The organism is Glaciecola sp. 1036 (genome assembly GCF_050306235.1).
Taxonomy (GTDB): domain Bacteria; phylum Pseudomonadota; class Gammaproteobacteria; order Enterobacterales; family Alteromonadaceae; genus Glaciecola.
Genome location: NZ_JBLWFH010000003.1, coordinates 115,343 through 230,685, shown reverse-complemented (window position 1 = coordinate 230,685; position 115,343 = coordinate 115,343). Strand labels below are relative to the sequence as shown.

Here is a 115,343-nt window from a genome sequence, read left to right as displayed (position 1 = left end):
CTCAAGCAATTGATGCAAAAAAATACCGAGCCAAATAAAGGGAAAAACAATGTTGAGGTCGTGTCATTAATCAATGACCTAATTGCGCAAAAATGTGCTACCTTACTTCCATTACCTAAGGTAGATGCCAACGGCGAAATAAATCTGCAAATAGATGCCGAAAAATTGTCTAATGTTTTATACCATTTAATTCAAAATGCTCAACAAGCAACTCCTGATGATGGTAGTGTTAACCTACAAATATCTCAAACCGATGCTGAAGTTGAGATACAAATTGCCGATAACGGAGAAGGAATGTCTATGGATTTTATAAAACATCGACTTTTTAAACCCTTTGATACCACAAAAGGCAATGCTGGCATGGGAATAGGCGCTTACGATGCGAAAACTTTTATTGAAGAAAGTAAAGGTATTTTGGAAGTGGAAAGCGAAGTAGGTCAAGGGACGACTTTTTTGATTAAATTACCAAAAGGACTATAGACGTTTATGGAAAAGATTCTGGTAGTCGATGACGACTTAGGTATTCAGAAGCAACTGAAATGGGCACTAAAAGACGTAGAAATAGTGTTTGCTGCTGATAGACAGTCGGCAATCACCCAATTACGTCGATTTGAACCAAGCGTAGTTACTTTAGATCTAGGCTTACCACCAGATCCGGCAAACGCATCTGAAGGCTTACAAGCGCTTACCGAAATTCTACAGTTAGCGCCAAGCACTAAAGTAGTGGTTGTTACAGGTAATGATGATAAAGAAAATGCACTTAAAGCAGTTGCTTTAGGCGCGTATGATTATTATCAAAAGCCAATAGACACTGACACTATCAACCTGATTATACAACGAGCATTGAATCTTTCAGCATTAGAAAGAGAAAACAAAGCCTTAGCTAAAACCTCTGCGTCTATGGGGCGTATTATCGGCAACAGTGAAGCTATTTTAGGTGCAGCTCGAAAAGCTGAGAAAATTGCCCAAACTGATATTAGTGCTCTTTTGTTAGGTGAAAGTGGAACCGGTAAAGAAGTCTTTGCGCGTAGTATTCACGAAGCCAGTCATCGTAAAGATAAAAAGTTTGTCGCGATTAACTGTGCCTCTATACCTGAAAACCTGTTGGAATCAGAATTATTCGGTTATGAAAAAGGCGCTTTTACTGGTGCTAATAAAACCACGCTGGGTAAAATTGAGTTAGCCCAAGGCGGTACACTTTTCCTCGATGAAATAGGTGATATGCCTATTGGCTTGCAAGCAAAAATGTTGCGCTTCTTACAAGAGCGCGTCATCGAGCGCGTTGGTGGAAGACAAGAAATCAGTGTCGACGTGCGAGTTGTGTGTGCTACCCACCGTGATTTGCATTCTATGGTCAAAGAAGAGACCTTTAGAGAAGATTTATTTTATCGAGTGGGTGAAATCAGCATTATTATTCCGCCACTTCGAGACCGTGACGATGATGTGATTTTATTGGCCAAAACCTTCTTAAATCAGTACAAAGACGAATATGGTGCCAAAGTTAAAGGTTTCAGCGACGATGCAGTTGCTGCCATGCGAGCTCACTCTTGGAAAGGTAATATTCGTGAGTTGCAAAATAAACTGAAATCAGCGGTAGTTTTAGCTGAGAGCCATTTAATTACGGCTGACGACCTTGGACTCATGGCGGCTGAAGAAGAACACAGCTCACAAGTATTCAATTTAAGAGAAGTCAGAGAAGTGGCTGAGTCAAAAGCAATTCGTCGTGCTTACATGCAAGCCGAGCAGAATATTTCAAAGACTGCCGAGTTATTAGGCGTGACTCGACCGACACTTTATTCATTGATCGATAAATACAGATTGGACGAATTAAAAACTAAAAGTTAAGCTAAACATTCGTATTTATCCAAGGAATATAAAATGTCAGACCTAAATAAACTTGAATCCCGTGAAGGGCAACGTGTTCCTGAAGTATCTTGGCCTTGTAGAGTGGGCGAAAATTGGGAAACTAAAAACAGTAGTGATATTTTTAACGGAAGAAAAGTCATCGTATTTTCGCTTCCTGGCGCCTTCACGCCAACTTGCTCTTCAACGCACTTACCCAGATATAATCAATTGGCTGGCGTATTTAAAAAACTAGGCATAGACGAAATTTGCTGTGTATCGGTTAACGATACTTTTGTAATGAACGCTTGGTTAGCGGATCAAGAATCTGAAAACATCACTATGATACCCGATGGTAACGGCGATTTTACTCGTGGTATGGGAATGTTAGTTGGAAAACAAGATTTAGGTTTTGGTGAAAGAAGTTGGCGCTATTCCATGTTAGTGAATGACGGCGTTGTAGAAAAAATGTTCATAGAACCAAATAAGCCAGGTGACCCATTTGAAGTGTCGGATGCAGACACTATGCTTGCTTATTTAGATCCTAGCGTTAAAGCCCCAGAAGAAGTCGCTTTGTTTACAAAAATAGGCTGCCCGTACTGCAAAAAAGCCAAAGAGTTATTAACTGCAAATGGCTATGAATTCGAAGAAATTCAGCTTGGTAGAGATGCAACTCTAGCGTCCTTAAAAGCTGTGTCAGGTAGAGAAACTGTTCCTCAAGTTTTCATCGGCGGAAAACACATTGGTGGAAGTGACGACCTAGAAGCTTGGTTGTCAGCTTAGTCTCTAATTTTTTTTAAAATATATCGAAGCAAAAGTTGTATCATTTGAACAACTTTTGCTTTTTTATGTCTATTCTTATTGTTGTGTCTGCAAATGGAGCTTTTGTTTGAAATCGGTCTTAATTCTGTTTTTATCCTGTTTGGTCATTCCTTATGCGCAGGCTAATCTTTCATCAAGTCAGTTAGATGAGTTTGCCGCGATTTATCAACAAGAATTGGGGTCAACACGCGTTTGCGAACAGCAACTTTCTTATGAATATAAAGTGTGTTCTGATGTGCTAAAGAGTGAAGGCAATGCCCCTTATGTCTTTCAGTCAGATACATCTAAAGGGGTAGTGGTACTGTTTCACGGTTTAAGTGATTCACCCTTCTTTATGCGTTCTATTGCCGAATATCTTTATCGCGAAGGTTATACTGTGGTTGTACCCTTGACCCCAGGTCATGGCAAGTTAGAAGCAGATGCTGACATGGAAGATAGCCAATTAAAAAGTCGTTGGTATGCACACGTAAATCAGGTTATGGGGATAGTCGAACAGCAGCCGCAACCTGTATTTATTGGCGGCTTTTCAACAGGTGGCGCATTTGCGACCTGGTATAGCTTACATAATCCGGACAAAGTTAAAGGGATTTTATTGTTTTCAGCGGCGTTAGAGCTGACGGGTGGTGCAGAAACTATGAGTAAGATTTGGGGGATTAAATTACTCGCCAAATTACTTGATGGTGACTATGAAACCCAAGGTCCTCATCCATATAAATATCCTAGTGTCGCTAGTTATTCCGGACTAATACTAATGGATGTAATTCGAGACATTCGTGAGTTTTTAAAAGATAAAACTATAGAAAAGCCAATATTTGCTGCCCATTCAATGGCTGATAACGTCACTATGGTCAGCGGTATTGAATCACTGATTGAAAAAGTTGATGGCAATCATACGTTTTTCAAAGTTGATGAAAGCTATGATGTCTGTCATGCGGATGTGGTTATGAATCAGGTGCAGATAGTGCAGTTGCAGTTTAATAAGTCTGAAGTCAATGAAAATGAACGTTGTGCTGTGCCTAAAGCAAACCCGCAACATGACAACATGTTAAAAACCTTGGGTTATTTTATGCAGCAGCATGAACAAGGGTAGGCGAGATAGTTTGATCTTGATGCGCCACTGAGATGTAAAATTAAAATATAAAACAAGCGCGAATAGGAGTCGCCAATGAAAAAAGTTCTTATCATTTTATTAGTAATAATTGCTGTGGTTGCCGGCGGTGTTTGGTATGCCCTGTCTAACGCTGGGGATATTATTAAGACCCAAATCGAGCAACAGGGAAGCAAATTTTTAGGCACCCAAGTCAGTGTATTTAATGTTGATCTAGCCTTGTCTGAGGGGCGTCTAACCATTAACGACATTGACGTAGAAAACCCTCAAGGTTTTTCTGACGAAGATGCCTTTAGTTTAGAAGCGATCACCCTAGATATTGGCAATGTCACCAGTGAACCTTACAGAGTACAATCTCTAACCGTTAACGCTCCCGAGATTTTGTATGAATTGGATGCTGCAGGTAAAGGAAATTTGATTGTGTTGAAAGATAACCTAGCCGCTAACTTAACTGCTTCAGGCGATACGCCACCACCAAGTGAGTCGAAAATTAATCCTTTGGTCATTGTAGAAGAAGTAATTATTAGTAATGCCAAGTTAACGCTTAATTTTGAAGCTGTACCTACGGGTGAATATGAAATTGAGAAAAAGGTTTATGAAGTTACCTTGCCTACCTTTAGTGCTGGCGCAGTTGGCGAACCAAATGGACTACCAGCAGACCAGGTTGGGGCTGCAGTAGCCAAAGCGATGTTAGACAATGCGATTGCAAAAGCAAAGCAAGAAGCCAAAGATCGTTTAAAAAATGCTGCTAAAGATAAAATTCAAGAAAAAGTAGACGAAGAGAAAGAGAAATTATTGGATAAAGCCAAGGATAAATTGTCTGGTTTTTTGAAAGATAAGTCTTAGCATATCTTTGTTAGACTGCGCGGGAATTTAGATCCTGACTTTCGTCAGGATGACAAAAATCTACCGTCATTGCGTGCTCAGCGTAGAATCTGCACCCTGACTTTCGTCAGGGTGTCTAATAATACTAAGACGCCGCAGCAATCTTTTCTACTTCTTTCCAAACCCGCATAAGATTTTCATTTAGGATCAGCTTAATATCATCTTCGCTATAGCCTCTTTCCAGCAAACCTTCGACTAGGTTTGGAAAAGTTGAAACATCTTTTAATCCTTCGGGTAGCGAATCACCAACACCGTCATAGTCTGAACCTATGCCAACATGCTCAATACCTACGAGTTCAACCACATGATCGATATGGTCTAGGACAATGTTTAAATCAGCAAATGGATAAGGATTTTGTGTTTTAAAGTTTTCATCAAAGTCTTTTACTTCTTGGCTATCAGATCCAAAGGTATCAACCAAGGCGGTGCGTTCTTCGGTCATACGATCTCGCCAACTTCTCGCCATAGGACTTACAAAACCTGAACCGAAGTTAATCATGATAACGCCGCCATTTTCAGCCAGTTTCTTGACCATGTCATCGTTCATGTTGCGCTCAAAGCCCGGCGTAAATCGACGTAATGAAGAATGAGAGGCAATAACAGGCGCTTTTGATATCTCGATGGCTTGATAAAAGGCTGCATCTGATACATGAGAAATATCAACCATGATGCCTAATTTGTTCATCTCAGCTACTAGCTCTTTTCCAAAAGGACTTAACCCCTTCCATTGGCGTCTAAGATCATAGCTGGAATCACTAATATGATTACTTTGCGAATGCGCTAGGGTTATATAACGAATGCCTCTGTCATAAAAATGTTTAAGGGTTTCCATGCTGCCTTGCACTGGGGAACCATTTTCCATCCCCATAGGCAATGAAATAAGGCCCTTTTTAAAGTTTCGTTCTACATCTGCAGTGCTATAAGCAAGCGCAAATTTATCAGGCGCTCTTCCTACGATTGCTTCAACAATATCTATCAAATCGTCTGCCAAGTAAGTCGATTGTGCACTATTGTCTAATCGAGCTGGTACGTAAATTGACATGAATGGCGCATCTAAGCCGCCAGCAACTGCTCTTGGATAGTCAAAATCACCGTCTTCTGTTGCTACTGTCACGTCAACCCACTGATTATTCACGCGATAGGGTACATCTATGTGGCCGTCAACAATAATATTTTCATGGGCTATGCGTTGCGCTTTTTCACTCATAGATTCAGAAGAAGTGGAAGTACAGGCAGTGGTTGCAATGCAAGCAAGTGCAAATGGTAAAATTAACTTTTTGTTTGTATTCATGGGGCTCGTTTCGTTAGGTGGTTATTATTTACTGTTATTAAACGCTTATTTATAAATTTTGGTTTCTGAAGAAACTTCTAATAATTTTAAGTAGTTAATTCTACTATACTGCACAGGCTAGAGATTGACTAGTCATAGAGTTATTCTATTGTCGTTCAAAGGGTGACATCAGAGTCACTTTGTACCATAATAGCGAACCCTGTGAAGGACAAGATGCGAACAACAAGGTTGTTCTCGAGGGCGGAAAAATTTATTACGCATAAGTCTCCGTCCAACCATAAAAATATAATCAGAGAAGTAATAATGGCAATTAACTATATTCCGCTTGATAAAGCAAAGCATGGTGCACTAAAAATTATCCCTAAAACGGACTTTTCGTTTGCAAAAGAAACCCATTTAGCGGCTGCGACAATTCGCGAATACGCGCAGTTGTCCAACACTATGCCAATTGTATTAATTCAAGATCCTACGACCAATAACATCCATTCAGTTGCTATGTTAGGGTTAGAACAAGGTAAGAATTTATTTTGGAGTGAAGATCGTTGGCAGGGTGCTAACATCCCTCTTAACATCCAACGATACCCATTCGACATTCGCCCTGACGGTGACAAATTAGGTGTATTTATCGACGAAAGTTCTGAGCTTTTCGGCGATGAAGGTGAGCCTTTATTTACTGAAAGCGGTGAGCCAAGTGAATTATTGAAAAATCGTCAGCAATTTCTTGCTGATCTAGCTAACAGCGAAGTACAAAACCAACGTTTTATAAAGCAGTTGCAAGACAATGATTTGCTTGAAGAACTACAAATCCGCATTCGTTATGTTTCAGGTCAAACTCGTAATGTGACAGGCATCTTGTCTGTAAATGAGAAAAAGCTACTTGAAATGGAAGATGACAAGGTACTAGCGATGCACAAAGCTGGTTTCTTAGGTGCATGTTATTCTCTTATGTTGTCTCTTGGTCAATTGAACCGTTTAGTTGAGTTATCAAACAAAACTGAAAATCCAATTCAAGCGATTCAAGTAGTGACTGCAGCTCAAGCCGCGAGAGAACAAGAATTAGCGCAATCTCAAGCCGCTGCGCCTCAAGCTTAATTGAAGCTTTACAAACGTATAAAGCCACTTTAAGTAAAGTGGCTTTTTTATTATCTACCTTGTATGGCCTCATAAATATTAGCCAGTAATCCTATCCAAAACAAATATACCAGAAACCAATTTTATAAAAACAACCTATCATTATGTGCTAGGCGTTTTTCTACTGGTTTGTTATTGTAAAAGAGCTTAAGAGTTAAACGGCTTGATTTTACCAAGCAAGAATATTTAATCAGGAATAATTTGACTTATCGGCGAGTCGCTCGTGTAAAAGGAAGAACATGAAACTATATATTTTGATTTTAGCAATTGCTTTAGTTGCTTGTTCTTCTACTGAAAATGATTCGAGTTCGCCAGCTCAAGATAACAACGTGTCTCAAAACCTTACTAGTCAAACCCCTGAGAGCGCAGTTGACAATGTTCCAGAGTCTGAAAGAGTATACTTTTTTCAGCATCGAATTTTACCTGAATGGACCTTTACTACTGAGGGACTATTTTTTGAAGACTTGATAAGAGGAGAGTTTAGCAAACTTAAACAAGCTGCAACTGATATTGTGTCTAAAGACTTTGCAGAAAATCTAGATGTATTACAAATTCCAACAAAAGACGCTGTATTAATTACCTTCCCTGAACCGAGGGGGCTAACCAATTGCTTTTTCGTGATAATTCAGAGAACCAACAATAGCTTTAGTTATTACACTTATGAAAAAACCATGAGTTTTGGCGATGATGACCACTTTAAAGGCGTTGTTGGAACTTGGTCAAGCGAAGGTTCCCACGGAAATTTAGGTCCGAGAACCTATACATCTCCAGCAAATTTCATTGAAGACGTGCTAGGAAAGTAAAACTAATAACGTCAGCTATTATATCCTTAAATTAAAATTTTGATAAGCAGGCGAGCCCGTCCCACTGGTTGTACATCGTCAATGCATGATTTCCTTATTTTATTTTTTACTATAGTGAAGCTTTTTAATCACCGTTCAAAAACCCTGTATGAATAAACTAGTTTTTGCAAAGGCTTCCATAGGGCAGCTAAAACGCGAAATAAACACTAGCTTTTACAATAACTTCATCTCAACCGGAGATTCCAGCTTCGAACTGGAAACCACAATAAGAGTGCAAAACTCGAAATAAAACCTTGACAAAAGTAGGTTTTAGGTCAAAAATTGCAAAAAAGTGGGTAATAGTGGCATAAAAGGGTTTTTGCAAAGGGGAAAACCAGTTTAGAAAAAAATAACAACAAGCTACTAACAACAAAAATAGGCTAGGGGAAATGTTCCGCGGCGCTAACGCAATCAATCTTGACACGAAAGGCCGATTAACGATACCGACGAAGTATCGACAAGGCCTGATGGATGATTGCCAGGGACAGCTGGTTTGTACCATAGATATTACGCAAAAATGTTTGCTACTTTACCCACTTCCCGAATGGGAAGAAATTGAATTAAAACTTCGGACTTTCTCATCCATGAACGATGATGAACGTCGCTTACAACGCCTACTGTTGGGAAATGCAGCAGATGGCGATATGGACAAAAGCGGCAGATTCTTAATCGCACCTAATCTTCGTGCTTTCCTTGATTTAAAAAAGTCAGTCATGCTAGTGGGCCAATTAAATAGATTCGAAATTTGGGATGCAGACACTTGGCAAGCTCAACTTGAAGCTGATATCGCAGTGCAACAGCAAGGGGGCTTTGAGCTTTCAGAGCGGTTGCAGGATTTTGCGCTATGACATCGGCAAATTTTGCCCATCGCTCGGTTTTATTCGACGAGACGATTGAGGCTTTAGCGATTCAACCCGATGGTATCTATGTGGATGCTACCTTTGGCCGGGGTGGTCACAGCCGAGGAATTTTAACCGCATTATCCGAAAACGGACGTCTAATTGCCTTCGATAGAGATATTGAGGCTATTCAAGCGGCTCAAGCGCTGGCTCAAGACAAACGATTCAGTATTAACCATTGTGCATTTTCAGAGATGCTGCCGGTTATGCAATCACAGGGGCTTGATGGGCAAGTTGACGGTATATTAATGGATATCGGCGTGTCATCACCTCAATTAGATGACGCAACTCGCGGATTTAGTTTTATGCATGATGGTCCTCTCGATATGCGTATGGATCAATCCAGTGGCATAAGCGCCGCTGAATGGTTAAACACCGCGAGTTTAGACGATATCACTCATGTCTTAAAAGTACTCGGAGAAGAGAAATTTGGTCGTCGAATAGCCACAGCAGTAGTTGAAAGAAGAGCTAGCAAGCCTTTATCTACTACCAAAGAGTTCGTGCAAATTATCGACCAAGCAGTGCCGGTAAAAGATAAGTTCAAACATCCAGCCACACGGAGTTTTCAAGCTGTCCGAATTTTTATTAATGGCGAATTAGACGAGTTAGAAACAGCTTTAGATTCTGCCTGTCATATATTGAAACCCGGCGGGAAATTAGTGGTCATAAGCTTTCATTCGTTAGAAGACCGAATTGTTAAGCGATTTATTAAAGCCAAAAGCCAGGGGCAAAAATTGCCAGCAAGGTTGCCTATAAGTCAGCAAGAAGCTGATAAGGGCAAAGTACTGAAATCTTTAAGTCGCGCGATTAAAGCATCGGCTGAAGAAATTCAACAAAATCCCAGAGCACGAAGTGCAGTATTGAGAGTGGCGGAAAAATTATGAGTGAGAAAACCACACCGAACTTTAATTTGCTTTTACTTATTACTGCCGACTTAAGTCGGCACACTTTTCTCTTATTGATGTATTTAGCTGTTGTAGGTACAGCCTTAGCAGTGGTGGTAAGTACTCACAAAAATCGTGAATTATTGATTACTCATGAGCAATTGATTGAAGAAAAAGACAGCTTAGATGTGGAATGGCGACATTTGATAATTGAGCAAAACGCGCTCACTGAACACAATCGAATAGAGCGGTTGGTCAGAGAGCGTTTGAACATGCGGCGACCTTCGAAAGACGATGAGGTCTTTGTGAGTGAAAATTAATGACCATTAGCGCAACCATACAAAAGCCGCGCCGTAAAAAGAAAAACGGTGGGCAAGCCAAACCTAAAGTATCGCCAATGCTCATGCATTGGCGTTTTGGCGTTGTATTGGGCACAGTATTTTTAGTCTTTGCATGCTTAATTGCCCGCGCTGCTTATATTCAAGTAATTGAACCTGATGTGTTAATTGAACAAGGTGACAATCGCACAATACGTACTCGAGATAATGTCAATTATCGTGGTCTAATTGTCGACAGAAATGGCCAGCAACTAGCGGTTTCAGTGCCTGCGCAAGCCATTTATGCTGATCCCAAGATTATCCATGACAACGAGGGTTTGGCCGACAAGCGCAGATGGATTGCTTTAGCTGAAGTATTGGAGCGAGATTTAGACGATTTGCTAGACAGAGTCAGTAATCCTAACCGACGTTTTATATATTTACAGCGTCAAATTACCCCGGCGATGGCCGATTATGTTAAAAACCTAAAAATTCCAGGGGTATATTTACGTAATGAATCAAAACGATATTATCCGTCAGGAGAGGTCTCTGCGCACATTGTAGGCTTTACCGATGTTGATGATAAAGGGTTAGAAGGTCTAGAAAGACTATATGACAATTACTTAACGGGTACACCGGATAAACGTCGCATTCGAAGAGATGCTTCAGGTCGTCAAATAGAAATATTGGAACAACAAGAAGGTAAAAAAGCGGAAGATCTTCAGTTGACCATTGATCAGCGCATTCAAGCGCTAGCGTTTCGAGAAATTAAAAAGGCTACTATTCGATATCAAGCGACCTCAGCGTCAGTGGTTGTAGTGGATGTGCATACTGGCGAAGTGTTGGCCATGGCGAATACACCTTCATATAACCCTAATAACCGTTCTACTGTGGCCAGTCATAAAGTGCGTAATCGCGCTATTACAGATGCTTTTGAGCCTGGTTCTTCAATGAAGCCCCTTGCTGTATTAGCTGCTTTAGAGTTTGGTTTAGTAAAACCTGATGACACAGTGGATACATCCCCTGGGTGGATGTATTTAGGTGGCAGTCGCGTTAGCGATCCTCGTAATTTTGGCGTACTTTCCCTAACAGAAATTATTCAGCATTCTTCTAACATGGGTACGTCAAAACTAGCCTTAGAAGTTCCTCGGCATTTTTTGATGGATACTTACTATAACATGGGACTTATGGGCGATACCGGGTTAAATATGCTAGGTGAATCCAGTGGTATTTTTCATGAAAGAAATCGTTGGTCAAAACACGAAATTGCCACCCTTTCATTTGGTTACAACATAGCAGTAACCACAGCACAGTTGGCCAGAATGTATGCCACTATTGCCAATGGCGGAATTTTGAATCAACTGTCAATTGTTAAAGTGGATCAACCTGAAGAACCGCCAATTCGTGTCATAAGTGAAGAGAATGCTGTTGCTTTGCTAAATATGATGGAAAGTGTTACCCAACAAGGTGGGTCAGGACACAAAGCAAGTGTGCCTGGTTATCGCATAGCAGGAAAAACAGGCACTAGCCAAAAAGCCGTGATCGGTGGTTATGGCGAAGAATATGTCAATATATTCGCAGGCATAGCGCCAGTGTCAGATCCCCAATTGGCCATAGTGGTTTTAATCAATGAGCCTGGTGGAGACTTGTATCATGCGGGTGATACAGCTGCACCAACATTTTCAGCCATTGCCGAAGGTACATTGCAAATGCTCAATATTCCACCAGATGCAGCTCATGCTGCCAGTGTGGTAATGAGGAAAGATCATGAGTAGTCCTCTAATAATGCCTGGCATTGCAATAACAGATGTCATGGCTGGACTAAGACTGTTGCAAGTGCCTGATCTTGACCTAGAAGCTTTGGGTGGCAAAGTGTTTAAAGATGCCACCCTTGATAGTCGTAAAATCAATCAGCACTCTATCTTCATTGGATTGCAAGGTACTCAAGTACATGGTCGTGAATATTTACCTCAAGTCGTTGCAAAAGGAGCGCCTTTAGCGCTGGTGGATGCTGAGGATTACGCAGTTGAACAACAAGATAACACCTTGGTTTTCTTCATTTGTGGTTTGAAATCCAAGTTGCCTGAATTTTTACGCACTATTTATCCATCTATCAGTCAGATAGAGCATCTGGTGGCAGTGACTGGCACTAATGGTAAAACCTCGGTTGCCAATCTATATGCTCAGGTTGCAGCTCAACTTGGGAACCATAGTGCTTCTCTAGGTACGCTTGGGATACACCTGCATAGACCACTGCAGTCAGTAGTTAAAGTCGCGGAAACGATTAATACAACACCAGATATTGTAAGTTTATATCAACAACTAGCCAATCTAGCCTCTAATCATGTGACTCATGTTGCCCTTGAAGCTTCATCACATGGCATTGAGCAGGGGCGCTTAGCGGGTCTACCAATCACCACTGTGATTTTTACTAACTTGTCTCAAGATCATTTAGATTACCACGGCGACATGCAAACCTATGCCCAAGCAAAGCGAGGCATATTAGCCAATTCTTCGATTCAATATTTGGTCTTAAATGCCAATGATGACGAGTCTGCACTCTGGTCTAAACAGGCCCAAGCTTCTGTGGAGCAGTTGTTTTTTGCTATTTCATCAGGCTCCGAGATTTCTACTTATGATGCAAAAACACATTTGGTGGCCATTGATGTCAGTTATTTACCTAACGGCATTGAATTTCGTCTAAATACTCAAGATAACCAAGACTCAATTCAAATTCCTCTTTATGGAAAATTTAATTTAGCTAATTACTTAGCTGTTATTTCGGCTTTTAAGCTGCAAGGTGTATCTATACAAGACCTAATCAACACTGCATCTAAAGTATCTGGGGTTGATGGTCGCATGGAAACATTCAACATCGATAATCGTGCTTTTGTTGTGGATTATGCGCATACCCCAGATGCGCTTCAAGAAGCATTAATCGCTACTAGAGCACATGCAGACAAGCAATTGTGGGTAATTTTTGGTTGTGGTGGCAATCGCGATACCAGTAAAAGACCTTTGATGGGAAAAATTGCTGATGAGTTAGCGGATAAAATAGTGCTGACCAACGATAACCCAAGATTCGAGCCGCCAGAAGATATTATAAAAGCTGTCCTTGATGGCATTCAAAACAAGCACAAAGTGCATATTGAGCAAGATAGAAAAATTGCCATACGCTACGCCCTTGAGCATTCAAACTCAGGTGACTTAGTGTTGGTGGCAGGAAAAGGACACGAAACCTATATCGAAATCCAAGGGAATAAACATTTTTATGATGAACGACTATATGTCAGTCAGCTAGCGGAGGAGTTCGTATGATTAGCTGTTCTTTAGGCTGGATAGCGTCCCAAATAAAAGGACGTTTGAGTACAGATAGCGTTAGTGAAATGCAAGTAAATCAGGTATCTACAGATACACGTACCTTGTCATCCGGTGATTTGTTTTTTGCATTGGTCGGTGAAAATTTTGACGGCCATGAATACCTAGTCATAGCCCTTGAAAAAGGCGCTAGTGCACTTGTTGTAAGCAAACCAGTCAACAGCCCCCTGCCTACAATAATGGTAGAAGACACCAAAATAGCCTTGGGATTATTGGGTGCAGCAGTAAAACAAAAAGTTAACCCGAAAACTATCGGCATAACAGGCAGCAGCGGTAAGACAACTGTTAAAGAAATGACCGCGAGTATTTTAAGCCAATGTGGCAAAACACTGTTTACTCAAGGCAACTTTAACAACGATATTGGCGTGCCATTAACCTTATTGAGATTACAATCCGAACACGAATTTGCGGTTATCGAAATGGGCGCAAATCATTCTGGCGAAATTGATTACACCACCCATTTAGTGAAACCAGATGTGGCTACCATCGTCAATGCCGCGCCTTCACATTTACAAGGGTTTGGTAGTTTGTTTGGTGTTGCCAGAGCAAAAAGCGAAATTTATTCAGGAATACCTAGTGACGGTGTGGCGTTAGTAAACACTGATAGCCAATTCTATGAATTTTGGTTGGGCAAAACAGATCATTGCAAAACCTTGACCTTTTCACCGTCGTCTGCAAAGGGTCAATTCTACGCTACCAATGTAAGTATTAACGAAGATGGATGTGCTGAGTTTGAATTGGTCACCCCACAAGGCAAAATACCCATTCGATTGCGAGTACCGGGTAAACACAACGTTGGAAACGCAGTGTTGGCGGCGGCATTAACAACACAAGTAGGGGCTGAATTACCTCAAATCCAAGCTGGTTTGTTCGAAATGCGTTCGGTAAAAGGACGACTTTCGGTTGTAAAGCTTGGGGCTGATGTACGTTTAATGGACGACACTTACAATGCCAATGTGGCTTCTGTCAAAGCAGCGATTGACCTTCTAGCAACCTACGCAGGTCCTAGAGTCTTTGTTTTCGGAGATATGGGCGAATTAGGTGATCAATCTATGCAATATCATCAAGATATTGGCGATTATGCGAAACAAAATAAGATTGATGCACTCATATCATTAGGCGAGCTAAGTCAGCATGCGAGTAAAATGTTGGGAAATCAAGGCACTCATTGCAAATCTGTGGATGATGTGATGCAACATTTGGAGTTACTGATAGCAGCTGCAACGCAAGCGCACCAACTACCAGTCAATATATTGGTTAAAGGCTCAAGAAGTGCGCGAATGGAAAGAGTCTGTGAAGCGTTAAAGAATAACTATAACAACAAAGCTGAAGACGGCGATGTACAGGAGTCTAACGAATGTTAATTTGGCTAGCTGAATGGTTAACCCAATATGAAAGTGCATTCAACGTATTTTCATATCTAACCATGCGAGCAATTTTAAGTACCCTTACTGCTTTGATGATTGCTATTTTGATTGGGCCAAGAATGATTACTTGGCTACAGCAAATGCAAATTGGGCAAACGGTTAGAAATGATGGCCCTCAGTCGCATTTATCAAAATCAGGCACCCCAACGATGGGCGGTGTTTTAATTTTAGCGGCAATATTAACCAGTAGTTTGCTTTGGGCTGATTTAAGCAATCGATATGTGCTAGTTACCCTGTTTGTGGTGGTGAGTCTCGGTATTTTAGGTTTTATAGACGACTATCGAAAAGTGGTTCGTAAAGATCCTAAAGGACTTATTGCCAGATGGAAGTATTTCTGGCAGTCAATCATTGCCACAGGTGTAGCGATTTTCTTATATAGCTCAGCAAATATCGAAGCCGAAACATCATTAATCGTCCCCTTTTTTAAAGACGTACTTCCACAGCTAGGTTTGCTTTACATCATCATTACCTATTTCGTCATCGTAGGTACCAGTAATGCGGTAAATCTTACTGATGGTTTGGATGGGCTGGCGATAGTGCCCACAATTTTAGTCGCAGGCGCTTTTGCCATATTCTCCTACGTTACAGGCAATGTGAATTTTTCAGCCTATTTGAATATTCCCTTTATCCCACTTACCAGCGAACTTGTTATTGTGTGCACCGCTATAGTGGGTGCAGGATTGGGATTTCTCTGGTTCAATACCTATCCAGCCCAAGTGTTTATGGGCGATGTCGGTTCCCTAGCGCTAGGTGGGACCCTTGGGGTACTAGCCGTGCTTGTTCGACAAGAGATAGTGTTAATTATCATGGGGGGAATTTTTGTGGCTGAAACCCTCTCGGTTATTCTTCAAGTAGGGAGTTTTAAGTTACGCGGTAAACGTATTTTCCGCATGGCACCTATTCATCACCATTACGAACTCAAAGGCTGGCCAGAACCAAGAGTCATAGTGCGTTTTTGGATTATTTCACTGATTTTAGTGCTAATTGGTTTAGCTACCTTAAAGTTAAGATAGGAGAGAGCAGGTGAGCATTCAAGACTATGCTGATAAAAAAGTCGCTGTTATCGGATTCGGTATCACTGGCAAAGCATGCATAGACTTTTTCACCAAAGCTAAAGCCAAGGTTTGTCTGTTTGTCACTGATATCTATCAAGTGCAACTGAAAGTCAGTGAATATTCGGTATTAAAAGAAGTCCAATTACAAGAATTCAATACTACGTCTGAATTTGATGAGTTCCATACGGTAGTCGTCAGCCCAGGCGTGGATACAAACCATCCCGCGTTGAAAAAGGCGATGGCATTAGACATAGAACTGATAAGTGATATAGAGCTGTTTGCTCGTCACAACCAGAGCCCTGTTATTGGTATCACAGGGTCGAATGGCAAAAGTTCGGTGATCGATATGCTGTATCAAGGATTAAGCAGTTTAGGCATTAAAGTAGGAATAGGCGGTAACTTTGGCGTATCTGCGGTTAAATTGCTTGACGGACAATACGATATTATTCTGCTGGAATTATCGAGTTTTCAGCTTGAACTTACGTATTCATTGCATTTACAAATCGCCAGTATTTTAAATATTACCGAAGACCATATTGATCGCCACGGTAATTTAGAAGCTTATGCAGAGGTAAAACAACGTATTTATAACAATGCAGATAAAATTATTGTCAATCGAGATGATCCTTTAACAATTCCTGTAAACAAGAGCGTAGTATACGCCTCCTTCGGACGTTCAGAAGTTTCCTCCGAGCTTGATTCTTTTCAAGATGAAGAGGGCATCAGCGTTGGTGGAAAGCTAATTTTTAATGCATATCAATTAAATGCTATTAGTGACCACGGCAGATTAAACTTACAAGTAGTCTTGCTTTGTGGCTTTGCTTTTTTAGATGAAGAAGAGCGCACCGCCTTTGCGGACGCATTGTTATTGTACAAAGGCTTGCCTCACAGATTTGAATTAGTAAAAACCTATCAAAATCAATCGAATAAAACTGTGCGTTGTATTAACGATTCTAAAGCGACGAATCCTGGTGCCACCTTGGCTGCGCTAGAAACCATAGGTGATGATGAGCATTTAATTTTGATCGCTGGTGGTGATTCAAAAGGAAGCGATTTAACTGAACTGGCAAAAGCCATAGAAACAAAAGTCGATTCTTTATTATGCATAGGTCAGGACGCTGATAAATTCCTAGCACTTCTTCCAAACGCAAAATTATTCGATCAGTTAGATGACGCAGTGGAAGCAGCCATTCGAGAAGCGGCTGGAAGTCCTAGCGATGTTTGCATTTTACTGTCTCCAGCTTGCTCCAGTATTGATATGTTTGAAAACTATCAACATAGAGGTGAGTGTTTTACCCAGTCGATTAAGCAAAGGAGCGCAAGGTGAGTAGTACCGCAAACTTAGCGCAGATATTTGCCGCAAAACATGATCAAACGAGTACTCAGCCATACAATCTGATGTTAGTACTCATATCAGTTGCTTTGCTGACATTAGGCTTTGTTATTGTGACTTCTGCATCCATTCCCGAGGGCGTGCGCATTCACGACCAGCCATTTTATTTTGCCTTTAGACATGGTGCTTATATTTGTTTAGCCCTTATTGCTGCAATGATTACTCTGAATCTACCTATGCAATTTTGGCGTGTAGGTAATCCTTATTTGCTCTTGTTAGCGGTTTTACTTTTAGTTTCTGTGTTATTGATTGGTCGAGAAGTTAACGGTAGTAAACGTTGGTTAGCCTTAGGACCCATTACGGTTCAAGCGGCCGAGCCCGCAAAGTTGTTTTTCTTTTGTTATTTAGCTGGTTACTTAGTGCGTCGTTATGAGCAAGTCACGGAAAACTTAAAAGGCTTTATAAAACCATTAATCGTGTTTTTTGTGCTCGCGTTTTTGCTCTTGCTCCAGCCTGATCTAGGCACAGTAATTGTTATGTTTGCTACCACTTTGGCCTTATTATTTCTTGCTGGCGCTAGGTTGTGGCAGTTTTTTGCCTTAGGTTTTACCGGTGTTGCAGTAGTGGTGTCCTTGATTGTGTATTCTGATTATAGAATGCGACGAATTACGGCCTTTTTAGATCCTTGGGCGGATCCTTTTGGCAGCGGCTACCAGTTAACCCAATCGTTAATGGCATTTGGTCGAGGTTCTTGGTTTGGTCAAGGGCTTGGTAATTCAGTGCAAAAATTAAATTTTTTACCTGAAGCTCATACCGATTTTATTATGGCAATATTAGCCGAAGAATTAGGCTTTGCAGGCATCCTTACGGTACTCATGCTAATTTTGGGGATGGTAATCATCGCCCTTCGCATAGGTAATAAAGCGCTCACCAATGACCGACACTTTGATGGCTTTTTAGCTTACAGTATTGGTATTTGGTTTAGTTTTCAAACCGCGGTCAATTTAGGCGCCGCATCTGGCATTTTACCAACTAAAGGGTTGACATTACCTTTAGTCAGTTATGGCGGCTCTTCACTCATCATTATGAGTGTGGCGGTGGCCATATTATTAAGAATCGACTTTGAGTTGCGCGTCGAAGGTGTCCACGCGATTCCAAAGAAACGTCGCAAATCAATTAAACAATCGACGCCACCAGAAGAGGTGGAAGATGCCTAAAATAGTCATAATGGCGGGTGGAACTGGCGGTCATGTCTTTCCCGGATTAGCAGTTGCCCATGAGTTACAAAATCGTGGTTGGCATATTGATTGGTTTGGTACTAAAGAAAAAATGGAAGCTCAGGTCATTCCTCAACAAGGCATACCAATTCATTTTCTGGATATAGCAGGTGTTAGAGGTAAAGGGGTTCTAACAAAATTGCTTGCGCCTTTTCATTTATTGTCAGCAGTTTCCAAGGCAAGAAAAATACTCAAGCGCCTACAACCTGACGTGGTGTTAGGTATGGGAGGCTATGCCAGTGGTCCTGGTGGCTTGGCCGCAAAAACCTTAGGTATTCCATTAATTGTGCACGAACAAAATGCCATTTTTGGATTAACTAACCGTATTTTGGCAAAAATCAGCCAATTTGTGTTAACAGGTTTTGATGTCAGTCAGCATCCTCAAATAAGTAAAGCGCCAACCAATACTCATTGGGTTGGTAATCCTGTGCGCAATGCATTTTTCAATGTGGAATGTAAAAGCGCAGAAAACCAAGGCCCAATTCATATATTAATTACGGGTGGCAGCTTAGGGGCAAGAGCGCTGAATGAACAACTACCGAAGATCATCAATCGACTAGCTGAACACCATATTTTGAAGGTAAAACATCAGACCGGAAAAGGTAAATTAGACGACATTAAAGACCTGTATTCAGATCAATTAAATGTAGAACCTATGGAGTTTATTTCCGAACCTGAAAAAGCCTTAGAATGGGCTGACATTGTCATTTGTAGAGCCGGGGCCTTAACAGTTGCCGAAGTGGCCGCTACAGGTAGACCTGCGATTTTTGTACCTCTGCCTATTGCCGTTGACGATCATCAACGGCATAACGCAAATAGTTTAGTAGACAATAACGCCGCATTTTTAGTTTTACAATCTGATATCAGCAGTGCCATGTACGATAAGCTATTGGCCTTATGTGATTCAGCTGAACTGAGACACGAAATGTCTTTAAAAGCAAAAGCCCTGAATAAAAGAGATGCCGCCAAACAGGTTGCTGATTTTTGTGAGCAAGCAGCGCAGGGAGGTCAGCGATGACTGAGCAACAAATTCCTTTGCATGTGAGAGATCATAAAATGCGCAGTGTAGATACCATTCATTTCGTTGGTATTGGCGGTGCCGGCATGGGCGGTATTGCAGAAGTGATGCTTAATTTAGGTTACAAGGTTACCGGGTCTGACATTGCAAGCGGTGCAATGACAAATCGATTAGCCAGTTTAGGCGCGACTATTTTTATTGGTCACCAGGGCCATAATATTAGTGGTACGGATTTGGTCGTTGTGTCCTCTGCTATTAATTATGCTAATCCTGAAATTCAGGAAGCAACAGCTCAGCGCATCCCAATAATTCGTCGCGCGCAGATGTTAGCGGAATTGATGCGTTTTCGTTACGGCATTGCGGTCGCAGGTACCCATGGTAAAACCACCACTACGAGTTTGCTAGCGACCATTTTTTCTCAAGCAAACTTAGACCCAACCTTTGTGATAGGTGGTCTGTTAAACAGCGCGGGTACTAATGCCAAGCTAGGTGCTAGCAAATATTTAATCGCCGAAGCTGATGAAAGCGATGCATCATTTTTACATTTACAACCTACAGTATCTGTCGTCACCAATATAGAGGCCGATCACTTAGAGGCCTATGATGGTGATTTTAATAAGATGCAAACTGCTTATCTGGAATTTTTGCACAATCTTCCTTTTTACGGGTTAGCTGTACTTTATGGTGACGATGAAGTTATACAGCGTTTAATTCCAAATTTAGAACGCAAATATATTACTTATGGCATTGAGCAACACAATGATTATGTGGCTGAGGACATTGTTTTTGGGCTAAATCGTTGTGATTTTAGAATAAAACGCCCAAACAAGCCCAGTTTGTCCATACACTTGAATTTATCTGGTATCCACAATGTATTGAACGCAACTGCCGCAGTGGCCATAGCCACGGACGAAGGCATTAGTGATACTGACATTCAAACCGCACTGGCCACTTTCGGCGGAATAGGGCGCAGGTTTCAATTACTCGGAAAATATCTTCTACAAAATAAGACGGGTGAATTTAGTTTAGTGGATGATTATGGTCATCATCCAACAGAAGTTTTAATGACCATTAAAGCAGCACGACAAAATTGGCCAAATAGCCGCATTGTCATGGTATATCAGCCTCATAGATACACTCGAACAAGGGATCTTTACGAAGCCTTCGTGGCGACCTTGTCTGAAGTAGATTGTTTATTGTTACTGGACATTTACGCGGCCAGTGAATCTCCAATTGACGGGATTGATAGTACCAACCTTTGCCGTTCGATTCGACAGCGCGGGAAATTAGATCCAATTTATGTTGCGAACAAAAAAGACCTTTATCAGGTACTGCCGAACATTTTACAAGCGGATGATATTGTAATGATGCAAGGAGCCGGAGACATTGGTGCTTTAGCTCAGCAAATGCAGAATATGCATTGTGATTTTGCCAAATTAAGCGAACAACAGGAGTAACCTAGGAATGGCTAAAGATGCTTATTCCCCAGAAGAATTTGGAAAAGTTGCCGTTTTGTTAGGTGGCGACTCAGCCGAGCGAGAAGTCAGTTTGGCATCAGGAAACGCGGTGTTATCTGCGCTTCAATCTGCTGGTATTAACGCCCATCCATTTGATCCCTCAATACGCTCAATTTATGAGCTTGTAACCGATGGGTTTGATCGTGTGTTCAATATTTTACACGGACGCGGCGGAGAAGATGGAGTGATACAGGGCGCGCTACAACAACTAAAAATTCCCTACACTGGAACAGGTGTCCTCGGTAGCGCGCTAGCAATGGATAAAGTGTTAACTAAACTAGTTTGGTCGGCACGCAATCTTCCTACGGCAGATTATCGCGTGCTCGAACAAACAACCTATAACCCGCAAGAGTGCTTCGATATTTTAAAAGATTTAGGCGGAAGAGTTATTGTCAAACCTTCACGAGAAGGATCAAGCATTGGAATGGCTATCGCCTCCACAGCAACTGAATTGCAAGAGGCAATTCAAGCAGCCTTTAAATACGATGACGACGTTTTAGTGGAATCATTTATTGTTGGGCCTGAATATACGGTTGCGATTTTAAATGGGAAAGCTCTACCTTCTATTCGCATGACGACTCCCCATGGTTTTTACGATTACACGGCTAAGTATCAAAGTGATACTACTGAATATTACTGCCCAAGTGGGCTTCCAATTCACGAAGAACAAGAATTAGCCCGCTTGGCGCTAACAGCATTTGAAATGTTGTCAGGAAATGGCTGGGGAAGAATCGATTGTATGCGTGATAAGCAGGGTAATTTTTATCTGCTTGAGTCCAATACTGTGCCAGGCATGACAACTAAGAGTCTTGTGCCTAAAGCGGCTAAACAAGCCGGCTTAAGCTTTGAAGATTTGGTAGTGCAAATTTTGTCCCAATCAATGAATTTTATGGAAGACTAAATGGGCACCGAACTGGCAACACAACAAGCACAACCTAGCAGAGAGCGTGTACCTCTGCCCATAGGTTTAAGCGTCTTTTTGTGTGTGATTGCAGGTTTTATCGTAGCGGGGTTTTACGCTAAAGCTTGGCTCGAAGACGAGCAACAATTGCCAGTGCAAGACATAGTGTTTACCGGAGATATAAAAATGGTAGACACCGACGCTATGGAAAAAGCCATTCGAAATCAGCATAAAGGCAGCTTTTTTGCGGTTGATGTGAATGATGTTCACGCTAATGTGGAGCGTCATCCTTGGGTATACAACGCGTCAATTCGTAAACGTTGGCCAAGTGCTTTATACATTCATATAGTTGAGCAACAAGCGGTTGCAGTGTGGAATTCGGACCTGTTATTGAATAAATATGGTGATACCTTTGAAGGGGATCCTGAAAGCGTAAATTTACCCCAATTATTTGGTCCGAATGGTAGTGAGAAAACAGCGTTAGTGGGATACAATCATATGCGTATTCTGATGGCCGGAAGTGGGCAAAAAATAAGAGAAGTATTTCTAAGCGAACGCTTTGCTTGGAAACTCAGATTAGCCTCTGATGTAACTCTAAATTTGGGACGTCAAGAATACATAGATCGTTTGCAGCGATTTATCGATATATATCCCATTATAGAAGCGCAAAATAAGCAAATTGATTATGTTGATTTACGTTATGATACGGGATTAGCAGTTGGCTGGACAGTTGCTGGTAATGATAATGCCACAGAATAAAGATAATAAAGGTGAAAAAAGTGTCTAAGGCGTCAGATAAGGAACTAATTGTTGGTTTAGATATTGGAACCAGTACCGTGAAAGCTGTGCTTGGCGAAATCTTGCCAGACGGAGAATTGAGTATATTAGGCGTCGGTGAACACAAATCCAGAGGCATGGAAAAAGGTGGCGTTAACGACCTTAATTTAGTTGTGCAGTCAGTACAACAAGCTGTCAACCAAATGCAGTTAATGGCTGATTGTCACGTAAGCTCTGTGTTTATGTCTATCAGTGGTCGTCATGTGCAGTGTCAAAACGAAACCGGCATGGTGCCAATTAACAACCAAGAAGTAACTCAAGAAGATGTAGACAGTGTGATTCACGCTGCCCGCTCAGTGCCTATGGCTGCCGAACGAAAACTGTTACATGTATTACCGCAAGAATTTGTTATTGACGTGCAAGAAGGGATTAAAAACCCTATTGGCATGTCAGGCGTAAGAATGGTTGCTGCAGCGCACATTATTACCTGTGCAGATGATATGGCCAAAAATTTAGTTAAGTGCGTTGAAAATTGTGATTTAACGGTTGATCAGACCATTTTCTCGGCTGTTGCTAGCAGTTATGCGGTATTGACCGAAGATGAAAAAGAATTAGGGGTTTGCGTTATTGATATTGGTGGTGGAACTATTGATATAGTTATTTACACCGACGGCGCAATACGCCATACTGCGGTTATACCATTGGCGGGAAACCAAATAACAAGCGATATCGCAAAAATATTCCGAACGCCAATGAATAATGCGGAACAAATAAAAGTAAATTACGCATGTGCGCTGAAAGATATGGTTAGCATGGAAGAGACCATTGAAGTACCTAGTGTGGGTGGTCGTCCTGCACGGGCCATGTCTAGACATACGCTTGCCGAAGTGATTGAGCCAAGGTTTCATGAACTATTGGAAATAGCGTATGAGCAAATCAAAGCCAGCGGATTAGAAGAACAAATAGCGGCAGGCTTAGTGATAACCGGTGGTACCGCCAAAATGGAAGGTGCTGTTGAGTTCGCCGAAGAAATTTTCCAAATGCCTGTAAGAGTAGGTCACCCACATTCTGTCAAAGGTTTGTCAGAATATGTGGAAGATCCTAGCTATGCAACTGCTGTGGGTTTGTTACAATACAGCAAGCAAAATATTAATAATAAAAAGACGTCAGGAAAAACTGGCGAAGAGAGTGTGTTTAAACGCATACAAAGTTGGTTTAAAGGTGAGTTTTAGGGGACCTTTAGGCGCTAATTAAATACGAGTCTGTGCGCGCAGACTCACAGTATCGGAGACTTATCATGTTCGAACTGATGGATAATCCAACTGATGATGCCGTCATCAAAGTTGTGGGTGTTGGAGGCGGTGGTGGTAATGCCGTACAACACATGGTTACTCACAGCATCGAAGGCGTTGAATTCATTGCAATGAATACAGACGCTCAAGCATTAAACAATTCAACTGCAACGTTGAAGCTTCAACTTGGTTGTGAACTAACCAAGGGGCTTGGTGCAGGTGCAGATCCAAATGTCGGTCGAGAGGCTGCGCAGGAAGATCGCGAAAAAATTAGGCAAGCGCTTGATGGTGCCGACATGGTGTTCATCACTGCTGGTATGGGTGGTGGAACCGGAACAGGTGCTGCTCCAGAAGTCGCTAAGCTGGCCAAAGACATGGGAATTTTAACGGTTGCGGTTGTAACCAAGCCTTTCCCATTTGAGGGGCGTAAGCGAAGCGATTTTGCCGATCAAGGTATTGCTGAATTATCAAAATATGTGGATTCGTTGATCACCATTCCGAACGAGAAACTTCTCAAGGTAATGGGTAAAGGAACACCACTGCTACAAGCCTTTAGTGCGGCAAACGATGTACTGCGTGGTTCGGTTCAAGGTATCGCTGAACTAATTACACGTACAGGTTTAGTAAACGTTGACTTTGCTGACGTTAAAACCGTTATGTCTGAAATGGGTACTGCCATGATGGGAAGTGGTGTAGGTACTGGTGAAGACAGAGCGGAAGAAGCAGCAGAAGCGGCGATTGCTTGCCCATTATTAGAAGATATCGATCTTTCTGGTGCTCGAGGCATTTTGGTGAATATCACAGCAGGTATGGATTTCGCTATTGATGAATATGAGACCATTGGTAATGCAGTCAAAGCCTTTGCGTCTGAAAATGCTACCGTTGTTGTGGGTACAGTCATCGACATGGAAATGCAAGACGAAGTCCGCGTAACTGTTGTTGCTACGGGTATTGGCGCTGAAAGAAAGCCCGATATTACGCTAGTCAACAATGAACCGACGCGTCAGCGAGCGACAGGTACTGACAATATGTCAGCTGAAGCTGCGCCTCGTCCAGAGGAAGCATCAGAACCTAATGAATTGGAATATCTGGATATTCCAGCATTCTTAAGAAGACAAGCTGACTAGTACTGGTCTGAACAGATAGAAAAAGCTTGAAAACTTTAAACCCCTTGACATTCAAGGGGTTTTTCTCTATATTTCTCCGCTGTTCTTAATTTAGGTAACCGAATGTTAAAACAACGCACAATAAAAGAGTCGGTGACTGAAACAGGGATTGGTTTACACAAAGGGCGCAAGGTTCGAATGACCTTGAAACCTGCCCCAGCTAACACAGGAATTGTGTTCAGACGCGTCGACATATCACCGCCTACGGATATCATCGCCAACGCGAAAGATGTTGGTGATACTACCTTGTGTACCTGTATTACAAACGAACAAGGCCATTCAATTCACACGGTTGAGCATTTAGCTTCAGCCTTGTCGGGACTAGGCATTGATAACATCATAGTTGAAGTTGATAGCCACGAACTGCCGATTTTAGACGGCAGTGCAAGTCCATTTATATTTTTACTGCAAAGTGCTGGCATCCAAGAACTGGACGAACCTAAGCGTTTCATTAAAGTCAATCGAACTATTCGAGTTGAAGACGGTGATAAATGGGCTGAGTTTAGACCCTATGATGGTTTCAAAGTAGACTTTAAAATAGATTTTGCTCATCCAGCCATTTCTCAATCACGTCAACACGTGGTAATGGACTTTTCTAAAGATAGTTATGTGGATGAAATATCACGTGCTAGAACGTTCGGATTTATGCGTGACTTAGAAACGATGAATTCTATGAAGCTGGCCCTCGGCGGCAGCATGGATAACGCGGTTGCGTTGGATGATTTTCGAGTTCTTAATCCAGAAGGACTTAGATACAATGATGAATTTCTAAAACATAAAATTTTAGATGCTATTGGTGATTTATACTTAGGTGGTCACAACCTAATAGGTGAATTAGTTGCATACAAGACGGGGCATGGTTTAAACAATAAATTGTTAAATGCAATATTAGATACTAAAGACGCATGGGAATATGTTTCATTTGAGAATGAAGATAAGATGCCGATAAAGTACATAGAGCCAAACAATTTAGTTGGTATAAGGTTTGCTTAGTAGTCAATAAAGTTAGAGCTAAGTGCTAGTTGAACATTGTTTTGTAGGTTTAATGCATTTTATACTCGATTATTGAGGTAAAATGCCGCTTATAAACAGGGATTAGCGGTTGATAGTCCTATTAAGTGTCAAAAATTTTACTTATAAAGTTCAATGTATCTTTATTTGAGGTATGGCCAAAAATACCAACTTTAAGATAGAAACGCTTCAATTGAGGCGTTTTTGCTTACTTAAACATTGATTTAAGGTATGAATAGTTATAATTTGGTCAGGTTGTGAGTGTACTCAGAAATCTAAAAAAAACCTATTATGACGCTACTGTTAGCGCAGAATAATAATAATAAAGATGAATTAATTGAGATTAAACCATGAAAGTCACCATTAGAGTCAACGGCAAAGATTTAAGCTACGAAACGCATTTTTCATTGCGTAAATTTATCAGTGGCTTCGTATTGCTATCACTTGTTATGTTGGTGTCTAGCCGCTCGACAGATTCCGTGTATGAAAACCAAATTCGATTAAGCGTTGTTAAAACTGGTCTCGAACAACAGGTAGCCCTTGTCAACCAACTTAAAAAAGATACTGAATCTCAAGTAAATGGAATTGTTGGTCAACTGGGGGATATGCAGTCTGAACTTAATAGGTTAGATGTCATCAGCCAAAACCTAGCTCGAAAAGCTGGCATTTCAGTTGAAGATTTCAGCTTACCAGAAACAGTCGAGCAAGAAATTGGGGCTGAACATAATCTGACAATTCGAGCTGAAAAGCTCGCTGCAGCACTAGAAACTAAAATTCAACAACTAACAGCGCTTGAATCTATCCTAATTGGCCTCAATATAGAACATCAGAGTGAGTTAGCTGGTCGTCCTATTGATAAGGGGTGGTTATCTTCTTATTACGGCATTCGAAAAGACCCGTTTTCTGGTCAACCCGCTATGCATAAAGGGATAGACTTCGCCGGAGACGAAGGCAGTGATGTAGTTGCTACTGGTGCAGGTATAGTGACTTGGTCTGGCGAGCGTTCTGGATATGGAAAACTTGTCGAGATTGACCACGGAAACGGTTTACGCACCCGCTATGGACATAATGAAGCTGTTTCAGTGTCTGTAGGCGACGTTGTCACAAAAGGTCAAGCTATTGCCCTTATGGGTAGCAGTGGCCGTTCAACTGGACCCCATGTACATTACGAAGTAATTAAGCATGGTCAGCAGGTAGATCCTTTACCGTTTATCTATAAATAGATAAAAAATCAACGCTGATATCAAGTTCACCCACTCTAAGTATGGTCATGATAGTGGAATTTAGCTATCATGACGCCCTTAAAAATTTCATAAAAAATTCGGATAACGCCTGAGCATGTTTGCAAGTATTTTTAAAAAGGTTTTTGGCACCCGCAATGATAGATTGCTTAAAAAGCTGCAAAAAACAGTCAATATAATTAACGGTCTAGAAGCCGATTACGAAAAACTCTCTGATGAAGAGCTAAAAGCTAAAACAGCAGAATTTAAAGAGCGCATTGAGAAAGGTGAAACCTTAGATGCACTTCTGCCGGAAGCTTTTGCTGTCGTTAGGGAAGCCAGTAAACGTGTATACGGTATGCGCCATTTCGATGTGCAAATGCTAGGCGGTATGGTGCTGCATCAAGGCAAAATCTCAGAAATGCGTACTGGTGAAGGTAAAACCCTAACCGCAACCTTGCCTACTTATTTAAATGCAATCACAGGTAAAGGCGTGCACGTAATCACGGTAAACGATTATCTAGCTAAACGTGATGCTGACTGGAGCCGCAGTTTATTTGAATTTTTAGATCTTACCGTGGGTTGTAATGTACCAGGCATGGGCCATGCGGAGAAAAAACAAGCCTATGCTTGTGATGTTACTTATGGTACCAACAACGAATTTGGTTTTGATTATCTGCGCGATAATATGGCATTCAGCCCAGCAGACCGCGTGCAACAACCTTTGTTCTTTGCAGTAGTGGATGAGGTTGACTCTATATTAATTGATGAAGCAAGAACGCCGCTGATTATCTCTGGCGCCGCAGAAGATAGTTCAGAATTGTATAAACGCATGAACCATTTTATTCCTAAACTTGTTCAACAAGATCAGGAAGATGAAGAAGGTCAGCGCGGTGATGGACACTATACCATTGATGAAAAATCAAAACAGGTCCATTTAACCGAAGCAGGCCAAGAGTTCATTGAAGAGTTATTACAACAAGAAGGGCTTCTAGAAGAAGGCACTTCGCTTTACAGTGCAGCAAATATTCCTCTTTTACATCATGTTAACGCAGCACTTCGTGCTCATAAATTATTTGAAAAAGATGTGGATTATATCGTAAAAGATGACACTATCGTCATCGTTGATGAACACACTGGTCGTACAATGGAAGGTCGTCGTTGGTCGGAAGGTTTACACCAAGCTATCGAAGCAAAAGAAGGTGTAAAAATTCAAAATGAAAACCAAACGCTTGCGTCTATAACGTTCCAGAACTACTTCAGACTATATGAAAAACTCTCCGGTATGACAGGTACAGCGGATACCGAAGCATTTGAGTTTAATCATATCTATGGGTTGGAAACAGTTGTAATTCCAACCAATAAACCTATGGTGCGTAAAGATTTAGCAGATTCTATTTATCTTACGGCTGAAGAAAAATACGAAGCTATCGTTGAAGACATTAAGGATTGTGTTAAACGAGGCCAACCTACTTTGGTAGGCACTATTTCCATCGAAAACTCAGAGTTGCTATCGCGCATTCTGAAAAAAGAAAAGATCAAACATAAAGTGCTTAACGCCAAGTTCCACGCTCAAGAGGCTGACATTGTTGCAGAAGCGGGTTTACCAAGTGCGGTAACTATTGCTACCAACATGGCGGGTCGTGGTACTGACATTGTGTTGGGTGGAAACCTTCAGTCTGAGATTAAAAAGTTAACTGACCCTACCCCTGCGCAGATAGAAAAAGTGAAAACTGAATGGGAAACCCGTCACGAGAAAGTACTTGAGGCTGGTGGTTTACACATCATTGGTACTGAGCGTCATGAATCTCGTCGTATCGACAATCAGTTGCGTGGTCGATCTGGTCGACAAGGTGACCCAGGTTCATCTCGTTTCTACTTATCTTTAGAAGATCCGCTCATGCGTATTTTTGCATCAGAAAAAATGGGTGCAATGATGAAACGTTTAGGTATGGAACGTGGCGAATCTATCGAACACCCTTGGGTATCTCGAGCCATTGAAAACGCCCAGCGTAAAGTAGAAGGTCGTAACTTTGATATTCGTAAGGCCTTGTTGGAATATGATGATGTTGCCAACGATCAAAGACGAGTCATTTACGAACAACGTAATGAATTATTAGACGAAGGCGACGTTAAAAATGCCATTGAAAAAATTCGTGTAGATGTAATCAACGGTGTTGTGGACCAATACATTCCTCCTCAATCTTTAGAAGAAATGTGGGATGTTGCTGGTTTAGAAGAGCGTTTGAAATCTGATTTTGCGTTGGATCTTCCTATTCAGAAAATGCTAGATGAAGATGACAAACTATACGAAGAAAAAATTCGAGAATACATTATCAGTGAAGCTGAAAATGCCTACAAAGAAAAAGAAGCAGCTGTGGGTGAAAGTGTTCTTCGCCTATTTGAAAAACAAATCATGCTTCAGACCTTGGATCAGCATTGGAAAGAGCATCTAGCGGCTATGGATTATTTGCGCCAAGGCATTAACCTTCGTGGTTATGCGCAGAAGAATCCTAAACAAGAATACAAGCGAGAGTCATTCGAGTTGTTCTCTGAAATGTTAGATAACTTGAAAATTGATGTTGTTAGTATTCTGAGTCGCGTTCAGGTGAAAGAGCAGTCTGACGTTGAAGCTGTAGAAGCGCAAAGAAGACGCGCAGAAGCAGAGAAAATTATTGAGCAAAAAGCGCCTTCACCGAATGAACAGGCACAAAGCGAAAGGGCCCAAACCTTTCAGAGACAAGGTCCTAAAGTAGGTCGTAATGATCCCTGTCCTTGTGGTTCAGGCAAAAAATTCAAGCAATGTCACGGTAAACTTACCTAGTGACTAAGCAGGTAAGGGTTGCTGTTGGTGTAGTAAAAAAAGGCGACGAGTATTTTATTTGTCGCCGCAATGCTCAGCAACATCAAGGCGATAAATGGGAGTTTCCCGGCGGGAAAATAGAATCTCATGAATCCCCTGAGCAAGCCTTATCTCGTGAACTGAATGAAGAAATAGGTATTCAGGTCAACCAATGTGAACCCCTCACACAAATTATCCACGATTATGGCGATAAACAAGTGTGTTTATTTGTGTTTGTCGTGTCATCATTTTCTGGCCAAGCGCATGGCAAAGAAGGGCAATTGAGTGCTTGGGTGCCATCTTCGGAACTTGAGAATTATGAATTTCCCGACGCCAACCAAGCAATTTTGGAAAAACTACTTAATAGTTAATTTTTTTCGCAGTTGCAAAAGCCACATTCAAGTGATTATAAGCCGCTTCCCCAATAAAATGTGGATACACTGTTTCACCTTCCCAACACAAAACTTCACCGCTAAAGGATAAGAAACAGGGATCGCCTTTATGCAAAGGATGAAAATCTTTACCATCCAAAGATGGATGAATCATGGCTGACTTCTTATTGTCGACAGTTGGGTATTTGATTTCTTCTAATAATTTAAATGCTTCGGTTGGTGGCTGCTCGAAGGCTGTTTTTTCATTCCATAGCTGTACAAACGCGAATAAATGCCTTAGTAATTCAACAGATTCTTGAAAAATACTGGCGCGTAAACAATTCTGTGGTTGTGCTCCCAACTCTAACATTAGCCCGCGTTTCCCCAAGGTACAAAAATAAGGGTGAGAGGCGTAAGGAATTTGATCTTCCACTAAAATAACAGCAGTTGGCATTTGTTGCTTAACATAGCGTGCCAAACAGAGGTCAAACTCATCAGAAGTCAATAATATGATACTCGGCCCCATGGCGCTGGTTGTATTATGAATATCAACAACCAAGTCTATTTGAGGCTGAGACTTAGGGCCATAAGTGGCATTTAATTCTTTAGCCAGTCTTTGTTCACGGTTTAATTCAGCGTCAGCTTTGATCGCATTAGTTGCAAGTCTATCGGGATCAAACTGGCGATTAAAATCTTCATCAAGATATCTAACTCTATGCTCGATTGCTGCTTTGTTCACATGAATTGCACTAACTTCGACATCCTTTGGAATATCAACTTGCGACTCAATGGTTTGCCAGTTATTAATAACCTCTACACCGGTTAATTCATTGCCGTGGGTCCCGCCGGCAAGCAAAATAGATGAAATCATAAAACTAGAAGTCTCACTGTTTGAAAAAGGTATCTTGTTGTTGTGCTAAAAGTGCTTCAATTTCTTCTATATCAATGTCAGAAGGTTTTTGATCATTGACATCTGATTCACTGGCGATTTTGTTTTCTTCATTTGCCCATTGCCCTAAATCGATCAATTGGCAACGTTTGCTGCAAAATGGACGATGTTCATTTTCACTTTTCCACATCACAGCTTTTTGGCAAGTGGGGCATTTTACTTCTAATGTCACTGTACTAGCACCTTGCTAATTCAAAGCTAATATTATTTGCAACCGCGCCTGTGGTCCCAGCTTCTGGATGCAAGCGCATAAATTTAATTCCATATCGATAAGTGTTTCCACTAAGTACTGGATAATATCCTTGTGTGTTGTCACATTGTACTCTTATTAATTCAGCTTTATCAGCCACATTACCTTGATAAAAACCATTTTTACCGATCACAGTTTCGAATCTACCGCGTTCTCTCAAAAAGGTCATAATTAAGGTTACGCTTTCTTCAACTAAGTTTAGGTGAGAAATCCAGCGGTCAATTTCTTGATCTTTATTTTCTTGAGGCTGCCTAATCCAACAAAACAGGCTTGGTAAATCAAAACTGGTGACGCCGCCAGGAATAGCAAAGCGTTGTCGAATATTGCTTAAAAAGCGTTCTTCTTTGATGCCTGAACCTAATTTATTGATTTGTTTTATTTCACCAAGTAATTTGTGCAAACTTTTTAATGCTCTATCAAGGGCATCTTTGTCGATGTCAGGATGCTGTGACCAATGCACTAGGTTGCGCTCTTGACTATCAATGTCACGTACAAAATCGGTCCGCAAATCTAAGCGTTCTATTAACTCAATTAAATCAAAAAGGGTTTTAAAAAAATATAAATGCTGATGGGCAGTCTTTGCATGTCTTGCTTCTTTAAGTTGCTGAAACAATTGCTCTAGTCGCAAATAATTTCGCACTTTCTCACAAAGTGGGAACTCGTATAAAGCGACTGTCATTCAACTCTCCCTCGGTAATTTATTATAATATTTATTGTGCAGAATATTTTGCTTCGCTCAACTGAAGGTAACTGTTATGCAAATGGGCAACTTGCGCGTTGAGATTTGAAATATCCTGACTATTATCAATAACATCGTCCGCGGCATCAAGTCTCATTTGACGATTTATTTGTGCAGCAATGATATTTTTGATGGTTTCGGGCGAAGAGCCGTCTCTGGAAAGGGCTCTTTCAAGCTGCAACTCTTCTGGAATATCTACCACCAATATGCGATCAACAAGATCTTTTAAGCTACTTTCAATTAATAATGGTACCGCTAATATACAATATTGGGACGTTGAACTTTGGCATTGGTTCAACATTCTTTGTCGAATTAATGGATGTAACAGAGAATTTAACCAATTCTTATCTTCGGGATGATGAAAAACCCGCTCTCTCATCCAGGCTCTGTCTAAGCTGCCTTGTTTCGTCAACGCTTGGTCTCCAAAACGATTATGGATTGCCTGTAAGGCTTCTTCACCAGGCATAACGACTTCACGCGCGACTACGTCAGCGTCAATCACATCAATGCCCTTATCAGCAAATAAGTTAGACACAGAGGTTTTCCCTGACGCAATGCCGCCGGTTAAGCCAACAATATATTTGTTTTTCAACCTACTCTTCCTACGAATGCCATAAAGCTATGGTATATCGAGAATTTTAATTCGCAACGATTATTGATATACCGCAATTCCCAATATCTACTACTTGGGGTACATTTAAGAATAGAAACCCTTGCATAAGAAAATAACTGAGCTAGAAGGATGGGATATCAGTGAGGATTATCTGGTTATTCGATACGCCTTTTTTTAAAGGGGGGCAAATAAGTAAAACATCTAGACCAACTTTATTGGTCGTGTCCCTGCTAACTTTCCTATGTAGTTGTCAGCCACAAACAGAAAAAGATTAGTACACTGGATATATCGAAGCTGAATTTGTCACTGTGGTAGCGCCAGCCAACGGTTGGATCGAAAGCTCTGGCGTAACTTACGGTACTATAGTTAGACCTGATGACCTTTTGGCACAGCTAGATTCTGAGTTGCAGACATATCAATTAGATGAAGCCAAAGCTAAAGTCGAATCCTTAGATGCGCAACTTTCTGATGCGCAACATGGTGCTCGAAACGAAGAAATCGCAGTGTTAAGAAGTCGTTTTGAAGAACAACAATTTGCTATTGATGAAGCAGAACTAGAATTAGAACGTTTACTGACCCTCAGAAGCAAAGATTTAGCAACAAAAGCAGACTATGACAAGGCAGTGCTAAATTTGAAGGCGCTGCAAGCAGCCAGTCAAGTTACTCAGCATCAAATCGAAGTGCAAATGCTAGCAGCAAGACCGGATTACTTAGATAGTATTTCCCATCAAATTGAAGCAGCCCAATCAGCTCAACATCAAGCAGAGTGGACAATCAATCAACGGGCTATAAAGAGTAAGATAACCGCAAAAGTAAAAGAAATTTATGCTCGTAAAGGTGAATATGTCACTTTGGGTCAACCGATTATGCTCTTGCAGCTGACCCAGACCACGAAAGTGCGTTTTTATATTCCGCAAAATAAATTATCCAGTATTCAGCTTGGGCAAGAAGTTCGTGTTTCAAGCGATTCCAACGACGTTCAATCGCTTGCCAAAATTAGCTACATTAGTCAGAGAGCAGAATTTACACCGCCAGTACTATACAGTGAAAAATCGAGAGAAGACCTAGTTTTTCTAATCGAAGCTCATTTTGATAAAGCTGTGACGCTAACGCCAGGACAACCTGTGGACGTGACAATCCCATGAGCGACGTTGCCATTGAAGTAGAAGGTTTGGTAAAAAAGTTCGGTAAAAAAACAGTGGTAAATGGGATTGATCTGAACATCAAAAAAGGCCAAGTTTGGGGCTTCTTAGGACCCAATGGTTCAGGCAAAACAACAACCATTAGGATGATTTGTGGGCTATTAACCCCTACCTCAGGCAAAGGGAGTTGTTTAGGCTATGACATTATTCGAGAAAGTAAGTTTATCAAGCAAGAAACCGGTTACATGACCCAGCATTTTTCTTTTTGGGAAGACCTCACCATAAAAGAAAACTTACAATTTGTCGCTCGAATGTACAACTTAACCAAAAGCGATGAAAAGGTAGTCAATGCCCTAGCAGAGATAGGACTACAGCAAAGACAAGATCAATTAGCTGGCAACCTTTCAGGTGGGTGGAAACAAAGATTAGCCTTGGCTGCAGTTACCCTACATCAACCAAAATTATTATTATTGGATGAGCCAACCGCAGGCGTGGATCCCCAAGCGAGAAGGGAGTTTTGGGCGCATATTCATAAGCTCTCTCAACAAGGCGTTACTGTTCTGGTATCGACCCATTATATGGATGAAGCGCAACGCTGTGATCAAATAGTGTATTTAGCAAACGGTCAACTTATTACTACGGGCACAGTGGCTCAAGTGATTCAACATTCGGGATTAGTTAGCTTCCGTCTAACTGGGCACAACATACGCCAATACAGTGAAGAGTTACAAAAAATGAAGTGCATACAAGGAGTGGCCTTTTACGGCGGGTCTTTACATATTGTAGGTAAAGATAAATCTGAAATTGAAGCTAACTTGGCTAGCTCTCGTTTTAATCAAGTCTCAGTGGAAGCTGTAGTACCAGAGTTAGAAGAGGCTTTTATCGCGCTTACTCAACAAGCCAAGTCGTCGGGAAGTGAATACCAATGAACCGGTTATCCCGATTGTGGGCAATATTGATTAAAGAGTTTATTCAGATGCGGCGTGATAGAATGACCTTTGCAATGATGCTGGGTATTCCAATTATTCAGCTCATTCTGTTTGGCTTTGCGATAAATAATGACCCCAAGCAACTTCCCGCTGCCATTTATGCAGAAGAAGATACTCACTTTACAAGAGCTATACTTTCAGGGTTTGCCGCCAGTCGTTATTTCAATTTTGAACATGTGGTCAAAGATTTAGACCAAGCTCAAACACTTATGAAAAAAGGCGAAATTGCCTTTATTGTAACTATTCAAGCCGGTTTCAGTCGAGATTTGGTTAATGGGCTGAAACCCCAATTGTTAATCATCGCTGATGCGTCAGATCCTGCTGTTTCTTCAAATGCGTTGGGACAGGCCGCAAATATTGTGAACAACGCATTGCGACATGATCTAACAGGGCACTTGGCAAATTTACAATCCAAAACAGGGCCTGTAGAACTTGTTATTCATCGCAAATTTAATCCAGAAAATATTACCCAATATAATATTGTACCGGGTTTATTGGGGGTTATTTTGACTATGACGTCTGTAATGATAACTGCTATGGCCATGACTAGAGAAAGGGAAAGAGGAAATTTAGAAAATATATTGGCCATGCCAGCACAACCCTTGGAAGTCATGTTAGGAAAAATCTTTCCTTATGTTTTGGTAGGGGCTGTGCAAACGCTAATTATTATTTTAGCTGCTCGATATATTTTCGATGTCCCCTTCATTGGGTATGTATTATTACTATTGAGTGGTGTCATTTTATTTATCATTGCTAACCTATGCTTAGGTTTTACTTTTTCTACCATCGCAAAGTCACAAATGCAGGCAATGCAACTTACCTTTTTTTTCTTCTTACCTTCAATTTTGTTATCTGGCTTTATGTTCCCATTTTGGGGAATGCCAAAATGGGCGCAGTTTATCGGTGAAGCTTTACCTTTAACCCACTTCCTGCGGATTGTAAGAGGTGTAATGCTAAAAGGAGCAAACTGGCAGCACTTAGCAACAGAGTTTTATGCTATTTTGATCTTTACTTTGGTTATGGGGTTATTAGCAATCCTACGTTACCAACGAACGCTAGATTAAATGATACGCAGCTCACATTCAGGGACTAATTCATAGCATACCAGTTATCACCGGCAATCCTGCTGGCACAAATCCAATCTGATTGTCTATCATCAGAACCAACCGCCATATAACTGTAACTTCCAGATGCATTTGCGGTGATCAAATAAGTAGTTCTAAAAGGCAAGATTCCATCTGAGCTACAATCATTGTTATTGTTGTTTAGAGCATTGCAAAACTTTGCATAAATTCGGTAATTACAGGTGTTTTTATACACCACCTTTAACTCATCATCGGTAATCCAACTGGCTGAGGTCACCGTCATGCAATCTTTTCCGCCTTTAACAAAATTATGTTTGCCGTCCCAACATCCATCACCGTCAACAGTCTCTCTATGCCCAAGGTCGGCGAGAGCGATACTGCTTACAGACGCTGTCAAAATTAACAGAAAGGTTTTTAAGCTTTTCATCCAAACAATCCTAAACTTTTCACTATCAACTACAGGTTTGTGAGCTCTTGACCTGCAAAAACTCAAATAGACTTTGTTTTTGCAGCTGCCCTTGTTTTGTATAGTGAGCTTAGGGTTTGAAATCTCTCAGTTATTTTAAAAAAAACTTATAAAATGCTAAAAACAAAAAGCCCGTTAGTGAAAATAACGGGCTTGAAAATTAAAAGCGCTAAATAATCGTTAAACAATACTGGTTATATACCAGTGAGCGATTTGGTCTCCAAATAACATGGTGAGATAACCGGCGGCTGCTAGGTAGGGGCCGAAAGGAATTGCCATGGTACTGTCTTTATTTCGTTTCAACATGAGTAGAATACCTACAACAGCGCCAACCACGGAAGATAATAATATAATGATGGGTAAATGTTGCCATCCCACCCAAACGCCTAGGGCGGCGAGCAATTTAAAGTCACCATACCCCATACCCTCTTTACCCGTAAGCAATTTAAATCCCCAATACACGGTATATAGACTCATGTAGCCAAACACGCCACCCAAGACGGCATCTTGTAGTGTACTCGGCGTGAAAATAGCCTGTACTAATAAACCAATCCACAATAGCGACAAGGTCAGTATGTCGGGCAATAGCATCTCGTCGAGGTCGATGAATGTCATTGCTACTAAAAGCCAAGTGCCAAATATAAAAGCAAGGGAAATAGGAGAAAAGCCAAGTTGCCATGCTACTAGTGCTGACAAAGTCGCGGTCAACAATTCAATGAGAGGATATCGAGCTGAAATAGGGTTTTTACATTTGCTACATTTTGCCCTTAATAATAACCAACTAATCACCGGAATATTTTCCCAAGCCCGAATTTTGTGCCCACATTTCGGGCAAGTAGAATCAGGTTTAATTAAATTAAAGGGCTCTTGGGGCGTGTTTTCTTTTTCAGCTGTTTGATATTCAGCTACCTGAGCTTCCCATTCTCGCTTCATCATGACGGGTAATCGATAAATGACCACGTTCAGAAAACTACCGACCAAAAGACTCAGCACAAATGTAAAGCCGATGAAAAAAGGTGCAGAGGTAGAAAGTAATTCCCACATGATTTAGAAATATCCTTGAAAAAAACGGTTAATATAAAAAAGGCTTGAGAGTTTTCAAGCCTTTATAGTTTATCGACCTTGTTTAGTCATGCTTGAAAAAGGTGACTAGACAACAGCACCCATTTCGAAAATAGGTAAGTACATTGCCACAATTAAGCCCCCAATAACAACACCTAATACTGCCATTATTAAGGGTTCTAATAAACTTGTTAAACCATCGACCATATCATCAACTTCGGCTTCGTAGATAGTCGCAATTTTAGAAAGCATATCATCAACAGCACCAGATTCTTCTCCTATGGCAACCATTTGTGTCACCATATCAGGAAATACATTGGTTGCACGCATGGCGCTGTTCATTTGAATACCGCCAGCAACCTCTTTTCTAATAAATAAAATCGCATCTCTAAACACTGCATTGCCAGAAGCGCCAGCCGCAGAATCTAGAGCACTGATTAAGGGGACGCCGGCAGCAAAGGTAGTGGATAATGTTCTAGCATAGCGCGCAATAGACGCTTTTTTGAGAATTTCCCCAATGACGGGGATTTTGAGTAATTTCTTATCCACATTGTCTCGTAAGGCTTGCGATTTTCGGTGTGCTCGTACAAATACCACACCACTTGCTACTAATCCTATTAAAATAAAAAGCCCATAACTTTGTACAAAGTCAGAAAGTCTTAATACCAGTTGTGTAAATGCAGGTAATTCAGCCCCAAAGCCCGCAAAAATTTCTTCAAATTGAGGAACTACGAAAATTAACAGAATGGTGGTTACGATAAATGCTACGACCAAAACTGCTATTGGATAAAATAAAGCCTTTTTGATTTTTGATTTCAAGGCTTCTGCTTTTTCTTTATACAGGGCAATTCGATCATAAATTGTTTCAAGAGCACCGGACTGTTCGCCTGTTTCTACTAAATCACAATATAAATCGTCAAATTGCAGAGGGTACTTTCGCAGGGTATCGGACAAAGGATTACCCGCTTTAATTTCGTTGGTGATGTCACCCATCATTTTTCTAACCGCGCCGTTAGAATGACCCTGTCCAATCATCTCTAAACTCTGAATCAAGGTAACACCAGCACCTAACATGGTCGCTATTTGACGAGAGATAACGCAAATATCACCGGCTGAAATTTTTTCTTTTTTGGAGAATAGGGGTTTGGCTTGTTTCTTAACTTTTATGGCGGAAATGCCTTGCCGGCGCAATAGGTTCTTGGCTTCTTGTAGGCTGGCAGCTGAAATATCACCTTTGGTTTTACTACCTCGGCGATCTGAACCAACCCAGGTAAAGGTTTCGAGCGTCTTAGCCATGGTTGTCACCCCTAAATTATTTTACTTTATAGATACTATTTTTAACTGCAAAATAGGCGTTTACTTTAACTCAATTTTTCGTGCGTTAGAGACAACAAAGCCCAGCATATACTGGGCTTTCGAAGTCGGTAAGTTTGGATTAACAAACTGTTGCTGGGTTACAAGTTTTCGCCCAAGTTACTACACCGTTAGCAAAAGTAGGAGTCAAAGTAAAAGTTGCAGCAGTTGAGCCGTCAGCTTGAACTAGAGTACCAGTCTTAGCAGTTGCAGTGATTACACCGTCAGCAGTTGTTAGACCAACAGCAGTAGCACTTGCTGTTACGTCAGCAGGGATACCGTTAGTACCGCCGTCACATGAAGAGATTGAAGTTGGGTTTAACTGAGCACAAACTTCTACAGCAGATTTTGCTGCAGCAGTTGCGTTAGTTACTTCAGTGAACTTCGCTTTATCAGTGTAGTTGTTATACGCAGGTAATGCGATAGCAGCTAGAATACCGATAATGGCAACAACGATCATTAGTTCGATTAAGGTGAAACCTTTTTGAGTTTGGTTTGCTTTAGTCATGGTACTTTCCTCACAGTGCGTAAAACGCGTTTTTGGTTACAAGTTTAAAGTTGGCGTTGAGAGAAGTTTTTAAAGTGTTTCTCTCTTGACCTCGGAATGCAGTATAAAACCGTCCGACGACTTGTGAAGTATGCAGGAGAATACCTAAGTGTAGGTTTTGACACTAAGAAAACCCTAAACTCCCTTTTAGGATTAGCTTAACTTGTTGAATTTATTGTATTAGTAGAGAAAGATCAATTGCCTTGACATTTTTTGTCAATGCCCCTGAAGATACATAATCAACACCTAAATTTGCTAATTCTTGCAGTCTATCGTCCGTAATATTGCCAGAGACTTCAAGTTTACATACCTGATTGTTTATCTCTACTGCCTTTTGGATCTGTTGATTGTTGAAGTTGTCTAGCATTATGATATCGCAGCCTGATTGAATCGCGATTGACAACTCTTCAAGGCTTTCTACTTCGACTTCCACTGGGGCCCCGGGGCTTAACAAACGTGCTTTATCGACCGCAGTCTTAATGTCGCCACAGGATTTAATGTGGTTCTCTTTGATTAGAAAAGCATCAAATAAGCCCATTCGATGGTTTTGTCCGCCGCCACAAAAGACCGCGTATTTTTGCGCATGACGGAAATAAGGTATGGTTTTGCGTGTATCAAGTAATTTGGTATTGCTATTCCCTAATAACTTGACATAGCGCTGTGTCATCGTTGCTGTGCCGCTTAGCATTTGTAGAAAATTCAAAGCTGTGCGTTCAGCGGTTAGTATGGCCCGAGCGTTTCCGATAATTTGCACTAGGGTTTGATTTTCACTAAAGGCATCACCATCATCAACCAACCAGTTGATTTTTAAACTGCTATCGACCATTGAAAAAGCCATTGTTGTCCAAGCTTTACCGCATAACACACCCGGCTCTCGGGCAATAATCTGTGCTTGGGCGGTTTTTTCTTTATCGATGAGCATGGCGGTAATATCGTTATTAATATTTAGAGAACCACCTAAATCTTCAATCAGGGCTTGTTTGACATCTTGTTCTACTGTCAACTGATACTTTGCTTGCATTCGTTTTGTTCTTTTTATTGAGGTCAATGAATATTGACTTAATTTTTGTGGAGAAAACTTCACCACCAAGTTTCGCTTTATATTATACTTTATTTATTCTAATAAATAAGAGCATATCCATGACTTTATTTGCCCTTCTTATCATTATGGCAATTGAGCGTGTCACCACAAAATCAAAGCAATTTCACATCGCGACCTTATGCCAGCAGTATTTTTCCTTTTTGCGCGACAAAAATCTAATCAAAGATGAAGTTTCCCATTTGACAGCAATTGCTATTGCCGCTGTACCGGCAATAGTAATCTATGCCGTTTTCTGGTGGGTACCTTTATTAATAGAGTTCGTGATAATTTTGGTTGTTCTGTGGGTTTGTATTGGATGCCCAGTAACAAGGGCTACCTATAAAAAGTATCTTGCAGCAGCCAACCGTGAAGATTTTGAAGCCTGTGCATTACACAGTATTTCGTTTGGCAATCAAGGTGGCAAACTCGACAATGTGGGTAAACAACTGGTTCTTGTAAATTACCGACAATATGTTTCAGTGGTTATCTTTTTTGTACTCACTGGAGTGGCAGGATTAGTGTTTTATTCCATAATTAAAGAATTAAGTTTACAAACAAAACAGCAAGAACAAAGGATAGAAGACAAAACTCCGACGGATACCATTTTATTTATTTTAGATTGGATACCTGTGCGCATTACCACCTTTGGGTTTTTAGTGGTGGGGCATTTCAGTAATGCATTTTCTTATTGGTTAACAGTTTTGATGACCCCAGGCATTCAAAGTTATGATGCATTAGGATTAGTGGCAAAAGCTGCGGAAGATGTTAGCGAATGCAACACTGTAATTGATGAGCCGCTGCAATTGGTAAAATTGGTAAAACGCAATTTGGTGTTTATTCTTATGCTTACCGCGCTAGGGACCATGGTCGGACTAGTAAGATAAAAACTTTACCTTAAGTTATTTATGAACTAGACTGTTTGGTAAATTGGTATTACCATTGTGTTTGGGCGCTTAGTCACAACTATAAAAAGGTGGCAATAACTTATGATAAAACAGCCAAAGCTGTCAGACGTAATAACTGAACGTTTAGAGTCAATGATACTTGACGGCACTCTTGCGGCTGGTGAAAAACTATTGCCAGAGCGCTTGTTGGCTGAAAAGTTTCAAGTTTCACGTCCATCACTCAGAGAAGCTATTCAAAATTTATCTGCCAAAGGACTCATCGAGCGTAAGCAGGGCGGCGGTACTTTTGTATCACGTAGCTTAAATGCACGTATGACAGATCCTTTATTGGAATTGATTGGTTCTCGTCCAGAAACTCAATTTGATTTGTTAGAATTTCGTCATTCACTTGAAGGTATGGCGGCCTTTTATGCTGCGTTAAGAGGTCAAAATCATGAATTTGAAGATCTAAAACAGGCATTAAGCAATATCTATAAAGTAAATGACGATGCTGAAAATGAAGCGCAAGCCTTATCAGAATTTTATCTGGTGATGGCCGAAGCTTCTCACAACATGGTGTTGTTGCATGTCATGCGCACCATGCAGCAAATGTTAACCGACAATATTAAACGCAACCTTGCAATGTTAAGAAGTGGCGCTGACGTTGAAGATAAAATTGTTCTTCAAAGACAGGTAATTGTTGATGCCATAGTTAATGGGGATCCCATTAAAGCAAGAGACGCTAGTCATCAACACCTGGCATTTGTTGAACAAACCTTATTAGATATCAATAAAAGAGATGTGAAAGTCCAGCGTTCGCTGAGACGTATAATTACAACCGAATAATAATCTGTCACCAAACAGAAGAAAACAAGCCCGATAAGCAACGCTTATCGGGTTTATTTGAACAAGAGAATAGGAAAAAACTATGGCTGAAATGAAGCAACCTGATGTGGATCCAATTGAAACACAGGAATGGTTAGATGCATTAGAAGCAGTGTTAGAAGAAGAGGGCGTGGATCGAGCTCATTATCTTCTTGAGTCATTAATTGAGAAAGCGCGTTTGAATGGAGCGCATTTACCTTATGATGCGACCACCGCTTACATAAATACTATACCTGCTGGTCAAGAACCCAATATGCCGGGCGACCAGACCATTGAAACTAAAATTCGTAATGCTATTCGATGGAACGCGTTAATGATGGTTCTTAGAGGGTCTAAAAAAGACCTTGAACTAGGCGGCCACATTTCAAGTTTTGCCTCATCAGCCATGTTATACGATGTTGGTTTTAATCACTTTTTCAAAGCCCCTACCGAAGATAACGGTGGTGATTATTTATTTATTCAAGGTCACGTATCCCCTGGTATTTACTCTCGCGCATATGTTGAAGGTCGTTTAACAGAAGAACAACTAGATATGTTCCGTCAAGAAGTTGATGGAAAAGGTTTGTCTTCATACCCTCACCCTAAATTGATGCCTGATTTCTGGCAATTTCCAACGGTTTCCATGGGCCTAGGTCCAATGCAAGCCATCTACCTCGCGCGTTTTCTTAAGTATTTGACTAACCGTGGATTAAAAGACTGTTCGGAGCAACGAGTTTGGTGTTTCTTGGGCGACGGCGAGTGTGACGAGCCGGAAAGTTTAGGTGCTATCGGCTTAGCGTCCCGTGAAAAATTAGATAACTTGACCTTTGTCATTAACTGTAACTTGCAACGTCTTGATGGACCTGTTCGCGGTAACGGTAAAATTATTCAAGAACTTGAAGGTACTTTCCGCGGTGCAGGATGGGAAGTAATTAAAGTTATCTGGGGGCGTTACTGGGATCCACTATTGGCCCGTGACAACACAGGTAAATTATTGCAGCTAATGAATGAAACTGTAGACGGTGAATATCAAAACTGTAAAGAAAAAGGCGGTGCTTATACTCGCGAAAAATTCTTCGGTAAATATCCCGAGTTGAAGGACATGGTTGCAAATATGTCTGATGAAGACATTTGGCGCTTAAATCGTGGTGGACATGATCCGGTGAAAGTTTACGCAGCTTATAAGCGCGCAACTGAAACTCAAGGTCGCCCACAAGTAATCTTAGCCAAAACAGTTAAAGGTTACGGTATGGGATCTGCTGGTGAAGGTAAAAACATTGCCCACCAAGTGAAGAAAATGGATCTGGATTCAATTAAGCAATACAGAGATAGATTCAATATCCCATTATCAGACCAAGCTTGCGAAAACTTAGAGTATTACAAGCTAGAAGATGATTCTGCAGAAATGAAATATCTTCGTGAGCGCAGAGAAGCCTTAAATGGTTATATGCCAGTCAGAAGACCTAAATCTTCTGAAGAATTACCTGCACCACCGCTGAAAGCATTTGAAGCCATCACTAAAGGTTCTGGCGAGCGTGAAATTTCAACCACAATGGCGTTTGTGCGCGTATTAACCGTGTTGTTAAAAGACAAACAAATTGGTAAGCGCGTTGTACCTATTATTCCTGATGAAGCTCGTACTTTTGGTATGGAAGGTCTATTTAGACAAGTGGGTATTTATTCTAACGAAGGTCAAAAGTACATTCCGCAAGATAAAGACCAAGTGGCTTATTATCGCGAAGATAAAAAAGGGCAGGTATTGCAAGAAGGTATCAATGAGTTAGGTGCTATGTCGTCTTGGTTAGCTGCCGCGACGTCTTATTCAACCAATAACTTCCCAATGATCCCTGTTTATATTTACTACTCTATGTTTGGTTTCCAACGTGTGGGTGATATGGCGTGGGCTGCTGGTGATTCACAAGCAAGAGGTTTCTTGGTTGGTGGTACTGCAGGTCGAACAACCCTAAACGGTGAAGGTTTGCAACACCAAGATGGTCACAGTCATACTCAAGCTGCCTTGATTCCAAACTGTATCAGTTACGATCCTACTTATGGTTATGAAGTAGCGGTAATCGTGCAAGATGGTGTTCATCGTATGATGGATAATCAGGAAAATGTGTTCTATTACCTCACGGTAATGAACGAAAACTACATTCAACCTGAAATGCCCAAAGGCGCTGAAGAAGGGATCTTAAAAGGTATCTATAAACTCGATACGCTTGGCAATGCGCGCAATAAGAAAAAAGTAAAACTACTAGGTTGTGGTACCATTCTTATTCAAGTCAGAGAAGCTGCCGAATTGTTGCACGATGAATATGGCGTTGGCGTTGAAGTGTATAGTGTAACCTCATTCAATGAGTTAACTCGTGAAGCTTTAGATTGTGATCGCTACAACATGCGAAACCCAGAAGCCAAGGAAAAAACACCTTGGATCACTGAAGTGCTTAGTGATGGGTTTGAAGGGCCAACGGTTGCAGCAACTGACTACATCAAAAACTATGCGGATCAGGTTAGAAATTATGTTCCTGGACAATACAGAGTTTTAGGTACTGACGGTTTCGGTCGTTCAGATAGTCGCGAAAACTTACGTCGTCACTTTGAAGTTGATGCAAAAAGCATTGCTTATGCTGCTTTATATGAGCTTTATCGGGCAGGTGATTTGGATAAGAAAGATTTGTTGAAAGCGCATAAAGCCTTAGACATCGATCCTAACAAAGTCAACCCGTTAAACGCATAAGGAGATAAGCTATGGCAGATCTTAAAGATATCCTAGTGCCTGACGTGGGCGAGGACGAAGTTGAAGTTATTGAGATACTGGTCGCTGTAGGTGACCAGTTGAATGAAGAAGATTCGATTCTAACGGTTGAAAGCGATAAGGCCAGTATGGATATTCCTATCCCATTTTCTGGCACCATTAAAGAATTGACAGTTGCTGTTGGTGACAAAATCAAAAATGGTGACGTGATTGGTAAAGCTGAAGTGGGTGCAGGTGGCGAAGAATCATCTGCAGAAGAAGCTCCCAAAGCGGAAACACCAGCAGCTGAAGCTGCACCTAAGGAAGACAGTGCGCCAGCAAAAACAGAATCAAGCAGTCAATCAGGCTCAAGCACTATTGAAGTGAAAGTACCAGACATTGGCGATGCCGCTGAGGTTGATGTTATCGATGTACTGGTCAGTGTGGGTGATACGATAGCCGAAGAAGACGGTCTTATTACCTTAGAAACCGACAAAGCCACTATGGATGTTCCGGCTCCACAAGCAGGTAAAGTTGTCGAGTTGAAAGTGTCAACTGGAGATAAAGTGTCTGAAGGTTCTTTGGTGTTAATTCTAGAAACCTCTGGTGGTGCTTCTGATACACAAACGGAATCAGCGCCTGATTCGACAGAATCAGCTCCAGCAGAGGAAGAAGCATCTTCTGAAAGCAAAGTCATTGAAGTAAAAGTCCCTGATATTGGTGACGCTGGAGAAGTTGACGTTATTGATGTGCTTGTTAGCGAAGGTGATGAAATCAACGAAGAAGATGGTTTGATTACTCTTGAAACTGACAAGGCAACCATGGATGTTCCTGCACCTGAAAAAGGTAAAGTTGTTTCTATTAGCGTAAAAGTAGGGGACAAAGTTTCTGAAGGTTCATTGGTATTAACCCTTGAAGTAGCAGGATCTGCACCTAAAAAAGCGCCAGCTACAGAAAGTAAGCCTGCGCCAAAAGCTGAACAAAGTGCACCTAAGCAACAATCAGCACCACAGCGTTCTGCGCCTGTTCCACATCATCCATCTGCGGGCGAGAAGAGCAAAACAGGAAAAGTACATGCTTCACCTTCAGTGCGTCGTTTAGCCAGAGAGTTTGGTGTTGATTTGTCACAAGTGACAGGTTCAGGTCGTAAAGGTCGTATTCAAAAAGAAGACGTACAGTCTTATGTGAAATATGAGCTTTCTCGTCCTAAAGCAACTGCGGGTGCGAGCATTGGTAGTGGGGAAGGCGGTTTACAGGTTATTCCGCCACCTAAGGTGGATTTCAGCAAGTTCGGTGAGATAGAAGAGAAGCCGTTAACTCGTATTCAAAAACTGTCTGGACCAAACTTACATCGCAATTGGGTAACCATTCCTCATGTAACCCAGTTTGAAGAGGCCGACATTACGGATTTAGAAGATTTCCGTAAGCAACAGAATCAAATTGCGGAAAAACGCAAATTGGGCGTTAAAATTACGCCATTAGTGTTCATGATGAAAGCGGTTGCGGATGCGTTAAAAGCTTACCCGACCTTTAATACCAGCTTATCTGAGTCTGGCGAAACTCTGATTCAGAAGAAGTATTATCATATTGGTATTGCGGTAGATACTCCTGGAGGCCTTGTTGTTCCTGTCATTCGTGATGTGGACAAAAAAGGCGTAATGGAAATTTCAAAAGAACTAATGGAAGTCAGCGTTAAAGCTAGAGACGGCAAATTGAAATCTCAAGATATGCAAGGGAGTTGTTTCACTATTTCAAGCCTTGGTGGTATTGGTGGAACTGCATTTACGCCTATTGTAAATGCCCCAGATGTCGCCATATTAGGTGTATCTAAGAGTGAAATAAAACCAAAGTGGGATGGAAAAGAATTCCAGCCTCGTCTAATGTTACCTCTATCATTGTCGTACGATCACAGAGTGATAGACGGTGCACTAGCAGCTCGATTCGCTGTGCATTTAAGTGAAGTGCTGTCAGATATTAGACGTATTATTTTGTAAAAGACTTATCCTTCATTTATGAAGTTAATAGGTTAAAACAAATCAACATTTGCCGTACAATAAGCGGCAAATGTTTACTTTAAAAAGGTAATTTGAGGTCATAATGAGCGAAATAAAAACACAGTTAGTGGTTCTTGGTGCTGGTCCTGGTGGATATTCTGCAGCATTTAGGGCAGCTGATTTAGGTATTGAAACCGTATTAGTGGATGCCCGTGAAACCCTAGGTGGCGTTTGTTTGAATGTTGGTTGTATTCCATCGAAAGCGCTATTGCACGTGGCGAAAGTCATTCAAGAAGCTAAGCACCTATCTAATCATGGTGTAACCTTTGGTGAGCCAACATTCGACCTTGATAAAATTCGTGGTTACAAAGACGGCGTAGTGGGTCAATTGACTAAAGGCTTAGCGGGCATGTCAAAAATGCGTAAAGTTAAGCACGTACAAGGCTACGGAAAATTCACCGGTAAAAATACCCTTGAAGTGGAAGGAAGTGACGGTAAAACCACTATTTCTTTTGAAACAGCAATTATTGCCGCTGGTTCTGAGCCTGTAGCATTGCCTTTCATTCCTCATGATGACGAGCGAGTAATTGACTCAACCGGTGCATTGGAAATGAAAGACGTTCCAGAGAAAATGCTAGTGCTTGGTGGTGGTATTATCGGATTAGAAATGGGTACGGTTTATCATGCCCTTGGTTCACAGATTGACGTGGTGGAATTCTTAGATCAGTTAATCCCTGCAGCTGATAAAGACATCATCAAGATTTACATGAAAACCATCAAAGATAAGTTCAACACCATGTTAGAAACAAAAGTGACAGCAGTTGAAGCTAAAGATGATGGTTTGTATGTAACTTTTGAAGGTAAACAGGCGCCTAAAGAACCGGTACGTTATGACAAAGTACTAGTTGCAGTTGGTCGTAGACCAAACGGTGGTCTTGTCGATGCTGATAAAGCTGGCGTAAACGTCGACGAAAGAGGTTTTATCAAAGTTGATAAACAAATGCGCACTAACGTTGATAACATCTTTGCTATCGGTGACTTAGTCGGTCAACCAATGCTTGCTCACAAAGCTGTACATGAAGGTCATGTTGCCGCTGAAGTTATCGCGGGTAAGAAGCATTACTTTGACCCTAAATGTATTCCTTCAGTGGCTTACACTGAGCCAGAAGTTGCATGGGTTGGTTTAACCGAAAAAGAAGCTAAAGAGCAAGGTATCAGCTACGAAACTGCAAGCTTCCCTTGGGCAGCTTCAGGTCGAGCAATTGCTTCTGATGCAACTGACGGCATGACTAAGATGATATTTGAAAAAGACACAGGTCGTGTTATTGGTGGTGCCATGGTTGGAACTAACGCTGGTGAAATGCTAGGTGAAATTGGATTAGCCATCGAAATGGGCGCAGATGCAGAAGATGTAGCATTAACTATTCATGCTCACCCAACACTAAATGAGTCTATTGGTTTAGCATCAGAAATCTTCGAAGGAAGTATTACTGATTTGCCAAATCCAAAAGCGAAGAAAAAGTAACTGAGTTTCTGTTTTAGTGAAAAGCGCCTTTAAGGCGCTTTTTTTATGCTATGAAATCAGTAAATTAAATCAAACTTAACCACATGCTAATAACGCTTAACAAGGATATTCTTCAAATCCAAATAAATTAGTGTATTGAATAATCTTATAGCAACGTGATATATGTAGAGTTTTTAACAATAAACTTGTATATGCATCACATGGACGTCTGATACTTATATGTTGAAGATTGCAAAGCTACAGCCTGATGGTTTGACATCAGTATCACTAGATTACATTCGATTTTTTGCTGCTCTTGCTGTGGTATGTGGACACGCCGTTGGCCGAATTTTCGGCCCTTATGCTGAAGTTGTTAACCCTTCTATTGCTGAAAAGATATTTCGCGTTTTATTCAGTGGCTACAGTTCGCCTGCTGTTATGGTATTTTTTGTACTCAGCGGTTTGTTTATTGGTCGCTCTATTATCAATCAAGTAAACCGTCAGGGGTTTAGTTTTAAAAATTACTTGTCCAGACGTTTAGTTAGGCTGTGGTTGGTGTTAATTCCTGCATTGATTTTAACCTACCTAATCGACATGTATGGGCTTACATATTGGACTTCTGACGGCGTATACAATGCCAATACTTTGTATGGGTCTATTAATCCAGAAAACTTGTCCTTCAGCATTTTTATATCAAATTTGTTTTTTACCCAAACTATATTGACTCCGACCTTAGGAACCAATGGCGCACTTTGGAGTTTAGCCAATGAATTTTGGTATTACGTTCTTTTTCCTTTGTTGTTTTTACCCTTGGTATGTAAAAGCGCTCCTCATATAAAGCTAATTCAATTGATGACGGCAGTTATCATTTTTTATTTTGTTGGATTAGATATTTCGATTTTATTTAGTATTTGGTTGTTAGGCGTTGGGCTATTATTTTTGCCTTATTCTGTTGTTAATAACAAACATTATATTTGGCTGTTGAGTATAAGTTTTATTGTCTTCATTGCGGCTTTGCTTTTCGTCAGACTCTCAGGGCAAATGGACTCCAAACTAGTTGAGCGAGTCGTCTGCGGCGTTAGTTTTGCCCTATTTTGCTACGCATTGATTAACAGTGATAAGCGTATAGTCCCTTCTTCAACCAACAAAAAGATTTCTCATGAATTAGCGGGATTTTCTTATACCTTGTATTTAATTCACACACCGCTTCTGTGTTTGGGAAGAGCAGTGTTGATTAATAGTGACGGTTATCTGACCTTCAGTTTTACTAGCCTGTTGTTATATTTCGCTTTGATTATAGCTATTTTAGTAATCGCCTACGCTATGGCAAAACTGACCGAATTCCAGACGCATAAAATCTATAAATGGTTAAAAATTTAAGCGTTATTCTTGAATAGACTGAACAACTGTACAAATACTCAGAGGGAAGAAATTTACGGATTGATTATAATGTGAGCATTAACTCTTATTGGTGGTCGCAACATTACATGCAGCAGCTTGAATTTTTTGACATTCCCAGTCCTTGTATTGGGGTATGTGAATCTGGTCCAAGAGGCTATTGTATTGGGTGTTTCCGTAGTCGAGAAGAGCGCCAACACTGGCACAAAGTTGACGATCAAACGAAACGAATAATTATCAATGCCTGTAATCGTAGAAAGAAAATGTATCAGGCGAAAAAGAATAAACAAGAGACCCAAAGTACCCACTTTAACCAACAAAATCTCTTCTAAACCTCTCGTTTTAGTTATGAATTGCCAAGTATTGGTATAAATTTCACCAACCTATGGCGCAATTGTTTTTAGTAGTATAACGATGTGTTGAATTATAAGAGTAATACCATGTCGTTGGAGCCAATCGTAAAGTTTGCGAGTAAGTCGTTTACTTTGCCTGATACCTGTACAAAGTTGCGAACCATGCTGGATGATCCTCGTGCGTCAGTTGATGATATAGCGCGAATCATGTCGGTCGACCCATCTTTGAGCGCAAAAGTACTTAGATTGGCCAACAGTGCTTTGTTCAGATTTCAAAACCAAATTACTACAGTGCCCAAAGCCCTTGGTGTGATCGGTGGTGAAGCTGCGTATAACATTTCCATGGCCGAAACTGCCAACCTAGCGTTTAAATCATTTGCTAGTGAAGCAATAGATTTTAACCAATTTTGGGAGAAAGCGGTATTAGGCGGTTTGATTGCCAAATCTATTGCGCAACAGCGTCAAATTCGAGGTAGCGACAGATATTTTGTGATTGGTATCTTACATAATTTAAGTGAACTCATCTGCGCTACTCGTTTGCCAGAAAAATATCTTAAATATAAGGATTTATTAGACGAGTATCCCCCTCTTGAAGCACAAATGACGGTGTTTAACTTTACGTTTGCCCATTGTAGTGGATTGATTCTCAAAAACTGGCAAATACCGGAGTCTATTTACGAGGCTTTATTGAAATTTTCTTTGAGTGAAGACAGCTTAGGTAACTTTGACTGCGCAGTTGTATACGCATCATCAGGTATGGCCCATTACAATCTTGGTGCAGACTTTATCCATCAGTCAAGTACACCAGAAATCCTCATCGACACTATTGGATTAACGGATGATGAATATGATATCATTTCCGAATTCGCGCGTGTCGAGTCGCTAAAAATAGCGTCAGCTCTAAATTAAGATTAATAAAACCAAAATATATAAGCGCGAATATAACTATTTAGAATTCGCGCAAATGAAAAAAAGCTGTTTTCTCATATTACTATTAATTTCTTGGCCCTCGATGGCAGAGGAAGTTGCGCTTGCTTATCAGCAAAAAGCCTACGAATTTTTTCGCAATGCCCACCAAAAAAAGCGGAATCTGCTCAAGATACTAGAAGCTAAAAAACAAAAAGAAAGCGAAAAGGCGTTAGTATTAGATGGCGAGTTTGGATTCTTAAAAACCACTGGGAATACTGACACCAGCGTATTTATGCTTGCTTTTGATTCCAGTCATAAAATGGAAAAATGGATTTCTCAATATTATTTGCAGATACTTAATCAATCAGGTGACGTGTCTGGAGTAAGCAGCGATACTAGCCGAGTGCAAGTGTCTGGGGAGTTTGACTATAAACCTATCAAAGGTAAAAACCGATTATTCTTGTATGCCGAATATGATGATAATGAATTTTTACAGCTAAGGGATCAGTTCACTGCGGTAGTGGGTTGGCGTCACATACTTTGGGAAGAAAAGAAAAGTAGTTTTAACTATAGTGTAGGTCCAGGATACGCCACCTATCGCCAAGAGGATGACAATGTGAACGAAGAAGGCCCTATCGTTCGAGGAACTGCTAACTTCGTTTATGAATTTGAAAATGAAGCAAGATTTAAACAAAACTTGTCGGCTGAAATAAGCGATACCAATAATAGAGCCACAGCTATTTCTTCATTATCCGCTAAAGTGTTTGAACGATTGGCAATGAAATTCAGTTTTGAAATGACGGTAGATGAAAATGTCGGTGATAATGTCGATCAATTTACCACTAGGACCAGTGTTTCTTTAGTTTATCAGTTTTTTTAGGTTGGCAACTACTCACGTATTTTGTACTATACGCGCATTCTGCTAAAGGATTTATTCCGCTTGTATTAGCATGGATTCAATTCTAAATTTTAGGGAAAAGCGCTATGAAAATTACAAAAATTGCAGCCATGGTTAGTTTAGCGACCATGTCAATCGGTTATGCACAAGCTGAAGATGAAAAAGATTTTACGATGGACGGTGAGTTTGGCTTTATCGTCACTACTGGTAATACTGAAACAACTTCTCTAAGTGCAGGTTTATCCGCTAAACAAGAATTAGAACAGTGGAGTAACGATTACGCTATCGAAGCTCTATACAAAAAAGATACAGTGACTGACGATGACACTGGTGAAGAAGTCGAAAATACAACTGCGCAGAAATTTTTTGCTTCAGGTCAAGCCAACTACAAACTGGAAAATCCAGATTACCGTTTATTTGGATTTGCTTCTTATGAAGATGATCGCTTCAGTAACTTTAAATACCAGTCAACAGTCGCAGCTGGTTGGAACCATAAAGTTTGGCAAAACCAGGGGAGTTCATTCAACTACAGTATAGGTCCTGGTTACTCATTCGCTAAAGATCAAAATGACGAGAGCGTCAACGGTGCTATCTTACGTGCGGCTGCCGATTACAAATGGCAGATCTCAGAAACGGCTAAATTCACTCAAACATTTTCAACGGAAGTGGGTTCTGACAACACCAAAACAAGAGCGGAGTCAGCACTAACGGCACAAATTTTTGGTGGTTTATCTATGAAACTATCCATTAAATTTGACCACAACTCTGATGTAGCAGATGGTGTTGAAAAACTCGACACTGAAACTGCTGCTACCTTGGTTTACAGCTTCTTTTAAACCAAGCTATAGAGACAAAAAAACGCGCTGATAGCGCGTTTTTTTGTCTATTACAAGTTTATTAATGCAAAATCCGAGTTTTAATAGTACCTTTAATCGCTTTCAATTCTTTAAACGCGTCTTGAGCATGATCTTTTTCTACGTCAATAACTACATAACCAATTTCTTGGTCGGTTTGTAAGTACTGAGCCGCGATATTAATGCCTTTGTCTGCGAAGGCTCGGTTAATTTGCGTCAACACCCCTGGACGGTTTTTGTGTATGTGCAACAAGCGTGAACGATCGGTAAACTGCGGCAAGGATACTTCAGGGAAATTCACCGCAGATAAAGTCGACCCGTTATCTGAGTATTTGATTAATTTGCCTGCCACTTCTATGCCAATGTTCTGCTGCGCTTCTTGAGTACTACCGCCCACATGAGGCGTAAGAATGACATTATCAAATTTACGCAACGGTGATTCGAATTCTTCGTCGTTTGACTTAGGTTCAACTGGGAATACATCAATTGCAGCCCCATTTAATTTGCCTTGTTCCATTGCTTCGCAAAGTGCATCAATGTCAATCACTGTGCCGCGCGCGGCATTAATAAGAATTGCACCTTGTTTCATTTGGGCGAGTTCTTCTTTTCCGATCATGTTTTTAGTATGCGCGGTCTCAGGAACATGCAAGCTGACAACATCTGAAGTGTTTAATAATTCTTTCAGAGATGGTACTTGAGTAGAGTTACCTAGTACTAGCTTGTCTTCAATATCATAAAATTGCACACGCATGCCTAAATGCTCAGCAAGGATACTTAACTGGGTACCTATGTGACCGTAACCTATGATACCTAAGGTTTTACCTCTAGCTTCATATGAATCTACTGCGCTTTTTTCCCACTCGCCTCTGTGCGCTTTAGCATTCTTACGGGGAATGCCTCGTAATAATACGATGAGTTGTCCAAGGACCAATTCTGCAACAGAACGAGTATTTGAAAAGGGTGCATTAAATACAGGAATACCACGAATTTGCGTTGCTTCTAAATCGACTTGGTTTGTGCCTATGCAGAAACATCCAACCGCCACCAACTTTTTCGCTTTTGCTACCACTTCTTCGCTTAACTGAGTTCTTGAACGGATTCCAATAAAATGAACATCTTTCACTTTTTCTATCAGTTCCTCTTCAGGAAGCGATGTTTTAAGTGATTCAATATTGTGGTAACCCGCGTTTTTAAAAGTTTCTAGGGCGCTATTGTGGAGTCCTTCCAACAAAAGTATCTTAATTTTATCCTTAGCTAGGGACGGTTTATTCATGGAAAAATAGATTCCTTACTTTGGCAAACTACTGAGCTAGAATTTAGTCTTAATAAAAGACATCTAGACGTCTAAATGATGGAGGCAAAGATACCAGACTTTGCCCAATATTCAAACAAATAAATTGATAATAAAATCAATTACCATCTTTGAACACCGTCACCTGAGGCACTTAATACTATGTCCGCGCCTCTGTGAGCAAATATTCCATTACACACAACACCGGGAATTTGATTTAACTGAGTTTCAAGTTCAGGCGGATTTAAGATTTTCAAATTATGTACGTCAAGTATTACGTTTCCGTTGTCAGTGACCACGCCTTGTCGGTAAATTGGGTCGCCACCCAGTTTGACGATTTCTCGAGCAACAAAAGAGCGAGCCATTGGAATCACTTCAACCGGCAAAGGAAAGCTGCCTAAAACACCCACTTTTTTACTATCATCGACAATACAAATAAATGACTTGGCGACCGCTGAAACTATCTTTTCTCGGGTCAAAGCAGCACCACCGCCTTTGATCATATGTTTATGTTCAGTCACTTCATCAGCGCCATCAACATATATGTCATAGGTATCGACTTCGTTAAGATCGAATACTTCAATCCCCAAGGCTTTTAAACGCTCAGTAGAGGCTTCTGAACTGGAAACCGCTCCTTTGAGTAAATGCGCTTTACTGGCCAAAGCATCAATAAAATAGTTGACGGTTGAGCCGGTGCCAACGCCAATAATAGTGTCCGGTTGTACGAATTCTGCGGCAGCTTCGCCTACTAGGCGTTTTTTATCATTCTGGTCCACGACCTTATCCTTATATTAGGTAAATGAAAAATGTTGTGTGGGAGTAATTATAGTAGGTAATGGAATATCCCATGCTTCTGTCGGCAAACTTAAGGTTTGTTGAATATCGTGGGCTAGTCCAATTAATTTTGGTTGGTTTTGTTTATTATTGTGTAGAAACGCCAATGTACGATCATAAAAACCACCACCCATGCCTAATCTGTTGCCTGAGGCGTCAAAAGCCACCAAAGGCGTAAAAAGCACATCTAAATTGGCCACTGGGCAAACGTCTCGGCAATCCAGTCTAGGTTCTGCAATACCGTAATGATTTGCTGTCATCACTGAATTAGGATGATAATGAAGAAAGAGTAAATAACCATCACTGAAAGGATGTAATACGGGCAGATATACCTTAACGTTTTGCTGCCACAAATGTTCAATCAGAGGTTGAGTATCCAACTCACTGTCATTGGTCATGTAAAGTGCAACCTTACTAGCACCTTGCAGTACATCTAGAGATTGAATTTGATCTACTAAACCAAGGGCAGCAGTGTGCTGCTCTTGGTGGGACAACGACTTACGACGCTCACGAAACGTTTGTCGAAGCGTATTTCGTAGTTGTGTCGTTGTTGGCTCTTTCATTTATTTTGCGTAGGTGTCTATAAAATGTTGGGTCAGTTTTGGGTGATCAACTTTAGTCGCCACTTTAATCAAAGGCATGTCATTCCACAAATCACTTGGCGTACTGCCTACAGGCGCGAAACTTGTTTGACCTTTCATTAATGGGTCAGTCCCGATTCGCATATGACCTTCTGTCAGCTCAAACATATCAGGTGATGCAATATAAGCGAGTGGAAAGGCATCATGGAAAAAACATACTCTTTCTTCTCGATTTTGAGAATAAAAATCCATGTAAAACTGTGATGATTTGGCGACAAAGCCACCTAGCTTAGGATTTTTTTCCGCTAAAATATCCACAAAACCACCGTCGAAGGGTAAGTCGTAAGTAACATCCAAGCCAAACATAATAAGGTCCCAACCTGCAGAAAAGACAATATCGGCTGCGATAGGATCATTCCATATGTTGGCCTCAGCTACTGGGGTTACATTACCCGGTACTAAGGCTGCCCCACCCATGATATAGACAGCTTTGATTAACTTAGGTAACTCAGGCTCAAGTTTAAGTGCGAGCGCAATGTTACTCAAAGGGCCAATAGGCACTAGGATTATTTCCCCAGGATATTTTCTCGCTTGTTGCACGATAAATTCAGCCGAGCTGAGGTCGTGGAGTTTTCCTTTAGGTGCATGATGTCCAATATTGCCAAAGCCATCATCACCATGCACAAAATGCGCGAATGTAGATTTAGGACCGTAGTGCGGAACGCCTGTACCTTTGCACACTGGGATATCAAGTTCTGCAAGTTCTACCAATGACAACGCATTTTGTGCAGCCATTTCTACTGGTACATTACCAAAAACAGTCGTAAGGCCTAAAACATCAATTTCCGGTGCTTGAAAAGCATAGAAAATTGCCATTGCATCATCAATGCCGGGATCAGTGTCGAGTATTATTTTTTGTGTCATTGGGGAACTCATTATTAGAATTGTTGTAAAAAAGTATCCACGTCTTGTTTGGCGGGAATAGAGGGTACGGCACCTTTCTTGGTCACCGATATTGCGGACGCTGCGCAAGCGCTTTTCAAGGCAGTTTGCACATCTTGAGTAGCATCATAAGTCGCGAGAAAATAACCGATAAAAGTATCACCAGCAGCAGTAGTATCTACAGCATCGACCTTAAAGGCTTCGCATGTATACTCGGTATTTTGGTGAAGATAACAAACACCTTGCTTGCCTAAGGTTAATACCAGCTTTAAATCGGGATAAGTAGTCGAAAGTGCCGCTTTGGCATCTTCAACAGTCTTAGTATTAGTAAGTTGCATGGCTTCAATTTCGTTAACAATCAATAGTTCTAATTTTTCTAAGGGTAACGAAACCACGCTTTGGGTCATAGGCGCTGGGTTGAAGGCTATTTTAATGCCTTTTTCATGAGCAGTTTCGATGATGTCGGCAATACAATTAGTTTCGTTTTGTAATAATACCCAATCCTCTTTATTGGCGTTGGCCAATGCCTGCTCGATACGTTCTTGATTTAGCTGATGATTTGCGCCAGAAAATAATAATATGGCGTTTTCCGCGTCAGGGGTGACCTGAATAATTGCATGCCCACTTGGAATATCATCAAAGGATTGCACATTATCCATATTCACGCCGGCGTCATGCATTGGCGAAATCATTGGTAAATCGCCAGAGCCTATTCCACCTACATGATAGGTAGCTAGACCAGCTTTGGCACATGCAACTGATTGATTAGCACCTTTACCGCCTAGAATGGCATTAAAACCAGTGGAAGAAAGGGTTTCTCCAGGTGCGACAAAGTGTTCTACGTTATACACGTAGTCGATATTAATAGATCCGAAATTGAAAACTGCCATTTAGCTACTCATAGAAATAGGGCGCCCCCCAAAATGCCGCCGCATACTTATCGTCCGTGCGCCGAAATGGACACGGTGGAAATATCATCATTGCCGTAGGCTTCTCGATTCAAGTCGAGCTTGCGCAAAAGCAATAGAGTCAAGATCCTAAGTTTATAGCATCGGCCAGGAACATGCAGTATACAAGCAAACATTCCAGGAAGCATTGAAGCTTTGTGCTGCAAGTCCGATTTGCAAGAATCGCAAAGTTTAACGCATCCAAGAGTCGGTTTAAAGTCTATTTCAAAGGAATAGACTTAAAAACCAAGACAAACTGAACGCAGTAACCCCAATCGCAGTGACCATAGGGGTCCAGGTTTTAAGTGTGGTTTTTTCATCCATCTGCAAAAGACGTCCAACTAACCAAAAACCCGAATCATTGAAGTGAGATAAAACCGAGGCGCCTCCAGCAATGGCGATTACAATAAAGCATAAATCAGCCGAGGATAAGCTTGTGTCCATAGCCACAACTGGCGCAATAATGGCTGCTGTTGTGGTCAAGGCGACAGTGGCAGAGCCTTGGGCTATGCGTAAAGAAGCTGCAATAATAAAAGCCGCGACTATGGACGGTAAGCCTATATCTGACAAGAGAGATGATAAAGAATCGCCAACGCCAATAGCGCGCAGCACACCGCCAAACATTCCGCCAGCGCCAGTCACTAGAATGATGGCACAAATTGGCCCGAGAGATTGGTCACATAATCGTTCCAATTCTACTCGGCTAAAACGACGAGAAAATAAGACTAAACTCAACAACAGGGTTATCAATAATGCAATGGGTGTTTGTCCAATTGCCATTAATAATTCCACTAGTGGTGAATCCAAATCATGATTAAAGCTTGTTTGATAGGCATTTAAACCCGTATTTAAAAATATTAAGCATAATGGAAGTAGCAGAATCCAGAGTACAGTAGAAAATTCAGGTGGATTTTCAACGCTTTGGGCCGGTTTAAAATAATTAGGCAAGGAAATCATGAATTTTTGACTGATAAAATTAGAAAATAAAAAACTTCCGACATACCAAGTTGGAATTGCAACCAGGGTGCTGTAAACCAGCAATAAACCTATATCTGCGCCTAGTAAGTCGCCGGCAACTACAGGTCCTGGATGCGGGGGAACTAGGGCGTGAGTGACAGCAAAAGCCCCAGCGGCTGGCAAAGCGTAAAATAGTACAGAGCCACCAAATCTTGCCGCAACACTTAAAATTACTGGCAACATCACAATTAATCCAGCATCAAAAAATATCGGGAAGCCAAATAATAAAGAGGCTATGCCTAAAGCAAAAGGCGCATTTTTTGCGCCAAATCTACTTACCAAGCTGTCGGCTAATACTTGAGCGCCGCCAGTAATATCAAGTAGTTTTCCTATCATGGCGCCTAAACCAACTAAGAGTGCAACGGATGCTAGGGTCGAACCGAATCCAGCGGTCATTGTGCTAACGATTTTATCGAAGGGGATGCCCCCTAAATAAGCTGTGAAAGCGCTTACACAGATGAGAGAAACAAAAGCATGAATGCGAATGAAAATAATCAAAATGAGGAGCGCGGCAATGGCTATCAATGCGACCGCTAAGGGATATTCTTGCAACATAAGTCTTCCTTTTTTTCAAATACTCTAAAAGATCAAATGTGTTATTACAATCAAAATATTTTACATTTCGTTCACAATTTAACTGGCTAGTTAATTTGCCCCGTTAGTGCTAGGATTGCAGGCGAAATAACTTTGAGACAAAATTGTGAGTGATACAGATTTACAATATGACGAATTGAGTAACCAATTTGCCCAGCAGAAATTACTCGTCGATGTGGCTGAAGTGCATGGTATACTTTGCGGCATGCTCGCAGGCGGTATGAGTGTTGATAATCAAGATTGGATTACCGCCCTTGAAGATGTGGTCAATCAAGGCGATGTTTTTTCTTCTCAAACCAAACAGATAATGGTGGGTTTATTTAACCGAATTTGCCAAGAGTTCATCGAACCTGATTTTGCGTTGACTCTTTTCTTACCAGATGACTCGGCACCAATCAATGACAGAGGTAAAGCTCTAGTGCTTTGGGTGCAAGGTTTCCTATTAGGCTTTGGCTTGCATCAATCTGACTTTAAAACCTGCTCAGATGAGGTAAAAGAAGCGTTGGAAGATTTCAGCCAGATTGCCAGAATGGACGAAGATATGTCGGAAGGCGAAGATAACGAACAAGCTTTGTTTGAAGTGGTTGAATATGTGCGTATCAGCGCCATGCTTTGTTTTAATGAATTAGGCAAGTCTTTGCTTGATAGTCGTCAACATCCTTCTTCGGTTATCCATTGAACACACAGATACCTTTATCAGAATACATTCAACGTCGACAGACGTTACTGTCAAAATGCGAACCTGACAGTTTAGTTGCTATTCCTGCGGCGAGTTTAGTGACACGTAGTAGGGATACAGAATACCAATTCCGACAAGACAGTTATTTTTGGTATCTCACCGGATTTAATGAACCCGATGGATTACTGCTGTTATCGAACAAAGATGAATCTGAACAAGGCGCTAGTTATATTTTTGTCCCCCCCAAAGACAAACAAGCAGAGATATGGCAAGGAAAGCGACTCGGGGTTGAACAAGCAACCACAGATTTAGGTGTAGACCAAGCGTTCAGCTTAGAAGAGTTAGCCGAACTGCTACCAGAATTCATAGACGGTCATCAACATTTGTATTACTGCCTAGATTCTCATCCCCATATGGATGCTGAAATTCAAACTGCCATTGCGACTTGTAAAGCTGCACCTAAGCAATCAATGATAGCGCCTCGCAGTATTTATGATGTGAGTCAATTATTAGATGAGATGCGTTTGATAAAATCCGCGAATGAAATTGCTGTCATGCAAATAGCGGCGGATATTTCAGTCGATGCACATTTAGCGGCAATGAAGAAAGCTAAATCAGGGATTTGGGAGTATCAATTAGAAGCCATCATTTTGCATGAATTTGCGATGCAAGGTGCAAGGTTCCCAGCTTACAACACTATAGTGGGCGGTGGCGAAAATGCCTGTATTTTGCATTACACTGAAAACAACCAAGTGATAAATGATGGCGACTTAGTGTTAATTGATGCTGGTTGTGAATATCAAGGGTATGCGGCAGATATTACCCGCACATTTCCAGTCAATGGTAAGTTTAGCAAGCCGCAAGCTGATATTTATCAACTGGTGTTAGATGCTCAGTTGGCTTGTATCGATTACTTTGGCCCAGGCGCAACCTTAGCTGAGGGGATGAAAATCGCAGTAGAGATCATTGCCGGTGGATTACTCAAGTTAGGCATTTTAAAAGGAAGTCTGCCTGAGATCCTTGAAAATGAAAGTTGGCGAAATTTCTTCATGCACGGTTTAGGACACTATTTAGGGCTAGATGTGCATGATGTGGGTAATTACAAAAAGAACGGACAAGATTTACCATTACAGCCTGGCACAGTATTGACGGTAGAGCCGGGTATTTATGTCAGTAAAGACGCAGATGTACCTGATGAATACAAAGGCATAGGCGTAAGAATTGAAGATAATATTTTAATAACAAACAAGGGCAATGAAGTGCTTACTATAGGCGCAGTGAAAGAAATCGCTGCTATTGAAACACTCATGCAAGCCTAACATTTCTAAAATAAAGACAACAAAAGCACAAATGTCAGAGTTTGAACAAGTCGATATAGTTATTGCGGGTGGTGGCGTTGCAGGCTGCGCGGCAGCCTTGGCTCTTGCTAAAAACACGGATTATTCCGTGGCAGTGATCGAAAAATATGCTCCTAGCGCATCTGATATTCATCCTAGTTTTGATGCTAGGGTGATTGCTTTGGCGGCTGAATCTATCAAGCATTTGCATAGCTTTGGTATGGATATCTCAGATATCCCATCATCTAGTATCAAGCATATTCATGTATCAGATCGCCATCATTGCGCCCAAGTAGCCTTATCTGCCGATGAGTTAGGCGTAAAGAGTTTTGGTCAGGTAGTGCGACTGGAAACACTTGGATTATCATTGTATGAGCAGTTATCTGGGACTAAAATCAATTACTTTGCGGATGAAAGTATCCAAAGTCTGCAACAGCACAAAGACTCAGTGTCGATTAACACCTCAAACCGCAAATTAAACGCAAAACTCTTGATTATTGCCGAAGGAGCCAACTCCCCTACACGGGAAAAACTCAATTTTGTGGTGGAACAAAAGGACTATCAGCAAACCGCTATTATCGCTAATGTGCAAACTCAATTGCCGCATCAAGGCAGGGCGTTTGAACGTTTTACCAAATATGGTCCTATTGCCTTTTTGCCCATGGAAGTGGAACAAGGTCAAAATAGCCAGCATCTAATGTCTGTGGTGTGGAGCCTTGGTGATGAAATGGTAGAAGAAGTAAAAGGCTTATCTGATGAAGATTTTTGCCAACGTCTACAAACTTTATTTGGTTCAAGACTGGGCAGTATCCATAGTCCTTCACCTAGATTTCAGTATCCTTTATCACTTAAAGTCGTGCCGGATTTTGTGCAACACCGTGTGGTTTGTATTGCAAATGCCGCTCAGAGCTTGCACCCCATTGCTGGGCAAGGATTTAATACTGGTATACGTGATATATCTGACTTAGTGAAAAGCCTTCGAGGACAAGATCCGGGCGTGTTCGGTAATTTATCTGAATATAAAAAGCGTAGACGCAAGGATAAAACCTCTATTATTACCGCGACAGACAGTTTAGTGCGAGTGTTTTCCAATCATTATCTACCAACAGTGGTGGGAAGAAGTGCAGGTTTACAACTAATGAATCACTCATCTTTACTGCAGAAAGCCTTTGTTCGTTACGCCATGGGAGAACGCTAATGCCAGCCAAAAAAATGCAAAACACTGATGTGTTAATCGTGGGTGGCGGTATTGTTGGCGGTTCACTTGCTATTGATTTAGCTGAAGCTGGATTTTCCGTCACAGTAGTCGATTTTGCCAGTGCAGTTACCACTGATATCCAGCCTAAGGTATTTTCGGCAAGGGTAAGTGCTATAAGCGCAGCCAGTGAAGCTTATTTCCGCAAACTGAACATCTGGCAAAATATCCAACGCAAGCAAGCATACACAGATATGCAAGTGTGGGATAAGGATGGTTTTGGGCAAATCGAATTTAGCGCTCAAGAAATGCAAAGTGAACATCTTGGTCATATTATTGAGAACGACCTTATTGTGGCCGCGTTAAATGACAAGATGGCAACAATGTCTAATATTCAGCTGTTACTAGGGGTAAGTGTTGAGCAGATTCAAGAAATCGATGCTGGATATTCTTTGCAATTGAGTAATCAACAACAAATTACGGGTAGTTTATTAGTTGGCGCCGACGGCGCGAATTCACAGATCAAAGCACAGATGGGGTTCTCGGAAACATTTTGGGATTACGAGCATACAGCTATCGTTGCCAATGTGCGTACCGAAATAGCTCACGATAATACAGCGCGACAAGGGTTTACACCTTTTGGGCCTCTCGCCTTTTTACCCCTTGCCGATCCATTTCAGTGTTCAATTGTGTGGTCACAGAAGACAAAACGCGCTAGCGAATTGCTGGGGTTGAGTGAGGATGAATTTTGCAAAGCGCTGTTAGTTGATATCGACAACCAATTAGGGTTAGTATCCTTAACAACTGAGCGTTTTTCATTTCCGTTACGCATGCGTTACACCCGACAATGGACCAAGCTGCATGTGGCATTAGTGGGAGATGCCGCACATACCATTCATCCTCTGGCAGGACAGGGTGCAAACTTAGGTCTCTCTGATGCGCAAACGTTAGCGGAGTTGTTAATTCAATCGAAAGACAAATACCCCGTTGGCCATAATAAAATTTTACGCAATTATGAAAGAAAGCAAAAAGCCGAAGCGATGAAAACAATCGCCACTATGGAAGGTTTTAAGCAGTTGTTTGATGGCGATAATCCAATGAAAAAATTGGTAAGAAACCTAGGCTTGTTAGCGGCTAACAAAGTATCTCCAGTGAAAGAATTTTTTATCAAACAAGCTGCTGGGAATTAGTGGATTTTAAACCTAACTAATTGAAAATTAATATAAATAAATCTTAATATAATTTAATGTTATTAATTTGGCATTGATTATGCCAAAATCATCTTGGATTTTTTCCGCGCAGAATAGATATTAATACTGTGAGTAAACCGAGAATTTGTTATGGGAAAAGATTACAGATATTCAAAAGAAGACGATTATGAAGATGATGATTATCATGCTAGTAGAGGTGATACATCTGATGCAGTTAAATCAAAGCTTCATAAGCGTAAAGAACAATCTGCACGGGATCGTAAACAACGAAAACAGCAGTCTCACTCAGACGATTAGTCAACAGTGATGTGTTTTAGGTGCTTGATCTACTCACATAGAACAAGCACCTAATAAAAAGTGGTTATAGTTTTGCCTCTGCCACAATCTCACGTACATCTTTAAGTAATTGCTTAGCATCATACACAATGCCGTCTTTAATGGTGTATTTAACACCACCTACACGCTCTGGCTGATTATTTTCGTTTAAACGATAATGCCCTGTACCATAGAGTGTTTTAAAGTTTTGAAGTGGGTTGTATTCCAACACCACCATATCAGCGAGTTTACCCACAGCAACAGAACCAATTTCATCATCCATACCTAAGGCTTGCGCTCCGTTTAAAGTGGCTGATTGAATCACTTCATAAGGTGAAAAACCTGCCTCTTGTAACAGTTCAAATTCTGCAATGTATCCAAAACCATAAATTTTGTAGATATAACCCGAATCAGAACCCGTTGTTACGCGACCGCCATGGTTTTTATAGTCATTGATAAATTGCATCCAAATACGAAAATTCTCTTTCCAGGCTATTTCATCAGCGGTTGTCCAATCAAACCAATATGATCCATGAGCATATCGACTAGGTGTAAAAAAGTCCCAAAGGGTAGGCAGGGTGTATTCTTCATGCCAGATGGCGTTTCTTTCGCGCATCAGGTCGCGACTCGCCTGATAAATAGTCATAGTGGGATTAATAGTAAAATCCAATGATATGAGTTCATCTCTCACTTGATTCCACTTTTCGCTGCCGGGTTTACCTGCCTGTTGCCATAACCGGCCGGCTTCTTTAAATCTGTGGTATTCGTTATTGTAATTATAGTCGGTAGGGTAATTTTGAAGTGTGCGGTCGGTAAATAAGGCTTCAGGTAGTCCGTACCAATGTTCCATAGAAACCAAGCCTAAACGAGCTGAATCCAGAGCATCTGTTCCCATTACATTTAATTGGGCATGATGCATCATGGTGCCTAAACCTTGTTTCTGAGCTTCGTCTAATGCGGCTTCCATAATTTTGGGGCTAGCACCAAAAAATTTAATTCCTTTTGCCCCAGCTTTAGCAATTTTTTTTACCCAGTCTCTTGCTTGCTTGGCACTAAAAATTGGCTCTTTTTGGCCCATTCCAAAGCCAACGTAAGGAATAATGCGAGGCGCTACTATGGTATTTTTTTTACTACGTTCTACGTGATCAAGGACCCAGTCAAGTCCGTTGAAGCTGCCAGGCTCTCGAACCGTGGTAATGCCATGTGCCATCCAAAGCTTAAAAACATACTCTGCAGGGATGTTATCTGCCGACCCGCCAATGTGACCATGCATATCAACGAAACCGGGCACTATAAAGTGCCCGGTTAAATCAATTTCTTTGCCATTTTTAGGAAGCTTAGGTCGCCTGTCTGGCCTTATGGGTACTTCCGGGTACCCAACACTAACGATATTAGTTATCTTGTTGTTTTCAATAACAATATCAACAGGACCTTGTACGGGAGCTCCTTCCCCGTTGATCAGATTTGCGCCTCTTAGAATAAGAGTTGCGTATGGACCTTCGCCTTCATTTGGCGATTTCTCAGGCGCTTTTGCACCTGGTGCGGCTACTGCCATAGCACCTACGAGAAATACGGCTAACATAACAGCGATCACAACAAAACGCATGATACGAGTTACAAAAAAGTAATTATGCTTATACATGACTGAATATACTTAAATCTACTTATTATTATTTTTATCAGGTTTGAACTAAAAACACCCTGTTATCATTACAACTACGTAATATGAAATGATGATTAAATTATATACGTAAAAAATGCATTTGTTAATAAAATATTATCGAAATATACATAAAATTGACATAAATGAATTTAATTTTAGGTATTCATTTTATCTATTAGTTGATTCTAGACCTGATGTACCCGGTTAAAGTTTCACAAACTTGTGGATGTTGGCCTTCTTGCTTAATTAAACAAATATTTATTTGGCCTAATTGAGGTAGCCGATTATCTTTAATAATGCTCAATTCTGGGGGCACACTTGAACGAGCCAAAGCGGTAATGCCCAAACCTTGGCGCATGGCGGCTATCAAACCATAAAGGTCGGCATTGGTATAAGTGATTTTCCACGCATGGGTTTGTTGTTTAAGTTTTTCAATGATTCTACTGCGATAAACACAGCCATCGGGCGCAACCACTAAATTAATGCTTTGTTTAGATACCGCCTGATTGCTATCGCACACCCAAACTAATTGATCTTTTAATAATACTTCCCCTTCGATTGGCAACTCTGGCGGGATTAACGCCAAAATTAAATCAAACTGATGGCGAAAATTAGGCGATAATAATTGCCGGCTAAGAGCCGACGTAACATCTAAGGACACATCTGGGTATCGTTGGCTAAATTCGCCCACAATACTGGGCAGTAAGGTAGAGGCAAATTCTGATGGAATGCCTAAACGCAAGCGGCCACTTAATTTGTGCTCGGTAAATTCTCTGAAAATGCCATCATTTAACGATAATATTTTTCTAGCTTGCTCGTATAACCACTGGCCATCGGGATTAAGTTGGTAACTCTGCCCTTTTTTAGTAAACAGCTTTTTTTCTAGTTGGCTTTCTAGCTTCTTCATTTGTAATGAAATGGCTGGTTGGGTTCTACCCAACAAATCACCTGCTTTTTGAAAGCTACCTAAATCTGCAATGGTGACAAAGGTTCTTAAGTTATCGATAGATAGTTGTTTCATAATATAAATATTATATAATCTAATACTGTGCCAATAATACATTAAAAATTTTTATGTAACTATTTGTACTTTTAATTTGTTTGCTGCATAGCCTGTTTCTATACTGGTTCAATATTGACTAAAAAGAGAATGCTATGAACAAAACAAACCTGCACGCAGCCCATGTTACTGCCGGTGCCAAAATGGTGGATTTTTTCGGTTGGGAAATGCCTATTAATTACGGCTCACAAATTGAAGAACACCATGCAGTAAGAAAAGACGCAGGTATGTTCGATGTTTCTCATATGACAATAGTGGATGTCACTGGCGCTCAGGCTAAAGATTATCTGCGCTACTTGTTGGCCAATGACGTGGCTAAGTTGACCCAAAAAGGCAAAGCATTATATAGCGGCATGTTAAATGAAGCTGGTGGCGTGGTTGACGATCTTATTGTGTATTACTTTGACGATACCAACTATCGCTTAGTGGTAAATAGCGCGACTAAAGAAAAAGATCTTAACTGGCTAGCTAAAATCGCAGAAGGTTTCGATGTTCTGATTAAAGAACGTGATGAATTTTCCATGATTGCCGTGCAAGGCCCTAATGCTAAAGAAAAAGCCCACAAGATTTTTTCCGATGCACAAGTAGAAGCAGTAAAAGATATGAAGCCGTTTTTTGGTGTGCAAGCTGAAGACTTATTCATCGCTACTACAGGTTATACCGGCGAAGCTGGCTATGAAATCATGGTGCCAAATAACAAAGCTATCGATTTGTGGAATTCCTTATTAACCGCCGGCGTAAGCCCTTGTGGTTTAGGTGCACGTGATACTCTTCGCTTAGAGGCAGGTATGAATTTATACGGCCAAGATATGGATGAAACAGTATCGCCATTAGCGGCAAACATGGGCTGGACCATTACGTGGGAACCAGAAGACCGTGACTTCGTTGGTCGTAGCGCTTTAGAGCAACAAAAAGCAGAAGGTACACAAAAGCTTGTTGGCTTAGTAATGAAAGAAAAAGGCGTACTTCGAGCGGGCACTTTTGTGACAACCTCAGACGGCGAAGGCATTATTACTTCGGGAACATTTTCTCCAACCCTAGGTTTCAGCATTGCAATGGCAAGAGTACCAGCAGGTGAGGGAGCTAAACCGGGCGCTACAGCAGAAGTCGCTATGCGTAAAAAGAACATCACAGTTGACGTTGTAAAGCCTAGCTTTGTTCGCAACGGCAAAAGCGTACTTTAATAACACTTATATTCACTAACATTTACTCAATTAGGAAATATTATGAGCAATATCCCACAAGAATTACGTTACGCAAATACTCATGAATGGATTCGTTCAGAAGGTGATGGTGTATTCACCATTGGTATCACAGAACACGCGCAAGAACTCTTGGGTGATATGGTGTTTTTAGATTTACCAGACGTTGGTGATGCAGTGACTACTGGCGACGACTGTGCTGTTGCAGAATCTGTAAAAGCCGCTTCTGATATTTACGCGCCTATTTCTGGCGAAGTAATTGCAGTAAATGAAGATTTAGAAGATTCACCTGAGCTTGTAAACTCAGACCCATACGGTGATGGTTGGTTATTTAAAATTAAAGCGGACGATGCTGAAGAAGTTGAAGGTTTATTAGACGCTGAAGGTTACGCTGGCGTTATTGAAGAAGACTAAGCGACACAACAATTCCTAATTAGCAGGCGGACTTTTGAGTTCGCCTGAATATTTTATATTCTTTTTTACAGGTTACCCGTTATGAGTCATGTTACCAATACCAGCACTGAAATGTCGTCAGTGAGTCTAGATACACTAGAAAATAAAGACGAGTTTATTCGACGTCATATTGGGCCCGGCCAACAAGAAATCAGCGAAATGTTAGCGGATATTGGCGCTGATTCTCTTGATCATCTAATGCAACAAACTGTGCCACAAGGCATTCGATCTGATCGTTTGCAAGTAGGTGAAGGCGCACGTGAAGAAGAAGCCCTAGCAGCGCTTAAAACCGTTGCAGGTAAAAATAAAGTATTAAAGAGCTTTATTGGCGCAGGTTACTACGACACCTTAACGCCAAATGTGATTTTACGAAATGTGTTGGAAAATCCAGGTTGGTACACAGCTTACACACCTTATCAGCCAGAAATTGCTCAAGGCCGTTTACAAGCGATTTTAAATTTCCAACAAGTCACTATTGATTTAACAGGCTTGCCTTTAGCTTCTGCGTCCTTATTAGATGAAGCTACTGCAGCGGCCGAAGCCATGGCATTGGCAAAACGCGTATCTAAAAACAAAAAGTCGAATAGCTTTTTTGCCGCCGACTCTGTGCATCCACAAACACTCGATGTATTAAAAACCCGTGCTGACATGTTTGGTTTCGAATTGATTATTGGCCCAATGGAAGCAGCCAGCGAACATGATGTGTTTGGTGCCTTATTGCAATACCCAACCACCACAGGCGAAGTGGTCGATATCAAAGGACTAATTGAAACCTTACAGGAAAGCAAAGCAGTAGTGGCAGTTGCTACCGATTTACTAGCATTAACTATGTTAACGCCTCCAGGTGAGTTAGGTGCCGACGTTGCGCTAGGCAGCGCTCAACGTTTTGGTGTGCCTATGGGCTATGGTGGTCCACACGCGGCGTTTTTTGCGACTCGCGACGATTACAAACGTTCATTACCGGGCCGTATTATTGGTGTGAGCCAAGACACTCGCGGACGCCCAGCATTACGTATGGCACTGCAAACACGTGAACAACATATCCGTCGTGAAAAAGCCAACTCCAATATTTGTACTGCTCAGGTGTTATTAGCCAACATGGCAAGTTTTTACGCGGTGTATCACGGACCAAAAGGTTTGTCTGCCATCGCTAATCGCGTGCACAGATTAACTGATATTCTAGCTGCCGGTTTAACTGCTAAAGGCGTTAAACTAGCTCACACTACTTGGTTTGATACCTTAACTGTCAAGGTAGATGACAAAGCCGCGGTATTAGCCGCAGCTTTAGAAAAAGGCATTAATTTACGTGCAGATTTAGACGGTGCTGTGGGCATTAGTTTAGACGAAACCACTACTCGTGCAGATATCGACACTTTATTTAGCTTATTCATTGGTGATAACCACGGTTTATCTGTTGCTGACCTAGATGCCAAATTACTGGAAAAAGGCAGTGATTCAATTCCTGCAAGCCTAGTACGTAGTTCTGAGTTTTTAACGCATGAAGTGTTTAATAGCTATCATTCAGAAACTGAAATGTTGCGCTATATAAAAACATTAGAGAACAAAGACCTTTCATTGAATCACTCTATGATTTCATTGGGTTCTTGTACCATGAAATTAAACGCAACAGCTGAGATGATCCCAGTGACCTGGCCTGAATTTGGTCAACTTCACCCGTTTGCGCCATTAGACCAAGCTGCAGGTTACCAAGAGATGTTAGAAGAGCTAAGCGATTGGTTAATTAACATCACGGGTTACGATGCCCTTTCTATGCAACCAAACTCAGGGGCACAAGGTGAATACGCTGGTTTGTTAGCGATTCAACGCTATCACCAAAGCCGTGGCGAAGGACACAGAAACGTGTGTTTGATCCCACAATCGGCTCACGGTACTAATCCAGCATCTGCGCAAATGGTGAGCTTAAAAGTAGTAGTGGTCAACTGCGACTCAAAAGGTAACGTTGACCTTGCAGATTTACGCGCCAAAGCAGAGCAAGTAAAAGATAACTTAAGCTGTGCCATGATCACTTACCCATCGACTCACGGTGTATACGAAGAAACCGTGCGTGAAATTTGTGACATAGTGCACGAGTTTGGCGGTCAGGTGTATATGGACGGCGCCAACATGAACGCCCAAGTGGGTATTACATCACCGGGCTTAATTGGTTCAGACGTATCTCACTTAAACCTGCACAAAACCTTTTGTATTCCACACGGTGGTGGCGGCCCAGGCATGGGACCTATAGGTGTTAAATCTCACCTTGCGCCATTTTTACCAAGCCACAGCATGGTAAAACTAAAAGCTGCAGGCACCAATGATGAACTGAACGACAACAGCGCAGTATCAGCGGCGCCTTGGGGCAGTGCATCAATTTTGCCAATTAGTTACATGTACATCAAAATGATGGGTAGCGAAGGTCTGAAAAAAGCCACCGAAGTTGCCATCTTAAATGCCAACTATGTAGCCAAGAAACTCGAAGGTCATTACCCAGTGCTTTATAAAGGCACGCAAGGTCGCGTGGCCCATGAATGTATTATCGACTTACGTCCACTAAAAGAAGCTAGCGGCGTGACTGAAATGGACGTGGCAAAACGCTTAAACGACTACGGTTTCCACGCGCCAACCATGAGCTTCCCAGTAGCGGGCACTTTAATGATTGAGCCAACAGAATCCGAAGCCAAAGCCGAGCTAGACAGATTCATCGAAGCCATGATTTGCATCCGCAATGAAATTGCCAAAGTGCAAAGCGGCGAATGGGACGCAACCGACAATCCATTGCACAACGCACCACACACATTAGCGGATATCACAGACGCCGATTGGAACCGCGCCTACAGCCGTGAACTCGCGGTATACCCAGTACCAGCAGTCAAAGACAACAAGTTCTGGCCAACGGTAAATAGAATCGATGACGTATTCGGGGATAGAAACCTTATTTGTAGCTGTCCAAGTTTGGAGAGTTATCGGTAGGGTGGGTTGAATTAATTTGAATAGTGAATTTAGAGTGTTTCGTCATGCTGATGTACATCAGCATCTACTGAAATATCCAACAGATTCTGACATTCGTCAGAATGACGAATGAACCCTCAGAATGACTAAGTCTCCATTTTAAAAAAACGCCGCTTAATCAAGCGGCGTTTGGGACTATTACTTATAGTAAACGTTGAACAATCGGGCAGTTGATAATGATGCCGGTTGAGCCGTAGGGTGCTCCGCCAGGGCCGGTCAAAAATCCGCGTTCTACCATGCCAAGAATGGCGAATTCTTCGGTCATTCTGCTGTGATAGTTGTTATCCACGGCTTCTTGCGTCCACTCACCTAAGTTCAGATCCCAAAGTGGGCTGTAGTCGGTAGCAATGGTTGGAATGCCGCCTAATACATTCAATGGGCCGCCTTCACCGAGAATTGCACTATTGAAACCTTGCCTTTGTGGATTCACTTCTCCAGCCTGCTGATTTGTTTTGCCGTTAGTAAAGCCAAAAATTCGCTCCACTGAACTAAACAATGAATCATCACGGCCTACAGGAATGTTTCCAAGTGCAGGAGTATATACTGCTCCTTCCAATGCAGATGCAATTTCTGCTGAAGCGTCAGTAGATAAGTAAAGCACAGGTCGGCCAAAGCTAAATCCTAGTGTCAATTCTAAGGTAACTGTGCCGGGTTCTCCGTCCTCACCTGGACAGATACTAACAACTTTGTCATGCAAAATAGAGCGTGCTTCTTGCATCTCTTCCATGCTGATGCCGTCACAGTATGCCGCAAAATCTTCTTCATCAGTATTAAAGGAAACAATAGGTGCGTTATAAATGTGACCTCTGGCGTTTTCTATTTTGACCAATGGACTGTAAAACCCGTCTGCATCGTCCACGCCAGTGCCAACTGCACCCGGAGCAAAAGTTAAGCTAGCGAGTAAGTTACTGGTGCCATCGTCATTAGTAGAGCCGGCATTCACATTTCTCATTGGAGAGAAGTCCACTGCACCACCGTTAACTATTAGTGTACCATTCTGATCATAAAATCCGCGTCGAACTGCATTGGGGTTAAAGCTATCACCTTCTTCACTGACGTCAGTAAAGGCTAATTTTGCGCTGAAATTCAGACCCAAGGCTTCGGCATTTTCAGGGTCAGACGTGTCGGTAACCACATACCAAAAACGTTGGCCGTCACGAGGTCCGCCAGAAGCAAGACGACCTTCATATAATGGCAATGTGATGGTCGCAGTTTCGGACTCTGTGTCTACAGTACCAGCAGTCAATAGTTGCAATGGGCCAATCAAATTTGGATTCACTGAAGATGGGGCTGGTCCAAAGTAGGTTACCGGAATATCGGCGCCCACAGAAGGTGGTCCAGGTCTTACGTCATCTTCATCTGGATCGAATTCCAAAGGATCGCCTGAATTAGGCGTAAAAGCATTGGTTTCTGCTTCCGTCGCGTCTGCAAAATCCTGCGCAAGTCGGCCACCGACCACAGTAATTGGAGTAGGTGTAGGAACCGGTGCATCTTCACCAGCAGGGCCAGGAGGACCTGGAGGTCCTTGAGGACCAGTGTCGCCGTCACTCCCACAAGCTGCCAACGCCAGCGTAAATGCCGTCACCAACAATATTTTAGAGGTGTTAATATTCATTTTAAAATCCTTACTATTTAAATTAATCGGTGCTTACAGGAATCTGTGTACGATTGGACAGTTGATGATATTTCCAGTCGAGCCATACAAAGCGCCACCTGGACCGGTAATGAAGCCACGCTCAACTAGGCCGAGGATTTGGAACTCTTCGGTTAGGCGTGATGGATAACGCTGGTTCACAGCTTCAGGCGTCCATTCGCCCAGATTTAAGTCCCAAAGCGGGCTGTAATCTGTGGCTACCGTTGGAATACCACCTAATACATTCAATGGAGGACCTTCACCGCGTAAAGCACTTTCAAATCCTTGACGTTGAGGGTTCACTTGTCCTTCAACTATGTTTACAGGACCATTAACAAAGCCGAAAATACGTTCTACTGCGCTAAACAAGGAATCATCAGCACCTACTTCAACATCTCGTAGGCCAGGCGCAAAAATAGCCCCTTCCAGAGCAGCTGGAAGTTCATTATTAGCGTCTGTAGACATATAAAGTACCGGCTTGGCGAAACTAAAACCTGGGGTTAGTTTCATGGTGACAGTGCCTTCTGAAGGACAGATGTAGGCCACATTGTCATGTACCAAACTGTAGTCAGGTGTGGTATCACAGAAATCAATTTGTTCTGCATCCACATTAAATGCCACCATAGGGGCGTTATAGATGTGATCGCCAGAACTTATGATTTTCACTAAAGGAGAGTAAAGTTCGTCGCCTATAGCGCCAGGTTGAAAACTCTCAGGCGGGAAAGCTGGATTCTCGGCAATGGTAGTGTTACCAGGAACCACTGAACGCTCAGGAGAAAAGTCTACTGAACCCCAGTGAAAAAGAAGAGTACCGTCGAAACTGGTTTCAGCGATTCTTACGGCACGTAAATTGTCTGCAAATGCTAGCTTAGCAGCATGGTTGATACCCAATGCTTCTGCAACATCTTTATCCGTAGTATCTGTGATAATGTACCATACAGATTCCCCGGTTTCTTTAAGGCGTCCTTCATATAGAGGCAAGGTTATTGTGCCTGCGTCTACGTCTAATTCACCCGCAGTCAATAATTGATAGGGGCCAATCAATTCTGGCTCAACCGATGACGGTGGTGGACCAAAATAAGTGACGGGTATATCTGTGCCAATAGAGGGCGGGGAAGGTTGAACATCGTCATCAGCTTCCTGAGCCATTGCAGATAGGGTAATGGCCATTAACCCCACTGATCCTATAAGTTTACATAGTCGATTTAATTTCATTATAGTGCCTTTTAGTTTCCTTGAAGATAGAGGACAATTTGCCTCTAATTACGCTTAAGTGGTGTATAGCCCCGGTCGAGAGAGTTTTAAGTGATAAGCCACTTAAGCTTGTTGCACACTATCAATGAGAAACTTCACAGAATCGTGGAGAGTTCTAACAAAAAAAACATAAAACTTTACTAAATCTATAAATTTTAAAAATTGGTAGCTTGATGACCTCTCCGTCATGCTAATGCCTCTACCGTCATGCTGATGCCTCTACCGTCATGCTGATGCCTCTACCGTCATGCTGATGAATATCAGCATCTCCTAAAACATCCACCAGTTTCCGACCTCCGTCGGAATGACAAAGCTACACGTCATGCTGATGCATATCAGCACCTCCTAAACGTTCCCGTCATGCTGATGAATATCAGCATCTCCTAAAACATCCACCAGTTTCCGACCTCCGTCGGAATGACGATGTTGGGACGGAATGACGAGGGTGAGTCGGAATGACTAGAGAGGGATTAAATGGCGGCGTAGTGTCGGAATGGTGATACTTTACTCATACCCGTTAAATGAGTTAGAACTTAATTTATTGGAAGCCTAGTAGTTGAAGTAACTTCCCTCAAAGATAGACTGGATCTAATAGATGAGACGCCTTTTAGCTTCCTTAAAACATGTTCGACAAACCTACTGTAGTCATCGAGGTCTTTTGCAACAACTTGCAATAGAAAGTCTGCATCACCCGTTGTATTGTGACAGAACAGAACGTTCGGAGAATCTTGAATTACTTTTTCAAACTGCTTCGTAGTTTCGATACCATGCTCCACATAAGTTATCTGAACAAAAGCGATAACGCCAAACCCTAGTTTGCTGCGATCAAGATTGGCCTGATACCCCTTTATATACCCTTCCTTCTCCATGCTTTTGATTCGTCGCCAGCAAGCTGCTTCGCTAATAGAAAGATCTGCTGCAAGTTTTGCATTAGATAATCGACCGTCGGATTGTAGTTTTTGTAAAATAACAATGTCTTTTTTATCTAGGTTTTTCAAGTAAATATTCCTTTAAAAGTCATGGTAATTATGCAAGATGCTTGCATAAATGTAGCGCAAATGACAGAAAATGGAAAAGTAATTTCAAGTCAATTCTGTAAACTAAAATGAATAAACTAATGGTTTTGAAAGGTGGGTATTAATGAGAGCTGTAGTATTTGAAAATTTTGGAGAGTTGCCAAAGATTATGCAGGTAGATGACCCTTCTCCTAAAATTGATGGTGTTGTAATAAAAGTGGAAGCTACTGGCGTTTGTCGCAGTGATTGGCATGGTTGGAAAGGGCATGATCCAGACATAGTATTGCCTCATGTTCCCGGTCATGAATTTGCTGGCGTAGTTGAAGCTGTTGGTAAAAATGTCCGAACATTCAAAGTTGGCGATCGCGTTACATCTCCGTTTATAAGTGCTTGTGGTAGTTGTAGTGATTGCGCCTCTGGTAACCATCAAGTTTGTGCAATTCAGACGCAGCCGGGTTTTACCCACTGGGGCTCATTTGCTGAGTTTGTTTCTATAGATCATGCTGATGTAAATCTGATTGCCTTGCCAGATAACATGGCATCTACGACTGCTGCTAGCTTGGGTTGCCGTTTTGCTACCTCTTTCCGCGCAGTAGTTGATCAAGGTAAGGTTTCTGCTGGGCAGTGGGTTAGTGTTCACGGATGTGGTGGCGTAGGGCTCTCTGCAATTATGATAGCGACAGCTATAGGGGCAAACGTAATTGCTGTTGATTTGTCAGAAGAAGCATTAAAGCTGGCGGAGAGTTTTGGAGCGGTTGCAACGATTAATGCAAACAAAGTTGATAATGTAGTTGAAGCTATTCACGAAATTAGCCAAGGTGGAGCACATGTTTCACTGGACGCACTTGGTCATCCGATAACAGCAGTCAATTCGGTTAAATCGCTTAGACGTTTAGGGCGTCATATTCAAGTTGGACTTTTATTGGCAGATCAATCAACCCCGCCGATTCCTATGGATAGAGTTGTTGCCCATGAATTAATGATTCTTGGTAGTCACGGAATGCAAGCGTATAGATATGACGCAATGTTAAACATGATTCTTTCAGGAAAACTTGCTCCAGAAAAACTGTTAAGTCGTTGTATTTCTCTTGAGGAATCTATCTTAGCTCTTACCTCACTGGATAAAGCAAGTTCTCCTGGAGTAACAGTCGTAACGCAGTTTTAATTCTAATGTTAGTAAAGCTTGTGGGTCTGAATGACGAAGCTACACGTCATGCTGATGGAAATCAGCACCTCCGGAAATATCTGGGAGATTCCGACTTTCGTCGGAATGACGAGGGAGGGGCGGAATGACGAGGGAGGGGCGGAATGACGAGGTGGGGTCGGAATGACGAGGGAGGGGCCGAATGACGAGGGACGGTCGGAATGACTAGAGGGGACGAATGACGCCGAAATTAATCACTTAACAGGCTCAACATCCACCGGGAATGTATGAACTGGAACCATGCCTTGTTTTGTAGGCTGGAATAGCTCAACATTCTCTGAAACTAATTTATATCTATATTCTCTTGATGTGAGTTTTTTGTCGTTGAGAATTCGTTTTGCGTAATCATCTATGTTTTCTGGGATAAGCTCAATTGTCATTATAGCTGCTAGACGTTTTTGGTTTGCGTCAGCCTGTTTTAAAAACGTTTGAGCTGCGTCTATATCCATAGGTAATAATGCGCCTGTAGAACCTGCGCCTGATAAACGATCTTTCGATCCAATGTACATGGTTTTGAATACTGGATAACTTTCTTTGAATTTCCGTGCAAAATCGCTAGCAGATTCAGTAACAACGGCACCATAAGGTGTGAAGGTAAAGTCACTGAATAGGCTAACGACAAAACCTTGTTGTTCAGAATCGTAATTTGATATTAAAGCCCAGTTTACAACCGAAACTTTGTTAACCTGTTTTAAGGGCTCTGCATATTGCGTTAATTCAGGAATTGTTTCGTTTAAAAATACGCTTAGTAAACGTTTTTGTTCATTGATATCTCCTTGGAAAGTGCTACAACGACTACGAGTAAATTGCACACTTTTCTTATCCATTTCAGGGCAAAAGTACTTATGAATATGGTCAATTTTTGCTGCGGTTAAAAATGCCTTGGTGATGATATTGAGCATCCAATCAGCACGGCGTTTGTCTAAGGCAATTTCATAGGTGGATGCACCGCTATTCCCTTCTCCGGGGGAAGTCTTATACCACCTTACTAATTGTTCGTTATCAATCATGGAAACAATATCAAGAAAGTCCCGTAGCGCTGTGTAATATTGTTGCCAGTCTTGTTGATTTGATGGAGAGAAATTTTCTTGATACGAAGGTGATTTCTTAGAACCCGTCGATAACAGCCCGTTGCTGACTAACGCTGGAATGCCGTCATATACTGGTATGTAAAAGGTGTTGAAGTTAGGGTGTTTAAGTGTAAATGCGTTGTCTTTGTAAAACGGCTCTTCGGTTGATTCGACTTTGGGGGCAGATTGTTGAGAATTTTTCGGCGGTTTTGTCTTTGTTAGTTTATCATCCTTGGGATTTATCTTATTTGAATTAACGTCCTCTATAGCTGGTTCAGGTATATTAACTGAAAATAATTCAGCGTTCTTTGCGACTATATTGACACTACCTAACTTTAGCGAAGCCCCGCCTTGAGGTTCAAACAAGGTGTGCACAACATCACCATTTTCGAACCTTATTATGCCGCCCAAAAGCTTTGGTTTTACTGCATAAAAATCAATTCCATCAAGGCCAATAGCACGGCATCGTTCCAATGCTTTTTCATTACCTTTTATTTTTCCTTTTTTGTTCACTTGATAAAAAGGGGAGAGCGAAACTGCAAGTTTAACGTTATTACTGTCGGCAATAGCACTAACAACTTCAAACGTGCAGGTTTTACCTTGTGAATTTAGATTTACAGATCCAAATTTTGATTGTTGTTTATACGGAGGATTATTCGCTTGTCGTGGAATTTTCAACGACATAAGGTTGATAATAGTGTTATCTGCAATGTTTTGGTTCGCTTTAATTCGAGTTACCCAAAAACCTCGAATGCCTTTAGCAAAGGGTTTTACTTGATTTTCTTCGGCATTTGCTAAATTAAACGCGGTAAAAGAATAGAGAATTACTGAGAGTAAGCATACCTGACATAAAAGTTTATTCATTTTATCTTCCTTGATGATTTTTTAATCAGCGCTGCGTGATTTATAGCCTAACATATTCAAAAAACCTTTGCCCATTCGTCATGCTTACACTCTCACCGTTATGCTCATGCCTCCCCCGTCATGCTGATGAAAATCAGCACCTCCTAAAAGTTTCTCGTCATGCTGATGAAAATCAGCACCTCCTAAAAGTTTCTCGTCATGCTGATGAATATCAGTATCTCCGGAAACGTCCACCAGATTCCGACTTTCGTCGGAATGACGAAGCAAGACGTCATGCTGATGAATATCAGCATCTCCAGAAACATTCACCAGATTCCGACTTTCGTCGGAATGACGAGTGCGGGTCGGAACGTCGTAGGAGGTGACGAAATGACGAAGAAGGGGCTAATCCTCTTTCGGCCTGCAGGTAGGGAGTTCTACCCGTTGACTTAATTGCTCACCGGTCCAAGAAAATTCAGAAACGGGGTCTTGCATTTTGAATACATAGGGCGTTTCGCTGGCGGGCATAGGACCGCTAATAGTCGTCCCCCACAAATTCATTTTGTTGCACACATATAGGAACTCAACTTCGCTGTTTTCACCATTTTTATAGGATTCAAAGCCAGTTAAATTTCCGCACAACACTTGGCTATCACTTATGTTGGCTTGGTCTGGATCAAAAGCTGCCACATAAAACTCGGCCGGTTTCACTAAGCTCGCAGTATCAGTGGGCGAGTAGTCAAATTGAAAGGAATCATTGTCACCACCTTGTTTAATGGTGATGGTGTCTGGCTTACCGTTTTTGTTTAAAAACCAAGTAGTGTCATCGGAATAGATTTTAGCTTCGCAAATGCGATTATCTGTGGTTTCGTATTCCAGTGCGCCTTGATAAAGATGGTTTGTGCAAGACGTGAGTAATAATATGCCAGATATTCCAATAATGCGTTTCATAATCATTCCCTTCAATTAACGTTTAACCAATGACAGCAGACCCACAAGGCCATCACCTACCTTTATATCGTTCCAATAGGCAATATGAGCAAGTAAATGTGCTTTGCCTGTCACGACTGGAAAGTCTCGGATAAACCAACCAAAATCATCCCCATCTTGACGGTAATTCCCTGCGATTGAGAGATCTGTTAGCTGTTTACCAAAGATATTTCCGGAAACTATGGGATCATTGGTATCAAAGTAATTTAACCACTGAAATGGGACTCGACCTGTACCAAGTTTCTCTGCAATATTGCGGCCGGTCGCTTTGAACATATCTAACCCCAATGGACTTCCAATGGTTACCAAACCTAACGCAGGAAAGGTTAGGGGCGCGTTTCGTTTAAAATATGGCCCTTCTTTGATTAATTCGTTGATAACGTCAAATGTGTAAACGCTACCTAAACTATGCGCCACAATAAATAAGGGGCGTCCGGCTTGATAATAGCTAAGAATTTTCTGTTTCAGCCCCTCACGAATGCGATTGGCTGTTGAGCCATTTCGCAGTGATATGACCACGTCAAACACTATGTCGATTACTTTAGGCGTAAGAATTTGGCCGACAGTGGATCGAATGAGAATCCTTGAAAGGTCTTTAAGTTTTGCGACGGCTTGGTCATTCACGTTTTCATATTTGTACGCGTCAACACTAAAGGCTTGGGGGGCTACTTGCCTAGCTTTAACTAAGGCTTCAATATCAAGATGTTGATTGGCATCGTCATCTTCACCAAGTTGCACGCCATGCACAACTAAAACAACAGGATCAGCATTGGGATTTATTGGCATCTTGAACTCCTTTTCAATATTGTTGATTTTGCTGTTGTTCAATAATTCTACAGTAAAGCCCAAAATCTTGCTGTTGGCAAACTCCAAAAGTATCCATTTATTTTTGTTTTAGACCTAGTTTGCTATAAATGGGATCAAGATAGCGTGAAGCTTTATGATCCCGATGGTCGCCTCGAAAAAGTATTTGGTTCTAAATACATAGGTTAGAAAACGGTTTATTTGCGCAGTAATTAAAGATCTTGTTCCAATTTAAGCTGCCCCAACTTTTTTTGCAGTTCGACAGCTTTTTCTGAGTCAGTTTTTTGAGCTTTTTGAATAGCGGTTTCTAAGGTTTTCAAGCCTCTAGAAAAATCTCCTTGGTTCAGATAGGCTTCGGATAAGCCTTCTAGTGCAGAAAGTGATTCAGGATAGAGCTCTAAACAGTATTCAAATGTCGCAACAGAAGTTGCAGGTTTGGTCCAAAGTTGATGAAACGCCAGATCCAGTATGGAATTTTCGGGAATTTGATTTGGAGCACCAATATGATGCTTTACACGTTCGAAGTACGAAATTAGACCATCCAGCCCTGAAAAAACAACAGATTCAGGTATTCGATAACCTTCATATAGCGCTCTCAGGCCATTAATGCTGCCAATAAGTGGAATGCTACCATGACTTTCATTATCGAGATTTTGATGGACCCAGCGCAGTTTTTCTCCGGCGTTGTTTCGCAAAATGTCTTTTAATGGCGCTATAAAACGGACCTCATCAGGCATGTCTTGGATAAGGTAACTATTGTTAAAATATAAAAATTGCCTGGGGCGATCTGATCTTTGTAAATATTGAGAAAGCTCCTTTTCAATGACCTTATTGTCCCAATCCAAACTTCCGTCATTCACTAAATAGGCATCGAATGAATTTGGCGCTGACATCATATGATGCATTACATAAAGTCCAGCTGCAGAGTGTCCCCAAATTACCTTATGTTTTTCTATACGATATAAACCTTGCAATTCCGGTAATAATTCTTGAGTGACAAAGTGTAAAAACTTATCGGCGCCGCCATCGCCTACCCAATCGTCGGAGTCGGTTGGCGTGAAGTCTCTAAGACGATTGGTAGAATCCAACGCCACAACAACATGATAAGGGATATCGCCTGCGTCAGATAAGAAAAGCGCATTATTTGCCACCAGGTCGCCATAGAATTGACCGTCTAAAATTAAAAGTAGTGAGTATTGTTTGTCTGTATTCTCATTGTAGTCAATGGGCAGTGAGACGCGGTAATCACGGGGTTCTTGAAGTACTTTAGATGTTATTTTTTTGGGCGTTTCCCATGTTATTGACGCACTAGTTATGCTTGAGAAAGTTATTAGAAAAAGAGTTAGCAAAAACATCCTCATTCCATGGTTCCTTGATAGTTTTATTGCCATTGATTGATAGAACATTGGGGATTAAATCGGAATTTCAATCCAAACATAAAGTATAGATTGTGCAATGGTAATTAATCTTTCAAAAAATAATGATTTTTCAAAAAAAGCGAATTCAGGAATAGCAAAAACTAGCATTAAGTATATATTAATATACTTATAAGCAGAAAAAAATACGGAAAACGGAGCTACTTTGTATTATCCTAAAGTAGTAATTTAAGGAAGATTTTAAATGATTGAATTAGACGAAACTCTGTCGATGACAACCGTCGCTTGCCAAGGTTGTGGCTCCCGCGTTGGTTTAACCGCAAAATATGGACGTTATGGTTATTTCGTAGAATGTGATTTTTGCGCCACTGAAACCCCCTTGTACTCTCAATGTCAATGCTGCGGTAGCGAAGAAGCCCGTATCATAAAACGAAAAGAAAAGTATTATAATGAATGCAGAGACTGCGGCATTGAAAGCTTACGCTTTTCAGAGAGATTCCAACCTGTAGAACGCCGCAGTTATTCCAATAGTCATTTGTAATTAGCGCTATGTAAGTATTATACCGCTTACAAGGTTTCTAAAAATGCAACTAAGTCTGCAATCTCTTCATCATTTAACTTGAGTTCGTCAAGCAGATTTGAGGTCACAGGAAATAAAGGGTCGTCAATTTGATGTGCCCTTGGCTTAGGTCTTGCTCCGCCTGCGTTATACAAGTTGACGATGCCTCTTAAGTTATTAAATAGACCATTATGCATCCAAGGACGAGTTTGCTGCAGACCGACTAAAGAAGCCGTCCGAAAACGTCCTACATCTTCTTTATTTCCAGTTACTTCGTATCTACCAAGATCTTCAAACCGGCGACCATAATAGGTCAGTCCTGTATTATGAAATTGATTGTCACTGAACATAGCGCCTTCATGGCAGGTCATACATTTAGCCTTTGTCCGAAACAAATGCAAACCTTTAAGTTGCTGCTCAGAAAGCATGTTTACAGCCTTGGAAGGTGAGTACTGATAGGCTTGAAGCGCCTGCTGAAAAAGCGTATTCGGCGGTTCTATGGTAAGTTCAAAGGCTACTATTGCATCTGCGAGCTGCTGTGAATCAATCATGGGCGTTTTATAGACGCTCTTAAATAATTTTTGATAATTAGAATTTGTATTTAATCGTTCAAGGGCTAGGTTTAACGGTAGATCCATTTCTTTATGGTCACTAATAGGCACTAATGCTTGAGCTTGGGCAGAAACAGCACGCCCATCCCAGAAGAAGCTTTGCCACTGATCTAGGGCAAATAAAGCTTGAGTATTGCGGCGACCAGTTTGTCCGTCGATACCTATTGCCTGTTGACGTCTATCCACGAAAGCAAGTCTTGGCAGGTGACAGGAGGCGCAGGATACACTGTTGTCTCTAGATAAAATCGGATCATTAAATAATTGTTTACCTAAGGCTATTTTAGGGGATTCTAATTTTGTTGGTATTTTTAGCGGCGCAAGGGCTATGGGCTTTACGGCATCAGCCGTTTCTGCCATAGGCCATTCAGCGATAGGTTTTGCGTATAAAGCACGGAGCTGCAAAACCTGAGAATCAGAATCGGTGGCTTCTTGTGCTCTAGTTAAGGCTAGATTACAAAACAAAACCAATACACATAAGATTTTCATTACCAATCCCATTGTGCACCTACCCAGAGCGTTCTGCCTGTTTCTATTCCGTTATTTCCTGGAGATACAAGATAAGTGCGACTGTTAAATACATTACTAACATCAACAGACAAAGTGACTGTACCTAAATTATTAGCATTTAGACGCAGCTTAGCCGCTAGGTTAACCATCCATCGAGCGTCTATTTCGGCTTTGCGGAAGAGCGGAACTTCAAGTGAATCTACTTCACATGTATCGCACAGCCAAAGTATATTTGATGCTCGAATGTAGCTACCTGTATCGACAGCGGTATCATAACCGCCGGTATAAGTACCATTCATGCTGGTAGAAAAATACTCTGTCCAATCAGCATGCCAACCAAAATTGACTTTTAAAGGACGAGCAAAATTTGTATTTAGATTATTTAAATCAGAACGGGTAGCTAAGCGGCCTATCTCATCGCCAGATTCATACCATACTATCTCGTCCAACCCGACATCGCTTGGCACTGCATCATAAGAATCGCTACTACTGAACGTTTCTGAAAAATCAGTGTTTGCCCAAAATGAATGATTTTGCCAACGACCATTCCATGCTAACGACAATCGCTTGCTAGTTCCGTAACCAGTGTTCTCCTGATAGGCATATCGGTAGCCATCTTCACCTAGCACAGATTCACCTGCTCGGGCTAATTGATCTCTTTGCCATCTATACACACCTCGTACAGATAAATAGCCAAAATCTCCTAGATGTTGTTTCCAGGCTAGAGTGATTTCGTCGTTGTAGGGAGAATCTACGTCATTAAATAAATAACGTAAATTTGCATCTCGGCTTGAGCGAACCCAAGCTTGCAAGCTATTATTTAAAATTGGGCGAAATTGAGTGTAATAAGGTTGTTGTTCTTGCTTCAATTTATAAGTAGCTAAACCAGCGTCATAGTAGCGATTAGCGCCAAACACCAATAAAGTACTATTATCATCAAACCAATCCCAACTCCCGCTAATTCTTGGGGCAATCGTATGGTTTTGGAAAAAGTCATCATAGTCATAACGTAAGCCTAGGTTTAGGGTTAAATTCTGCCAAAGAATTTGATAATTTGCCCATGCTGATATCTGATTTACGTCTACCTCGATATCTTCGACGGGATAAACAATGCGAAATTGAAAGTATTGAGGACTAACTGCAATGTTGTCACTGTAGAGTTGCACGTGTTCAAGGTTATTAAAATCTAAAGGACCGCCAATTTGCGCCTCTAATTCATCTAGAGGTCGAATATAAACGAGTTCAACACAGTCAATGGTATAGCCGCTACAGTTGAGAGTAGGCGCTCCTAGCTCAGTACTATATTGTTTGGCAGAATTATAATAGTAGCTATCAGTTGAACGTTCTCTGGATAGTTTTTGCTGTGATAAACTTATCCCAAAATCAAAAAAGTGTTGGCTGTCACCCAATTGCCACTCTTTAAAAGATAAACTGTTCTGCCAATTTATATGTTGTTGAGTTTTGTCCAGATTTCCGTATCCACCTTCTCTTGATAAAGTGTTATCTTGGGAACTTGCATCAGCATTTAATTGACCCCATTCTTTTCCTCTCAATGTATTCCACAAATAAAAATGTTGGGGCGCGGCGCGACTATTTTCACTTACGTTTGCACTAAATTTACTGCGCCACTGGGCAAAATCAACCTCTTTTTCTAGGTTAAGTACAGTTCCGTAGCCGCCACCGCTGATGGTTAAATTACTATTGAGGGTATCCCGTAGAATATTCAAATTTTCATAGGGTGCATAGGTGGCACTGATGTCAAGCTTATCAAACCAGATATCTCTAATAGAGTATTTTATCAGCAGGTTTACGTTATCGCGCTGAGTGTTAACATTTTCACTTAACGAATACTCAGTTTTAATGGATTTTGTATAGTTGGCAGATAAAAGTAGCCCTTGGTTGTTTGAAATTGGGGTGTTCAGCATGACATTGTAGCTGTGTTGAGTAAATTGAGGCGGCGTATTGGTTGAGGTTACGCCGTATAAATCACCTTGTTGATCGCCAATAATCATATTGTAACGATTCCAATCGCTTCGCGATGAGCGATAGCCAAGAGATATTTTGGGCTCTTCTACATCAAAGGATGAGCGAGTTTCAACTTCTACCACGCCGCCAGAAAATCCCCCGTATTGCACAGGAATGTTACTGTCATAAACATCAATTGTTTGCACAATTTGACTATTTATATTGAAGGTTTGCACACCGCCTTGCACATCATTTACACTGGAAACCGATCGACTATTTGCCGCAGGATCTAAACGACTGTTGTAATTCATTCCATCGATAAAAAATCCAGTTTGCCAAGGTTGGGCGCCTGAAATTGAAATCGGCTTTGCTTTTATTTCACCAGCTTGACCAATTGCGAAGGCATCTTCGGATAACTGCACGCCAGGTAGCAATGCGATTAAATCGTTGATATCGCCCGTGGTTTTTGGGGCATTTCTGACAAAAGATTCCGAAAGGGTAAAACGACCAAAGGCTTCGGGAACTTCAATTCCAATGTATTCGCCGACGACTAATACATGTTCAACCTTGTCGTTAGGTTCAGTCTTGAGTTTCTCATCGTCTGATGGTAATTCAGAATTTTCTTGTGATTCAGTTTCCACTTGCTGCGCGTATATTTCTGTTGAATACAGAAAAAACAACGCAGCCAGTGTAAACCACTGGCTGACTTTATTTTTCATGGGTACTTAACTAGACCTTTTATTCACCTAATGGAGTGCTATCTTCAGCATCCAAAATGCCATCGTTATCAGCATCATTATCTGCAACCAATCCTGAAGCATCGATATCGGCTTGACTTGCGGTCAATAAGAAAAAGTTTGGCAAACCATCATTGTCGGTATCTACATTGGCAACGGCACTCCCCGGGAAGGCATCTTTTTCAGCTAAGTGACTCGCCAAAATAGCACGTAATTCATATTGCTCTGCAACGGCATTTATATCGCTGTCAATCCAAGCTGATGCTTGGGTATACAAATCAGCGCGAGCTAGGGCCAAAACCAAAAACTCGACCACATCTTGTTGCTCATTCACGGTAAGCATTTGTACTTTATCTGCAATGGCTAACGTTAGGTTTTGTAGATGACTCAAAAATGCAGAATATTGGTCAGAAAAACCTTCACTTGTTGCTTGAAGTCGCAAGGCCGTTTTTACATTTGTACTGAACCAAGCATCATTTTCGGGCAGGCTAGTGTCTCCCGCTAAAAACGGCAATACATTGCGAGCAAGATCTTCTAATGCGTCTGCTGTTTGTCCATCTTCCGTCTCCAGATAAGCCTGAATATCAGTGCTCAACTGAGTTATAATGCTATTAGCGGAGCTTAATAAACCATAGCTGGAGAGCAGTGCAGCCGCTTCAGCTCTTGCCTCAAATCTTTCCTGTAAATCAGTAAATTGTGCCGTTTGCGCGATAAGGTTATCAGCTACTGCTTGCATTTTGGTTTGGTTGTCATTCAACGCATACAAACCAATGAGTGCTTTATAAGCCTCCGCTATTTGAGCTTCAGTGAAGTTTCCATCTTCTGCTTGATAGTAACTTTCCGCTATAGATTCACAGGCTTGGATAATTGAGTCTGCATCACCGCCGGCTCTTACATAAAGTTTATTTAATCCAAAGCAACCATAGGTTCCAAACGTACGCAAAGCTGTTTCTTCGGTGATATAGGCTTCTTCTTGAATTAAACTGGCGGCGGTTTCTAGTGCTTCTCTAGCATAGGCATCATACCCACGATTAAGTAATAAACCGGCTAGACGAATGCCGCTAGCGCCCTGTTGCACTAAGAATTCGTAATAGTCTCTTAAATCACCATTTTCTTCAAAAAAGGTTCTTACTTCTGTGAATAATGGCGTGAGATCTTGACCAGCTTCAGCTAATTTTAGTCCGCGATACATATACATAAAAATGGTAGCATCAGCATAATCATTTGCCTCAGGCGCCAATAAATCTCGCGCTAAATTTGTGTCCGCATCTGGGTAATAGTACTCAAATAATCCAGCGAGGTTTTCAATGACCGCTGTATAACTTGCTAGGGTAACTTCAGCGTCAGCTGATACTGCTACCACATATTCAGGGTCGTAGTTGGTTACACCATATAAGGCTAACGCTTCTGCTAAATACTGTTTCGCTTTATCTTCTTGGTCTAAATGAAAATAGTGCTCTGCTAACCAACCAAGATAAAGCCCCCGTAATTGGTAACTGTTACGACCTGAGAATTCACCTCTAGTAACAACACGATAGCCTACGTTCATTGCTAAGGGCTCAAGTAACCGAGCTGCATCCAGAGCAAGGACTTTATCTGCATCTGTTCCTGAGTTGTAATAAGCTTCTTGCAAGTCAACAAGATTAATCCGAGCCGCCGATAGGAGTCTGCCATAGGTAGTACTGTATACTTCGCTATTAATGGCCTCTGCGTAAATTTGTACGGTGCTAATCATATTGTTTTTAGCATCCGCATTATTCACATTGCCATAGTCATTGATAATACTGATGAAATAGCTGGCATCATCCCTGTTCATATTTTCCAATCCCTTTTCTGCTAGGAATTGGTTGTATAGCGCTTGGGAACGATAACGTGCATCGTTACCTGCATTTACCTTTCCTAATTGATCAAGTCTTTCACCTACCGCTAAAAGTGCATTTGCTTTTCTGTCCAGCGTGGCGATCTGATCTAGGTAACTTTCTGCCTGGTCGTCAAATTCTGCGGTGGTATAACCAACGGCTAAAGATTCTCGTACATCGTCTCTATATTCATCCGAGCCAATAGCTTCAATCATTGCATCAGCTTGCTTTAAATTTGATTTAATCGATGTGTAATAGTAACTAAGTTTATCTGCATTAGTGCTATACGAAGGGGTAAGGTTAATTTCAGCCTGAATTGGCGTACTTATAATTCCGTCGGTGAAACTGATAGTGAAACTACCATCAATTTGTTCAAGAGAAGCTGGGGTATATTCAAAATCACCTGTGGTTGTATCTAGTGTTAATGAGCCATTCGCAGGTTGATTTACCAAAGTAAAAGTTACAGTGTCACCATCGGGATCACTTACCGTTATTGACCCCGTCGAAGTTCCTTGACTACTGACGGTAACGGATGTTGTTTGAATAACGGGCGCATCGTTGATATTGGTAACGGTAATATTGACTGTCGTATTGACCGAACTTGTGCCATCGGAGACAGCAATTTGCGCGCTATCCGTGCCAGCGAAATTCATATTTGGCGTATAGGTAAAGTTACCATTGGCATTAATCGAAATTGTGCCATTAGTCGGCGCAGAGGCTAAGGTATAAGTCAAACTGTCGCCATCAGCGTCGCTAGCAGTTACTTGGCTGGTGACAGCTTCTTCTTCTACAGTGGTTACTGAATAAACTGAGTTATTAAATTGCGGTGCACTATTGTTGTCGCCTCCACTTCCTCCACAAGCAGACAAGGCTAAACTGGCTAAGCTCAAAATTATTATCTTATTATTTTTATTCATTACATCCTCATACATCTTGGTGACCAAACTTATTTATTAGCCTACACGTTAATATAAATAAAAACAATTATCATTTGCATTAAAATTTCAAGTGAGCTAGTATTCGTCTTGTTGGTCTACTGGTCTTGGCCAATATCTTTATCGTAGTAGAAGGCGGGTTGCCCCCCGCCTTTTTTTACGTGATGTAACTCCGTTTAAAGACCAGCCAACTAATGTATAAAGCCATGTACCTTAGTGTATTTAGCAGGTCTTCGGGCCTGCTGAATATCTTCTAAAACGCATATCGTTTGTAAATCTCTTGCTTACAGATAAGCAGATCTTTCGCAAAACTAGTGGTATCTTAACCTTGTATCGAAAGACTCAAAGGGAATTTATGCGAAAGTTATTCAAAGGATTGGTCAAAGTCACATTGTTGTTCATAGGCATATCTTTGCTAATGGTGGGTGCATTAGCATCTTATATACTTATTGATCTTTCTCCTGAATACACAGCTCCTACACCTATTCCCGAACAAGTAAATGACATCACACAGCTCAATCCTATAAGGGTCGCACAGGTAATAAGACCAACTAATACCGACGAAATACGCCAAGCGATAATGTCATCAAAAGGGAAAATTTCCATTGGCGGAGGACGCTACAGTCAAGGTGGGCAGATAGCACTAGAAGACAGCTTGCATATTGATATGAGAAGTTTTAATCAAGTACTCTCATTGGATGTAGTCAAGCGTGAAATTACCGTGCAAAGCGGAATACGCTGGCGAGATATTCAAGAAGTAATAGACCCACAAGATCTATCTATCAAAATCATGCAATCCTATTCCAATTTCACCGTGGGCGGTTCTCTTAGCGTAAATGTACATGGTCGTTACATGGGGGAAGGGCCAATAATTCGTTCGGTAAAGTCGATCAAAATGATATTAGCCAATGGTGAAATTATCGAAGCCTCTCCCACCATAAATTCCGAAATATTTTATGCTGCCATTGGTGGTTATGGCGGTTTGGGCGTGATTACTGAAGCAACCCTTAAGCTAGTGCCTAATGTAAAAGTAGCAAGGGAAACCCAATATATGCCCATTGGCAACTACAGCGCATTCTTTCAAACGCAAATCAAAACTAATGAAAACATTGTGTTTCATAATGCAGATATTTATCCTCCTAATTACACCCAGATAAACAGCGTTAGTTGGGTGCAATCCGAAAAGCCGTTAACGGTCACTGAAAGACTGATTCCCAAACAAAATGACTATTGGTGGCAACCTAAAATTGCCAAATTTGTTGCTGATTAAAATGTTGGAAAATGGATGCGACAACCGAACAGTTCTTGAAAGCCTATCCTAAGGCTGTTGACTACTTTGAATTAAAACAAAGCCTTGACCCTGAAAATAGATTTAGTAATAAATTATGGGAGCAGCATTATACAAGCAAGGGGCAAGCTCTCTAAAGAGCCAATTAAACATAAGAATAGGTTTAAGTTCGGCAAATTTAGTATTAGTTATTTTTCAGTTGCCTTTAGGCCAAAGGTTGTGATTTACTAATCAATGGATGGTAAAAAAACAAAAAATCAGATGTATTAAAAAGGAAGTTCCATGATTCGTATTTCATTTGTACTACTCGCACTATATTTACTCACAGGATGTGTCACACATTCAGTCCAAACAAGCAATCAAAATCCAGAATCTAGCCAAAAAATAAAGTCCATGACGTCGGCAGTTTTAATCCCAATTAAGGTCGAAGTTAAAGAATCAGGTATTGGTAGTTTGGAAAAATTACCAGAAGAATCTGCTGAAGCGAATCGCATAGTCAAATCTGAAGTAATAAAAGCATTCAGTAATATAAATAACGTAGACATAGTCGAATATTCTGTAGAAAACGAAGACGAACAGTTGTTGTTTGATGATTATGTAGGACTCTATCAACGCGTAGCAGTTTCTGCAGAGAACATCCAATACATGGGACCGGCTTGGTCGGATAGAAAATCTTTTAACTATACTTTGGGTAATGGGCTTTCATATCTCAAAGATAAGACAGGCAGTGACAAAGCTATCTTTATTTATGGCGAAGACATTGTAACTTCAGGCGGAAAAAAGGCGCTTGCGGCGCTGGCCATGATCGGAGGTATAGGTGTAAACCCTGGCGGCATTGCCGTTTTGCACATTGGTGTAGTTGACTTAGATACTGGGCACTTACTCTGGAGTAATTCATCAGCTAGCCAAGGTTTGAGTCTAGACAGTGAAAAAAGTGTAAAATCAGCAATCGCTGAGATTTTATCAACAAGTCCGTTAACTACAGGGAAATAAATTATGGGTTTCAAACAGACCGTTAGTGTATTCGCACTTACAGTAGGTTTGTGCGCATGCGGTTCGACTTCAAAATTGGTTGAGTTTGAAGACGCGAGTCAAACCTCAAACTTAACTGACGGTGAAAAACGCCTCTGGAGTCAATCCGAAGATGCAGTAGATATGATTCGTCGATCTGGGAAAGTGTTACCAGGATACACTGCGAAACAACACATTAATAATATGGCCGCAAATCTTTACCCTGAGTTTGCTAATGAAGTTTCGTTAGAAATTGTAAAAACCCCAATTCTGAATGCCTTTGCATTTCCCAACGGGAAAATATATGTGCATTCGGCGATCATCGCGGCTGCAGAAAATGACTCTCAACTAGCAGCTGTAGTGGCTCATGAGGTAGCGCATTTTACCAAGCGGCACTCTGCGAAGAATCGAATCAGTCATGCGCAAGCGACTGGGTTCGCTGTTTTAATGAATTTGGTCGGCATCCCTCTGTTAGGTGAGTTCATCGGCGCTTCTTCTATCGCGGGATTTAGTCGCGATCTTGAGCGTGAAGCGGACATGGAAGCTATTCAGAGAATGCAACTAGCTGGCTATGATATTCGAGAAGCAAAAAAAATATTTGAATTTATGGCCTCAGATGCGCTGGCAAACGATATAGAGGCCTCATGGTTTTTTGCCTCACACCCTGATCTATTAGAACGTATTGAGAACTTTGAGCAATATGTTGCTAATAATTTTGATGATGACAATATCAATCCAATTTATAACGACAAAGAGGTTTATAAAGCCAATTTTGCAGAGGTACGTAATTTTGCTATCAGCGAAAAATTAGAGCTGGGCCATTATAATAGTTTGATAAATGAGTACGAAACTCATTTTGGTAATAGCGTTTATAAAAATAATGTAGGTGAGTTGTCGTATTTTGCCCAAGCATATCGAATGCGCAAACAAGAAGATGATCTAGAAACTGCCTTATCGCTCTATGACACCTATTTTAAACATGTTGAAAATGACCACGAATCTCTCATGCATGCTGGAATTGTTTGCATGGAATTAAACGATAATGCATGCGCTCGAAAGTATCTAGAAGCAGCTAACCAAGCCGCCGAAGGTAAAAGCGGTTACGTGAAAATGTATTTAAAAAAGCTAAATAAAAAGGAAGTAACTAGTGAACATTAAAAGAATTCTTGTTGTATCTTTGACCATTGTATTATTGAGTGGATGTGTAGCTCAATGGCAAAAGGTTAATTCAAAAAATGCTAAAGTTACCCAGCAAGGTATGACTATAACACTACCGGATGGTTGGGTGACGATTGCCGTTAATAAGAACTTAACAATCGCGTCTAAAGATGGCCCTTCGTTGAATAGTATGCTGATTGAAACTATTCCTTTTTCAACGTTGGAGAAAGTGCTAGAAACCAAAATTAAGTCGGATATGGACGTATTAGAAGCTTCAAAAACTTACATAAGTTATTGGAGTAAAATGAATAACGTAACAGATTTCGATATAGTGTCTGAGGATTATCGAGAAATGGATAGTGTAGGGCATTATTTCGTTGAATGGACTCATCGTGACTCCAATGGCACAACTATGCGACATGTTACGCAAGGAACTATTAAAGGCAAAAATTTAGTTAAAGTGTCCTTTTCTGCGCCAAATATTCATTATTTTAACGAAAACCTTCCAGCCTTTAATCAGGTGGTCGAACAAATAGAACATGCTGGATAATCTAAAATAAATGCTTCAAGCCCTCTTTATGAGGGCTTTTTCATGAAGCAAATGAAGGCATACCAATAGAATGATTTTCATCTACTGCTTGAATTTGGTTTCGGCCATTATGCTTGGCTTTGTATAGCGCATCGTCGGCAGCTTTATATAAATCTTCAAACTTATTGTAGCTTAAATTATGGTTGGCTAATCCCACGCTAAATGTCAGTTCATCGATTGCTAGATTACTTTCTGGGAATTTCCTCTGAGTTTCTTCCATTAGTCTTTGCGCGAGCTTATATCCGTCTTCTTCATTACTGTGCGGCAATACCATCAAAAACTCTTCACCGCCGACACGACCGATGGAATCAGATTTACGCAAAACACCTGTAAATACCTCGGTGAGAAATTTAAGCGCTTTGTCTCCTACACCATGTCCGTGTGTATCATTGATCTGTTTGAAGTTATCTATGTCTATCATCAACACACACATATCATGTTTATATCGCTTGCTCAGAGAAAATAAGCGTTCACCAATCTCAAATATCGTCCGTCTATTAGGCAACCCTGTTAGTGAATCTTTACTGGCTAGTTTTTTATTAGTCAGATATAGGCGGTATATAATGGACAAAGAAACTAAAGTGAATAGGGTGGATACAGACAGCATCCAAATTGTAGAGTTCTGTCGAGATTGAAGTAGCTGTTCTTTTTCAAGCTCACGTTGTAATAAGTCGTTTTTTTCGTCAAGATATTGATTATTTAATTTTTCTTTTTGTAAATTAAATTCAGTATTTAATCGCGCTGTTTCGGCCGTAATGTCCAACCTAGCCTTTGCAAGCAATGCGCGCTCAGATTGGTGCATATATTCGTAGGCTTGTTGATAGTCACCTTTCTCAGAAAGTAAATGTGCATAATTGCCAAAGGCATCCCATTTCCCGGATAAATCATCCGTGTCCTTTACGATGTTAGATGCTTTTTCGGCATACTCTAGCGCCTTTTCTAGTTGTCCATTGTCAAATAGAGTTCCGCTGTAATGTACGTAAGCATTGGCGATATTAGCGCTAGTACCAATTTTTTCTCTTAATTCTACTGACTTGGATATCCATACAAGAGATAAAGGATAGTTATTATCTTTACTGTAAAAATACGATTTGAGCAAATACCCAAACGCAAGTGAACTTAAATCCTGATAGTTTTGCAGCGTTTTAAGAGATTGATCTAGACGCTCAAAGGCTTCCCGCCTATCACCAACAATATTTATCATTTGAGCTTCAGTTAGTAATGCCAAAGCTTTGAAGTGTTCAGCCTCAGGTGGAAAAGCAAGTTGAGCTTGGTGGTAATATTCTAGCGCCTGTTCGTAGTTTTTAATTTCATAACTCACCATTCCAAGAAAATAAAAACTCAAACCATATATGATTGGCCAGTCCAGTGCTTTTGCAGTGACATTGATTTCAGAAAGTTGGAAGGTGGCGTCAGAGTATTGCTGTAGATAGGCGAGGTTTAAAGAGGAATAAAGTTGCAATACAGTGAGTAAATATTGGCTTTCTTTAAGTTGAAGTACCTCATCGGGCACCCGTAACATTTCATTAAATGCTCGTTTGAAACTGTCATTCGCCATACCATATTTAGTTTGATAATAAAGGGCATATCCATTAAACAAATACCACTTGGTTCGGTTTAAAATATTGGTTTCATTCTCAAGGGTTTGCTCAAGTCTGCTAAGTAAGGGGGCTAGTAAGTCTATGCGCTCGTAAGTCAAATAAAGAGAAGCAAGTTGGTACTGTAAAGCAATTTTATCTTGTAGATTTGAATTGGCAGAAATTTGCTGAATGATTTCATTTTGTAAAGCAGGAAAGGAAAGTTTTGATTGGGCGTGAGGGAAAAATGAATTTGCATTGGCCATTCCCATATATGTTAACAATAGGAGTATCGGAAACAGGTATTTAATCGCTATCCATTTGCTACACTGCATTTTCATTCGGGTCCTTAAAGCAGAATTTGTCAATAATAATCTAAAATTCTCGACTCGTGGTTATCCCTTAAACCAACAGATCGAACAGTATTTTACGAGTATTTTCAACACTATATCAAAATTAAACACTATCAATTGTTGGAAATCTAATGCTTTCATTAAGAATAATAAAATATCGGCGTTTTTCCAACAATACGCCGAAATCAACCTAGGGTATAAACAAAAATACTTAGATTTTTACATGTGGAGAACCTTTGTTCAGTTTGACTCGTCTTTACATAAAAGAAATACATATTGGAAACCACATGCACAGGGAAAATGAACCATGAAACAAGCTAAGATCGACCTCTTGGTGCTTGAAGCTCAGGAGGGAAAGAAAAGGGCCTTAGCGTTACTTTATGGACATTTTGTTACGCCGATGCGCAGATTTGCGTTGATGCGGGTCAAAGACATCATGGTGGCTGAAGATTTAGTGCAAAACGTGTGGCTGAAAGTCGCAAGACGTATTCAGCGTTTAGAAAACGTAAGCTTATTTCGAAGTTGGTTATATCGAGCTTTACGATGGGAAATTACTGATTACATGCGTGCAAATAGCAAGTGGCAACAAGATGATAGCGCACAAGATGAATTAGCAGAAACCCCCGACATGGTTAATCTTCTTGCTCTGGCTCCAATGATTGCGAGTTTGCCTGAAGATGAGAAAGATGTAGTAGAACTATTTTATTTAAATGATTTGAGTTTACTCGAAGTAGCGCTTGTGCTTGAGGTGCCAGAAGGCACTGTGAAATCAAGGCTTCATAGAGCAAGAACAAAATTAAGAAAATTGGATTAACAATGGAGATTAATCACCATGAACAGCGATGAAAAAATAAAGCAGGATTTACAGCAACAAGCAAAGGCGTTAGATGATTTGATGCGAGATCAAAGTAGTTTGGCGGATTATTTAAAAATGGGATTTGCTTCAAACTTTGGTTGGTTAGTCAAACTAGGTTATGGCATCGCCATTATTTTATCAATTTTGATGTTTTACTGTGGATACCAATTTTTTAATGCATCTCCAGATAATGAGCTTTTTTGGGGAATTTGTTTGATGTTAAGTTTTAATGCACAAATAGCCACAAAATTATGGGTTTTCATGCAAATTAATCGAAATCATCTAGCCAAAGAAATTCGCTATTTAGAATTGAGATTAAAAAGTTAAGACTGACTAACTGCAAATGCTTCATAAATATTGAAATTTATGCCGCCAGTCATTGAAAATAATGTTAATATCATGCCCCTACAATTCATAGGGGCATTGTGCCATTAGAATGGGCGTTTAATAGTATGCTCAGATGATTGTAGGTAACTCATTTTTTAGCACTATTTGTAAACGGAAACCCGAGATGTCAGCACTTCCTCCTTGTCCACAATGTAACGGCGAATTCGCCTATGAAGATCGTAATTTATTAATTTGTCCAGAATGTGGTCATGAATGGGACCCAAATGCCAAAGCTGATGATGGTTATGATATTAAAGATAGTAACGGTAATCAGCTTGCGGAAGGTGATAAAGTAACCTTAATTAAAGATCTAAAAGTAAAAGGCAGCTCACAAGTACTAAAAGTAGGCACCAAAGCCGTAATTAAAAGGTTTGCAGACGGCGACCATGACATTGACTGTAAAGTCGATGGCGCCGGCAACATGATGCTGAAATCGCAATTTGTGAAAAAAGCCTAATTAACCTGAATACTGGTTAATAGCACTCACACATTAGTGCGAGTGCTCTCCAACGGCATGCAGTTGTTGTTTGTCGTCCATGTGGTAAAAGCCAGAACTCGATTTTTCAATGAAACCAAGGTTTACCATTTTGGTTAAAAATGGGTCTGTATGGTCATCTCCTATGTCCGCGTAGTCTGTGGTTTGGTAGGTGTTTAATTGGGATAAAAATACGCTGGAATCAGTTGCTAGTTCAGTTGATTGCAACTCCCATTTTTCTAACAAGTTTCCCTTTTCATCAGTAATTTCAAACGCTGTGAGTATGTCTTTAGCAGTGTCAATGGTAGCAACAAAAGTGTTGTGATCTTGGGTGATACTATATGCAATTACATCACCACAATCATTGGTCTGTTTAATTTGCTGGCTGGCGTTATCAAGAAAGTTCTTACCCATTAATTTGTATTTTTGTGCCCAATCTAAGTTTCTGATGTTATTTAGTTTGTCATTGGGTTGATATTCGATACCACGTTTATGATCATTAAAATATTTCGTGAGTTTCACTTGTCCCGCTTTATTAAGTTCATAAAGCTCGGTAATTTGATTTTTGGGATAGTAGTGAGCAACGGTATTTTTGTTGCGATAAAGTTCAAGAATTTCGGTTTTATCCAATCTAGGTTGATAAATTTTATAACTTGCCACAGTTACCGCGCCTGAACATTGAGATTCTTCGGCTAACCCTTTACTTGCTATGGTGCAAAGTAATAAGAAGGTCAAAATTAAACTTAGTACAATTTTATTTTTCATCTTATATGTTTCCTGAAATACAAAAACAGCGGCATAACCTTTGGTTTGCCGCTGTTTTTAGTGCAGATTTATTTATTTAAATCACCAGCGAAGTTCATGATGTGGAACACCATGTTTTGCTCATTAGTACCAGTGACCAAGAATGCACCTGGACCTTTGGCAAAAATACCGATGTCTTCACCTGAGTGGGTTTCAGATGTAAGTGGTACTAAGCTTTCTTGGTGGAATCCAGGAGACTCAGTGTTAACGTCAGTTAAGTCTTTACGACCTGCATCCGGCGCTGCTGCATAGCTTGCATCGGCATCAAACACCATGTCACCTAGGTTTCTATAGCCCAAACCATTGGTATAGCCAAGTGTAGTGTAAGGCATGCCGTCTGCATCGGTTGCTGGCTCTTCGCTTCCGACACTTACTACTTTACCTAAGATTGGGTTACCGCGCTTAGGATATCCAGCAATGGTAAACACATGACCGTGGTCGGCAGTCACTATGATAAGCGTATCGCTGTCATCGGTCATTTTGTCTGCAACATCTACGGCTTCTGCAAGTGCAATAGTGTCAGTTAAAGCACCATATGCACTTCCAGCATGGTGAGCGTGGTCAATACGGCCAGATTCAACCATTAAGAAAAAGCCATCTTCGTTGTTATCTAGAATATTGATAGCGGTAGCTGTCATTTCAGCAATGCTTGGTTCGCCGGCAATGTCATTACCGCGATCCGCTTCGTACTGCATGTGTGATTCGTTAAATAAACCAAATACACGCTCTACAGTTTCAGTGTTAATGGCATCAAATCCTGCTTGATCATATACGTATTGACCTGCGGGATATTGCGCCATCCATTCGGCAGTCAGGTCTCTGTTGTCAGTACGATCACCTTCTACAGAGCTAACAGCGTCAGGGCTGTTAAATGCGGCGTCTCTTGGTAAGAAGTGACGACGACCACCACCAAATACTACTTCGATGCCATCTACATCTGAATCAGCTACGCGAGATTCTAAATAAGCTTCAAAATTCACTAACTGGTCCGCAATATCTTTACAGCCTGCATCAACAGCTGCTGTTGGCATGTCTGATACATCTTCCCAGTTGCGATCAGCTGATTTTGCGTAGGTTGCTGCTGGCGTTGCGTGAGTTATACGCGCTGTAGAAATGATACCAGTAGACTTACCTTGTAATTCGGCAAGTTCTAACGCAGTAGCTAATTCATTTCCTGTCACTGTGGAGCAGTCACCACGGACGATATCTTCATCAACACCAATAACGCCCACATCTGTTTTAAGCCCAGACATCATAGCTGTCATTGTACCCGCAGAATCAGGCGTTTGAGCGTCAACGTTATAAGTTTTCGCTAAGCCGGCAAACGGGAATTTATCGAATGAAAGTTGATGTTCTTCACCGTCTTTGCCTGCCATTTGACCATCTAAAATTCTGGCAGAAGTGATAGTAGAAACACCCATGCCATCACCTACAAATAGGATGACGTTTTTGGCTTGACCTTTTAGGCTATCTACTAAGGCTTGTTTTTCAGCGGCTGAATTAGTTTTATAACTGGTGACTTGAGCTGTAGTTGCATTACCAGTTTGACTAGTGCTAGTCGCTTGTAACCAAGTAGTTCTCGCTTCAGCGATTTCTTGTTGAGCTTCAACAAACCAAGGATTGTTTAAGTTAGTGAGTAACTCGCTAGAATTCACCGAGGTTACGCCAGGCTGACAAGCATAGCTTGTTTCATTTACTTCAGAATCCGCTAGTGAACCATCACCGTCAGTATCTAAACCTGAGTCAATTTGAACACCGCCATTTGGGCAATTTGCATTACCAACAGCTAGTTGAGTTTGACGGATAAGTGAATTTAGGCCAGATTCCCCTTGAGGGCCTGTTTGACCTCTTACACCTTGTGCACCATCGTCACCGTCATCAAGACATCCAGATAGACCGATTATTGCGGTCGCTAGCAATGTAAGTTGCAATTTTTTCATTGTTCTAATTCCTTATTAGTTGCTAGTCAAGTTAAGCGCTTGGTCTATTAGATGAAAGACCATGTTCTGTTCAATGTTACCTTGTGCTAATTGAGCGCCAGGTCCCATGGCATGTAGACTGATATCTTCACCTGAGTGAGTTTCAGAACCTAATGGCACAAGGGCTTCTTGATGATAGCCGCTAGTAGTAGTATCGATTTGGGTAATATCTTTGCGACCAGTATTAGGTGCAAAAGCATAAGAAGCATCGGCATCAGTTTCGTCGCCTAAATCCATCATGCCTAAACCGTTAGTGTAACCAAGGGTAGTGTAAGCAAGGCCGTCAGCTGCAGTTGCTGGTTCTTCACTACCTACATTTACTACTTTGCCTAAAATTGGATTACCACGTTTTGGATAACCTGCGATAGTGAATACGTGACCGTGGTCAGCAGTAACGATAATCAAGGTTTCTTCTGGGTTTGTCATTTCCATTGCTGCACGTACGGCATTAGATAACTCAATGGTGTCAGTCAGTGCGCCATATGCGCTACCCGCATGGTGGCCGTGGTCAATACGACCAGATTCAACCATTAAGAAAAAGCCTTTTTCATTGTTATCTAGAATATCAATGGCTTTTGATGTCATTTCAGTAAGTGAAGGCTCACCTGCAATGTCATTTGCGCGATCAGCTTCATATTGCATATGACTTTCATTGAATAACCCGAACACTCTTTCGGTAGATGCTGGATCAATCGCATCAAATCCAGTCTGATCCATTACATAAGAACCTTGTGGGTAGGTAGTTTGCCATTCTGCTGTAAGGTCTCGATTATCAGTGCGATCACCTTCAACAGAACTAACAGCATCAGCGCTATTAAATGCTTCATCGCGCGGTAAGAAATGACGACGACCACCACCAAATACAACTTCAATACCATCTACATCAACGCCGGTAAAACGTGCTTCTAAATTGGCTTCAAAGTTAACTAACTGATCAGCGATATCAGTACAAGTAGTACCTTCTGGCATGTCTGAAATATCTTCCCAGTTACGATCTGCAGATTTCGCGTAGGTCGCTGCTGGCGTTGCGTGAGTTATACGAGCAGTAGAAATAATGCCGGTGGATAAGCCTTTAATTTCAGCTAATTCAAGTGCTGAAGTTACCTCGTTACCAGCGACGCTAGCGCAATCACCTCTAACAATGTCTTCATCAACACCAATAACGCCAACGTCTGTTTTAAGTCCAGACATCATAGCTGTCATAGTACCTGCAGAATCAGGGGTTTGCGCGTCAACGTTATACGTTTTCACCAATGCAGAATAAGGAAAGGTTTCAAAACTCAATAGGTTTTCTTCACCCATCATATCCTGTTGCTGACCTTCGAGAATTCGAGCTGCGGTCAGGGTAGAAATGCCCATTCCGTCACCAACGAACAAGATGACATTTTTAGCTTTAAAGCTATTATTTACATCCAGTTTTTGCATCAACAGTTCATTTGCTGAGGTATACCATGCATTGCTTGTTTGATGTTCCGGTAACGAGTTTGCTAGTGCAGAAGATGCACTTGAAATAGCAACAGCAAGTCCGGTCCATGCAACATATTTAGCGACATTAATCTTCATGTTGTAATCCGTATGTTATTAGTAGTGAGTAGTTAAAAAACTATGATTAACGCTAGCGTTTGAAATTTGAGAAGTGGAATAATCGCTCAATCAAACAGGCGTTAATGAGCGACAAGAGTAGAAATACAATGTGACGTTTGCTTGTCAGGAAAATGAAATTTTATTGGCAGAAATGTTGCGTTTTGTTGAAGGAAATGTTGCAAAGACTATGGGGATGCTTTTTATATACACGCAAAATAGTATTAAAAAATTTGGTAATCATGGGGTTACAAAATAAATTAAAGATTATCCTGCGCGTTTTTTGGGCGCTAAGTATTTATTGATTTGTTGGAAGGTCAGGGGTTTACAAAGATAAAAACCTTGCACCATTTCTGCGTCAAGCTTGTTCAAAGCATCGAGGGCAAATTGAGTTTCAACCCCTTCAGCAACTACTTTTAAGTCAAGGGATTTAGCAAGAGCAATAATGGATTTTGTAATTTTCGCGTCATTACTATTCTCAGATAAGTCATCAATAAATGTCCGATCAATTTTCAAGATATCGATTGGAAATTTCTGTAAATAGCTTAATGAAGAATACCCAGTTCCAAAATCATCTAGGGCAATACGAACCCCATTTTGTCTAAGAATGTTTAAGATCGACTTTATTTTTTCCGGCTTATTGATAAGTACCGATTCAGTGATTTCCATCACAATGCAACGGGGGGGTATATCGTGACTTTTGATACAGTTTAAGAAGTGAGTGGTAAAATCTGGATGTAGCAACTCTTTTGCCGAAACATTAATAGTGATGTAAGCACTGTCTGGAAAACTAGAGGAAGCTAAAAACTCTTTCAAGCGTTCACATAATTTCACCACTACCCAGCGACCAACATCAATTATCATGTTAGTTTCTTCCAAAATTGGGATAAATTTGTCTGGTGATATGTTTTCATCTTGATGGGTTTTAAATCTCAGTAGGGCTTCGGCCGCTACGAATTCGTTTGATTTACAATCAAAAATAGGTTGGAAAACCAAGTTGTATTGATCATCTGACAGGCCACCTCTGAGTTCATTTTGTAGCATCACGCGCTGTCTATTTTCTTCATCAAAACTTGAGCTATAGACCTCTAATTTGTTTTTTCCACTGCGTTTAGCGCGATATAACGCAGAATCTGCATATTTAAGTAATTCATTTGCGCTAATTTCTTCACCATAGCCTTGCGCTATGCCCACGCTGGTGGTGAGAAAAACGGTCTGGTTCTTAATTTTATAAGGTTGCGAAACCGAATTTATGATTTTATCTGCGACCTTAATAATGTCTGTTGGTGTATCATTGTGCCCAATTAGAATGACAAATTCATCACCACCGAAACGTGATACTGTATCCGTTTTACGCAGTAAATTTATAAGTCGTTCGGCAACTGCTTTTAATACAAGATCACCAGCATCATGGCCCAAGGTATCATTTACATCTTTAAAGCCATCTAGATCCAAGAAAAATACGGTTACCAGTTCCTTGTCTCGGGCACTGGATTCTAATGCCCTTTCTAATAATTGATGAAATTTATTACGATTGGTTAAGCCTGTGAGGCCGTCATATTCAGCCGCTACTCGGAGCTTTTCTTTATTTACATAACGGTCGGTAACATCAGTAAAAGTACCAATAAATCCGGTGATATTGTTATTGTTATCAGATAAAACGCGGATACTAAAATCCACCCAAGTGACTGATCCATTGACGTTAACCAAGCGAATTTCTCTATTAAAATCAGCACCGTCATTTAGATGATAATAAAGTTTTGCAAGGGTATCTTGTATGTCATCAAAATGAATAGCATTAATCCATCCATGGTGTTCACTCTCAGCTTGATTAAGCCCAGTGATTTCAGACCATTTTTCGTTAGTTAAGGTGCAATTCCATTGGTCATCCACTTGAATAATTCCAACCGGCACTAAATAGGTTAATGCTTGAAATTGTTGAGACGCTTGTTTGTAATTATTGGCGGTATTTTCGTATATCGTTATATCTTGTATCTGTAGTATCGAATATAGGCGCTTACCTTTACGAAACCGAAAAACGGTCAAATTTAAAATTCTAGGTTCGCCAAATTTGTTTTTGGCCACTACACGATTCCATATATTTGGGATGATGGCCTTTTGCTCTAAACCAGTTTTATCAGGTTGATTTGACCACTGAAATAAATCATCGAAGTTGGGAATGAACTCTTTAATGTCAATGTTTTCAAGAGAACAATTATGGTCTTCATCGACATTATCTTTTATGTGATAAAAAATATCTTGTGCTATTGGGTTGCTATTGACTATTTTGTTGTCTTCACCCACTACTATGATACCAGAAGGAGACGATGCTAATAGGGTATCGACAAATTCTCTTCCAAAAAGCTCCTGATTAAGACCTAAGTAATCGGAATCAACTGATTCACTACTATGAACTGCACAAGCAGTTGAGGCAATGACGGGTTTGATGCGTTTAAGCACATAGGATGAAAAAGTGCTCTGTGTTTTGGTTAATAGAAATACCGCTCTTAATTCTAAATGCACAAAAATAGGCACTATCATTAACGAATTTACTTTAGTATCAGGCGCGAGCAACCCTTGCCAATGTTCAGACATCGGAGAATTAATGAAAACAGGATGTAACAATTGCCCTGTATTGATCCATTCAGTGAGCGCTTCTGTGTTAAAAACGTCTTTGTCTTCAGTGGTAGAGATGAGTTTTTTTAACCGCAATTGGCCTAATTCAGTAAATTTTTGTGCATTGTCAACTGTAAAACAAGCAGCATAATCACTGATAGTAACGCCGACCAAATAGTTAAGTGTTTTGGCATAAGCTCGTTCTGTACTATCAGGGTCATAAAAACAGACCTGAAGTTCATTAATGGTTTGGCGAGTAAAACTATCTAAACGACGGTTTTTATTGTCAGAAGATAAATTTAAATTCTTATTGACCATATTACCTAATATGTTTCATTGTACGCAAAATGACACTTATCATTCATAATTTACGCTTGAATGTGCAAGTGACTTTGGCAAAGTTATTATACTATTGTATAAATACAGTATTAATCTATACTGCTGAAAAACAAGAAATTCAAGTAAAAAGTGTTAAAAAAATTATTCTATTTCTACTCGCTCCCATGGTATTTTGTTAAAAATAGGGGTAAATACTGTAAAATATTGTTAGATTAATTTTTATAACATTTTGACTTCGCCTAGGATAAATGGAGTTAATGTGAACGATAATCAAAATAATAAAATAGAAGTGCCCGTTATAGGTGTAGGGGCTTCAGCTGGCGGATTGGAAGCCTTGCAGGCTTTGGTAAGCAATTTACCAATTGACCTTGGGGCTTGTGTGGTGATTGTTCAGCATTTGTTTCCTGATTACAAAAGCATGATGCAAGAATTACTGCAAAAACATACCGATTTAGAGGTTGAAACTATTGAATCAGTCGCAGAAATTTTGCCAAATAAAATATACTTACTGCCGCCGAAGAAAAATGTCACTATTTATCAAGATTCACTCCATCTAGAACATAAAAATCAAAACGATGTGCCAAATTTTGGCATCAACAAGTTTTTCGTATCCTTAGCAGAACAGAAAAAAAGCAACGCCATAGCAATTGTTTTGTCAGGTACTGGTTCTGATGGCAGTAAAGGGTTGAAACATGTTAAAGAGTTTGGCGGACTAACCCTTGTGCAAAAACCTGAAACCGCAAAGTTTGATGGTATGCCGATGAGTGCTATTCATACCGGTGATGTTGATTTTATTCTAGCACCGGATGAAATGGGTGAGAAACTCCATGACTACTTTGAAAGTCATGAGGATCTTAGTAAAGGCGTACTCAAGAATATTGATGTCGAATCTTTTAAAAACAAAAATGTTTTTGCTGAAATTCTTGAATATATTCATGAGAATTTCGCGATTGATTTTTCAGCCTACAAAAAAAATACGCTTATTCGTCGCATGCAAAGGCGTATGTACGTGTTTAACTGTGACAGTATGTCAGAGTATTTCAGCATTCTGCAAAAAGACGATAAAGAAGCCGAGAAACTAAAACAAGATTTTTTAATTGGTGTGACCCAATTTTTTAGGGATAAAGAGCCTTACACTTTTTTAACTAATCACGTTATCCCTAAAATTGTGCGAGAAGCAACAGGTGATGATCCCATTAGAGTCTGGTGTGTTGCGTGCTCAACTGGGGAGGAAATCTATTCTTTGGCAATATTATTCCTAGAAGAATTGGAGAAACAAGGAAAATCTAATTTATTAAAATGCTTTGCCACCGACGTTAACAAAGATGCAATTTTATGGGGATCGCAAGGTCTTTATTCAAAAGATATTGAAGCTGATGTTCCTGAGCACTTGCTCAATAAATATTTTGTTCAAGTTGACGAGGACCACTATCAAGTTGTCAAAAAACTGAGAAAAGCAATTGCCTTTGCCGAACATGATGCATTACTTGACGTGCCTTTCTCAAAGGTTTCGTTTATCAGTTGTCGAAATGTTCTTATCTACTTTAATCATGAGTCGCAAACTCGGATATTATCATCTATTTTCTTTTCCCTGTGTAAAAATGGCTATCTATTTCTAGGGAAATCAGAAAATCTAGGTGAAATTTCAACAAAATTTTCCGAAGTGTCTAGAGACCTTAGAGTATTTAAAAAAATAAGTTCTGAAAGAATAATTTTAAATCAGCACCAAACTGGTCAATCTAATATGGAAAAAAATTACACGGCGAATAGTAAGATTCCTCCCATTGAATCTTTGTTAAGTGATTACCGGAGACGACCTAATACCCAATCGTTGGGATTCGCAAATGAAGCCTTAATTTTAAATTGCTTTCACCCATGTTTATTGCTGAGTGAGGATTTACACATTCTACAAATACATGGTGATATAACGCCCTTTGTAAGGAGTTTGGTGCCGAATAAATTGGGCGGGTTAATCGATGATATTATTCATGAAGATTTACTTATAGCGACAAAATCAATAATCGATAAAGCCAAAGAGAGTAAATCGCCAGTGACATTTACTGACCTAACAACCTTACATCAGGGTGAATATGTCAATGTAAACATTCGGGGATTTTATTTAAAGGAACATGATATTGAATCTGAGTTAGGTTATATCTGGTTGGTTTTTGATAAAAAATCCGAAGTTGATGATGAAAATATACTTAAATATGACCCTGAGTCTCATGCAAATCAGCGTATTAAATTACTCGAAGCTGAATTGTTAGAATGCAAAGAAGCGTTAAAGCATGCTATTGAAGATCTTGAAACGACTAACGAAGAATTGCAATCAGCGAATGAAGAGTTGATGTCATCAAATGAAGAGTTGCAAAGTACAAATGAAGAGCTGCAATCCGTAAATGAAGAGCTGTATACCGTAAACTCTGAGTATCAAGACAAAATATCTGAAATATCGCAAACCAATGCTGATTTGGATAATGTGCTTGCGTTGTCACAAATAGGAATTTTGTTCTTAGATGACGAATTTAATATTCGATTTTTTACTGAGGAGATCAAAAAGTACATCAACCTTAGGCAAACAGATGTATCTCGCCCCTTACATCATTTATCAAAAAGCTTTTCATACGATGAGATGATCAATGACGTTGAAAACGCATTTAAAAATGATGAAAAAATAGAGAAAGAAATCACCATGAAAAGTAAGCATATTGTCAGGGTGAGTATTTATCCCTATAAGTACAATGACTTGGCAAATAGTTCAGGTGTGGTAATTACTTTCAATGATATTACCCAAGCGACTTATGCGGAAAAAGGGTTAGTTGTCGCCTATAAAGAGTTGTATAAAATTGTCGATTATTCTTTGCATCAGAATACGCAGTTCGATCCATCAAAAATCAATCTACTTTTAATTGAAGATAATGATGCCTATATGGAAATTTGCCATGTTGAATTATCTAAAATAACGGATTTTGAAGTTGTTGTACATTCAGCTAAAAGTGTAGAGCAGGCAAGCTTTATACTTGCAAATATCCCAATTGATGTCTGTCTATGCGATTACTATTTAAGTAGTGAAACAGCAATCGATTTAGTGGAGAAATTTGACAATGAAATTTCGCCAGTCCCTACAATTGTAATGACGGGAGACTTAAATGATGGCATAGTGCCGCTTCTTATTTGTCATGGCCTGTTAGATTTAGTTGAAAAAGATGACATTTCATCCGAATTTCTAGCTAAACGTATTAAGAGTGCTATCCAACGGTTTACTTTGTCAAAAACATAAAAAGTATGATGAACGAAAAAGAAGAACTTAGTCAGTTAATGCGTCATTTATCTCATGATCTAAGAAATACACTTGGATCAAACGCCAAATTACTTCAACTTATGCGAACAACTTACGCCTCCAGTTTAGATGAAAGGGGAAATCGTTGGCTATCTCTAATAGAAGATGAAGCGAATTCTGGATTAAATAAACTCAAACGATTTTCTGATTTGGTAAAGTTATTTAACCAGAAACCTATTTTGAAAAGCAGTAATTTACAACAATTAATTATAAATGCAGTCAATGAATTGGCTTCTGAATTACAAATATCAGCTTCTCAAATTGAAGTAGATGTGCCCGAAGACCTAACCGTGAAAGTGGATGAAGGGCTAATCAAGCAAGCTTTAAAATACATAATTACCAATTCATTCCAACATAGTTTAGAAAATTCTGAGGATGTCAAAGTTCAAATTCAATGTGAGGAATCAGAAAAACATATTTCAATTATCATTCAAGATAACGGCAATCGTTTTCGTTCAGGCTCTATCAATATTATTACTGAAGCCTTTAGAAGTGGTGCAAGTAATCCTGAAAATACTGGACTGGGATTAAACTTCACAAAACAAATTGCAAAATTGCATAATGGGTACATGGAGTTGACCGAAGAGGATGGACCTAGGCTTATGGTTAGCTTAACCTTGTCAAAATAGTGATGGCGCTCTTATTAACAAGATGAAAAGCGCCACTGATATTTAGAATAAAAAATCAAGCCGAAGGATATCGAGCGCTTAGTCCAGCATAAACAAGTTTGCTGTAATCTTCTTGCGATATGTCCAACTCATCAAGCACGTCAACTAAGTGTTCGTTGTCTTCTCGGCCATTCCAAATTTTAATGTAATTACCAGTTTTGTAGCCCTTGTCTTGGCGGAAAAAGTTCAAAATGTTTTTACCCACATATTGTCGATATAAGGATTCACTGGTCATTTCTGCTTGCGTCACTATGTGCATAAATAGTGCTACACTGAATCGATTAGCCGCACACAAGCCAGCCATCAACTGCAAATTATCCAAGATATCCAACTGTTCAAATTCGTAATAGTTGCCATCAAATTTGATTTTGTTTTCATTGGATGCTAATTGGTCCGCAATGGTAATAGCAGACTGCTTAATGTCGCCTTTAAAGTCGATAATGATTGCTGATAATGCAAAATGCCAGATGTCGACCAGTTCCATTTGTAACTGAGGAAGATCTTTTTGTTGATGTTTCCACCATTTCCAACCATGATGTTCAATACCTTCCACAGACTCAATCATAGCGGCGCGTAAATATTGATATCCAGCATCTAACCACTCTGGATTGACTTTTTTATTCATAGCGTCTTGTAAACTCAACATAGTGGCAAGTTGAATAGATGTGAGCATTAAAAATCCTTAATTTCTTGTTATCTGTCTATTGTAAATTGACTTAGTCACAGTGCAAGAGTTTATCTACAAAAGCCGGCACTATTTCACTGGCTTTGCCATAGACCTTTTCCTCGAAAAGACTATTTCCAACGCTTGGTTCCATATTAAGCTCAACAGTTTTAGCCCCTACTTCATTAGCAAGTTGCACAAAACCAGCGGCGGGATAAACATTTCCGGATGTACCTATGGAAATAAATAAATCCGCTTGTGTTAATCGTGTTTCAATCACATCCATAGAGTAAGGGATTTCACCGAACCATACTATATCAGGACGCATGGATTGGCTGGGGGAGCAACATTCACACTGATACTCATGGCTAAAATCCATTTTGGCCGTTTCTGATTGATTACTGACAGGGCATTTAGCAGACATTAGCTCACCATGCATATGGATCACTTCTTTGCTACCAGCACGTTCATGCAGGTTATCGACATTTTGCGTAATCAATGTCACTTGATGCGGCCATTTAGCTTCTAGTTTCGCCAGTGCAATATGAGCAGCATTAGGTAAAATATTGGCTTGTAGGAGTTGCTGACGTCGTTGATTATAAAAACGGTAGACAAGTTCTGGATTTAGATAAAATCCCTCAGGCGTTGCGACTTCTTCTATACTGTGATTTTCCCAAAGACCATTATTATCTCTGAAGGTTTTTATTCCAGATTCTGCCGAAATACCTGCCCCAGTTAATATTACAATTTGCATAAAAGCTTTTATCCCCCGTAGATGTTATCTTATAACAAAAAAACACTTTGTTATAACTTATAGAAAATAGTTTCAGAAATGTTAAAAAATGTAATAAAATTACAGAAAATATGTATAAATAACGAAAAAACTAAAAATAACCCCTTAAAAATGTAATTTAATTACAGAAATTGCTTGATGTTTATTCAGTTGTGACGATAATTGAAAGTGATGACAGTCAATTATCTAATTTAAAAACACATTGGGAAATATTATGAAACTTTCAACTACTATCGCAGCAACCGCGCTTACTTTAGCAACTATGACAGCCTCTGCAAATACTGTGGTTTTCAAACCTCTTGATAGCGCTTTCGAAACTCAAGCTTGTCAAATTGCAGGTGCACAAGGATTAGAAGCAGCAAAAACATTTATTGTTAACCAGGGTGAAAGCTATCGTCGTTTTCTAGTTTCTGTAACTTGTAACGGTGTAAGTATTTCAACTTTTGCAAAAATGCACAAAGCTGCTAAAGAAGAAAAAGTACAACAAGTGGCATTGGTTGCAAAAACCAATACAGTTGAATCTCAACTATGTATGGATGCAGTTATTATGGGTGAAGCTCAAGCAAGAGCAAAACATGATGTATTAGAAGCGCCAGTACTTTGTAACGACAAACCACTGACTAAGTTTGTTGAAAAATTTGCAAAGGCTGATGTTGTACTAAAAGACTCTGCTGAATAATTAAGTTAAAGACTTAGTTTTAAAAACGCCCTTCTTCGTAAGGGCGTTTTTTTATGCGTTATGCATTTGTTTACTAGTTTAGAAGATTATTATTATTGCTTTTTTTGTTAACAAATTTCGTTATTTGCGACTTGTTGAATTTTGTTTATTTACACCAAACCTTAATTCATAGACACTGTTAACAAGCCTATAACAATAATCGGGAACATAGAGAGTGAGTATAGAAAGAGAAAATACGCTGTTTATCGTATTAGTCAGTATTGTAGCTACCATTGGTGGCTTTTTATTTGGATTTGATAGCGGCGTTATTAATGGCACCATTGATGGTCTGCAAATCGCGTTTAATTCTGACTCAGCCGGCACAGGGTTTAACGTAGCGAGCATGTTGATTGGTTGTGCAGTTGGTGCATTTTGTGCAGGTACTTTAGCGGATAAATTTGGTAGAAGAAATCTGCTTATCGTTACCGCTATTTTGTTTATCGTAAGTGCTTGGGGTTCAGGCATTGCGACGACCTCAACAGAATTTGTATTCTATCGTTTTATTGGCGGACTAGCTGTGGGTGCAGCATCCGTTATGGCACCTGCCTATATCAGTGAAATAGCACCTGCTCGTTATCGCGGTATGCTTGCTACCGTGCAACAAGTTGCGATTATATTTGGCTTGTTTATGGCGTTTCTAAGTAACTATTTCTTAGCTGACATCGCTGGCGGCTCTACCGAAGCTTTTTGGTTGGGGTTTGAAACATGGCGTTGGATGTTTTGGGTGGAATTAGCGCCTGCTATATTGTTCTTACTCGCGCTATTTTTAATTCCAGAAAGTCCGCGTTATCTTGTCATTGCGCGCAAAGAAGCCCAAGCCAGTTCTGTGTTAGCCAAACTATATGGCAATAATATTGCTGATAGAAAACTCAATGATATTAAAACCTCTTTAGCTAAAGATGGGCATAAACCATCATTTAGTGATTTAGTCGATAAAACCACAGGTAAAGTGCGAACCCTTGTTTGGATAGGTATTGGTCTGGCGACATTCCAACAATTGGTGGGTATTAATGTCGTGTTTTATTACGGTGCAGTACTTTGGCAAGCGGTTGGTTTCTCTGAATCTGATGCATTACTGATAAATGTTATCTCTGGTGCAGTAAGTATTGCAGCCTGTATCATCACAATGTATCTAATTGATAAATTAGGCCGTAAACCTTTCTTACTTATTGGTTCAATAGGTATGACAGTTTCACTTGCGTTGATGGTTTATGCATTTTTAAGTGCAGATGTAGGCGTCGATGGAAAATTAGACCTAGGAAGCAATGGTACGTTGGCATTAATTTCAGCCAATGTTTATGTGTTCTTCTTTAACCTGTCTTGGGGTCCTGTAATGTGGGTCATGTTAGGTGAGATGTTCCCTAATCAAATTCGTGGTTCAGGCCTTGCGATTAGCGGATTAGCACAATGGTCTTCAAACTTTGCGATTACCTTGACCTTCCCAATTATGCTCGCAAGCATAGGTCTTGCTGGTGCTTACGGCTTCTATACTGTTTGTGCCGCAATTTCTATATTGTTTATTGCGAAAATGGTAAAAGAAACCAAAGGCATTGAACTAGAAGATATGCAAGGCTAGTTAGCTTTTATCCCAAGATGACTGTCTGTTATAGTGCGGGCAGTCATCACATTTTTAATTTTACTATGTCCTCTTGTCCATTATGTGACTCAGATCACAGCTCCCATTATCATCAAGACAAAAAGCGCGAATATTTACAATGTCAGCACTGCGATTTAGTCTTTGTTCCTAAGCTATTTCACTTGTCCAACGAACAAGAAAAAGCCGAATACGACCAACATGAAAATCAACTTGATGATCCTGGTTATATTCGATTTCTTTCAAGAGCGATAAATCCTTTATTGGAAAGGTTACCAGAAGATACAAGCAATCTTCGAGGACTCGATTTTGGTTGTGGACCAGGACCTGCACTAGCTACCTATTTAAATAATCACGGTATCGATACTGAAAAATATGACCCTTTGTATTTTCCAGATAATCAGCTTTTACAAAACACCTATGACTTTGTTACCTGTACTGAAGTAGTAGAGCACTTCAATTCACCCAAACAAAGCTGGCTGCAACTATTTAAACTATTAAAACCTAACGGCATTTTAGTGGTAATGACCAAACTAGTCATTGATCAAGCGAGATTTGCTAATTGGCACTACAAGAATGATCCAACCCACATTTGTTTTTACTCCTACAAAACGTTGTCGTTTATTGCAAAGGAGGCGAACTATTGGGTTTCATTGGTAAACAAGGACGTTGCAATATTTGTCGCTAAAAACGAGTCGGAGTGAATGTAAAAGGTTAAATTAAAATGGGGCAATTATCGCCCCATTTGATTTATATAAAGCTATAGATTAATTTAAACAGGATTCAAGTTAATTTAGCCCTAACACTTCTTTGCCTTGATTAAAACGAATGTCCACAGGAATGCCTGCTGTGGTTAACCTGGCTAAATCTTCAGCCAGTGTATCGCTAACAACACCCAGTTCATTCACCAAGCTGTCAACGCCTTGATAATCACCATCGCCTTGTAACATCAATATCTTGTTAGACAATGAATCAATCGCTTGGCTCATTTTTTCCATATCTACTTTATATTGACCTTGCTCATTGCGACTAAAAGCACCAGCTTCTTGAAAATAGTTAAAGCGAACCATGTTGGCTTTACCATGAGCTGAACTTGCACCAAAACGCACTGATCTGAAGATGCCAGCTAAGAAAGTCACATAGTAGTCTTCTATCATGGCTTGAGTTATAGCGCCTTTTTGCAGAAGTTGTCTCACCATATATAAACCTAGGATATCAGCCTTACCTTCTTCTAATGCAGAGGCATGTTCTTTTAATGCTTCACGAACGGTTTGTTCTGAATCTAGGACATTTTTGATGCCCAAACCGTGGGCAACTTCGTGAAACATGGTGTTACCGAAAAAGGCTTCGAAGATAACGTGATCACGCTGCTCCGGCACAATTAACTGTTCAGCAATAGGTAACATTATGTGGTCAAACTTAGCGCGCATTGCATTTTTAAGTTGCAAGCGACGTGTGCCTTTACTTAACTGTACTTCTTCGTCGTTGGGTAGGTTTATCGCGATAGTTTTACTGCCAGCGTTAGAATGGCCAGCGTAATAAATTACATCGTAGGCATTCAAGTCGGCATCAGTGCCCGGCATTTGCGCTTTGTAGGCAGCGTCAACCGGTAATCCTTGCTGAAGTTCAGGTAAGTAAGCGGCGTATTTTGCCAAGCGCTCACTCCATTCCATATCTTTAAGTAGAACATAAGATTCAAAACCAGCTTTATATCCAAACAACTGATCTTCGTAAGTTTCAATGGGGCCAATTACTACGTCAATAGTGTTGTTCTTCATGTCCATCCACGCCATATCTGACGCTTGATATTGATCAGATACAAACGCTTGGGCTCTTAGCTGTAAGTAATTTGCAAATTCAGCATCTTCAGCAAATTCAGATGCTTGATTAAGCAAGTCAGCAGCCGCTTGCAACTCTTCTTCAAAATATTCTGAATAAGGAATGGCAACTAGTTTGCCTTGTTCATCCCGACGCAGCATTGTATAAAGATCGGCTTTCCCCTGAGCTTCAGACGCCTCAAATTCATCTTTGGTCATGTCATGAGGATAAAACTCTGCTCCTTTGGCTTTCTCTTCATAACCAGATAAGAAAGGTGCATCACCGTTTAATCTGTCCCAAGGACCATAATTAATATCCGCAAAAGCGTTCACTTCGTTGTTGGATAATTTGGCTAGAAATGCTGTCTTGTCTTCGCCAAAGGCTTGTTGCCAAAACAAATCGTCCATAATCACAGAAGCATCAATTAACAACGACAGCATTGTCTTTTGGTTCTCAGAATAGCCTGAGATATCTGCTGTTAAATCAACCGGGTGATAAATATTTAGTCGAGCTTCATCTACTAAAAGTTCTGATGAGGTTTCTGGTGTAGGTGTTGGCTCAACCTTAGGCTTTTCTGCTTCAGAGCATGCACTGATGAAAACGCTAGCGGTTAAGGTAAGTAAAATGGGTTTAAGTGTCATAATACCCTCTGTTTTTAAATAAGAATTATTGTTTTAGTTATCAAGCAAGCACTATAGTCAATTCCTGAGCGTTGAACAATCTTTGTATCTTAAGGATGGCAGAAAAACCTGTGCTAAGCCTATGTAACGCTTAACCTTAGTTATTAAAAGCATTAAACACAAATTGTTCATAAGCAAAAGGCATTACACTTTTATACGGTTCCGGCTTACACTCGACTGATGTCAAATTCCTTAGCTCTTTCTGCCGCCTGTCCTTGTGGTTCAAGTCTGTTAACCGCAGATTGCTGTGCGCCATATATACGACAAGAAGCATTACCGAAAACACCGGAACAACTTATGCGTTCTCGCTATGTCGCTTATTGGTGTGGTGACTATAGTTACGTGCTAAACACCTATGCGCCAGAAAAACGTGCAGAATTAACCGTAGACGAGTTAAGACGCTCTGATCTCAGCGTTCACTGGGTTGGCTTACAAGTGCTCAGCAGTGAAAACTCAACTGTCGCGTTTAAAGCTTATTATCGTATTGATAAGCAATTCTTTATGCTACATGAGCTCTCATTTTTTAAACAATACGACAATCGTTGGCTGTATAGTTCTGGACAAATTCAAGCAGACTCAGGACCGTTCAAGCCAGAACGTAATAAGCCATGTATTTGTGGAAGTGGACTGAAATTCAAACGCTGTTGTGGTAAAAACTAAGCGTCATTTAGCTATACACAGATATCACTAGTCGTCGAGCGCCGCCATGATCTCTATGTTCGGCCAAATAAATACCTTGCCAAGTACCTAATCCCAATCTTGAATTGACTATAGGGATGCTAATGCTCGGTCCTAAAATCGATGCTTTTAAATGCGCCGGCATATCATCGCTACCTTCGTAAGTATGCTCATAATAGGGCGCGTTTTCTGGCACCATCTGGTTAAAGTGGCGTTCAAAGTCTCGTCTAACACTAGGATCTGCATTTTCATTGATGGTTAATGATGCTGAAGTATGCTGAATAAACACATGCAATAAACCATTTTCTGGAAGTTCATCAATCGCATTCATCACTTTATCTGTAATTATGTGAAATCCACGTTTATATGCTGGAAGTGTTAATCCGTAATGTTTAATCATTTAAGCATCC

General features: G+C 40.7%; 99 protein-coding genes, 1 other RNA gene and 2 pseudogenes (1 of these 102 cut by a window edge). 63 read left to right on the top strand and 39 right to left on the bottom strand.

Annotation, left to right across the window (positions count from 1 at the left end):
• From prsK to ACNKW3_RS06010, 5 genes are all read left to right on the top strand, one after another.
• Positions 1 to 480: the 3' end of an XrtA/PEP-CTERM system histidine kinase PrsK gene (prsK, locus tag ACNKW3_RS06030; RefSeq protein ID WP_427398376.1), read on the top strand. 1,545 nt of this gene lie to the left of the window's left edge; 480 of the gene's 2,025 nt are visible here — the last part of the coding sequence; its start codon lies off the left edge, out of view; its stop codon occupies positions 478 to 480.
• A 6-nt stretch (positions 481 to 486) separates the two neighbouring features.
• Complete coding sequence (gene prsR, locus ACNKW3_RS06025; protein WP_427398375.1) at positions 487 to 1,845, top strand: PEP-CTERM-box response regulator transcription factor; 1,359 nt, start codon at positions 487 to 489, stop codon at positions 1,843 to 1,845.
• 33 nt (positions 1,846 to 1,878) lie between these two features.
• Positions 1,879 to 2,625: a glutathione peroxidase gene (locus ACNKW3_RS06020; RefSeq protein ID WP_427398374.1), complete on the top strand. Its 747-nt coding sequence runs from the start codon at positions 1,879 to 1,881 to the stop codon at positions 2,623 to 2,625.
• 106 nt (positions 2,626 to 2,731) lie between these two features.
• Positions 2,732 to 3,754 (top strand): alpha/beta hydrolase, encoded by a 1,023-nt coding sequence (locus ACNKW3_RS06015; RefSeq protein WP_427398373.1) that lies wholly within the window; start codon positions 2,732 to 2,734, stop codon positions 3,752 to 3,754.
• Between the two features lie 75 nt (positions 3,755 to 3,829).
• A complete protein-coding gene (locus ACNKW3_RS06010; RefSeq protein WP_427398372.1) occupies positions 3,830 to 4,618 on the top strand; it encodes a hypothetical protein in 789 nt (262 codons plus the stop codon).
• 124 nt (positions 4,619 to 4,742) lie between these two features.
• Here ACNKW3_RS06010 and ACNKW3_RS06005 read toward each other — a convergent pair whose 3' ends face one another.
• Positions 4,743 to 5,948: a dipeptidase gene (locus ACNKW3_RS06005; RefSeq protein ID WP_427398371.1), complete on the bottom strand. Its 1,206-nt coding sequence runs from the start codon at positions 5,946 to 5,948 to the stop codon at positions 4,743 to 4,745.
• Positions 5,949 to 6,251: 303 nt separating this feature from the next.
• Between ACNKW3_RS06005 and ACNKW3_RS06000 the strand changes: the two genes are divergently transcribed.
• From ACNKW3_RS06000 to mutT, 22 genes and pseudogenes are all read left to right on the top strand, one after another.
• Entirely contained in the window at positions 6,252 to 7,040 is a 789-nt protein-coding gene (locus tag ACNKW3_RS06000) for a SapC family protein (protein ID WP_427398370.1), read from the top strand.
• Between the two features lie 278 nt (positions 7,041 to 7,318).
• Entirely contained in the window at positions 7,319 to 7,882 is a 564-nt protein-coding gene (locus tag ACNKW3_RS05995) for a hypothetical protein (RefSeq protein WP_427398369.1), read from the top strand.
• A gap of 428 nt (positions 7,883 to 8,310) precedes the next feature.
• Positions 8,311 to 8,769, top strand: a complete 459-nt coding sequence (gene mraZ, locus ACNKW3_RS05990) for a division/cell wall cluster transcriptional repressor MraZ (RefSeq protein ID WP_427398368.1) — start codon at positions 8,311 to 8,313, stop codon at positions 8,767 to 8,769.
• Positions 8,766 to 9,704, top strand: coding sequence for a 16S rRNA (cytosine(1402)-N(4))-methyltransferase RsmH (rsmH, locus tag ACNKW3_RS05985; RefSeq protein ID WP_427398367.1), 939 nt, complete (start codon positions 8,766 to 8,768; stop codon positions 9,702 to 9,704). The genes mraZ and rsmH overlap by 4 nt, the downstream gene beginning before the upstream one ends.
• Positions 9,701 to 10,024 carry a cell division protein FtsL gene (gene ftsL, locus ACNKW3_RS05980; protein WP_427398366.1) on the top strand — a complete coding sequence of 108 codons (324 nt, stop codon included), beginning with the start codon at positions 9,701 to 9,703 and terminating at the stop codon, positions 10,022 to 10,024. Before rsmH ends, ftsL begins: the two co-directional genes overlap by 4 nt.
• Positions 10,024 to 11,796: a peptidoglycan D,D-transpeptidase FtsI family protein gene (locus ACNKW3_RS05975; protein ID WP_427398365.1), complete on the top strand. Its 1,773-nt coding sequence runs from the start codon at positions 10,024 to 10,026 to the stop codon at positions 11,794 to 11,796. Before ftsL ends, ACNKW3_RS05975 begins: the two co-directional genes overlap by 1 nt.
• Complete coding sequence (locus ACNKW3_RS05970) at positions 11,789 to 13,339, top strand: UDP-N-acetylmuramoyl-L-alanyl-D-glutamate--2,6-diaminopimelate ligase (protein ID WP_427398364.1); 1,551 nt, start codon at positions 11,789 to 11,791, stop codon at positions 13,337 to 13,339. Before ACNKW3_RS05975 ends, ACNKW3_RS05970 begins: the two co-directional genes overlap by 8 nt.
• Positions 13,336 to 14,763, top strand: a complete 1,428-nt coding sequence (locus tag ACNKW3_RS05965; RefSeq protein ID WP_427398363.1) for a UDP-N-acetylmuramoyl-tripeptide--D-alanyl-D-alanine ligase — start codon at positions 13,336 to 13,338, stop codon at positions 14,761 to 14,763. Before ACNKW3_RS05970 ends, ACNKW3_RS05965 begins: the two co-directional genes overlap by 4 nt.
• A complete protein-coding gene (mraY, locus tag ACNKW3_RS05960) occupies positions 14,757 to 15,839 on the top strand; it encodes a phospho-N-acetylmuramoyl-pentapeptide-transferase (RefSeq protein WP_427398362.1) in 1,083 nt (360 codons plus the stop codon). Before ACNKW3_RS05965 ends, mraY begins: the two co-directional genes overlap by 7 nt.
• A gap of 10 nt (positions 15,840 to 15,849) precedes the next feature.
• A complete protein-coding gene (gene murD / locus ACNKW3_RS05955) occupies positions 15,850 to 17,208 on the top strand; it encodes a UDP-N-acetylmuramoyl-L-alanine--D-glutamate ligase (protein ID WP_427398361.1) in 1,359 nt (452 codons plus the stop codon).
• A complete protein-coding gene (gene ftsW, locus ACNKW3_RS05950) occupies positions 17,205 to 18,431 on the top strand; it encodes a cell division protein FtsW (RefSeq protein WP_427398360.1) in 1,227 nt (408 codons plus the stop codon). The genes murD and ftsW overlap by 4 nt, the downstream gene beginning before the upstream one ends.
• Entirely contained in the window at positions 18,424 to 19,509 is a 1,086-nt protein-coding gene (gene murG, locus ACNKW3_RS05945; RefSeq protein ID WP_427398359.1) for an undecaprenyldiphospho-muramoylpentapeptide beta-N-acetylglucosaminyltransferase, read from the top strand. The genes ftsW and murG overlap by 8 nt, the downstream gene beginning before the upstream one ends.
• Complete coding sequence (gene murC / locus ACNKW3_RS05940) at positions 19,506 to 20,966, top strand: UDP-N-acetylmuramate--L-alanine ligase (RefSeq protein WP_427398358.1); 1,461 nt, start codon at positions 19,506 to 19,508, stop codon at positions 20,964 to 20,966. The genes murG and murC overlap by 4 nt, the downstream gene beginning before the upstream one ends.
• 7 nt (positions 20,967 to 20,973) lie before the next feature.
• A complete protein-coding gene (locus tag ACNKW3_RS05935) occupies positions 20,974 to 21,927 on the top strand; it encodes a D-alanine--D-alanine ligase (RefSeq protein ID WP_427398357.1) in 954 nt (317 codons plus the stop codon).
• Positions 21,928 to 22,686: a cell division protein FtsQ/DivIB gene (locus ACNKW3_RS05930; protein WP_427398356.1), complete on the top strand. Its 759-nt coding sequence runs from the start codon at positions 21,928 to 21,930 to the stop codon at positions 22,684 to 22,686.
• Positions 22,687 to 22,706: 20 nt separating this feature from the next.
• Positions 22,707 to 23,936: a cell division protein FtsA gene (ftsA, locus tag ACNKW3_RS05925; RefSeq protein ID WP_427398355.1), complete on the top strand. Its 1,230-nt coding sequence runs from the start codon at positions 22,707 to 22,709 to the stop codon at positions 23,934 to 23,936.
• Positions 23,937 to 24,001: 65 nt separating this feature from the next.
• Complete coding sequence (gene ftsZ, locus ACNKW3_RS05920; RefSeq protein WP_427398354.1) at positions 24,002 to 25,123, top strand: cell division protein FtsZ; 1,122 nt, start codon at positions 24,002 to 24,004, stop codon at positions 25,121 to 25,123.
• A 102-nt stretch (positions 25,124 to 25,225) separates the two neighbouring features.
• Positions 25,226 to 26,155, top strand: coding sequence for a UDP-3-O-acyl-N-acetylglucosamine deacetylase (gene lpxC / locus ACNKW3_RS05915; protein ID WP_427398353.1), 930 nt, complete (start codon positions 25,226 to 25,228; stop codon positions 26,153 to 26,155).
• Between the two features lie 368 nt (positions 26,156 to 26,523).
• Entirely contained in the window at positions 26,524 to 27,396 is an 873-nt protein-coding gene (locus ACNKW3_RS05910) for a M23 family metallopeptidase (RefSeq protein ID WP_427398352.1), read from the top strand.
• 115 nt (positions 27,397 to 27,511) lie between these two features.
• Positions 27,512 to 30,052, top strand: a pseudogene (gene secA / locus ACNKW3_RS05905) (preprotein translocase subunit SecA); the annotation flags it as partial.
• Positions 30,053 to 30,127: 75 nt separating this feature from the next.
• Positions 30,128 to 30,217 (top strand): annotated as a pseudogene (locus ACNKW3_RS05900) (SEC-C metal-binding domain-containing protein); the annotation flags it as partial.
• Entirely contained in the window at positions 30,217 to 30,606 is a 390-nt protein-coding gene (gene mutT / locus ACNKW3_RS05895; protein WP_427398351.1) for an 8-oxo-dGTP diphosphatase MutT, read from the top strand. The pseudogene ACNKW3_RS05900 and the gene mutT, both read left to right, overlap by 1 nt.
• Here mutT and ACNKW3_RS05890 read toward each other — a convergent pair.
• The 4 genes from ACNKW3_RS05890 to coaE are packed head-to-tail and all read right to left on the bottom strand — an operon-like array spanning position 30,596 to position 33,136.
• The gene (locus tag ACNKW3_RS05890) at positions 30,596 to 31,477 is read right to left on the bottom strand and encodes an aspartoacylase (RefSeq protein WP_427398350.1); all 882 of its coding nucleotides are present in this window, start codon (positions 31,475 to 31,477) and stop codon (positions 30,596 to 30,598) included. The two genes, mutT and ACNKW3_RS05890, sit on opposite strands and share 11 nt — an antisense overlap.
• A 13-nt stretch (positions 31,478 to 31,490) precedes the next feature.
• Positions 31,491 to 31,727, bottom strand: coding sequence for a DNA gyrase inhibitor YacG (gene yacG, locus ACNKW3_RS05885; RefSeq protein ID WP_427398349.1), 237 nt, complete (start codon positions 31,725 to 31,727; stop codon positions 31,491 to 31,493).
• A gap of 4 nt (positions 31,728 to 31,731) precedes the next feature.
• A complete protein-coding gene (gene zapD, locus ACNKW3_RS05880) occupies positions 31,732 to 32,484 on the bottom strand; it encodes a cell division protein ZapD (RefSeq protein ID WP_427398348.1) in 753 nt (250 codons plus the stop codon).
• Positions 32,485 to 32,515: 31 nt separating this feature from the next.
• A complete protein-coding gene (coaE, locus tag ACNKW3_RS05875; protein ID WP_427398347.1) occupies positions 32,516 to 33,136 on the bottom strand; it encodes a dephospho-CoA kinase in 621 nt (206 codons plus the stop codon).
• A gap of 329 nt (positions 33,137 to 33,465) precedes the next feature.
• Between coaE and ACNKW3_RS05870 the strand changes: the two genes are divergently transcribed.
• The 3 genes from ACNKW3_RS05870 to ACNKW3_RS05860 are packed head-to-tail and all read left to right on the top strand — an operon-like array spanning position 33,466 to position 36,352.
• Complete coding sequence (locus ACNKW3_RS05870; RefSeq protein ID WP_427398346.1) at positions 33,466 to 34,302, top strand: HlyD family secretion protein; 837 nt, start codon at positions 33,466 to 33,468, stop codon at positions 34,300 to 34,302.
• Positions 34,299 to 35,228 (top strand): ABC transporter ATP-binding protein, encoded by a 930-nt coding sequence (locus ACNKW3_RS05865; RefSeq protein WP_427398345.1) that lies wholly within the window; start codon positions 34,299 to 34,301, stop codon positions 35,226 to 35,228. Before ACNKW3_RS05870 ends, ACNKW3_RS05865 begins: the two co-directional genes overlap by 4 nt.
• A complete protein-coding gene (locus tag ACNKW3_RS05860) occupies positions 35,225 to 36,352 on the top strand; it encodes an ABC transporter permease (RefSeq protein WP_427398344.1) in 1,128 nt (375 codons plus the stop codon). Before ACNKW3_RS05865 ends, ACNKW3_RS05860 begins: the two co-directional genes overlap by 4 nt.
• Before the next feature lie 25 nt (positions 36,353 to 36,377).
• Here ACNKW3_RS05860 and ACNKW3_RS05855 read toward each other — a convergent pair whose 3' ends face one another.
• The 5 genes from ACNKW3_RS05855 to nadC all read right to left on the bottom strand — a co-directional run bounded on the left by ACNKW3_RS05855 (position 36,378) and on the right by nadC (position 40,822).
• Positions 36,378 to 36,800, bottom strand: a complete 423-nt coding sequence (locus tag ACNKW3_RS05855; protein WP_427398343.1) for a hypothetical protein — start codon at positions 36,798 to 36,800, stop codon at positions 36,378 to 36,380.
• Positions 36,801 to 37,019: 219 nt separating this feature from the next.
• Positions 37,020 to 37,883 carry a prepilin peptidase gene (locus tag ACNKW3_RS05850; RefSeq protein ID WP_427398342.1) on the bottom strand — a complete coding sequence of 288 codons (864 nt, stop codon included), beginning with the start codon at positions 37,881 to 37,883 and terminating at the stop codon, positions 37,020 to 37,022.
• 105 nt (positions 37,884 to 37,988) lie between these two features.
• Complete coding sequence (locus tag ACNKW3_RS05845) at positions 37,989 to 39,197, bottom strand: type II secretion system F family protein (protein ID WP_427398341.1); 1,209 nt, start codon at positions 39,195 to 39,197, stop codon at positions 37,989 to 37,991.
• A gap of 139 nt (positions 39,198 to 39,336) precedes the next feature.
• Positions 39,337 to 39,762: a pilin gene (locus ACNKW3_RS05840; RefSeq protein WP_427398340.1), complete on the bottom strand. Its 426-nt coding sequence runs from the start codon at positions 39,760 to 39,762 to the stop codon at positions 39,337 to 39,339.
• 211 nt (positions 39,763 to 39,973) lie between these two features.
• On the bottom strand, positions 39,974 to 40,822 hold the full coding sequence (gene nadC, locus ACNKW3_RS05835; RefSeq protein WP_427398339.1) for a carboxylating nicotinate-nucleotide diphosphorylase: 849 nt from the start codon (positions 40,820 to 40,822) through the stop codon (positions 39,974 to 39,976).
• A gap of 119 nt (positions 40,823 to 40,941) precedes the next feature.
• Between nadC and ampE the strand changes: the two genes are divergently transcribed.
• The 10 genes from ampE (at position 40,942) to ACNKW3_RS05785 (ending at position 53,256) form a co-directional block, all read left to right on the top strand.
• Positions 40,942 to 41,766: a regulatory signaling modulator protein AmpE gene (gene ampE / locus ACNKW3_RS05830; protein WP_427398338.1), complete on the top strand. Its 825-nt coding sequence runs from the start codon at positions 40,942 to 40,944 to the stop codon at positions 41,764 to 41,766.
• A gap of 102 nt (positions 41,767 to 41,868) precedes the next feature.
• Positions 41,869 to 42,612 carry a GntR family transcriptional regulator gene (locus ACNKW3_RS05825; protein WP_427398337.1) on the top strand — a complete coding sequence of 248 codons (744 nt, stop codon included), beginning with the start codon at positions 41,869 to 41,871 and terminating at the stop codon, positions 42,610 to 42,612.
• 82 nt (positions 42,613 to 42,694) lie between these two features.
• Positions 42,695 to 45,367, top strand: a complete 2,673-nt coding sequence (gene aceE / locus ACNKW3_RS05820) for a pyruvate dehydrogenase (acetyl-transferring), homodimeric type (RefSeq protein WP_427398336.1) — start codon at positions 42,695 to 42,697, stop codon at positions 45,365 to 45,367.
• A gap of 11 nt (positions 45,368 to 45,378) precedes the next feature.
• Positions 45,379 to 47,358, top strand: a complete 1,980-nt coding sequence (gene aceF / locus ACNKW3_RS05815; protein ID WP_427398335.1) for a dihydrolipoyllysine-residue acetyltransferase — start codon at positions 45,379 to 45,381, stop codon at positions 47,356 to 47,358.
• A gap of 103 nt (positions 47,359 to 47,461) precedes the next feature.
• The gene (gene lpdA / locus ACNKW3_RS05810; RefSeq protein ID WP_427398334.1) at positions 47,462 to 48,883 is read left to right on the top strand and encodes a dihydrolipoyl dehydrogenase; all 1,422 of its coding nucleotides are present in this window, start codon (positions 47,462 to 47,464) and stop codon (positions 48,881 to 48,883) included.
• Positions 48,884 to 49,102: 219 nt separating this feature from the next.
• Positions 49,103 to 50,242 (top strand): acyltransferase family protein, encoded by a 1,140-nt coding sequence (locus ACNKW3_RS05805; protein WP_427398333.1) that lies wholly within the window; start codon positions 49,103 to 49,105, stop codon positions 50,240 to 50,242.
• Between the two features lie 107 nt (positions 50,243 to 50,349).
• Positions 50,350 to 50,592 carry a DUF1289 domain-containing protein gene (locus tag ACNKW3_RS05800; RefSeq protein WP_427398594.1) on the top strand — a complete coding sequence of 81 codons (243 nt, stop codon included), beginning with the start codon at positions 50,350 to 50,352 and terminating at the stop codon, positions 50,590 to 50,592.
• Positions 50,593 to 50,700: 108 nt separating this feature from the next.
• Positions 50,701 to 51,522, top strand: coding sequence for an HDOD domain-containing protein (locus tag ACNKW3_RS05795; RefSeq protein WP_427398332.1), 822 nt, complete (start codon positions 50,701 to 50,703; stop codon positions 51,520 to 51,522).
• A 103-nt stretch (positions 51,523 to 51,625) separates the two neighbouring features.
• Complete coding sequence (locus ACNKW3_RS05790) at positions 51,626 to 52,402, top strand: DUF481 domain-containing protein (protein WP_427398331.1); 777 nt, start codon at positions 51,626 to 51,628, stop codon at positions 52,400 to 52,402.
• A gap of 104 nt (positions 52,403 to 52,506) precedes the next feature.
• Positions 52,507 to 53,256, top strand: a complete 750-nt coding sequence (locus ACNKW3_RS05785; RefSeq protein ID WP_427398330.1) for a DUF481 domain-containing protein — start codon at positions 52,507 to 52,509, stop codon at positions 53,254 to 53,256.
• 61 nt (positions 53,257 to 53,317) lie between these two features.
• On the opposite strand, the gene serA is transcribed toward ACNKW3_RS05785, so the two are convergent.
• From serA to ACNKW3_RS05750, 7 genes are all read right to left on the bottom strand, one after another.
• On the bottom strand, positions 53,318 to 54,547 hold the full coding sequence (serA, locus tag ACNKW3_RS05780) for a phosphoglycerate dehydrogenase (protein ID WP_427398329.1): 1,230 nt from the start codon (positions 54,545 to 54,547) through the stop codon (positions 53,318 to 53,320).
• A 140-nt stretch (positions 54,548 to 54,687) separates the two neighbouring features.
• On the bottom strand, positions 54,688 to 55,341 hold the full coding sequence (rpiA, locus tag ACNKW3_RS05775; RefSeq protein ID WP_427398328.1) for a ribose-5-phosphate isomerase RpiA: 654 nt from the start codon (positions 55,339 to 55,341) through the stop codon (positions 54,688 to 54,690).
• 15 nt (positions 55,342 to 55,356) lie between these two features.
• On the bottom strand, positions 55,357 to 55,962 hold the full coding sequence (locus ACNKW3_RS05770; protein WP_427398327.1) for a 5-formyltetrahydrofolate cyclo-ligase: 606 nt from the start codon (positions 55,960 to 55,962) through the stop codon (positions 55,357 to 55,359).
• On the bottom strand, positions 55,963 to 56,904 hold the full coding sequence (locus ACNKW3_RS05765; RefSeq protein WP_427398326.1) for a nucleoside hydrolase: 942 nt from the start codon (positions 56,902 to 56,904) through the stop codon (positions 55,963 to 55,965).
• A gap of 14 nt (positions 56,905 to 56,918) precedes the next feature.
• Complete coding sequence (locus tag ACNKW3_RS05760; protein ID WP_427398325.1) at positions 56,919 to 57,812, bottom strand: ribokinase; 894 nt, start codon at positions 57,810 to 57,812, stop codon at positions 56,919 to 56,921.
• A 21-nt stretch (positions 57,813 to 57,833) separates the two neighbouring features.
• A non-coding RNA gene (ssrS, locus tag ACNKW3_RS05755) (6S RNA) lies at positions 57,834 to 58,017 on the bottom strand.
• Between the two features lie 77 nt (positions 58,018 to 58,094).
• Positions 58,095 to 59,441 carry a GntP family permease gene (locus ACNKW3_RS05750; protein ID WP_427398324.1) on the bottom strand — a complete coding sequence of 449 codons (1,347 nt, stop codon included), beginning with the start codon at positions 59,439 to 59,441 and terminating at the stop codon, positions 58,095 to 58,097.
• Positions 59,442 to 59,586: 145 nt separating this feature from the next.
• Here ACNKW3_RS05750 and ACNKW3_RS05745 point away from each other — a divergent pair, with 145 nt between their 5' ends.
• The 5 genes from ACNKW3_RS05745 (at position 59,587) to ACNKW3_RS05725 (ending at position 64,199) form a co-directional block, all read left to right on the top strand.
• Positions 59,587 to 60,159 (top strand): UPF0149 family protein, encoded by a 573-nt coding sequence (locus tag ACNKW3_RS05745; protein ID WP_427398323.1) that lies wholly within the window; start codon positions 59,587 to 59,589, stop codon positions 60,157 to 60,159.
• Positions 60,156 to 61,478 carry a Xaa-Pro aminopeptidase gene (gene pepP, locus ACNKW3_RS05740; protein ID WP_427398322.1) on the top strand — a complete coding sequence of 441 codons (1,323 nt, stop codon included), beginning with the start codon at positions 60,156 to 60,158 and terminating at the stop codon, positions 61,476 to 61,478. The genes ACNKW3_RS05745 and pepP overlap by 4 nt, the downstream gene beginning before the upstream one ends.
• A 31-nt stretch (positions 61,479 to 61,509) precedes the next feature.
• Positions 61,510 to 62,694, top strand: a complete 1,185-nt coding sequence (locus ACNKW3_RS05735; RefSeq protein ID WP_427398321.1) for an FAD-dependent oxidoreductase — start codon at positions 61,510 to 61,512, stop codon at positions 62,692 to 62,694.
• Complete coding sequence (locus ACNKW3_RS05730; RefSeq protein WP_427398320.1) at positions 62,694 to 63,881, top strand: FAD-dependent monooxygenase; 1,188 nt, start codon at positions 62,694 to 62,696, stop codon at positions 63,879 to 63,881. Before ACNKW3_RS05735 ends, ACNKW3_RS05730 begins: the two co-directional genes overlap by 1 nt.
• 150 nt (positions 63,882 to 64,031) lie before the next feature.
• Positions 64,032 to 64,199 carry a hypothetical protein gene (locus tag ACNKW3_RS05725; RefSeq protein WP_427398319.1) on the top strand — a complete coding sequence of 56 codons (168 nt, stop codon included), beginning with the start codon at positions 64,032 to 64,034 and terminating at the stop codon, positions 64,197 to 64,199.
• 64 nt (positions 64,200 to 64,263) lie between these two features.
• Here the strand turns inward: ACNKW3_RS05725 and ACNKW3_RS05720 are convergent, their stop codons facing one another.
• On the bottom strand, positions 64,264 to 65,823 hold the full coding sequence (locus ACNKW3_RS05720) for an amidohydrolase family protein (protein WP_427398593.1): 1,560 nt from the start codon (positions 65,821 to 65,823) through the stop codon (positions 64,264 to 64,266).
• A 232-nt stretch (positions 65,824 to 66,055) separates the two neighbouring features.
• The gene (locus ACNKW3_RS05715; RefSeq protein ID WP_427398318.1) at positions 66,056 to 66,901 is read right to left on the bottom strand and encodes a LysR family transcriptional regulator; all 846 of its coding nucleotides are present in this window, start codon (positions 66,899 to 66,901) and stop codon (positions 66,056 to 66,058) included.
• Between the two features lie 134 nt (positions 66,902 to 67,035).
• On the opposite strand from ACNKW3_RS05715, the gene gcvT reads away from it, so the two are divergent.
• From gcvT to gcvP, 3 genes are all read left to right on the top strand, one after another.
• Positions 67,036 to 68,124, top strand: coding sequence for a glycine cleavage system aminomethyltransferase GcvT (gcvT, locus tag ACNKW3_RS05710; RefSeq protein WP_427398317.1), 1,089 nt, complete (start codon positions 67,036 to 67,038; stop codon positions 68,122 to 68,124).
• 42 nt (positions 68,125 to 68,166) lie between these two features.
• A complete protein-coding gene (gcvH, locus tag ACNKW3_RS05705; RefSeq protein WP_427398316.1) occupies positions 68,167 to 68,556 on the top strand; it encodes a glycine cleavage system protein GcvH in 390 nt (129 codons plus the stop codon).
• Between the two features lie 111 nt (positions 68,557 to 68,667).
• A complete protein-coding gene (gene gcvP, locus ACNKW3_RS05700) occupies positions 68,668 to 71,565 on the top strand; it encodes an aminomethyl-transferring glycine dehydrogenase (protein WP_427398592.1) in 2,898 nt (965 codons plus the stop codon).
• A 181-nt stretch (positions 71,566 to 71,746) separates the two neighbouring features.
• Here the strand turns inward: gcvP and ACNKW3_RS05695 are convergent, their stop codons facing one another.
• The 3 genes from ACNKW3_RS05695 to ACNKW3_RS05685 all read right to left on the bottom strand — a co-directional run bounded on the left by ACNKW3_RS05695 (position 71,747) and on the right by ACNKW3_RS05685 (position 75,489).
• The gene (locus ACNKW3_RS05695) at positions 71,747 to 73,219 is read right to left on the bottom strand and encodes a hypothetical protein (protein WP_427398315.1); all 1,473 of its coding nucleotides are present in this window, start codon (positions 73,217 to 73,219) and stop codon (positions 71,747 to 71,749) included.
• Positions 73,220 to 73,252: 33 nt separating this feature from the next.
• Positions 73,253 to 74,452, bottom strand: coding sequence for a hypothetical protein (locus ACNKW3_RS05690; RefSeq protein WP_427398314.1), 1,200 nt, complete (start codon positions 74,450 to 74,452; stop codon positions 73,253 to 73,255).
• A gap of 572 nt (positions 74,453 to 75,024) precedes the next feature.
• Positions 75,025 to 75,489 carry an Lrp/AsnC family transcriptional regulator gene (locus ACNKW3_RS05685; RefSeq protein ID WP_427398313.1) on the bottom strand — a complete coding sequence of 155 codons (465 nt, stop codon included), beginning with the start codon at positions 75,487 to 75,489 and terminating at the stop codon, positions 75,025 to 75,027.
• A 142-nt stretch (positions 75,490 to 75,631) separates the two neighbouring features.
• Between ACNKW3_RS05685 and ACNKW3_RS05680 the strand changes: the two genes are divergently transcribed.
• Positions 75,632 to 76,672 carry a zinc-dependent alcohol dehydrogenase family protein gene (locus ACNKW3_RS05680; protein ID WP_427398312.1) on the top strand — a complete coding sequence of 347 codons (1,041 nt, stop codon included), beginning with the start codon at positions 75,632 to 75,634 and terminating at the stop codon, positions 76,670 to 76,672.
• Between the two features lie 233 nt (positions 76,673 to 76,905).
• Here ACNKW3_RS05680 and ACNKW3_RS05675 read toward each other — a convergent pair whose 3' ends face one another.
• The 5 genes from ACNKW3_RS05675 to ACNKW3_RS05655 form a co-directional block, all read right to left on the bottom strand.
• Positions 76,906 to 78,645 (bottom strand): hypothetical protein, encoded by a 1,740-nt coding sequence (locus ACNKW3_RS05675; protein ID WP_427398311.1) that lies wholly within the window; start codon positions 78,643 to 78,645, stop codon positions 76,906 to 76,908.
• Between the two features lie 84 nt (positions 78,646 to 78,729).
• Entirely contained in the window at positions 78,730 to 78,879 is a 150-nt protein-coding gene (locus ACNKW3_RS05670) for a hypothetical protein (protein ID WP_427398310.1), read from the bottom strand.
• Between the two features lie 150 nt (positions 78,880 to 79,029).
• Positions 79,030 to 79,575, bottom strand: coding sequence for a hypothetical protein (locus tag ACNKW3_RS05665; RefSeq protein ID WP_427398309.1), 546 nt, complete (start codon positions 79,573 to 79,575; stop codon positions 79,030 to 79,032).
• A gap of 15 nt (positions 79,576 to 79,590) precedes the next feature.
• Positions 79,591 to 80,400 (bottom strand): hypothetical protein, encoded by an 810-nt coding sequence (locus ACNKW3_RS05660; RefSeq protein WP_427398308.1) that lies wholly within the window; start codon positions 80,398 to 80,400, stop codon positions 79,591 to 79,593.
• A gap of 230 nt (positions 80,401 to 80,630) precedes the next feature.
• Positions 80,631 to 81,779, bottom strand: coding sequence for an alpha/beta hydrolase-fold protein (locus ACNKW3_RS05655; RefSeq protein WP_427398307.1), 1,149 nt, complete (start codon positions 81,777 to 81,779; stop codon positions 80,631 to 80,633).
• Between the two features lie 259 nt (positions 81,780 to 82,038).
• Here ACNKW3_RS05655 and ACNKW3_RS05650 point away from each other — a divergent pair, with 259 nt between their 5' ends.
• Entirely contained in the window at positions 82,039 to 82,335 is a 297-nt protein-coding gene (locus ACNKW3_RS05650; protein WP_427398306.1) for a hypothetical protein, read from the top strand.
• A 26-nt stretch (positions 82,336 to 82,361) separates the two neighbouring features.
• Here ACNKW3_RS05650 and ACNKW3_RS05645 read toward each other — a convergent pair whose 3' ends face one another.
• The 3 genes from ACNKW3_RS05645 to ACNKW3_RS05635 are packed head-to-tail and all read right to left on the bottom strand — an operon-like array spanning position 82,362 to position 88,949.
• Positions 82,362 to 83,450, bottom strand: coding sequence for a cytochrome-c peroxidase (locus ACNKW3_RS05645; protein ID WP_427398305.1), 1,089 nt, complete (start codon positions 83,448 to 83,450; stop codon positions 82,362 to 82,364).
• Positions 83,450 to 86,155 carry a TonB-dependent receptor plug domain-containing protein gene (locus ACNKW3_RS05640; RefSeq protein WP_427398304.1) on the bottom strand — a complete coding sequence of 902 codons (2,706 nt, stop codon included), beginning with the start codon at positions 86,153 to 86,155 and terminating at the stop codon, positions 83,450 to 83,452. The genes ACNKW3_RS05645 and ACNKW3_RS05640 overlap by 1 nt, the downstream gene beginning before the upstream one ends.
• A gap of 19 nt (positions 86,156 to 86,174) precedes the next feature.
• On the bottom strand, positions 86,175 to 88,949 hold the full coding sequence (locus ACNKW3_RS05635) for a cadherin-like domain-containing protein (protein ID WP_427398303.1): 2,775 nt from the start codon (positions 88,947 to 88,949) through the stop codon (positions 86,175 to 86,177).
• A gap of 373 nt (positions 88,950 to 89,322) precedes the next feature.
• Here ACNKW3_RS05635 and ACNKW3_RS05630 point away from each other — a divergent pair, with 373 nt between their 5' ends.
• The 4 genes from ACNKW3_RS05630 (at position 89,323) to ACNKW3_RS05615 (ending at position 92,974) form a co-directional block, all read left to right on the top strand.
• Positions 89,323 to 90,237, top strand: a complete 915-nt coding sequence (locus tag ACNKW3_RS05630) for an FAD-binding protein (protein WP_427398302.1) — start codon at positions 89,323 to 89,325, stop codon at positions 90,235 to 90,237.
• Between the two features lie 300 nt (positions 90,238 to 90,537).
• On the top strand, positions 90,538 to 91,248 hold the full coding sequence (locus ACNKW3_RS05625) for a hypothetical protein (RefSeq protein ID WP_427398301.1): 711 nt from the start codon (positions 90,538 to 90,540) through the stop codon (positions 91,246 to 91,248).
• 3 nt (positions 91,249 to 91,251) lie between these two features.
• Positions 91,252 to 92,424: a M48 family metallopeptidase gene (locus ACNKW3_RS05620; protein WP_427398300.1), complete on the top strand. Its 1,173-nt coding sequence runs from the start codon at positions 91,252 to 91,254 to the stop codon at positions 92,422 to 92,424.
• Entirely contained in the window at positions 92,414 to 92,974 is a 561-nt protein-coding gene (locus tag ACNKW3_RS05615; protein ID WP_427398299.1) for a hypothetical protein, read from the top strand. Before ACNKW3_RS05620 ends, ACNKW3_RS05615 begins: the two co-directional genes overlap by 11 nt.
• A gap of 40 nt (positions 92,975 to 93,014) precedes the next feature.
• Here the strand turns inward: ACNKW3_RS05615 and ACNKW3_RS05610 are convergent, their stop codons facing one another.
• Positions 93,015 to 94,931, bottom strand: coding sequence for a diguanylate cyclase (locus ACNKW3_RS05610; protein ID WP_427398298.1), 1,917 nt, complete (start codon positions 94,929 to 94,931; stop codon positions 93,015 to 93,017).
• Positions 94,932 to 95,250: 319 nt separating this feature from the next.
• Between ACNKW3_RS05610 and ACNKW3_RS05605 the strand changes: the two genes are divergently transcribed.
• The 3 genes from ACNKW3_RS05605 (at position 95,251) to ACNKW3_RS05595 (ending at position 96,643) form a co-directional block, all read left to right on the top strand.
• Entirely contained in the window at positions 95,251 to 95,757 is a 507-nt protein-coding gene (locus ACNKW3_RS05605; RefSeq protein WP_427398297.1) for an RNA polymerase sigma factor, read from the top strand.
• 18 nt (positions 95,758 to 95,775) lie between these two features.
• Positions 95,776 to 96,126, top strand: a complete 351-nt coding sequence (locus tag ACNKW3_RS05600; RefSeq protein WP_427398296.1) for a DUF6768 family protein — start codon at positions 95,776 to 95,778, stop codon at positions 96,124 to 96,126.
• Positions 96,127 to 96,310: 184 nt separating this feature from the next.
• A complete protein-coding gene (locus ACNKW3_RS05595) occupies positions 96,311 to 96,643 on the top strand; it encodes a zinc ribbon domain-containing protein YjdM (RefSeq protein WP_427398295.1) in 333 nt (110 codons plus the stop codon).
• 33 nt (positions 96,644 to 96,676) lie between these two features.
• On the opposite strand, the gene ACNKW3_RS05590 is transcribed toward ACNKW3_RS05595, so the two are convergent.
• From ACNKW3_RS05590 to ACNKW3_RS05575, 4 genes are all read right to left on the bottom strand, one after another.
• Positions 96,677 to 97,426, bottom strand: a complete 750-nt coding sequence (locus ACNKW3_RS05590) for a hypothetical protein (RefSeq protein ID WP_427398294.1) — start codon at positions 97,424 to 97,426, stop codon at positions 96,677 to 96,679.
• Between the two features lie 68 nt (positions 97,427 to 97,494).
• Complete coding sequence (locus ACNKW3_RS05585) at positions 97,495 to 99,405, bottom strand: alkaline phosphatase (protein ID WP_427398293.1); 1,911 nt, start codon at positions 99,403 to 99,405, stop codon at positions 97,495 to 97,497.
• 15 nt (positions 99,406 to 99,420) lie between these two features.
• A complete protein-coding gene (locus tag ACNKW3_RS05580) occupies positions 99,421 to 101,007 on the bottom strand; it encodes an alkaline phosphatase (protein WP_427398292.1) in 1,587 nt (528 codons plus the stop codon).
• Between the two features lie 285 nt (positions 101,008 to 101,292).
• Positions 101,293 to 103,959: a sensor domain-containing protein gene (locus ACNKW3_RS05575; RefSeq protein WP_427398291.1), complete on the bottom strand. Its 2,667-nt coding sequence runs from the start codon at positions 103,957 to 103,959 to the stop codon at positions 101,293 to 101,295.
• A 280-nt stretch (positions 103,960 to 104,239) separates the two neighbouring features.
• Between ACNKW3_RS05575 and ACNKW3_RS05570 the strand changes: the two genes are divergently transcribed.
• Together ACNKW3_RS05570 and ACNKW3_RS05565 are read left to right on the top strand one after the other, a co-directional pair.
• The gene (locus ACNKW3_RS05570) at positions 104,240 to 107,260 is read left to right on the top strand and encodes a chemotaxis protein CheB (protein WP_427398290.1); all 3,021 of its coding nucleotides are present in this window, start codon (positions 104,240 to 104,242) and stop codon (positions 107,258 to 107,260) included.
• Positions 107,261 to 107,265: 5 nt separating this feature from the next.
• Positions 107,266 to 107,949 carry a sensor histidine kinase gene (locus ACNKW3_RS05565; protein ID WP_427398289.1) on the top strand — a complete coding sequence of 228 codons (684 nt, stop codon included), beginning with the start codon at positions 107,266 to 107,268 and terminating at the stop codon, positions 107,947 to 107,949.
• A gap of 55 nt (positions 107,950 to 108,004) precedes the next feature.
• Here the strand turns inward: ACNKW3_RS05565 and ACNKW3_RS05560 are convergent, their stop codons facing one another.
• Both ACNKW3_RS05560 and cobB read right to left on the bottom strand, forming a co-directional pair.
• Positions 108,005 to 108,661 (bottom strand): dUTP diphosphatase, encoded by a 657-nt coding sequence (locus tag ACNKW3_RS05560; RefSeq protein ID WP_427398288.1) that lies wholly within the window; start codon positions 108,659 to 108,661, stop codon positions 108,005 to 108,007.
• A 43-nt stretch (positions 108,662 to 108,704) separates the two neighbouring features.
• The gene (gene cobB / locus ACNKW3_RS05555) at positions 108,705 to 109,406 is read right to left on the bottom strand and encodes a Sir2 family NAD+-dependent deacetylase (protein ID WP_427398287.1); all 702 of its coding nucleotides are present in this window, start codon (positions 109,404 to 109,406) and stop codon (positions 108,705 to 108,707) included.
• 253 nt (positions 109,407 to 109,659) lie between these two features.
• On the opposite strand from cobB, the gene ACNKW3_RS05550 reads away from it, so the two are divergent.
• The 3 genes from ACNKW3_RS05550 (at position 109,660) to ACNKW3_RS05540 (ending at position 112,461) form a co-directional block, all read left to right on the top strand.
• Positions 109,660 to 110,124 (top strand): hypothetical protein, encoded by a 465-nt coding sequence (locus tag ACNKW3_RS05550; RefSeq protein WP_427398286.1) that lies wholly within the window; start codon positions 109,660 to 109,662, stop codon positions 110,122 to 110,124.
• 214 nt (positions 110,125 to 110,338) lie between these two features.
• Entirely contained in the window at positions 110,339 to 111,739 is a 1,401-nt protein-coding gene (locus ACNKW3_RS05545; protein ID WP_427398285.1) for a sugar porter family MFS transporter, read from the top strand.
• 182 nt (positions 111,740 to 111,921) lie between these two features.
• Entirely contained in the window at positions 111,922 to 112,461 is a 540-nt protein-coding gene (locus tag ACNKW3_RS05540) for a class I SAM-dependent methyltransferase (protein WP_427398284.1), read from the top strand.
• 84 nt (positions 112,462 to 112,545) lie between these two features.
• On the opposite strand, the gene ACNKW3_RS05535 is transcribed toward ACNKW3_RS05540, so the two are convergent.
• Complete coding sequence (locus tag ACNKW3_RS05535; protein WP_427398283.1) at positions 112,546 to 114,216, bottom strand: dipeptidyl-peptidase 3 family protein; 1,671 nt, start codon at positions 114,214 to 114,216, stop codon at positions 112,546 to 112,548.
• A 219-nt stretch (positions 114,217 to 114,435) separates the two neighbouring features.
• Between ACNKW3_RS05535 and ACNKW3_RS05530 the strand changes: the two genes are divergently transcribed.
• Positions 114,436 to 114,915, top strand: coding sequence for a YchJ family protein (locus ACNKW3_RS05530; protein WP_427398282.1), 480 nt, complete (start codon positions 114,436 to 114,438; stop codon positions 114,913 to 114,915).
• A 7-nt stretch (positions 114,916 to 114,922) separates the two neighbouring features.
• On the opposite strand, the gene ACNKW3_RS05525 is transcribed toward ACNKW3_RS05530, so the two are convergent.
• Complete coding sequence (locus ACNKW3_RS05525) at positions 114,923 to 115,333, bottom strand: secondary thiamine-phosphate synthase enzyme YjbQ (RefSeq protein WP_427398281.1); 411 nt, start codon at positions 115,331 to 115,333, stop codon at positions 114,923 to 114,925.
• Between the last annotated feature and the right edge of the window lie 10 nt (positions 115,334 to 115,343).

Bases quoted from the DNA above. Each gene is read 5' to 3' on its own strand.
- ACNKW3_RS05585 (WP_427398293.1), bottom strand. From the start codon at position 99,405: ATGAAAAAATTGCAACTTACATTGCTAGCGACCGCAATAATCGGTCTA.
- gcvT (WP_427398317.1), top strand. From the start codon at position 67,036: ATGAACAAAACAAACCTGCACGCAGCCCATGTTACTGCCGGTGCCAAA.
- ACNKW3_RS05765 (WP_427398326.1), bottom strand. From the start codon at position 56,904: ATGACACAAAAAATAATACTCGACACTGATCCCGGCATTGATGATGCA.
- ACNKW3_RS05690 (WP_427398314.1), bottom strand. From the start codon at position 74,452: ATGAAATTAAATCGACTATGTAAACTTATAGGATCAGTGGGGTTAATG.
- ACNKW3_RS05785 (WP_427398330.1), top strand. From the start codon at position 52,507: ATGAAAATTACAAAAATTGCAGCCATGGTTAGTTTAGCGACCATGTCA.
- serA (WP_427398329.1), bottom strand. From the start codon at position 54,547: ATGAATAAACCGTCCCTAGCTAAGGATAAAATTAAGATACTTTTGTTG.
- ACNKW3_RS05795 (WP_427398332.1), top strand. From the start codon at position 50,701: ATGTCGTTGGAGCCAATCGTAAAGTTTGCGAGTAAGTCGTTTACTTTG.
- ACNKW3_RS05845 (WP_427398341.1), bottom strand. From the start codon at position 39,197: ATGGCTAAGACGCTCGAAACCTTTACCTGGGTTGGTTCAGATCGCCGA.
- murG (WP_427398359.1), top strand. From the start codon at position 18,424: ATGCCTAAAATAGTCATAATGGCGGGTGGAACTGGCGGTCATGTCTTT.
- ACNKW3_RS05790 (WP_427398331.1), top strand. From the start codon at position 51,626: ATGGCAGAGGAAGTTGCGCTTGCTTATCAGCAAAAAGCCTACGAATTT.
- ACNKW3_RS05965 (WP_427398363.1), top strand. From the start codon at position 13,336: ATGATTAGCTGTTCTTTAGGCTGGATAGCGTCCCAAATAAAAGGACGT.
- ACNKW3_RS06000 (WP_427398370.1), top strand. From the start codon at position 6,252: ATGGCAATTAACTATATTCCGCTTGATAAAGCAAAGCATGGTGCACTA.
- ACNKW3_RS05625 (WP_427398301.1), top strand. From the start codon at position 90,538: ATGATTCGTATTTCATTTGTACTACTCGCACTATATTTACTCACAGGA.
- aceF (WP_427398335.1), top strand. From the start codon at position 45,379: ATGGCAGATCTTAAAGATATCCTAGTGCCTGACGTGGGCGAGGACGAA.
- ACNKW3_RS05910 (WP_427398352.1), top strand. From the start codon at position 26,524: ATGAAAGTCACCATTAGAGTCAACGGCAAAGATTTAAGCTACGAAACG.
- lpdA (WP_427398334.1), top strand. From the start codon at position 47,462: ATGAGCGAAATAAAAACACAGTTAGTGGTTCTTGGTGCTGGTCCTGGT.
- ACNKW3_RS05600 (WP_427398296.1), top strand. From the start codon at position 95,776: ATGAACAGCGATGAAAAAATAAAGCAGGATTTACAGCAACAAGCAAAG.
- ACNKW3_RS05650 (WP_427398306.1), top strand. From the start codon at position 82,039: ATGATTGAATTAGACGAAACTCTGTCGATGACAACCGTCGCTTGCCAA.
- ACNKW3_RS05605 (WP_427398297.1), top strand. From the start codon at position 95,251: ATGAAACAAGCTAAGATCGACCTCTTGGTGCTTGAAGCTCAGGAGGGA.
- ACNKW3_RS05640 (WP_427398304.1), bottom strand. From the start codon at position 86,155: ATGAAAAATAAAGTCAGCCAGTGGTTTACACTGGCTGCGTTGTTTTTT.
- ACNKW3_RS05890 (WP_427398350.1), bottom strand. From the start codon at position 31,477: ATGATTTCATCTATTTTGCTTGCCGGCGGGACCCACGGCAATGAATTA.
- aceE (WP_427398336.1), top strand. From the start codon at position 42,695: ATGGCTGAAATGAAGCAACCTGATGTGGATCCAATTGAAACACAGGAA.
- ACNKW3_RS05560 (WP_427398288.1), bottom strand. From the start codon at position 108,661: ATGCTCACATCTATTCAACTTGCCACTATGTTGAGTTTACAAGACGCT.
- ACNKW3_RS05825 (WP_427398337.1), top strand. From the start codon at position 41,869: ATGATAAAACAGCCAAAGCTGTCAGACGTAATAACTGAACGTTTAGAG.
- mraY (WP_427398362.1), top strand. From the start codon at position 14,757: ATGTTAATTTGGCTAGCTGAATGGTTAACCCAATATGAAAGTGCATTC.
- ftsL (WP_427398366.1), top strand. From the start codon at position 9,701: ATGAGTGAGAAAACCACACCGAACTTTAATTTGCTTTTACTTATTACT.
- ACNKW3_RS05595 (WP_427398295.1), top strand. From the start codon at position 96,311: ATGTCAGCACTTCCTCCTTGTCCACAATGTAACGGCGAATTCGCCTAT.
- ftsZ (WP_427398354.1), top strand. From the start codon at position 24,002: ATGTTCGAACTGATGGATAATCCAACTGATGATGCCGTCATCAAAGTT.
- ACNKW3_RS05855 (WP_427398343.1), bottom strand. From the start codon at position 36,800: ATGAAAAGCTTAAAAACCTTTCTGTTAATTTTGACAGCGTCTGTAAGC.
- ACNKW3_RS05750 (WP_427398324.1), bottom strand. From the start codon at position 59,441: ATGTTGCAAGAATATCCCTTAGCGGTCGCATTGATAGCCATTGCCGCG.
- prsR (WP_427398375.1), top strand. From the start codon at position 487: ATGGAAAAGATTCTGGTAGTCGATGACGACTTAGGTATTCAGAAGCAA.
- ACNKW3_RS05695 (WP_427398315.1), bottom strand. From the start codon at position 73,219: ATGAATATTAACACCTCTAAAATATTGTTGGTGACGGCATTTACGCTG.
- ACNKW3_RS05970 (WP_427398364.1), top strand. From the start codon at position 11,789: ATGAGTAGTCCTCTAATAATGCCTGGCATTGCAATAACAGATGTCATG.
- ACNKW3_RS05805 (WP_427398333.1), top strand. From the start codon at position 49,103: ATGTTGAAGATTGCAAAGCTACAGCCTGATGGTTTGACATCAGTATCA.
- ampE (WP_427398338.1), top strand. From the start codon at position 40,942: ATGACTTTATTTGCCCTTCTTATCATTATGGCAATTGAGCGTGTCACC.
- murC (WP_427398358.1), top strand. From the start codon at position 19,506: ATGACTGAGCAACAAATTCCTTTGCATGTGAGAGATCATAAAATGCGC.
- ACNKW3_RS05590 (WP_427398294.1), bottom strand. From the start codon at position 97,426: ATGAAAAATAAAATTGTACTAAGTTTAATTTTGACCTTCTTATTACTT.
- ACNKW3_RS05575 (WP_427398291.1), bottom strand. From the start codon at position 103,959: ATGGTCAATAAGAATTTAAATTTATCTTCTGACAATAAAAACCGTCGT.
- ACNKW3_RS05565 (WP_427398289.1), top strand. From the start codon at position 107,266: ATGATGAACGAAAAAGAAGAACTTAGTCAGTTAATGCGTCATTTATCT.
- ACNKW3_RS05800 (WP_427398594.1), top strand. From the start codon at position 50,350: ATGCAGCAGCTTGAATTTTTTGACATTCCCAGTCCTTGTATTGGGGTA.
- ACNKW3_RS05680 (WP_427398312.1), top strand. From the start codon at position 75,632: ATGAGAGCTGTAGTATTTGAAAATTTTGGAGAGTTGCCAAAGATTATG.
- ACNKW3_RS05675 (WP_427398311.1), bottom strand. From the start codon at position 78,645: ATGAATAAACTTTTATGTCAGGTATGCTTACTCTCAGTAATTCTCTAT.
- ACNKW3_RS05720 (WP_427398593.1), bottom strand. From the start codon at position 65,823: ATGCGTTTTGTTGTGATCGCTGTTATGTTAGCCGTATTTCTCGTAGGT.
- mraZ (WP_427398368.1), top strand. From the start codon at position 8,311: ATGTTCCGCGGCGCTAACGCAATCAATCTTGACACGAAAGGCCGATTA.
- ACNKW3_RS05995 (WP_427398369.1), top strand. From the start codon at position 7,319: ATGAAACTATATATTTTGATTTTAGCAATTGCTTTAGTTGCTTGTTCT.
- ACNKW3_RS05935 (WP_427398357.1), top strand. From the start codon at position 20,974: ATGGCTAAAGATGCTTATTCCCCAGAAGAATTTGGAAAAGTTGCCGTT.
- ACNKW3_RS05975 (WP_427398365.1), top strand. From the start codon at position 10,024: ATGACCATTAGCGCAACCATACAAAAGCCGCGCCGTAAAAAGAAAAAC.
- zapD (WP_427398348.1), bottom strand. From the start codon at position 32,484: ATGACAGTCGCTTTATACGAGTTCCCACTTTGTGAGAAAGTGCGAAAT.
- ACNKW3_RS06020 (WP_427398374.1), top strand. From the start codon at position 1,879: ATGTCAGACCTAAATAAACTTGAATCCCGTGAAGGGCAACGTGTTCCT.
- ACNKW3_RS05645 (WP_427398305.1), bottom strand. From the start codon at position 83,450: ATGAAAATCTTATGTGTATTGGTTTTGTTTTGTAATCTAGCCTTAACT.
- ACNKW3_RS05620 (WP_427398300.1), top strand. From the start codon at position 91,252: ATGGGTTTCAAACAGACCGTTAGTGTATTCGCACTTACAGTAGGTTTG.
- ACNKW3_RS05730 (WP_427398320.1), top strand. From the start codon at position 62,694: ATGCCAGCCAAAAAAATGCAAAACACTGATGTGTTAATCGTGGGTGGC.
- ACNKW3_RS05930 (WP_427398356.1), top strand. From the start codon at position 21,928: ATGGGCACCGAACTGGCAACACAACAAGCACAACCTAGCAGAGAGCGT.
- ACNKW3_RS05655 (WP_427398307.1), bottom strand. From the start codon at position 81,779: ATGAGGATGTTTTTGCTAACTCTTTTTCTAATAACTTTCTCAAGCATA.
- ACNKW3_RS05725 (WP_427398319.1), top strand. From the start codon at position 64,032: ATGGGAAAAGATTACAGATATTCAAAAGAAGACGATTATGAAGATGAT.
- ACNKW3_RS05630 (WP_427398302.1), top strand. From the start codon at position 89,323: ATGCGAAAGTTATTCAAAGGATTGGTCAAAGTCACATTGTTGTTCATA.
- ACNKW3_RS06010 (WP_427398372.1), top strand. From the start codon at position 3,830: ATGAAAAAAGTTCTTATCATTTTATTAGTAATAATTGCTGTGGTTGCC.
- rsmH (WP_427398367.1), top strand. From the start codon at position 8,766: ATGACATCGGCAAATTTTGCCCATCGCTCGGTTTTATTCGACGAGACG.
- ACNKW3_RS05610 (WP_427398298.1), bottom strand. From the start codon at position 94,931: ATGAAAATGCAGTGTAGCAAATGGATAGCGATTAAATACCTGTTTCCG.
- ACNKW3_RS05665 (WP_427398309.1), bottom strand. From the start codon at position 79,575: ATGAAACGCATTATTGGAATATCTGGCATATTATTACTCACGTCTTGC.
- gcvH (WP_427398316.1), top strand. From the start codon at position 68,167: ATGAGCAATATCCCACAAGAATTACGTTACGCAAATACTCATGAATGG.
- ACNKW3_RS05530 (WP_427398282.1), top strand. From the start codon at position 114,436: ATGTCAAATTCCTTAGCTCTTTCTGCCGCCTGTCCTTGTGGTTCAAGT.
- ACNKW3_RS05850 (WP_427398342.1), bottom strand. From the start codon at position 37,883: ATGTGGGAATTACTTTCTACCTCTGCACCTTTTTTCATCGGCTTTACA.
- ACNKW3_RS05865 (WP_427398345.1), top strand. From the start codon at position 34,299: ATGAGCGACGTTGCCATTGAAGTAGAAGGTTTGGTAAAAAAGTTCGGT.
- ACNKW3_RS05550 (WP_427398286.1), top strand. From the start codon at position 109,660: ATGAAACTTTCAACTACTATCGCAGCAACCGCGCTTACTTTAGCAACT.
- lpxC (WP_427398353.1), top strand. From the start codon at position 25,226: ATGTTAAAACAACGCACAATAAAAGAGTCGGTGACTGAAACAGGGATT.
- ACNKW3_RS05535 (WP_427398283.1), bottom strand. From the start codon at position 114,216: ATGACACTTAAACCCATTTTACTTACCTTAACCGCTAGCGTTTTCATC.
- nadC (WP_427398339.1), bottom strand. From the start codon at position 40,822: ATGCAAGCAAAGTATCAGTTGACAGTAGAACAAGATGTCAAACAAGCC.
- ACNKW3_RS05840 (WP_427398340.1), bottom strand. From the start codon at position 39,762: ATGACTAAAGCAAACCAAACTCAAAAAGGTTTCACCTTAATCGAACTA.
- ACNKW3_RS06005 (WP_427398371.1), bottom strand. From the start codon at position 5,948: ATGAATACAAACAAAAAGTTAATTTTACCATTTGCACTTGCTTGCATT.
- gcvP (WP_427398592.1), top strand. From the start codon at position 68,668: ATGTCGTCAGTGAGTCTAGATACACTAGAAAATAAAGACGAGTTTATT.
- ACNKW3_RS05580 (WP_427398292.1), bottom strand. From the start codon at position 101,007: ATGAAGATTAATGTCGCTAAATATGTTGCATGGACCGGACTTGCTGTT.
- ACNKW3_RS05735 (WP_427398321.1), top strand. From the start codon at position 61,510: ATGTCAGAGTTTGAACAAGTCGATATAGTTATTGCGGGTGGTGGCGTT.
- ACNKW3_RS05770 (WP_427398327.1), bottom strand. From the start codon at position 55,962: ATGAAAGAGCCAACAACGACACAACTACGAAATACGCTTCGACAAACG.
- ACNKW3_RS05525 (WP_427398281.1), bottom strand. From the start codon at position 115,333: ATGATTAAACATTACGGATTAACACTTCCAGCATATAAACGTGGATTT.
- ACNKW3_RS05715 (WP_427398318.1), bottom strand. From the start codon at position 66,901: ATGAAACAACTATCTATCGATAACTTAAGAACCTTTGTCACCATTGCA.
- ACNKW3_RS05860 (WP_427398344.1), top strand. From the start codon at position 35,225: ATGAACCGGTTATCCCGATTGTGGGCAATATTGATTAAAGAGTTTATT.
- ACNKW3_RS05660 (WP_427398308.1), bottom strand. From the start codon at position 80,400: ATGCCAATAAATCCCAATGCTGATCCTGTTGTTTTAGTTGTGCATGGC.
- cobB (WP_427398287.1), bottom strand. From the start codon at position 109,406: ATGCAAATTGTAATATTAACTGGGGCAGGTATTTCGGCAGAATCTGGA.
- ACNKW3_RS05760 (WP_427398325.1), bottom strand. From the start codon at position 57,812: ATGGCAGTTTTCAATTTCGGATCTATTAATATCGACTACGTGTATAAC.
- ACNKW3_RS05635 (WP_427398303.1), bottom strand. From the start codon at position 88,949: ATGAATAAAAATAATAAGATAATAATTTTGAGCTTAGCCAGTTTAGCC.